Here is a 112,469-nt window from a genome sequence, read left to right on the forward strand (position 1 = left end):
GCTGGGGGTTCAAGGACGCGGCGCACTTCAGTCGGCTCTTCACCGGCCGGTACGCCATTTCGCCTCGCGAGTTCCGCGCCTCCGTCGCGGGAGTCGCGGCGCGCGGACGAGTGGCGGGACCGCGCGCGGACCCGCCACTCGTCGCTGTGCCGCTCTAGCCGGCTACGTCCGGCTCGACCGGCGCTTCAGCGCCTGCCCGAGCGCGAGGATGCCGCTCGTCACCAGCAGCAGGACGGCGAGCGTCGCCAGCTTCCAGGCGTTGGCGAGCGCCTCGCCGGTGGTCGCGAGCGAGCCGGCCGGAGCAGCGACCTGCGAGCTCGCCGGGGTCACACCCTCCGCGTCGACCGTCCCGGGGTCGAGCGGCGGGACCACGATGTCGGTGTCGTCGTCGGTGCAGACCGCCCCCGTCGCCCGGTCGTCCTCGCAGACGCTGTCCGCGGTGATGGACGCGGTGTTCACGATCGACGTGCCCTGCTGGACGTCGGCGCGGACGTTCGCCGAGACGACGATCTCGCGCCGCTCCCCCACAGCCAGCTCGCCGAGCTCCCAGACGAGCGTCGAGCCGGACGACGCCGCGCTCGGCGCGACCGAGGACTCCACGACGTCGAGGTGCTCCGGGAGCCGGTCGACCACGACCACGTCCGGTGCGGGGACGTCACCGACGTTGGCCGCGACGAGCACGTAGTCGAGCCGCTCGCCGGCGGTCACGATCGTCCGGCCGTCGTCCTTGGCGATCGAGACGGCGGGCTGCGTCATCGGGTCCTGCGGCGGCGGGTCGAGCGGCCCGAAGTCCTCCGCGAACGGGACCTCGAAGCCGGCCGCGAACAGGTTGGAGAGCACCGTCTTGATCTGGTCGTTCGCCGCGCGGACCCCGCTGCCGAGCGGCGAGCCGCCGCCCAGGGCGTGCGTGAACGTCTTGCGGAAGCCGAGCGTCACCGGCTGGTCGAGCGGCTTCTTCTTCGTGACGTGGAGGCTGCCGTCCGCCGAGGTGGTCGCCCCGAGGTAGTCGTCGAAGCCGGGCGTGGACGTGGCGGGGTCGACCTCCAGGGTGAAACCGCGGAGGACGTCGGCGTCGGTGAGGGTGACCCGGTCGGCGAACGTGAGGGGGCGGACGCGAAGTCCGGGGTCGCCTCGAACCGTGCGAGCAGCGCGTCGAGCTCGGCGTGGAGCGCCGGCAGGTCGACGCCGCCCACGGAGAAGTCGCCGCGCTCCAGATAGGGCAGCGGCTCCAGGAGGTTGTCCCTGGCGAACAGGTGCCAGGCCTCGATCTGCGCCGCGAGCATGACCTCCGACGCCTCGGCGGTGTTGAAGGTCAGCGGCCTGCTGCCGTCGGTGGCGATCGAGAGGCCGCGCTCCTGCGCCAGCTGGAGGCCGGCGTTGAGGACCCGCGAGATGCGGACCGCGGTCTCCGCCGGGACCACGGACGCGAGGTCAAAGTACTCGGACCCGTCCGGCACCTGGTAGTCGACGTGCAGAACGTCGATGCAGACGAGGATGCTGTCCGGCCGATAGCCCCCTGTCGCCGGGTCCACACCCAGGAAGTAGTACGGGATGCCCCAGACGGGCTGGCCGCCCGGATGCCTCAACCGCGGAGTGTGCATCCCCTCGTGGGCCTTCTCGATCCGCTCGACGTCGAGGTCGACGCGGCGGTAGGTCGCGGCGAGGAGGTTGGGGGTCGACTCCCACTGGAGGTTCGAGAACTCGCGTGGGGTGGCCTCCGCCCGGGGTGCCGACGCAGTGAGCGCGCCGAGTGCGACGCCGAGCGCGATGACGAACGCCAGGGCCGACCCGATCCGTGTACCGATCCGTTTCATGATGTTGCCTTTCGAACGAACGGGCCCGGTTTCGGCCCGCGCATCCAGGCTGGGCGACCGCAGCGACCCGGCGGCGCGCGGGTGCACGGATATCCATGTCCGGCCGCGAGACCGGCACGGATCGTCACGTCAGCGGCCGGTGAACTCGTCCATCGAGCTGTAGACGCCGAACAGCCGGCCGACGGCGTCCCAGGCGCGGGTGGGGAGGACACCCTTCAGCGTCTTCGCGAGACCGACCGACCACGGCAGCAGCAGGACCGGCTTGCCCGCGAGCATCGCCCGCCAGACCCGGTCGACCACGTAGTCCGGGGTGAGGATGGGGGTGAGCAGCGGCCCGCGGGCGCCCTCGAACATGCCGGTGTCGATGTAGCTCGGCGCGACGGTCGTCACCTTCACATGGCCGAAGCCCTGCTGCTCCAGCTCGAGGCGGAGGCTGTCGCTCCAGTTGATGACGGCGGACTTGCTCGCCGCGTAGACGCTCATGCGCGGGTTGGCCAGGGTGCCGGCGGCGGAGGCGATGTTGACGATGCGCGCCTCGCGGGCGCTCGCGATCATCCCGGGCAGGAACTCCCGCGTCGTGTACATCGGCGCCAGTGCGTTGACCTGCATGGTCGCGCGGGTGTCGTCGCCGTTGTCGTGCTCCCAGAAGAACTTGCCGCGGACGATTCCGGCGTTGTTGACGAGCACGTCCACGCCGTCGAGCTCCTTGCGAACCGACTGTGCGGCCTGGGCGATGCCGCCCAGCTCGCGGAGGTCGACGACGTACGGGTGGATGCTCGTCCCGGTGGCCGTGCCCCCGGGCGCCGAGCTCGGCGACCCGGCCGGAGCGCCCCAGGCCGTGACGGTGCGGCCCGCGAGCACCTCGGCGCGCAGGCGATCGGTGAGCCGCGTGAGGCCGGCCTCGTCGCGATCCCAGAGCACGACGTGGCGGGCGCCCTCCCGGACCGCGCGCTCCGCATAGAGGAGGCCCATGCCGGAGGCCGCGCCCGTGATCAGGACGCGTGCGCCTCGAACCGTTCTCGCCATCCGTCCATCATCTCAGGCCCCTTCGGCTCCGGCGAGGCACAGCCCGATACGCGGCCCTCGTCGCAGCGTCGAGGTGCTCGGTCGCGTAGGCGAGCATCGTGCGCGGCATCCGCCCTGCGTACTCGTCCAGGAAGCCGGTGAGCAGCGCGCGGTCGACCCGCTTGCCGGTCTCGCGCAGCATCCAGCCGACGGCCTTGTGCATGAGGTCCTCCGGGTCGTCCAGCAGTCGTGCCGCGAGTTCCAGCGTCGTGGACGCGTCGCCCGCCTTGAGGAACGCGAAGGTGGAGAGCACGGCCACTCGGCGCTCCCACAGCACGGGGCGGGCGGCGAGCTCGGCCAGCAGCCCGCGCGGGCGGTCGAGGAGGAACGCGCCGAGCACGTACTCGGCGGAGGCGTCCACGAGGTCCCAGTTGTTCACGCGCCCGTCGCGCACGGCCTGGAGGTAGAAGGCGGCCAGCCGCTCCCGCTCGGCGTCGTCGCGGGTGCGGACGCCGCTCGCCCGGGCGAAGGCGGCATTCAGGACGATGAGCCCGGCCAGCCGGTGCTCGTGGACCGGGCTGTCCAGCAGCACGCGGATCTCGGGGAGCGGCAGCCCGGCGAAGCGTTTCGCGACCGCGCGGGTCTGCGGCACGCGCACGCCGACGAAGATGTCGCCCTCGCCGTACTCGCCGGGGCCGGTCTTGAAGAAGCGCTGGAGGAAGACGGCGTCGACCGGGTCGGCCACGGCGGCCAGCGCGTCCTTGACGGCGGCGGCGGTCTGGTCCGTGGTCACGAGAGCACTCTAGGGGCTCCCGGGGACGGTGCGGGTTCGCGGGGTGCCCGGCCTTTCCCGAATGCGCCGGCACCCCGCGAGCAGCCTCCCTCGAGCTGCACCGGACGGCACGAGTGACGTTCCGGCATGTGAGAGAGCGGGCCTCCGGGAATCCATGACGCGGCGGAGGGGTGAAATCCCCGGCGAGGGGATTCGTCATGGAATCGGCGCCGGGCGCTCTCTTTGACACGGCCGTCTCCCGGCGACGCCGACCAGTCCCGACCTGGAGAGCCCGTGTCCCGTCTCGCTGCCCGCAAGGACTCCATCGACGCCCTGTCCGACAGCCAGCTCGTCGAGCGCACCCGCGACGGCGATCAGCGCGCCTACGCCGAGCTGTGGCAGCGGCACTATCGCGCGGGCGTGACCGTCGCGCGCTCGTACACGACCACGTTCGACCCGGACGACCTGGTGTCGGAGGCGTTCACGCGGATGTTCGCGGCGATCGCCGACGGCGGCGGCCCCACCAGCGGCTTCCGGCCGTACCTGTTCACGGTGATCCGGAACACCGCGGCGAGCTGGGGCCGCCGGGCGTCGCACGAGATCGCGATCGAGCATGCCGAGGAGATCGAGGACCTGCGGTTCACCGAGGCGAGCCGGCTCGCGGACCTGGACCGCTCGCTGGCGGCCACCGCCTTCCGCGCGCTGCCGCCGCGCTGGCAGGAGGTGCTCTGGTACACGGAGGTCGAGGACCTGCCGCCGCGGGAGGTCGCACCGCTGCTCGGGATGAGCGCCAACTCCGTGGCGGCGCTGGCCGTCCGGGCCCGGGAGGGGCTGCGGGCCGCCTGGATCCAGGCCCACCTGGCGACGGTCCCGGAAGGCTCGGAGCACCACTGGGCGATCGAGCACCTCGGCATCGGCCTGCGCAAGCGGCTGGCGGCGAGCGTGCAGCGGCGCCTGGATGCGCACCTGGAGGACTGCGCGGACTGCCGGGTGGTCGCGGCGGAGGCGGCGGAGGCGAACCGGCATATCGGGTTCGTGGTGCTGCCGCTGGCGGCCGGGGTCGGTGGGGCGGCGGCGTATGCGGGCCGTGCGGAAGGTGGCGAGGGGGCGTCGGCGAGCGCTGAGCCGGCGCCGAGAGCGGGATGGCGGATGTGGGGGTCGTCGACGGTCGTGGCAGGGGCGGCCGTCGTCGCAGTGACCTCGATCGTGGCTGTCTCACTCGGCGTCGCGCCGCGCGAGCCGGTGGCGACGTCGGCGGCCGACCTCGCGCGGCCTTCGGCGACGGCCGCGCCCGGAGCTCCGGATGCCGCGGTCCCCGAGGGGAGCCCAGCTCCGGCGCCCGAGCCCGTCGCCCCTCCGGCGTCGGTGGGGGATCCGGTTCCGCAACCGACGCCCGATGACTCCGCCGCGGCCGCCACCGCTGGGCAACCGACTCCCGCCGCGGTCCCTGCGCAGCCGACGTCACCGCCGACCCCGCGTCCGACTCCGATGCCGACGCCGACACCGAGCCCGACCCCGACCCCGACCCCGACCCCGACCCCGACCCCGACCCCAGCCCCCACCACCGAGCCGACCCCGACCCCGACTTCGACTCCGACTCCCGTGCCGACCGCATCTTCCCCACCGGTCGCGCACACCCCCGCACGCCCCATCCACCGGCACGGTCAGCGAACTCACAGGACGGGCAACGTCACGCCGAGAGGTGAAATCGCTCCTTAACTTGCGAACCAGTCGGGATCACCCGATCCGCGCCCGGCTGGTCCGCACCCGATGACCCGAACCCTCGGAGGACCCCGACGTGCCTGCGCCCACCTTGCACTCCGCACACGCCGCCGCGCGCCGGTCCGCCGTGCGCCGGCTCGCCGCGCTCGTCTCCGCCCTCCTCGTCTGCGCGGTCGCCCTCGTCGCGGGCACCCCGGCGCTCGGCGCGGGCGGCTCTGCGAGCCTCTCGGTGACGATCACGCCCGCCACGACTCCGATCCCGGCCGGCGCGACCGCGCAGTGGACCGTGAACTACCAGTGCTCGTCGGTCGACCCGTCGGTCACCTCCTGCGCGGACGCCGTGATCACCGTCAACGTCGCCAAGCTCTCGCCGCAGGGTCACGCGATCACCTGCACGGCCGGCGGCTCGACGGCGAACGGCGACTTCACTCCCACCTCCACCGGCTTCATCGGGTCCGGCGCCGGGAACAGCATCCCGGTCGGCGCGTCCGGTCAGCTGACCTTCGCGTGCAAGACCGCCGCCGGCACCACGCCCGACCAGTCGACGCTCGCGGCCACGGCGACGTTCAGCTCCGACTCGGCGAGCGCATCGGCGACGGCCACGGCGGCGCCGATCGTGATCACGGCGAAGCCCGTGCTGAACGTCACCAAGGTCCTGCAGGGCAACTCGGTCCTCGACGGGATCACGGCGTACCAGATCACGGGAACCTTCAACGACTCCATCACGGGCACCGGCGACTGGAACACGACCGATGCCGCGCTGGTGGACACCCTCCCCGCGGGGGCGGTCTTCGTCAGCGCCACCAACGGCGGCGTCTACGACCCGGCGACCGGCACGGTCACCTGGCAGGGCGGGTCGGCAGCCACCATCGCCGCCACCGTCGACGTGACCTATCCCGCCGGCACCTTCGGCCCGACCAGCACGGTGACCAACTCGGCGAAGCTCACGGCGACGACCGTCACCGACCCGACCACGGTGTCCTCGACCGCGAGCGTGACGCACACGTTCGCGAACGCCTCGGCCGGCTCCGGCCTCTTCACGAAGACCGTGTCCCCGAACATCGCGGCCACGAGCGCGATCTTCAAGGCAGCCAACTACAACTGGAACCTCCAGGTCAGGAACACCGGCCAGGTTCCGATCGGAGGCACGCTCTACGACTACCCGCCGTGCGACAGCGCTCCGCTGAGCAACTCGCTCCCGCAGGACTGCCGCACCCCCGGTTTCACGATCACCCAGTTCGAGAGCGTCCCGTCCGGGTCGGTCTTCACGTTCTTCCTCGCGGACGGAACGACCCGGACCGTGACGAAGACAACGGACGCGTCCGTTCCGTACATCGTTCCCGCCGGCTGGCTGATCGCGGGCTACTCGATCGCGCTGCCCCCGTACGCCGTCAGCCCGGGGACGACTCTCTACATCAACGTGGACGGCCATCTGACCGCGGGCGACGGCTACGTGCCGATGACCCAGACCAACTGCGCTCAGTGGTCGATCACGAACGCGCCGCCGACGCCGATGGCCACCGCCGGCGACAAGGACAAGTCGTGCGCCGTGGCCTACTTCAAGAACGCCGCCGCGTCGCTGGTGATCCGCAAGTCCTACGCCGGAGGGCCGAACGCCCTGCTTTCCGGTCAGGTCGCGCCGTGGAGCCTCCTCGTCTCCAACACCGGCGCTGCCGGAGACGCGCACTACCTCGACGCCCCGGTGCACATCACCGACACCCTTCCGGCGGGAGTGAGCTACGTGCCGGGCAGCGCGGTCGTGACCAGCGCCTCCGGGGCCTATGTCTACGACCCCTCCTATGCGACGGCCGGAATGACGGTGACGCAGAGCGGGCAGACCGTGACGTTCTCCTTCCCGCCCACCGCGATCCTGAACCGGCAGCAGGCCTTCACGATCCAGTTCTCCACGGTCGTGAACCCCGGCGTGGGAGCGACGACGCAGACCAACACCGCGAGCGTCTGGGACGACGCGGACCCGACCTGGGCCCCGACCCCCAGCAACGGCACGACGTCGAGCGCGTCCTTCGCGACCGGGACGTCCGCGCAGGCGGGCGCCCAGAAGGAGGTCAAGGGTCAGTTCGACAGCCGGTACCTGTTCTCGGTCCCCGGCTCGCCCGCCGTCGGCACGTCTCCGGCCGGGGGGACCTCGCAGTGGCGGCTCAACATCGGCTCGCTCGGCTCCACGCCGATCACCGACCTCGTGGTCTACGACGTGTTCCCGTATGCCGGTGACACCGGGGTGTCGGGAGGCCAGAGCGCTGTCGCCCGCGGCTCCCAGTTCCCGCCGACGCTCGCGGGCGCGCTCACGCTCCCGGCGGGGGTGACGGCGACGTACTCGCTCAGCACGAACCCGTGCCGCCCCGAGGTCTACCCGAACCAACCCGCGGGATGCGGCGCGACCTGGCTGACCGCCGCCGCGGTGACCGACTGGACGCAGGTGCGCGCCGTCCGCATCGACGCCACGGCGCTGACGTTCCAGCCGGGTCAGACGGTGGAGGTCGACTACGCGATGAACCTGCCGGCGTCGGCCATCCCCGGCCAGGTCGCCTGGAACTCGCTCGCCTACGCCGCCTCCAGCCCGAGCGGTCCGCTGCTCCCGGCCGAGCCGGTGAAGGTCGGCATCCGGGTCGCGACGCCGCCGGCCGTCGCGATCACGAAGACCGACGCCGCCGGGAACCACGCGCCGACCGCCGCCACCGTGGTGACGCTCGACGCGACGAAGACGACCGGCCTGGCGTTCACCGTGACGAACACGGGAGGCGAGCCGCTGCAGAACGTCACGGTGACCGACGCGATCATCGCCGGCTCGGCGACCGTCACCGGGTTGAGCTGCGCCTTCCCGGACGGCTCGGCCGGCACCCACTGGGCCGGTCCGCTGGCCGTCGGCGCGACCGTCCACTGCACCGCGACGCTGAGCGCGCTCGGCTTCAACGCCGTCCACGCCGACGACGCGACCGTGACCGGAACCGGCGCGTTCACCGGCGCGCCCGTCACCGCCGACGACCAGTACCACGCGCAGGCGCCCGGCGCTCCGGCGATCGTGCTGCCGCTCACCGGAGGCCTCGGCACCGACGTCATCGCCTTCGCGGCGACCGGGAGCTTCGCCGCCGCTGCGGTGCTGGCCATCTGGCAGCTCCGGCGCCGGATACGCAGGCTCCCACGCTGAACGCTGCAGACCCCCGTTCCTTCGCCCGACCACAGAACAGGAAACCCATGATCATCAGGAGAAGACTCACCGCCGCGATCGGCGTCGGTGCCCTCGCCCTGCTGGGGGCGGCGGCGTTCGCCGGCCCCGCGAGCGCGGACACGACCGGCGGCAACGCGCCGGGCGGCCCGTACACGCTGACGATCACGAAACTCCAGAATCCCCCGGCGGCGGGACCCCCGCGAACGGCACCGCGCAGACGAGCGCCCTCACGCCGATCCCCGGGGTGGTGTTCAGCGTCGCGCCGGTGAACGGCGTCGACCTGACGACGCCCGCGGGCTGGACCACGGCGGGCGGCCTGACGGTGAACGGCTCCGGCCAGGTCGTCGGCGGGGGCACCACCTACACGACCGGCGCCGCGACCGCCCTGCCGGCCACCGGCGGCTCGGGCGTCACCACCTACACGACCTCCACGCCGGCCGTGTACGAGGTCACCGAGACGAGCGCCCCGGCCGGCACCCAGCTCGGCGCGCCGTTCCTGGTGACGCTGCCGCTGCCGCAGGACGGGAACTGGCTGACGAACGTGTTCGTGTACCCGAAGAACACCGTGGAGGGCGCACCGGTCAAGGCGGTCGATGACACCGGCGCCTACGGCCTCGGCGCCTCGGTCACCTGGAGGGTGGCGTCCACCGTTCCGAACCAGGTCGCGGGGAACGGGTTCACCCGGTTCTCGCTGACCGACCCGCTGGACGCCCGGCTGACCCCGCCGGCGCCGGCGACGGTGACGGTGTCCCTGGCCTCCTCGACCGGCGCGGCGATCGCGCTGCCGGCGGCGGACTACACCGTCACCGTGTCCGGCCAGACCGTCACGGTGGACTTCACCGCCTCCGGTCTCGCCCTCCTCACGGCCAACCCGGGAGCGGTCGTCACGGCCACGATCCCGACCGTGGTCGGCGCGGTCGGCAGCGGGACGATCCAGAACGTCGCGAACCAGACGATCGCGACCCAGTCGGGCTCGACCGTCACCACGCCCTCCAACCCGGCGCAGGACACCTGGGGCGATCTGAGCCTCCGCAAGGTCGACCCGAACGGGAAGGCGCTGACCGGTGCGCAGTTCCAGGTGTTCACCTCTCGGGCCGACGCGCAGAGCCTGACGAACCCGGTCGCGGTGAACGGCGCCACCACCTTCACGTCCGACACGTCGGGCGCCTTGGCGATCGCCGGCCTCAAGGCGCAGAACGACGGCGCAGGCGCGGACCTGACCTACTACCTCGTGGAGACGCAGGCACCGGCCGGGTACGTGATCGCGCCCGCCTTCGCGCAGGCGGCGGGCGGGTATGCGCAGACGGTGGCCCCCGGCGCCGGCGCGAACCCGACCGTGACGGTCACCGACCCGCAGGCGCCGCCGATCGCGCTGCCGTTGACGGGCTCCACCGGGACGACGGTCTTCGTCGTCGGCGGCCTCGCCCTGGCCGCCCTCGCGGTCGGCGCGGCGGTCCTCGTGGTCCGTCGCCGCGCCCGTGAGGAGGGGCCGGCCGCGTGACGTCCCCGCAGCACGGGAGGGCCGCCACCGGGAGACGGTGGCGGCTCTCCGCCCTGTCGGTGGCGGTCACCGTGCTGTGCCTCCTGGGGGTGAGCGTCGCGCTCTACCCGGCGACGGCGAGCTGGTTCAGCTCCGCGCAGGAGGCCGCCCGGCTCGCGCAGTACGGCGACGCGGTGACGGCCATCGGGCCCGCCAGCCGGCTCCGGGCACTGGAGGAGGCCGCAGCGTACAACTCCGCGCTCACCGGCGGCGGCGCCGTGAAGGCGAACGAGCGCGTGCCGGTGGGCACCGCCGCCGCGTTGCCGCAGGGCTTCGACTACGACCGGCTCCTGGCCGCGAACGCCTACGGCCTGATGGGACGCATCGTCATCCCGTCCATCGGCGCGGACCTCCCGATCTATCACGGCACCGGCGACGCGACCCTCGCGGAGGGCGTCGGCCACCTCGAAGGCACGTCCCTCCCGATCGGCGGCCCGGGCACCCACGCCGTGCTCGCCGGCCATCGCGGCCTCGCCTCGGCCACGCTGTTCACGGACCTCGACCGGGTCCGCGACGGCGACACCTTCACGCTCTACGTCTTCGGCGAGACGCTCAGCTACCGGGTCTCGACCATCGCCGTCGTGGACCCGGACCAGACCAGGACGCTCGACCCGGTGGCGGGGAAGGACCTCGTCACCCTCGTCACCTGCACGCCGCTCGGGATCAACAGCCGGCGCATCCTCGTGACGGGCGAGCGCGTGACGCCGACCCCGGAGGCCGCGGTCGCGCGCGGGCATGAGGCCGCCGCCGGTCCCGGATTCCCCTGGTGGGCCGGCGGGTTCGCGGCCGCGGTGGTCGCGGGCGGCGGCTATCTCTGGTGGTCGGGCCGGTCCCGGGTGCGCCGTGGGTAGGCGGACGGCCGCCGTCGCGCGCCGTCGCCGGCCCGGCCCGGTGCGGCTCGTCATCGCGCTGCTGCTGTGCGTGGTGGCGGTCGTCGCGGGCGGCGTCGCCATGTCGGCGTATCTCGGCGGCAGCGGCAGGCCCACCGATATGCGCGGGAACCCCGTGGACCTCCCGGCGCCGTCGCGAGCCGTGCAGCAGAGGACGGACGCGGTCGCCCAGGTCGCCGGGATGACCTTGCGCGTGCCGTCCGCCGGGCTCACTGTGCCGCTCGGCGAGCTGAACGAGGTGGACGGCGTCATCGACCCGCCTGCGTTCTCCTCCGCCTACCTGGTGCGCAACTACGGCACGCAGCTCGCCCACGCCGGTCTCGGGACGGTCTTCGTCGTGATGCACTCGTGCCGCGGCGGAGCGGTGTGCCCCGGGAATTACCTGACCGACCTGACGGCCGGGACGGCGTCGGTCGCGGTGGGCGCCGACGTCTACGTGGGCGGCCTCCACTACCGGGTCACGGGCTCGGAGACGGTCTACAAGCCGGACGTCCACACCGACGCCGCTCTCTGGGCGAACGTCCCCGGACGGCTGGTGCTGCTCACGTGCCTCCAGACGCCTGCCCAGACCGCGTCGGTCGACAACCTGGTCGTCACGGCTCAGCTCGTCAGGACGCGGTGACTCCCGCAGCGCCGAAGCGCGCCACCCAGTCGGCGTAGGTGTGGTCCTCCCCGATGGGGCAGTCGCAGGAGATGAGGATCCACTCGCCGGAACGGGAGGCGAGCATGCGCTCGACGTGCGGGACGGCGATGGAGTCGGTGCGTGCGGTCATGCTGTTAGAGAGCCGCGCGCGCGCCGGCCATGACGCTGCGACGTTTTCGTGCGCGATCAGCCTCTGCAGCGCAGGTTTCCAGCGAAACTGTCAAGAAATCGCCCGGAGTTCGCGGTTAGGCTCGGATCGGAGCGCCGAAACGGCGTTCCATCGCGGTGCCGCGAGCGCGGCCGATCGTACGACGGGAGGTTCGTCATGTCTCAATTCGTCCCGCAGTTCACTGCAGGAGCCATTGTCGGGGAGCCCGAGGTCGTCGAGGACGCCCGCTCCGTCCGCGAGGTCGCGACGCATCCCGCATGGCTGCGGCTCAAGGAGGCGGCGACCGCCCTCCAGGCGCTGCAGGTCAAGGACGGCTCGGTCGAGCAGGAGTCCGACAAGCCCGCTGCCGCCGAGCTCACGTCCACGATCGTCGACGCCGTCGCCGAGCTCGCCCCGTTCTTCCCGCACGACGCCGACTACCTCGCAGCCCTGCGCCGCGACTTCGGCCGCTGGGCGGACGAGGGCTTCGGCGTGCCCGACTTCCTCGACGCCCTGAACGCGTTCCAGCCGCAGCAGCACCGCGTCGACGGGCTCGGCCACCTCGTGGTGTTCCCGATGTACACGCAGAACGGCAGCACGAACCGGTTCGTGGAGGCCGTGCTGGTCGAGGTCATCTGGCCCGAGTTCATCGCGGCGCTGGAGGCGGGCGACTACGGCAACAAGCTGTTCGTCGCGCTGCGCTTCGTGGACTTCACGCCCGGTTACGACACCAACTCGGCCGTGCTGTTCCCCGAGACGGTCGCGATGCGCGAGATCCCGTCGTTCACGTGGGGTGCGATCTTCCAGGACCGGGAGGCCGCCCGCTACCGCCGGGTGGTGCGCGCCGCCGCGGAGATCACCAAGCTCGAGCTGCCGTCGGATGCTGCCCTCATGTTGGAGGACCAGCGCCTCACGGAGGAGACCTTCGTGATGTGGGACATCATCCACGACCGCTCCCACATGCGCGGCGACCTGCCCTTCGACCCGTTCATGATCAAGCAGCGGATGCCGTTCTTCCTCTACTCGCTGGAGGAGCTGCGCTGCGACCTGACCGCGTTCCGCGAGTCGGTGCGGCTGGAGCGCGAGCTCGGCGCCCTGCCCGAGTCGGAGCTGTCGGAGCCGCAGAAGCAGATCCGCGACCACGCCAAGCTCGTGCAGTACGCGGTGATCTTCGACCGGATCTTCCGGTTCGCGATCACCGGCAGCCGGGTCCGCAACTACGACGGCCTCGGCGGGCAGCTCCTGTTCGCCTGGCTGCATCAGCACGACGTGCTGCACTGGACCGACACCCAGCTGACCATCGACTGGGACGAGGTCCCCGACGTCGTCGTGGCCCTCTCCGACCGGATCAACGACCTCTACTGGCGCTCCATCGACCGCCCGAAGGTCGCGCACTGGCTGGCCGCCTACGCGATGCTCACCGAGACCCTCACCCCCAACCCGGCCTCCAACTGGGCGCGCGGGCTTTCCGACGAGATCCTGGCGGGAGCGCCGAAGGGGTACACCGACGCGGTCCTGGACGACGAGTTCCCCCTGTCGATGTTCTACGAGGCGCTCAACAAGAAGATGGCCGCCGTCATCGAGTCCACCTCCGGCATCACCGGAACCACGGACGAGGCGTGACGGATCAGCAAGGTTCGGCGCCGGCACGGTTCTCACCCGAAGGGACCGCGCCGGCGTCGGCGACCGGCGTCGCCGGGCGGCTCGTGCTGATCGCCGGCGCGACCAGCGCGTCCGGCGAGGCAGTGGCGCGCGCGCTCACGGCCGCCGGGGCGACAGTGCTCGCGGTCGGCACCCGGCAGGAGGCGCTGGACGCACTGGCGGAGGCCGTCCCCGGCGTCGACACCCGGGCCTGCGACCTGGCCGACCGCGACGCGGTGGCCGAGCTGGCGATGCGCATCCACCTCAAGTTCGGCCGGGTCGACGGCCTGGTGCACCTGGTCGGCGGCTGGCGCGGCGGTGGCGGCATCGCCGGGCAGAGCGACGAGGACTGGGACTTCCTGGACCGCGGCTTCCGGACCCTGCGGAACACCACGCGCGTCTTCTACGACGATCTGGTGGCCTCCCCGCCGGCCGGCTGGCCGTCGTGTCCTCCACGGCGGTCGACAAGCCGTACGCGGGCGGCGCGAACTACGCCGCGGCCAAGGCTGCGGCCGACGCGTGGACGCGCGCGGTCGCGCAGGGCCTCGGCAAAGAGGCGCCGCAGTCGGCCGCCGTCGTGTTCGTCGTCAAAACCCTCGCCGGCCTCGAGGCGCAACTCGCCGACGACGTCGTCGCCCTCTGGGCGACCGACGCCCCCACCCTCAACGGCACCCGCATCGCGCTCGACATTCGTGCCGAATAGTGACTTTCGCGCAGCGAAAGGCGACATTCGGCACGAATGTGGGGCTATCTAGGATGGAACAGTGACGCTACAACTCCATGACCTCAACCTGCGCGGCTTCGCGTCGGACAACTACGCGGGTGTGCATCCCGAGATCCTCGACGCGATCGCCGCCGCCAACAACGGGCACCAGATCTCCTACGGCGAGGATGTCTACACCGAGCGCCTGCACGAGGTGTTCGCGCAGCACTTCGGCGAGGGCGTCCAGGTGTTCCCGGTGTTCAACGGCACCGGCGCGAACGTCGTCGGGCTGCAGTCGATGGTGCCGCGCTGGGGCGCGGTCATCTGCGCCAAGACCGCGCACATCAACACCGACGAGGCCGGCGCGCCCGAGAAGGTCGGCGGCCTCAAGCTGCTGACGGTCGAGACCCCGGACGGCAAGCTGACCCCCGAGCTCATCGACCGGGAGGCCTGGGGCTGGGGCGACGAGCACCGCGCGCAGCCGCTCGCCGTCTCCATCACGCAGACCACCGAGCTCGGCACCGCGTACAGCGTCGAGGAGATCCGCGCCATCGCGGACCACGTGCACGCGCGCGGCATGAAGCTGCACATGGACGGCGCCCGCATCTCCAACGCCGCCGCCACCCTCGGCGTGCCGCTCAAGGAGTTCACCACCGACGCCGGCGTGGACGTGCTCAGCTTCGGCGGCACCAAGAACGGGATGCTGTACGGCGAGGCCGTCGTCGTCCTCAACCCGGCCGCCTCCGAGGGACTGCTCTACCTGCGCAAGCTCAACATGCAGCTGGCGTCCAAGATGCGGTTCATCTCGGCGCAGCTCATCGCGCTGCTGCACGACGACCTCTACCTGCGTTCGGCGTCGCACGCCAACGCGATGGCGTCCCGGCTGCGCGGCGCACTGGAGGCGGGGATCGCAGACGGCAGCATCCAGGGCGTCGGGTTCAGCCAGGCCACCGAGGCGAACGGCGTCTTCGCCACGCTTCCGGCCGGCGTCGCGGACCGGCTGCGGCAGCACTTCCGGTTCTACGACTGGGATGCGGCCCGCCACGAGGTGCGCTGGATGTGCTCGTTCGACACCACGGAGCAGGACATCGACGACTTCGTCGCCGCCCTGGTCGCCGAACTGGCGGCCTGACCGGCCCCACCCCCTCACTGGGGACAGATCGGGGTACAAAGATGTCCTCCATTTGACGGACACATTTGGTAGTCTCTAAGAGTCGACGGAGGAACCCGAATAATCCTCCGGCGATAACCCCGAAACGCATGCCGGGCTGTGTGGAGTAACCCTAGTATCCACACCGCCCGGCATCGTGGGTTGACGGTGTCGTATCAGCCGAACCTCCCCGAGCGTCAGGTCACGGGGACCGGCACACCGCCGCGCCAGGCCACTCGGACGACGTGGAGACCGCGATAGACGGTCGCGTCATCCCAGGAGTGGAACAGCATCCAGTCCGCGCCCTTGAAGGTCACCAGGTCGGCGCCGCCGGGACCGAGGTAGCGGCCTCCGCTGCCGGTGGTCGACAGGATCGGGCCCTCGTGCTTCGTGTACGGGCCGAGGAGGCTCGCCGCGGTGGCCGCGCCGGTCGCGTACGCGTCGCCGCCGTAGTCGTTGGCCGAGTAGAGCAGCACGTAGGTCCCGGCGTGCTTCACGATCACGGGCGCTTCGACCAGGTGCCCCTCCCACGTCTCGGTCTGCTTGATGAGCCGGGTCGCCTCGCCGACCAGCGCCGTGCCGTCGGCGGAGAGCCGCTGCACGTGGATCCAGGTGTCGAGTCCGCAGCAGTTGCCGTCGTTCTTCCATACCAGGAACCGGGTGCCGTCGTCCTCCGTGAACACGCTCGCGTCGATCGCGCCGCCCTCGTCGACCGGGCAGACCAGCGGGGTGGCGGACGGCGACGTGAACGGACCGGCCGGGTCGGTCGCGAACGCGGCGCCGACGCACTGCCGTCCGCTGGCCGTGTCCGTCGCGGTGAAGTACAGCGCGTAGCGCCCGCCGGGCAGCGCGGCCGGCCCGGGAGCCCAGGTCTTGCCGGGCGTCGCCCAGGACGGCAGCTCCGGGAGGGCGTCCGCGTCGCTCAGCGTCCAGTGCCGCAGGTCGGTGCTGGAGGCGAGCTGCACGTTCTTCCCCGGTGCGTTCGTCGCGTACGCGTAGACCCGGTCGCCGACCACGAGCGCGCCGGGGTCGGGGAAGTCGCGGTCGAGCTGGAACGCGGCGGTCGTGGGCGTCGGGCTCGGAGCGGCGCCGCCCGCCGCGCATCCCGTCAGCGCCCCGAGCGCGAACGCGGCGGCGAGCGCCGAGGCCGCCGCCGCGCCGGTGCGCCTTCGACTCACCCCTTGACCCCGCTGGTCGCGACGCTCTCCACGATCTGCTTCTGCGCGAAGAAGAACAGGATGAGCACCGGGACCGACGCCACCACCGCGCCCGCCATCACGATGGCGAAGTGCGTGGAGTAGGCGCCCTGCAGCTGCGAGAGCCCGGGCTGCAGTGTCAGGTTCTCGGGACTCAGCAGCACGTACACCGGCCAGAGGAAGTCGTTCCAGTTGGCCAGGAAGCTCAGCACCGCGAGCGTCGCCAGGGCCGGCCGCGCCAGCGGGATCACGATCTGCAGGAAGATGCGGAGGTCCCCTGCGCCGTCGATGCGCGCGGCCTCCTCGATCTCCTGGGGCAGCCCGACGAAGAACTGCCGCAGGAAGAACACTCCGAACGCGCTGGCCGCCCCCGGGATGGTGATCGCCCAGATGGAGTCGAGCCAGCCCAGGTTCTGCACGATGAGGTAGTTCGGGATGAGGAAGATGACCGGCGGCACCAGGAGGGTCGCCACGATCAGCCCGAAGACGATGCGCTTGCCCACGAACTCCAGGCGCGCCAGCGCGTACGCGGCGAGGGAGGCGGTGACCAGGATGATCACCGACTGGAGCGCCGCGGCGGCCAGGCTGTTGAGGAACCAGCGGAACACCGGCTGCTGCCCGTTCGCGATGGTCGCGTAGGCGTCGAACGAGAACGGGTTCGGCAGCGCCGCGTACGGGTTGCGGATGGCGTCGCCGTCCGTCTTGAACGACGTCAGCAGGATCCACACCAGCGGCAGGATCACGATGAGGGCGAGCACGATCAGGGCCGCGTAGAGCACGCTCTTGCGGAGCGCCTGCTGCGGGGTCTGCTTGCGCCGCGCCGGGATGCGCCGCGGCTGCTCCGGCGCGTCCGCGCCGGGCTCACCGGGCCGGGAGGTGACGGTCGTCATGAGGCGCTCTTCTCTGCCCGCTCCCGCTGGAGGCGGAAGTTGACGATGCTGATGATGGCGAGGAACGCGAACAGCACGTAGCTCATGGCCGACGCAGCCGCCATGTTGTTCTGCGACAGGCCCTGGTCGGCGATGTACATGATCGCCGTGCGGGTCGTGTTGCCGGGGCCGCCCTTGGTGAGCAGGAACGACTGGCCGAACATGTTCGCGCTGGCGAGGATCGTGATGGTAACCACGAACGTCATCACCTGGCGGAGGCCGGGGAGCGTGACGCTGACGAACTGCCGGAACGCCCCGGCCCCGTCGAGCGCGGCGGCCTCGTAGAGGTCGGCGCTGATCCCCTTGAGCCCGGCCAGGATGATGACGGTGTTGAAGCCCATCGTCCACCAGACGGTGACGCCGACCAGGGTGATCCAGGCCCACGGCACATCGACCGTCCAGGGGAGGTTGTCGGGCAGCCCGATCATCCCGAGCACGTGGTTGACGATGCCCGACTGCGTGTCGAGCAGGTACTTCCAGATCACGCCGATGACGGCGACGCCCAGCACGTACGGGGCGAAGAAGGTCGCGCGGAAGAACGAGCCCGCGCGGATGCGCTGGTTCAGCAGCACGGCGACCAGCAGCGGCACCAGGAGGAGGAACGGCACGCTCGCGACCGTGAAGATCCCCGTGGCGAGCATGGACTGCCAGAAGTCGCCGGAGGTCGTGCTGCCCGGCGTGAACAGCTCGATGTAGTTCTTGAGCCCGACGAACGACTGCGTCGCGCGGAACGGGCTCCAGTTGGTGAGGCTGATCCACAGGCCGAAGACGGCGGGCGCCAGCACGAACACCAGGAACAGCACCAGGAACGGCGCGAGGAAGAGGTAGGCGACGCCCGTGCGACGACGGCCGCCCGGCCTCCTGGCCGCAGCGCGTGCGGACCGGGTCGACCGGGCGGACCGCGCCGAGCCGCGCGGGCGGGGCGCCCCGGTCTCCCGGGGCGCCACCAGCGAGTCGGTGTCAGTTGCCATACGTGTCTTTGTTCTGCTTGATCAGCGCGTTCGCCTTGGCGACGGCGTCGTCCAGCGCCTGCTTCGGGCTCTTCTTGCCGGTGACCGCCTCGTTCACCGCGGTGGTGATCGTGGCCTCCACGCTGGTGATGCCGGGCGCCGTGGCCTCGTAGTGGGCGTAGGGCAGCTCGTCCAGGAACGGCTTCAGGGCCGGGTAGTCCTTGACCAGCTTCGGGTCGTCGCGCACCGAGTTCTTGGCGGGCAGCTCACCGGTCTTGGGCCAGTCGGCCGAGTTGTCGTTCATCCACTTCACGAACGTCGCGGCCGCCGCGGTCTTGTTCTTGTCCTGCCCCTTGTTGTTCATGAACATCCAGTGGGTGGAGCTCGACCAGACGGCCTTCTGGGTGCCGATCTGCGGCACCGCCACGGCCTGCCAGTTCAGCTTGCCGAATGCGGTGTTGGTGGTCTGCCAGACGCCGTTCCAGTTGAACGCGGTCTTGCCGGCGATCAGGGCGTTGATGTTGCCGTCCTGGGCGACGTTCGCCGGGCTGTAGCCGTTCTTGATGAGGTCGGTCATCCAGGTCAGCGCCTTGACGCCGGCGTCGGAGTTGAAGGTCGCCTTGGTGACCGGCTTGTCGAACAGGTCGCCGCCGTACTGCCAGAGCAGGCTCTCGAACTCGAACGTTCCGGTGAACACGTAGCCGTCCACCCACTCGCCCTGCACGCCCGCCGTCTTGAGCTTGGCGAGGGCCGCCTCGTACGAGGTCTTGTCGGCCGGGATCGAGCTCGGGTCGACGCCGGCCTTCTGGAGGACGTCCTTGTTCACGTAGAGGCCGAGCGGCGTCACGCTCCACGGCACCGCGTACTGGGCGCCGTTGTACTTGCCGGCGTCCATCAGACCGGCCGGGAAGTCGCTCGCCGAGTAGCCGAGCGACTTGACGATCGAGTCGGCCTTCAGCACGAGCCCCTGGGCCGCGTAGGTGGCGATGTCGTCGCCGTGGCCGACCGCGACGTCGGGACCCTTGCCGGCCTTGACCGCGAGCGGCATCTTCTGGCCGATGTCCGACCACTGCATCGGGACGTCCTTGACGACGATGTTCTTGTGCTCGGAGTTGAACTTGTCGATCAGCTTCGGGACGAGGACAGGGGCGGCGCCGCCGGTCCAGCCGTTCCAGAAGCTGATGGTCACCTTCGGGCCGGTGTAGTCGCCCGAGGAGACCTCGGAGCCTCCCGAACCCGAGTTGCTGCCGCACGCCGTCAGCGCGAGGCCGAGGCCCACCGTGACGGCGGCTGCGACCGCGCGCACCGCGAATCGCTTCTTCATGTGATCTCTCCCTTGAGTGCTCCCCGCAGCCGCTGAGACGCGGCGGTCTGCCCGAGGAGGGGCCGATGGTGTCCCTGCATGTTTACAGCGCTAGATATTTGCTGTCAAGCGGTGGCGGTTTTCCTCCGACGGTACACTCGTGCTCACCAGTGCCACGCCAGACAGGAGCCGACATGGCCGTTCGCTTGCAGGATGTCGCGGAATACGCGGGCGTCTCGATGAAGACCGTGTCCAATGTCGTGCGCGACTATCCGCACGTCAGCGCCAAGATGCGCGAGCGCGTCCAGAAGGCCATCGACGAGCTCGGCTACCGGCCGAACGTCATGGGCCGCCGCCTCGCGACCGGGCGCACAGGGCTGCTCGCGCTGGCCTTCGCCGACGTGCGGATCCCGTACTTCGCCGAGCTCGCCCGGGTCATCGCCGACGCGGCGGAGGAGCGCGGCTACCGTGTGCTGCTGGAGCAGACCGAGGGGACCCTGGACGGCGAGCGCGCGGTCGTCTCGGCGAGCGAGTCGGGCCTGGTCGACGGGATGCTGTTCCAGCCGAGCCTGATGAACTCGACCGAGCTGGCCCAGAACCGCGCGGACATCCCGCTCGTGGTGCTGGGCGAGAACGCGGCGCCGCTGACCGTCGACCAGCTCATGGTGGACAACGTCGCGGCGGCGCGCACGGCGACGGCGCACGTGATCGCGCACGGCCGGCGCCGGATCGGCTTCGTCGGCCACGAGGCCGGCGGCCTGACCCGGACCTCCACGCTCCGCATCGCGGGCTACCAGCAGGCGCTCGAGGAGGCCGGGATCACGCCCGACCCGAGCCTGCTGATCTCGACCACGGCCATCAGCGCGTCGAGCGCGGTCACGGCCGTGGGGGCGGCGCTCGACGCCGGGCTGACGTTCGACGGGCTGGTCTGCCGCGACGACCTCGCCGCGATCGGCGCGCTGCGCGCCCTCCAGGAGCGGGGCGTCCGGGTGCCGGAGGACGTGGTGGTGACCGGCTGGGACGACATCCCGATGACGCAGGTCACGTACCCGTCGCTGACCTCCATCGCCCCGGACATGCGGGCGCTTGCCTCCCGCGCGCTGGACATGCTGCTGGAGCGCGTCGGCGGGTACGAGGGCATGGGGCGGCACGAACTGGTGCCGTACACCCTCGTGACGCGGGAGAGCGCTCCCGAGGTTTTCTGACTTTACAGCGCTGGATAGTTGCGTCATGCTTGGGGCGTGCTCGACTCCATCTCCACCAGACACCGCTCGTCCGGCCCCGCCCTGCGCGCCAGCGACCAGGACGGCAGCCACCCGCGTCCCCAGCTGATCCGCCCCGCCTGGCTCGACCTCGGCGGCGCCTGGACCTTCGCCTTCGACGACGACGACCGCGGCCACGCCGAGCACTGGGAGCGCCACGGCGAACTGCCCGGACGCATCATGGTGCCGTACCCGGCGGAGTCGCCGGCGTCGGGGGTCGGCGACACCGGCTTCCACCCGGTCGTCTGGTACGCGCGCCGCATCGCGGTGGACGACCTCCCCGAGGGTGAGCGCACCCTCCTGCACTTCGGCGCCGTCGACTACCGGTGCGAGGTCTGGGTCGACGGCCGGCTGGCCGGGCGCCACGAGGGCGGCCAGACCCCGTTCACGTTCGACATCACCGACCTGATCGAGGGCGACGGGCTGACGATCACCGTCCGCGCCGAGGACGACCCGTTCGACGTCTCCCAGCCGCGCGGCAAGCAGGACTGGCGCGAGCGCCCGCACTCCATCTGGTACCACCGGACCACCGGGATCTGGCAGCCGGTCTGGCTGGAGGGCGTCCCCGCCCTCCACGTGACGCAGGCGCACTGGAGCAGCGACATCCATCGCGGCATCGTGACCGCCGACCTCCGCTTCGCCCAGCGCCTCCCCGAGGGATCGCGCGTGCGGCTGGAGCTGGCGCACGGCGAGCAGTCGCTGGCGTCGGTGGAGGCCGTCGTCTCCGGCACGCGCGCCGAGCTGGTCGTCCCTGTCGCCCGCCAGCAGAACGGCCAGGCCTACGAGGAGCTGCTGTGGTCGCCGCAGCGCCCGACGCTGATCGACGCCACCGTGACGGTGACGCCTGCCGGCGCGACCGGCGACGTCGTGCACTCCTATCTGGGCCTGCGCTCGATCGCGGTCGAGAACGGGCAATACCTGCTCAACGACCGTCCGCTGTATCTGCGGTCGGTGCTCAATCAGGGTTACTGGCCGCAGTCGCACTCGGCCGCGCCCGACTCGGAGGGGCTGCGCCGCGAGGCCGAGCTGATCCTCGAGCTCGGCTTCAACGCGGCCCGGCTCCACCAGAAGTACGAGGACCCGCGCTTCCTGTACTGGGCCGACCGGCTCGGCCTCCTGATCTGGGCGGAGGCCCCCGCCGCGTACGCGTTCGACGCCGACGCGGTCGAGCGGACGATGGCCGAGTGGATCGCCATCCTCGACCGCGACAGGTCGCACCCGTCGATCGTGACCTGGGTGCCGCTCAACGAGAGCTGGGGCGTGCAGCACCTCGCGCACGACCAGCGGATGGTCGCCTACGCCAAGGCGCTCGTGCACACCACCAAGACGCTCGACCCGACCCGTCCGGTGGTGTCCAACGACGGCTGGGAGCACGTGGAGTCGGACATCCTGAGCATCCACGACTATGACGCCGACCCCGACGCCGTGCGCGAGCGCTACCGCTCGCGGGACCACATCCTCGGCTCGTCGCACACCTTCCCGGGGCGGCGGCTCGTGGTGGACGGCGCGCAGCGGCTGGACGTGCCGATCATGCTCACCGAGTTCGGCGGCATCTCGTACATCGAGCGGCCGAGCGAGGACGCCTGGGGATACTCGTCCGCGGCGACCGCCGATCAGTTCGCCGACCGGCTCGACGCGCTGTTCGACGCCGTGCGCGCGAGCGCCGGTCTCGCCGGCTTCTGCTACACCCAGCTCGCCGACACCGGCCAGGAGACCAACGGCCTCGTGTTCGAGGACCGGCGGCCGAAGGTCCCGCTCGCGCGCATCCGCCGGGCGGTGACCGGGCTGGAGGCCTGAAGCACCATCCATCCAGACGAAGGAGTCTTCATGCGCACCACCACGACTGTCGCGCTCGCGATCGCCGCCACCGTCGCACTGCTGCCGTTCGCCCCCGCGACGGCCGCGGAGCCGGGAGCGTCGCCGGGAGGGTCGCCAGGGGTCTCGGCTACCGGACGTCCCACGACGCCCGGGAGCTACCGGAACCCGATGACGCTGCAGCTCCCGTCGGGCGAGACGGCGGCGAGCTGCGCCGACCCGTCGGTCGTCCACGGCGCCGCCAACGGCGACACCGACTGGTACCTGTACTGCACGACGGACGCGCTCACCGCGACCGAGAAGGCCGCGGACGGGTCGCTGGTGATGCACAACGTCCCGATGTACCGCTCGGCCGACCTCACGCACTGGACCTACGCCGGCGACGCCTTCCCGCAGAAGCCCTCGTGGCTCGGCGCGAACGGGTCGATGTGGGCGCCGGACGTCGTCTTCCGGAACGGCACCTACTACCTCTACTACGCGGCCTCCGACTCGGCGCTGCCCGGCGGCGGCTCGGCGGTCGGAGTCGCGACCAGCAGCAGTCCGACCGGGCCGTGGACCGACACCGGGACCCCGGTCGTCGCCCCGCAAGCCCACCCGACGAACCCGGACGCGCGCCGCTGGGAGTTCGACCCGGAGGTCATCACCACCGGCGGCACCAGCTACGTCTACTTCGGCAGCTACTTCGGCGGTGTCTTCGCCCGGAAGCTCAGCGCCGACGGCCTGACCTCGATCCCCTCCACCGAGACGCCGATCGCGATCGACAACCGCTACGAGGGCACGAACATCGTGCAGCACGACGGCTGGTTCTACTTCCTCGGCTCGGCCACGAACTGCTGCGCGGGTCCGCTGACCGGGTACAGCGTGTTCGCCGCGCGGTCACGGAGCCCGCTGGGGCCGTTCGTCGACCGCGACGGTGTGCCGATCCTCGCCGACCGCGTCGGCGGCACCCCCGTGCTCGCCCAGAACGGCAACCGCTGGGTCGGCGCCGGGCACACGGCCGTTGTCACCGACTTCGGCGGCCAGGACTGGATGGTGTACCACGCGGTCGACAGGAATGACCCGTACTACGCGGGCGACGTCGGCTACACGAAGCGCCCGGTGCTGATCGACCCGCTCGACTGGCACGGCGACTGGCCGACCGTGCGCGCCGGAGCGGGACCGTCCGACTCCGTCATGCCGGGCCCGGCCGCGCAGCCAGGGCAGCGGACGGCGTACAAGCCGGCGTATTCTCCTGACCCGCGCCCCGGCCGCCCTGACCTGTCGCGCTCGACCGAGTTCGACGGGAGCACGCTCGGCACGAACTGGAGCTGGGTGCGCCGGCCCGACGCCTCCACCTACGCGGTGAAGGGCGGATCACTGACGTGGCAGACGCAGGCGGCCGACCTCCAGCCTCCCGCCACCCCGCTCGCGTCGGTGCTCACCGAGACGGCGCCCACCGGCGACTACGTCGTGGAGACGAAGGTCTCGGTGAACACGCCGAACGACGGCAGTGTGCACAACTACGTGCAGGGCGGCCTCATCGTCTACGGCGACGACGGCAACTACGTGCGGCTCACGTCGAACAGCATCTGGGACACCCGGCAGACCGAGTTCGGCAAGCACGTCTCGCCGGTGCCCGCGGGCTACCCGAGCTACGGGAACGGCGTCGTCGGTCCCGTCGCCGACTGGACGTACCTGCGCATCGTGCACCGCGCCCAGCAGGGGACGGACCTGTACACCGCGTACACCAGCGTCGACGGCCAGACCTGGGACCGTGGCGACACCTGGACGGCCGCCTTGGGGGCGCATCCCCGGATCGGGCTGATCTCACTGGGCGGCGCGGGTTACGCGAGCAGCTTCGACTACGTGCACGTCAGTGCGCTGGCGGGTCAGCAGTAGGGGGAATCAGCCGGAGGGCGCCGTCCAATACGCGTACTGCGACGCGGGACGGAAGCCCAGCCGCGAGTAGAGCGCATGGGCGGCCGCGTTGTCCGCGAGCACCTGGAGCCACAGGTGCCGGACACCACGGCCGCCCGCCGCGACGGCGAGGGCGACGGCGAGCGCGCGGGCCAGGCCACGGCGTCGGGCGGCCGGGAGGGTGGCGACGGCGTAGAGGCCGGCCCACTCGCCGGCGAGGGCGAGGCGGGCGACCGCGTCGGGGGCGTCGGAGGAGCCGGCCCAGGCGTGGAGGGCCGGGGCGGCTGTCAGGATGCGGGCGACGATGTCGCGTTCCGGGGCGCCGCCGCGGCCGTCGACGGCCCACCAGGTGGGGAGCCAGCCGGGAGGTGGGGTGTCGGAGGTCGCGATGGGGCCTGCCGCTGCTCCCGCCGCCGCCACCTCCGCCCGGTCGGCCACGAGGATGTCGGTCTGCGAGTGCTCCCGGTACCCCCGGCCCGCGAGCGCAGCCACCAGTGCGGGCGACGTCGCCGGGCTCACCTGGAACACCGCGGGCAGGCCGCGCTCCCGGTACCAGCGCTCGGCGCGCTCAACCGCGGCCTCCACCTCCGGCACCTCGCCGCAGGTCAGCACCGAGTTGGCACGGTTGGTGACGCCGCCCGCGGCCCGCAGCGTCCAGGCTCCCAGCTCTGCGCGCTCCAGCGCCGGCCAGCCGCGGTCGGCGAGGCGGTCGAGGTCGGCGGGCTGGACAGACTCGGCGGGCTCGGGCTGGCGCATCCGTCGAATGTATCCCGCTGCCGCCGCCCGCCGCGAAGGCGTACCGTGCGTCCCATGACCGACACGAAGGACGCCGCCCCCGCAGCCGGCGCCGAGCCGTTCCCCGCCGCGGAGATCGCCGGCCTCAAGGCCAAGACCGTGGCGCACGTCGTCCACTACCGGCGGAAGACCTACGTCACGCTGCCGTCCGAGGGGTACGCCCTCCTCAAGCGCGTGCGGACCCTGCTGCGCGACGGCACCACCGACCTCGTCCCGCTGGTGCACCGCGACGGCTTCGTGTGGCTGGCGATCGGCCCGAACATCCCGATCGCGGTGGACGAGGTGGAGACCGACAACGGCGAGAGCGAGAAGCACACCCTCAAGCGGCTCGGGCTGCGCTGACCGCGCCGGCTTCTCAGGCGCCCGCGATCTGGAGGAGCTGCCGGGCGGCCGGCTCCTGCGGGACGGGCAGCGCCGGGATCGAGCCGGTGTCGGCAGGCCCCGCATTGGCGGCGAAGTCGCGCAGCCACGGCAGCAGCTCGGGGCCGAGGTCATCGCGGGCGACGGCGAGCTGGACGATCGCCTTCAGATAGTCGAGCCGGTCTCCGGTGTCGTAGCGGCGCCCGCGGAACACGACGCCGTGGACGCCTCCTGTCCAGGCCGGCGCGGAGGCCAGGCCTTCGAGCGCGTCCGTGAGCTGGATCTCGCCGCCCTTGCCGGGAGGCGTCTTCTCCAGGATGTCGAAGATCTCCGGACGCAGGACATAGCGGCCGATGACCGCGTAGTTCGACGGCGCGTTCTCGGGGCTCGGCTTCTCGACCAGGCCGGTGATGCGCACGACGTCCTCGTGCTCCGTCGGGACGACGGCGGCCGCGCCGTAGAGGTGGATCGAGTCGCTCGGCACCTCCATCAGGGCGACCACTGTCGTGTTGAGCGCGTGCTGGACCTGCAGCATCCGGCTCAGCAGGGGGTCGCGCTCGTCGATGATGTCGTCGCCGAGGAGCACCGCGAACGGCTCGTGGCCGATGTGCATGCGCGCCCGGAGCACCGCGTGACCGAGGCCCTTCGGGTCGCCCTGCCGGACATAGTGGAGGTCCGCGAGCGAGGTCGAGTAGTTGACCTTGTGCAGGCGGTCGGTGTCGCCCTTGCGCGCCAGAGTGTCCTCCAGCTCGGCGTTGCGGTCGAAGTGGTTCTCGAGAGCGTTCTTGTTGCGTCCCGTGATCATCAGGACGTCGTGGAGGCCGCTGGCGACGGCCTCCTCGACCACGTACTGGATGGCCGGCTTGTCGACCACCGGCAGCATCTCCTTGGGCATGGCCTTGGTCGCGGGAAGGAACCGGGTGCCCAGTCCCGCTGCGGGGATCACGGCCTTGGTGACGTAACTGCTCATGTCGATTGCTCGCTTTCAGGTGGATGGGTACCGGTCAGTGGACGGGGAGGGCGTCGGGGATGAGAGCGGGCGCCTCCGGGACGCGGCCCATGCCGAGGACGGTCCAGCCTGCGGCGTTCCAGGCGGAGGCGTCGAGGCAGTTGCGGGCGTCGATCACCGTGGGGCCCGACGTGAGCGCACGCAGCGCGGAGGGATCGGCGCCGGTGAACTCGTCCCACTCGGTGAGGACGACGGTGAGGTCGGCGCCGTCCAGGGCCTCCGCCATCGACCCGGCGTAGCCGAGCGTCGGGTAGAGCCGCTGCGCGGTGCCGCGGGCCTCGGGGTCGTACACGACGACCTGGGCGCCGCGCAGGTGCAGCGCGGCCGCGACGTTGAGCGCCGGCGAGTCGCGGACGTCGTCGGTCTGCGGCTTGAAGGCGGCGCCGAGCACGCCGATCCGCCGGTTGAGCACCGAGCCGCCCAGAGCACGCAGGGCGAGATCGATCACCCGCTGCCTGCGGCCCATGTTGATCTCGTCCACCTGCTGGAGGAGGCCGACCGCCGCGTGCGCGCCGAGCTCGTTCGAGCGGTGCATCAGAGCGCGGATGTCCTTCGGCAGGCAGCCGCCGCCGAACCCGAGGCCCGCGTTGAGGAACTGGCGGCCGATGCGGGAGTCGTGACCGAGCGCGTCGGCCAGCAGTGCCACGTCCGCGCCCGCCGCGTCGCACACCTCCGCGATCGCGTTGATGAACGAGATCTTGGTGGCCAGGAAGGCGTTGGCGCTGACCTTCACGAGCTCGGCCGTCGGCAGGTCGGCGACCAGCACCGGCGTCCCGTCGGCGATCGGCTTCGCGTAGACGCGGCGGAGGACGGCCTCCGACCGCTCCGACGTGCCGCCGAACACGAGCCGGTCGGGCCGCAGCGTGTCGTCGACGGCCTTGCCTTCGCGGAGGAACTCCGGGTTCCAGACGAGCTCTGCCGCGACACCGCTCGGTGCGGCCTCCGCCACGATCGCGCGCAGCCGCGCCCCGGTGCCGACCGGCACGGTGGATTTGCCCACGATCAGGGCGTCGTGCGTGAGCGCGGCGGCGACCCCGCGGGTGGCGGCCTCCACGTAGCTCAGGTTGGCCGCGAACGACCCGGACTGCTGCGGCGTTCCCACGCAGATGAAGTGGACGTCGGAGGCGGCGACGGCCTCCGCGAGGTCGGTCGTGAACCGCAGCCGGCCCGCGGCGACGTTGGAACGGATGAGCTCGGGCAGCCCCGGCTCGAAGAAGGGCGCACGGCCCTCGGTGAGCTCGGCGACCTTGTGCGGGTCGGTGTCGACACCGACGACGTCGAAGCCGAGCTCCGCCATCGCGGCGGCGTGGGTCGCGCCGAGGTAGCCGGTGCCGATCACGCTGATGCGCGGGGCGGGGTGGTCCTTCTGGATCTTCTTGCTGGTGGCCATGCCGATTCCTTCCGGGGTCACTGTGCCGGGGTGAGGGTGAAGTCGTCCTCGGGTCTCGTCAGGCCCGCTATGAAGGCCGACAAGGAGTCCGAGCGGGAGTCGATGCGCCAGTCGTTGGTGGCGCGCACGCCCTCCACATAGCTGGTGACCGCGAGGTTGAACCAGGAGAAGCCGATGATGTCGGAGTTCTCCGGCTTGGCGAGGCCGTCGAAGAGCGAGCTGATCCAGGCGGGTTTGTGACCGTCCGTCTCCGACGCTCCGACCTCGGCGAGGATGATCGGCTTCTTCGTGATGCCCCGCAGCGTGTCGAGACTGGCCTTGAACGTGTAGTCGAAGCTGAAGTTGTTGTCGGACTTGTACGGCGGTCGCAGGTAGCCGGAGAGCCCCACCCAGTCGACGTACTGGTCGCCCGGGTACAGGCTCTCCAGGTAGCCGGCTGCCTTGTGGCTGGCGGGGAGGTTGTTGACGATGTTCGGCGCCCACACCCAGACGACCAGGTCGTTCGCGCCCTCCTGCTGGAAGATGTCGTGCACGTGCCGCCACATCTTCACGTAGTCGCCCGGGCTGTTGCCGTTGATGGGCGCCCCCGCCCCATCCGTCTCCGACCACGGGTACCAGATGGCGTTCATCTCGTGGTCGAGGCGGATCGCGAGCGGCAGCCCGGTGGCGACGACAGCCTTCGCGTACTGGTGCAGATAGGCGTCGAAGTCGCCGCCGATGATCTTCGGGAGGGAGTAGTCCGGTGCCGAGTTGGACGAGTTGTCCGCGCTGATCGGGCGCGACTCCCAGGTCATCATCGGCATCCGGCCCTGCTGCCAGGCGCGCTGCACCGCATCCCCGCGGAACGTCTGGTCCCAGCCCTGGAAGTATCCGACCAGGTTCGGGGAGACGCCGATCTTCGCGCTGGTGGCGTCGAAGGTCGCCCAGTTGAACGGCGCCTGCTCGGTGTACATGCCGAAGTAGCGGCTCGAGGGCTTCAGGAGGTCGGCGCGAGCGGGCGCCGTGATCGGCGCGGGCCCGGTGACCGGCGAGCTGGATGCCGGCTTGCCGGAGGCGCCCGTGCTCGTGGTCGAGTGGCCCGTCTTCGCCTGCGCGGCGGCGAGCTGCGCCTTCACGTTCGCGAGCTCGCTCTGCGCGGCCAGCGCCTTCTGCTGCGCCGCGGCGAGCTGCTTGGCGGCGCCGGCCTGCGCCGCCACGGACTCCGCCTGCATCGCGGTCATCTTGCCCTTCTGGGAGGCGATGGTCTGCGTCGCGCGGTCGAGGTTGCGCCGGAGCTCCGCGTTCTGGGCGGCGAACGGCGTCACCGTCTCGGTGGCGTCGGCGACCGCATCGCGCAGCGGGGCGCCCGTCGGCGAGGCCCAGACGTAGGCGGAGATCCCCACGAGGACCAGGGCGAGCACGAGGAAGGCGGCGGCTGTGGCCTGCGAGCGCGACCGGGACTGGGCCCACCAGCTGTGGGCTCGGTCGGCGACGCGGCCGGTGAACGTCGGGTTAGACAAGGAACAGGACCTCCAGGCTCAGGATCGCGATGCCGATCAGGTACGGGATGGCCGCGAGCGGGTTCGGGCGGCGCCGGACGGCCTTCTTCGTGACGGCCTTGGCGGCCGTCTTCTGCTGGCGCGCGTGACCACGGCCGTGGTCGGGCGGGTGGCGGTGGCGAGTGCGGTGGCCGTGGTGACGCCGCCGACCGCTTCGGGGAGGGCGGGGCTCGGCGTCGTGTCCGTCGCGGTGCCGAGCGCGGCGATCTCGTCGTCGGAGCTGATCTCCCCGGTCCTCCCGCGTACGCTCCGGCCCTGGTCCCCCAGCCGCTGGCGTGCGCCATCCGGAAGAAGCCCATCAGCCGGATCGGCATCAGGAAGAACGTCGAGACGATGATGAAGACCGGCAGCCGGAAGAAGTCGGTCGGCTTCTCGGAGAGGTGACGGATCTGCCGGATGGACATGCTGATCACCGACGACGCGACCATGAGGGCGGCCACGGTGATGATCCCGCCCTGGATGCCGTACGACTTCAGGAAGCCTTCGTAGAAGTTGTAACCCTCCCCCGTGATCGACCGGTACACCCAGCCGCCCATGACGCCGGCGAGGATGAACGGCAGCAGGATGTCCATCACGAAGAAGAACGCCAGGATCGGCGCGTGGCCCAGCATCCACGGGAGCATCCGCATGGTGTTGTACTGGCTGCCGCGCGCCCAGCGGAGCTGCTGCTTGAACAGCTTCTTGACCTTCAGCGGAGCGTCCGTGTAGACGAGGCTGGTGTGCTGGTAGACGGTGCGGTAGCCCTCCTTGAGCGTGAGGTTCGTCAGCGTGCGGTCGTCCGAGACCTCCAGGAAGACGCCGAGGAACTTCTCGGTCATGAACTTCTCCATCACCCGCATCAGGATCGAGCGCCGGAAGGCGATGGTCCGCCCCGGCAGGCAGCCGATCTGGCCGACCACGCTCTGCGCCGGCATCGAGTAGAGCGCCCGCGAGTTCTCCAGCCAGTCCGCCCAGCGGGTGATCCAGCTCCGCTCGGGTTCCAGGATGCGCTGCTTGGTGGTCACGCCGCCGACGCGCTCGTCCGCGAACGGCTTGACCAGCTCGCTCAGGGTGTCGTGCGTCCACACGGTGTCGGAGTCGACCAGCACGGTGATCTCGCCGGTGGACATCCGTGTCCCGATCATCACCGCGTTGCGCTTGCCCGGGATGGGCGTGTGCACCCAGCGGACCAGCGGGGCGAACTCCTCGCACACCTCGGCGAGCTCGGGGTTGGGGGCGCCGTTGATCACGACGATGATCTCGCCCGGCTTCTGCTCGACCATCCGGCCGAGCACGTCGCGGAACAGATCCAGCGGCTCGTCCACGACCGGGACGACGACGCTGGTCGTGCCGTCGAACTCGCCGGTGTACGGGCGGTAGCGACGCGACATGAGCACCTTGACGATCCAGATCACCCAGATCAGGGCCGAGTAGATCGCGAACAGGTAGAACTCGGGATGGCCGCCCAGCATGTGCCGGAGCTGCAACAGGAAGATGAACACGAGACAGGCCTCTCGGGTGCTGATGGGATGGCATCCACGTCGGCGGGGATCTGGTCGGTTCGGGTGGTCACAGTTGTACGGGTCGGTATCCGCGACCCGCAAGTGGGGGTGGACAGGTCCTGACGGCATGGCGCCGTCCTGCACCCGGGGGACGTGTCCGCCGAGATGCGGACACGTCGGGAGGACAGATCGGAGCCGTATTGAAATGCTGATGATCGCCGGTATTCGCGTTCTGAATCCCGGGCGTGGCGGCGCCGATCGCAGGGCGTTCCTGTACCCCGGTCGCGTCACGGAAGCGCTCTCTGTGAGGTTAGGAAGATTTACACGGGCGACACACGGCGTTCACACGAGGGAGCGCTTTCGGACGGTCCCGAGCGATCGCGGAAGGACCTCCCGCGGGCCTCGGCGGCGGCGCTATGCTGACGCCGTGATCCCAGCCGCCGTGATCCCATCCGAGGCGCCGACGCACCGCGCCGCACGACCGACCGGTCAGCGGCGCCGCGTGCGGCGCCGGGCCGCGGCCGCACTGGTCGGCGTCGCCGTCCTCGGCCTCCTGACCGGTTGCGATCTGTTCGCCCCTCAGGACACGAAGTACATCCAGGAGACCGCCGACGGCGTGAACGGCGACATCGGCCCGATCTTCATCGGCAACGCGGTGCTGCTCACCGCGCAGGCATCCTCCCCCGCCAGCCTGGTCGCGACCCTCGTCAACCAGGGCGAGTCGAGCGAGGAGGTGCGCATCGTGACGACGGCCGGTTCCGACACGGTGACGGTGAAGCCCGCCGAGTCGGTGCAGCTCGGCACCTCCGACGGCCAGACGGTCACCTTCGACGGCCTCGACGCGAAGCCGGGGTCGCTGGAGCCGGTGACGTTCCAGACGAGCACGATGACGGAGACGCTGGACGTCCCGGTGCTGGACGGGTCGCTGCCGCAGTACCAGGACCTGGTTCCCTGAGCGGTCCTGCGGCATTAGTCCGGGGCGAGCGGGTGTCCGGCCGGCCGGCCGCGGCGTAGACATGCTTTTCAATTGCTGTGGCTTAGCGTCTGGAATATCTGTAGACTTCGCTTGATGAGCGTCCCATTGAGCTCATCGAGACACAGAGATGAGTATCAAAGATGATCCTTAACCGCACTCGTACAGCCATGCAGACACTGACCGGAGTGGCAGCCCTGGCCCTATGCTCAGCAGGCGGGGTCTCGGCGGCTCACGCAGACACCGTCGAGACGAACGAAGCCGCGTTCGAGTCGTTCGTCGCCGACCTGAAGGTCGACGACGCGACCGAAGCAGCACTCAACGCACGATTCGATCGACTCTCGCCGACCGAGCAAGAACGGTTCTTGGACGCCGTCTCCGAAGACCCCTTGTCCGTCATGGAGTTCAGCGAAGCTGAAGCTCCCACATTGAGTGCAGAACCGACGCGAGACCGCGCAGGCGCATCTCGCTACACCGCGACGTATCCGGTCAACGTGAACCTCTGGGGCATCACGACTGGGACCTTCAACCTCCGTTACGGCTTCGAGGCGACCTCGATCGCCGTGACCCGAAATCTGGAGTGCACGGGATGGTTCTCCGGTTTCGGCGGCCCCTGGAGCATCAACCAGTCCACATCGAGCTACATATCGGGTGACGCGGGAACCTGCAAGGTGTATCACCGCCTCTCGTTCCTTTACCAAGGGTCCTCCTGGATAGCGAACAAAGAGCAGGGACTGACCTACCGCGGCACCACATTGGCGAGCGCCTGGTTGAAGAACATCTGATGGCCGTGCACGAGGCGGCGACGCGCACCAGTCCGATGGAATACTGGCTGCTCGCCGTCGCCGTCCTCGTGAGCGCATCGATGCTGGCTCTTCCGCCGCTGATCCCGGTCGGTCTCGGTCTGCTGTGCTGGGCCTCGATCCTTCTCGCATCTAAACGACCACGGAGAACGGGGGTGCTCGTCGCGGCGATCGCTGTCGTCGCGGTCGCACTCGTCGCCGTCGCGGCACTCGGCATCGCCACGCTCATGACGACATCGCCGACCACCCCTGAGGTGACCTTGATCAAGGAGTGACCCGACGAAGAGGCAACAGCCCAGCGCCGTGGACTGCCACCCCGATTGGGGCACCGCCGCGACCGTTTCCTGAGAACTCCATCACCTCCAGGCGGCGACGACTCAGCGGGGAGGTCGTAGGTTGGAGCGTCAGCCAACGAGGAGGTCGCGTGTCGCAGCAGGTTCAGGAGGAGTCGCTCCAGCTTCGGGGGACGCTCTTCGACGGGGACGAACGCACCGACGTCGGGTCGCTCACCGAGCTCATGGACGAGCTGCAGACCTCGACTGCGTTCGGGTACCTCGAGATCCAGGACCCGGACCGGCTGCAGCTCGCCCAGCTCGCCGACCGGCTCGGCGCGCACGACCTCGTCCACCCGCCCGCGTCGGCCTCCGCCGGGCACATGCCGATGGTCGCCGGGGAGCACGTGCGCCTCTCCACCCACCGGGTGCAGCTGGAGGAGCCGACGTTCCAGCTCGCCGTCGCGGACCTCCACATCTACGTGCTGCCGCGGCTGCTGATCCTTGACCACGACGGCGGCTTCGACTTCGAGCCGCTGCGGGCGCGCCTCGCCGGCGAGAAGCGGCACCGCGACCAGGGCGTCGGCTGGCTGCTGTGGATCGTCCTCGACCAGCTGCTCGGCGAGGCCGGCGCCGCCCTGAACGCGCTGGACGACGAACTGGACGACATCGAGGACGTCCTGCTCGCGCCCGGCGCGAAGCCCGCGGTGATCCAGAACCGGGTCTACCAGCTGCGCAAGTCGGCCTCCCGCCTGCGCCGCTGCCTCCTGCCGCTGCGCGACGCGGTCGACGCCCTGCTGCGCCGCGAGGCCGACTGCGTCAGCCAGGGGCTGTTCCCGCTGTTCCAGGGCCTCTACGACCGCGGCGTGCACCACGTGGAGTGGGCGGACTCGCTGCGCGACCTGGTGACGGCGCTGTCGGACACACAGATCGCGATGGAGGGCAACCGGCTCAACGTGATCATGAAGAAGGTGACGAGCTGGGCGGCGATCATCGCGGTCCCGGCGGCGGTCACGGGGTTCTACGGCCAGAACCTGCCGTACCCGGGATTCAACTCGATGGGCGGGCTGTGGATGTCGACGCTGTTGATGGTGATCGGGTGCGGGGGTTGTATCTGACGTTCAAGCGGAAGGATTGGCTGTAGGGCGGCCCTCCTTTCGAAGACACGTCACCAAAATCCTGGAATACCCTCCCAGGTCCATGTGTTCACATGTTTATAGCTGGGCAATGGAGCCTCGTGATCCTGTTTCCACCGTCGAGGAGTCCCACCCCATGTCGCTGACCGACACCGTCACCCGCACCGCCGACACGTCCTTCCCGCTGCTGCCCGCGCTCGCCGAGCGCTGGAGCCCGCGCGCCTTCGACACCGAGGCCGCCATCGACGACGACAAGCTGACCGCCGCCCTGGAGGCCGCACGCTGGTCGCCCTCCGCCAACAACTCGCAGCCGTGGCGGTTCATCGTTGCACGCCGCGGCACTGAGGCGTTCGACGCCATCGTCGCCAACCTGATGGGCTTCAACCAGATGTGGGCCGGCGCCGCCGGGGCGCTCGTCGTCGCCCTCGCCGAGGCCGTCGACGCCGAGGGCAACGAGCGTCGCTGGGCCACCTACGACGTCGGCCAGGCCGTCGCGCACTTCAGCGTCCAGGCCCACCACGACGGCCTACACACCCACCAGATGGGCGGCTTCGACCCCGCGGGCATCCGCGCGGCGTTCGACGTCGAGGAGCGCTTCGTGCCGGTCTCCGTCACCGCGGTCGGCATGCTCGGCGACGTGGACGCGCTTCCCGAGCCGCTGCGCGAGCGCGAGCTCGCCCCCCGCACCCGGAACGCCCTCGACGACATCCTCCTCGCCAACGACTGACACGCTCGAAACGTGAGAAATCGCGGGAATCGCTCGAACGATTCCCGCGATTTCTCACGTCTGGGCGGTGTGGTTACGGGCGGAGGAGGGTTTTGATGGCTCGGCGGGAGTCCATGGCCGCGTAGGCCTCGGCGACCTCGGAGAGGGGCAGCTCCAGGTCGAAGACCTTGCCGGGCTCGATCGCGCCGGACCAGACGTCCTGCAGCAGCTCCTCCACGTAGTTGCGGACGGGCGCGACGCCGCCGTTCACGCCGACGTTCGTGTTGAACAGGGTGCGGATGGGCAGCTCGGCGCCGCCGTTCGGGACGCCGACGTAGCCGACCATCCCGCCGGGACGGGCCGACCGGATGGCCTGGTCCATCGACTCCTTGGTGCCCACGGCCTCCAGGACGCAGTCCGGGCCGATGCCGTCGAACAGCTCCTTGACGGCCGCGATGCCCTCCTCGCCGCGCTCGGCGACGATATCGGTCGCGCCGAACTCGCGGGCGAGCGCCTGACGCGACTCGTGCCGCGACATGGCGACGATGCGGGAGGCGCCGAGGCGCTTGGAGGCGAGCACGGCGCACAGGCCGACCGCGCCGTCGCCGACCACGACGACCGTGCTGCCCTCGGTGACGCCCGCGGAGACGGCGGCGTGGTGGCCGGTGCCCATCACATCCGACAGGGTCAGGAGGCTCGGGATGAGCTCCGCGCGCGGGTACTCCGGGGTCGCGACGAGCGAGCCGTCGGCGTGCGGGACGCGCACCTTCTGGCCCTGGCCGCCGTCGGCGAAGCCGCCGAGCCGGTCGTCTGCGCCCCACCAGCCGCCGTGCAGGCAGGAGGTGCTGACGCCGTTCTTGCAGTTCTCGCAGGTCATGTCGCAGTCGTAGAACGGGGCGATGACGAAATCGCCGACCGAGATCGTGCTCACCTCGGGGCCGACCTCCTCGACCACGCCGACGAACTCGTGGCCGATGCGGCGCGGGGAGGCAGTGGGGGTGACGCCGCGGTACGGCCACAGGTCGGACCCGCAGACGCACGCTGCGACGACGCGCACGATGGCGTCGCCGCCGGTCGAGAGGACGGGGTCGGGGACTTCTTCGAGGCGCACGTCGCGCTCTCCGTGGATGATGGTCGCAAGCATGCCTCCCAGCCTACGCGCGGCAGGTGGATACCCCCTCTCTGCGGGCCAGAGGAGGGCCCGGTGGATGCCCTAAGCTCGCATCCATGCTCCGCGGAACCCCGCCGCGTCGAGCCGAGGAAGGATCGCCAGTGCCCGAGGTGTCGCGACGTGCGGTGACGGCGCTGCGCACGCTCGTGCTCGGGGTGCCGGAGCGGGGCGCCACCGATCCGCGGACCGTCCGGCTGCGTCCCGTGGAGCCCGTCGAGAGCGCGCCCGACCTGTCGCCTGCGCCGTCCGCCGTCGTGCCCGGCGCGGTGACGCTGAGGCCGGCGACCGCGGCCGACGAGCCGTTCCTCCGGCGCGTCTTCCGGGACGCCAAGCGCTGGGAGCTCCCGGGGGCGGACGGCGCGGAGCTCGATCCCGCACTCGGGCCGAAGTACCGCGCGCACTCGGCCGACCGCCGCGACCGCTATCCCGACGCCGAGACCTCCATCGTCCTGGAGGGCGGCGAGCCGGTCGGCACCGTCACGCTGCACGACGAGGACGGCCGCACGCACCTCGTGGAGCTCGCCGTGCTCGCCGAGCGCCGCGGCCGTGGCGTCGCCTCCAGCGTGCTGACCGGGCTGCTCGCCACGCACCGCCGGCTCACCGTCACGGTCTGGGAGCAGAATCTCGGCGCCCAGCGGCTGTACGAGCGGCACGGCTTCGAGGTCGTCGCCGAGCAGTTCGGCTACCTGCTGATGGCGACGGAGGCCGACCGCTGACGGCCGACCCCCGTACCCGCGTCTAGTCCTGCTCCTCGCGCACCGGCGCGACGGCCAGCCGCTCGCCGGACGGGTCCAGGTCGACGCGCACCGTGTCGCCGTCGCGGATCTCGCCCGCCAGCAGCTCGGTCGCGAGCCGGTCCTCGATCTCGCGCTGCATCAGCCGGCGCAGCGGACGCGCCCCGTAGATCGGGTCGTAGCCGCGCTCGGCCAGCCAGCGCCGCGCGTCCGGAGTGACCGCCAGCTCCAGCCGGCGCTCCTCCAGCCGCCGCATCAGCCGGTCGATGTTGAGCTCCACGATCTCGCCGAGCTCCTCCTGGCTGAGCGTCGAGAACACGACGATGTCGTCCAGCCGGTTGACGAACTCCGGCTTGAACGCCTGCCGCACCATCTGCAGCACGGCCTCCTCGCGCTCGGTCTCGTTCAGGGTCGGGTCCACCAGGAACTGGCTGCCCAGGTTGGAGGTCAGGATCAGGATGGTGTTGCGGAAGTCGACCGTGCGGCCCTGGCCGTCGGTGAGGCGGCCGTCGTCCAGCACCTGCAGCAGCACGTCGAACACCTCGGGGTGGGCCTTCTCGACCTCGTCCAGCAGGATGACCGAGTACGGACGGCGCCGCACGGCCTCCGTCAGCTGGCCGCCCTGCTCGTAACCGACATAGCCGGGAGGGGCGCCGACGAGTCGCGAGACGGAGAACTTCTCCCCGTACTCGCTCATGTCGATGCGCACCATCGCCTTCTCGTCGTCGAACAGGAACGCGGCGAGCGCCTTCGCCAGCTCGGTCTTGCCGACGCCGGTCGGGCCGAGGAACAGGAACGACCCGGTCGGGCGCCCTGGGTCGGAGATGCCCGCCCTCGTGCGGCGCACGGCGTCGGCGACCGCCTGCACGGCCTTCTTCTGGCCGATGATGCGGCGGCCGAGCTCGTGCTCCAGGTTCAGCAGCTTCTCGGTCTCGCCCTGGGTGAGCCGGTCGACCGGGATGCCGGTCCAGGCGGCCACCACCGCGGCGATGTCGTCGGCGGTCACCTGCTCGTTCACCATGCGCGGGTGGCTGTGCTCGGCCTGCTCGGCCTCCGCCAGCTCGCGCTCGATGCTCGGGATGGTCTCGTACTCGATCTTGGAGGCCTCCTGGTAGCGGCCGTCGCGCAGCGCGAGGTCGCGGTGGGTCTTGGCCTCCTCCAGCTGGGAACGCAGTTCGCCGACGCGGTTCAGCGCGGCCTTCTCGGCGCGCCAGCGCTCCTGCAACTCCTCCAGGGTGTCCTCCTGCTCATGGAGGCGCTGGCGGAGCTGCTCCAGGCGGTCCTTGCTGGCGTCGTCCTTCTCCTTCTTGAGGGCGAACTCCTCCAGCTTCATGCGCTCCACTTGGCGCTGGAGGGTGTCGATCTCCACCGGGGCGGAGTCGATCTCCATCTTCAGCCGGCTGGCGGCCTCGTCGATCAGGTCGATCGCCTTGTCCGGGAGCTGGCGCGCGGTGATGTAGCGGTTGGAGAGGGAGGCCGCGGCGACCAGGGCGGAGTCCTCGATCGTGACGCCGTGGTGCGCCTCGTAGCGGCCCTTCAGCCCGCGGAGGATGGCGACCGTGTCCTCCACGCTGGGCTCGCCGACGTAGACCTGCTGGAAGCGGCGCTCCAGTGCGGCGTCCTTCTCGATGAACTCGCGGTACTCGTTGAGCGTGGTCGCGCCGATGAGGCGCAGCTCGCCGCGGGCCAGCATCGGCTTCAGCATGTTGGAGGCCGCGACCGAGCCCTCGCCGCCGCCGGCGCCCATCAGGATGTGCAGCTCATCGACGAAGGTGATGATCTCGCCCTCCGCGTCGTTGATCTCCTTGAGGACGGCCTTCAGCCGCTCCTCGAACTGGCCGCGGTACATCGCGCCGGCGACCAGGGCGGAGAGGTCGAGCGTGACCAGCTGCTTTCCCTTGAGCGAGTCGGCGACGTCGCCGGCGACGATGCGCTGGGCCAGGCCCTCCACGACCGCCGTCTTGCCGACGCCGGGCTCGCCGATGAGCACCGGGTTGTTCTTGGTGCGCCGGGTCAGCACCTGGCTGACGCGGCGGATCTCGGCGTCCCTCCCGATGACCGGATCGAGCTTGCCGCTCTTGGCGATCTCGGTGAGGTTGATGCCGTATTGTTCGAGCGCGCTCTTCGCGTCCTCCTGCGTGGAGGGGGCGCCCTGCATGTTCGCCATGCTGGTGGGTTTCCTTTCGAAGTCCTGTGACAAAGTTGAGTCTACTAGGCTCAACTTTGGTTCTGCCAGGGGTATTCCGATACGACTACCCTGACTCACATGATCGACCCGTTGGACGCGCGAGTGGTACTGCTCGACGGTCAGACGGCGGCCACACTCGCCCAGGTCCTGCCGCTGCTGCTGCTGACGCTCATGGTCGAGCTGCGGCGCGTGGAGGTGCACCGGCGCGGGCGCATCCGGCTCACGCGCACGCTGCTCGCGCTGTTCTTCATCGCATTCGGGATCGTGGAGCTGGTGCTGGTGATGTCGATCGACGGGACGCTCATCCCGTTCGAGTGGACCGACCTGCTGCTGGCGCTGCTGATCTTCGGGCTGCTCGCGCTGCTGTTCTGGCTGTCGCTGCTGGACGCGCCCGGCGCACGGAGGCGCGCCCGCGACGACGCGCGCTCCGAGCACCCGCGCTGACGTCGCGAACGGAGGAGTCGCGGCGGTGGGAGGGGCGGATGTCCTCCGTCAGGTGCGGTTGGACGGGGTTTCGGGGGTGGGGTCCTCCGTCGGCTGCGCCCGCTTCCGGGTGAGGAGGAGGATGGTGACGCCGATCAGGGCGAGCACCACGATCCCGATGGCGATGCCGATGACCAGACCGAGGTCGTCGCCCGACGATGCCTTCGTGGGTACTGCCGTCGACACAGTCGAGGTGGGCGCGGGCGCGGCGGCCCCGGGGGTCGCGACGACGTTCGACCGGGCGGCGCAGCCGGGGGCGGTGCGTCCTGCTGCGGCCGACGTCCCGGCCGGCGGCTGGTACGTGAAGCCGTACGTCCCGGACACGGTGTGGCCGTCCGCCGAGACGACCTGCCAGTCCACCGTGTACCCGCCGGCGGCGCCGAGCGCGACCGGGGCCGAGACCGCGGCGTCGAGGATGGTCGGGCATCCCGTCTCGTAGTGCTTGCCGGTGGCGTCGGTGACCCGGAGGATCGCCGACGACCCGTCGCCGCCCAGGTCGAGCACGCGGTCGTTGAAGGTCAGCTTCACCTGGGTCAGCGGCTCGGTCTGGGTGGAACTGCTCGCGGGGGACGTGTCCACCAGGTAGTCGTGGGCGCTCGCGGCGACGGACGGCGCCAGCGCCAGCGCGACCGTCGCCAGGATGCCGCCGACTCCGGCGAGCACGCGCGTCGCCATTCTCGTCATGCCTGTGCTGCTCGTCATGTCAGTGCTCCTTCTGGGCCGTGCGGGGTCGCCGGGTCGCCGCGAACACCGCGACGACGAGGGCGATGGCGCCCAGCGCGAGGCCGCCGATTCCGAGGCCGATCGCGACCGCCGCGGCGCCCGGCGAGGCAGCGCTGGAGGGCGCAGTCGCGCCGGAGGTGGCGAGCAGGCTCGATGAGCCATCCGCGGCCGGCGGCGCGTCGTTGATGTAGACCGTCGGCGCGGGGTGCTCCGGCTCGGCGCCGGAGGCCGGCGTCTTCTGGTCCCAGTTCACGACGGTGCCGTCCGAGTAGAACTGGTGCACCGGGAGGACGATGCTGCCGGTGTCGGGCATCGCGCCCGCCGAGATCACGAACTGCTGGAACTGGCCGGGCGCGACCCGGACACCGGACGTGGCCGTCCAGACGACCTTGACCGGAGCCTCCGTCACCGTGCCGTCGTCGGTCTTGATCGGCGTGGCCAGCTTCTCCGTGACCACCTGCGTGCTCCAGCCGGCGATGGGCTGGTAGGCGACGGAGCCGAGCGGGGTGCTGGTCGGGAGGTCGACCTCCAGCTTGACCGTGCCCGCGGACGCGGACTCGGTGGGGACCTTGAAGGTGAGCGTCGGATAGCTGCCCGGGGCGGCCTGGTTCGGGCCGACGGTGACGTGCGCGCTGGCGGCGAGCGGCGACGCCAGCGCGAGGGCGACGGCGGCGATCGAGACGGCGCCGGCGATGGTCAACCTGCGGGTACGAGTGGTGCGGATGCGCGCGTCCGTGCGCGCGGGGGTGCTGTTCATGGTCGTCCGGTTTCTCGGCCGCGCGGAGGCGGCCGGGTGGGGAGAGAGGGTGAGCTGCAGTTCGCCGGCGGCGAGCACGAGCGCTCAGCCGGCCGGGACGACGGCCGGCGGCGGACCCCGGTGCCGCAGAGCGCCGATCAGCGCCTCCACCCCGTGCAAGGTCGCGGGGACGGTGTCGATCGGCGTGGAGACGCGGACCGGCGCCACCGGCGTCACCGCGGCGACGCGGTCGACGAACCGGCGCAGCCGGAAGAACGTGAACCGCGCGACGGCGAGCAGTGTGCGCTCGCCGCGCAGCAGCGCCGCGATGGTCAGCGCGGCGGCCGCGGCGTGGGCCAGCCACATCCAGACGTCCTCGCCGAGGAAGGCCGGGCCGGCCGTCACGGCGTCGGTCGCGGCGGCGGCGCCCGGCACCAGCGTCAGGTGCATGCCCGCGTGCAGGTGTCCGCCCATCGGCATCCCGCTGAAGCTCGCCGACGGGCTCAGGGTGAACAGGGCGTGGAAGAGGAACTGGCTGACCGCCACGGAGAGCGTCACGCGCCAGAGCGCGACCCGGCGGCCGACGAGGACGATGCTCGCGAGCGACGAGAAGACCACGCTGAGCGTGAGGGCGACGGCGCTGGGCGCCTGGCCGCCGCCCGCCATGTGGAAGAGCGCGGCGACGAGGGTCGCGACGACGGCGGCCGCGAAGCCGCGGACGACCCGTGCTCCGCGCGAACTCATGCCCCCACTCTACGCGGCGTCGAATTCTGGCCGACGTCCACAGACGCAACCGCCGAGCACCTCGGGGTCAGAGGGTGCTCGGCGGTCGCGTCGGGCCGACAGGGCCGCGTTCTGCTCGGGTCAGAGCGCGGCCGGGTCCCTGTCGTCGATGTTGGCCGGGGCCTTCGCGTCGAGCTCGGCGGGGAGCTCGAGCGGACGACGCCGGTAGTACTCCTTGCCCTTCCGGTAGAAGAGCACCAGCGGCACGATGCCGAGCACGATCAGACCGACGCCGAGGATGTTGACGATCGGGTCGTTCTGGCTGATCCCCTGCACGAAGATGTAGCCCATGAAGATCGCGCCGGCCAGCGGCCAGAGGAAGATCAGGATGGCGTTCTTCACCGACTTGAACAGCACCCGCCGGTAGGCGACCACCACCGCGAGGCCCGCGAGCGTGTAGTAGAAGGCGATCTGCATGCCGATCGAGGCGATCGCGTTCGTCATGATCTCGCCGACCGAGCCGAGCAGGTTGGAGCCCACGAACAGGATGATCGAGACGCCGACGACGATGAGGGTCGCGAACGCCGGGGTCTTCCAGCGCGGGTGGATGCGGCCGAACGCCTTCGGGATGGTGTGGTCGCGGCCCATCGCGAACAGCGTGCGGGTCACCTGGATGAGCGTGGTCTCCAGCGTCGCGATGGTCGACAGCGCGACCGCGACGACGAGGATCTTGCCGCCGATACCGGGCCAGACGGCGTCACCGAGGACCGAGAGGATGTTGGCACTGTTGTTCTCGATGGTCTTCGACGGCAGCATGACGAGCGTCGCGATCGTGAAGATCTCGAAGAGCAGGAACACGATGACGATGCCGATGATGCCGGCCGAGCCCGCGTTCTTGTGGCCGTCCTTGGTCTCCTCGTTGAGGTTCGAGGAGACGTCCCAGCCCCAGTAGTAGAAGGCCGCGATGAGCGCCGCCGAGACGAACACGCCCTGACCGGTCAGGTGGCTGAAGCCCAGCCAGTCCCACGAGAAGGACGGTCCGGCGTGGCTGCTGGTCGCCGCCCGCACGATCATCAGCACGGCGAAGAGGATGAGGATGCCCACCTCGATGAGCGACATGATCCACTGCGCGCGTGCGGTCACGTGCACGCCGAACAGCACGCACGCCGCCATGACGAGGAACCAGATGGCGCCGACGCCCGTGATGAGCCACGCGTTGTTGGCCTGGTCGGGCGCGAACAGCGTCACGGTCATCGCGCCGGCCGGGAGGGCTCCCGCGACCATGAAGATCGTGGCCGAGATGACCAGCGCCCAGCCCGACAGGAAGCCGAGGATGGGGTGGAGGGCCCTGGCGACCCACGAGTAGGTGGCTCCCGCGTTCACATCGGCGCGGCCGAGGTAGAGGAACGCCCACGCGATGCCGAGCATCGGGATGCCGCACCAGAGCAGTGCGGCCGGCGCTCCGAGGGCTGCGGCGCCCACGAGCGTCGCGGTGGTGGCTGCGATGGAGTACGCGGGCGCGCTGCCCGCCACGGCCATCACGATGGAGCCGGCGGCGCTCACCCCGTCCGCCTGCAGTGCGTGCTTGTCTTCGCCCCCGCGAGGGTCGGCTCCGTTGCCGAGTGCTACGGAGTCCGGCCGGGAATATTCCTGCGTCATTGCTCTCCCTGGCTAGGGTCGCGTGTGCGACAGGGGGACGTTAGCAATTCCGGGACCAGAGGACAACCCTTTTCGCCACGAAATCGGTTGTGAATGTGAATGAAAGTGACGAAAACCGAGGTGGATCTGGGTCCACTCAGAGATTATCGACACTTTTCGTTCCGAGCGGCGGGGTCTCGACGGCCCCGCGGGACGGCTGGGCCGCGCACTCGGCGGCGTGGTCGGCCTCCGCCAGCACGAAGGTGGCCCGTTGAGCGGTGCCTCCTGCCAGGCGGAAGCCCAGCCGGAGCGCCAGCCGCGCGGACGACGTGTTGGATCGCTCGATGACCGCCGTCACCAGGCAGGCGCCCAGCTCGCCGAAGGCCAGGTCGAGCATCGCGCGGGCGGCCTCCGTCGCGTAGCCGTGGCCTCCCTCGGCCGTGAGCTGCAGCCAGCCGATCTCCGCGATCCGGGTCTCGGGCGCGACCGTGCGCAGGTGCAGCGACACGTCGCCGATCACGCGCCCGTCGTGCTCGACCGCGAGCACCAGGAGGTCGCCCGGAGCGGAGAGCGTGCGGTGCGCCGTGCGGGCGAGGAGGTGCGCAGCCACTTGACGCGAGGTCCGCAGCGGCCAGTCGAGGCCGCGGCGCACCTCCTCGTCGTCCTCGATGCGACGCCAGTCGGCGGCGTCCGTCGCGCGGTAGGGCCGAAGCAGCAGGCGCGGCGTCCGAACCTCATGCGCCTCGACCGGGAGCCCGGGCACCGGCCCGGCCCACAGCGAGCGCAGCGATCGCAGGGGGCGCGGGAGACGCGGGAGAGAGGTCACAGCGTCCTCCTCTCCTGCTTCGACGGTAGAACGGGCGTGCTATGGCTGCGCTGCGACCTCCGCGGCCAGCGTGAGAAGCCCGGAAGCGTCGCATAGCCCACGCACAGGGCGTCGCGGATGTGCCTCGGCATCCGCGAAGTGCTGGCGCCGAGGGGGTCAGGGGCGGCGGGAGGCGGTGACGGTGAATTTGGGGTTGCGGGCGATCTGGCGGGTCGGGCCGACCGCACGCTCCAGGGCGGGGCGGTAGCCGAGGTGGGAGTTCCACACCGTCCAGAGCTCGCCTCCCGGCGCCAGCACCCGGCCGGCGTCGGCGAACATCCGGTGCGCGATCCCGGTGTGCACGGCGCCGCCGATGTGGAACGGCGGGTTGAGCACGATGAGGTCGGCCGACGCGTCCGGCTGCGAGGCCAGGCCGTCGTCGCGGACGACCTCCACCCGGTCGGCGACGCCGTTGGCCACGGCCGTCGCCCGCGCCGACGCGACCGCCGCTGCCGACTGGTCGGTCGCGATCACGCGCAGGCCCGGCCGCGACGTGGCGAGCGCGGCGGCCAGCACCCCGGTCCCGCAGCCCAGGTCGATCGCCGTCCCGGCCTCCGGAACCGCGTCGGCGAGCACGGTCAGCAGGAACCGCGTCCCGATGTCCACCGTCGCGCCCGCGAACGCCGCGCCGTACGCGCACACATGGAGGCCGGTCGCCTCGTCGAACGCCCGGTCGGGCCAGCGGTCGAGCGCGAGCGCGGCGGCCGGCTCGGGAGTTCGCGCCGTGAGGACGCGGGCCTTCTGCCGGGCGAGCGACGCCTGGACGTCGCCGAAGACCTCCCCCAGCACGCCGTTCATCGCGGTGGTCATGTGCTTGAGCATCCCGCCCGCATAGACCACGACCTCCGGATGCGCGTGCCCGGCGGTCAGCGCCGCGATCTCGGCCAGCGCCTCCAGGCTCCGCGGCAGACGCAGCAGCACGGTGCGGGCGCCGGCGACGAGGGAGGCGTCGAGCGGCCGATGCTCGTACGTGCCGCCGAGCCCGAAGTCGGCGGCGTTGGCGTCGAGCGCCCGCTCGGCCGTGAGCGGGTCCTGGTGCACGCGGATGCCGCGGGCCCCGCGAGACGCAGCAGCGAGGGTCAACGCCCCGTACGCGTCGCCGATGACGACCAGCCCGTCGCGGAGGACGTCGTCGCCGGCGAGGTCGGCGATCAGCCGGTCAGCGGCGTCCGACGCGAAGAGGTTCGGCGCTTCGACGTCGGGGCGGCGGCGGAGGCGCTCGTAGGGGAACACCGGTTCAGTCAATCAGACCGGACCGCGCGGTGTGGTACTCCTGAGCCATGACCGACCCCGACCCGCACGTGCTCGCGCCCGGACTCGCACCGACGCCGTTCACCGCCACGGAGATCCGCGCCGGCTGCCCAGAAGGGCGGGTGTCGGTGGTGCGCCATCCCGACGGGCTGGTCGCCATCCGGTTCGCGGAGGGCGACGAGGAGGGCGCCTGGATCGAGGACACGCCGCTGGACGAGGAGGGGCGCCCGGCCGGCGAGGTCGAGCGGGAGCGGTCCACCTGGCTGGAGCTGCAGGAGCACGCCGCCTTCCCGGTGGAGCACACGACGATCGACCGGGTGGAACTCCTGGGACCGCTGCAGCAGCGCCGCTGCCTCCGCTACACAGTGCGGCGGGGGACGCGACCCTGGTGTTCTGGTTCGCCGTCGACCTGCCCGGGATGCCGATCCGGGTGGACCGCAGCGAGGGCGGGCAGACGCGGACGACGCTTGAAGTGCTGACGGTCTCCGGGGTCCCCGCCTAGAACGTGACGTCGGCCGCCCAGACGACCTCCGCCGTGCGCCCCGGCGCCCGGTGGTTGCCCCAGTACAGGTTGGTGTGCGCGATGACGAGGTCGGGCGTCGGCGCGCCCCACTCGCTCAGGTCCTCCGTCGTGTGGGCGTCGCCGACCAGCGTCACGTCGTACCCGCGCACGAGGCCGCCGTGGATGGTCGAGCGGATGCACTCGTCCGTCTGCGAGCCGGTGACGACGAGCCGGCCGACGCCCGCGGCCGCGAGCACCGCCTCCAGCTGCGTCTCCTCGAACGCATCGGCGTAGTGCTTCGGCACCAGCGCCTCCGCCTCCTCGCGCGTCAGCTCGGGCACGTACTCCCACGCCTCGCTGCCGTACTCGACGTTCTCGTCGGAGTGCTGGATCCAGACGACCGGCACGCCTTCGGAGCGCGCCCGGTCGACGAGGCCGCGGATGTTCCCGACCACGTCGTCCCGGCGGTACGCGCCGCCGATGACACCGTTCTGGACGTCGATCACCAGCAGCGCGGAGCCCTCGCGGCCGTGGAGCGTTGTCATGCGATCCCCCTCACGTGAACGGGGACGACGTTACCCCTCGCCGAACGGGAACGCGACACGCAGCCGCTCGGTCGCCGGGGTGGTCGAAGAACAGCGGGCGGATCAGCGGCTGGTCGGTCGCGATCCTCTTCGCGGCCCGCTCGGTGAGGTACGGGAGCAGACGCTCGCGGAGCTGCACGAACTCGCGGAACAGCGGGAGCACCCGTTGGTCCCCTGTCCGCTCGGCGATGTTCCACGGGGTGCGGTCGCACGACGGGGTGCGGTGGTGGTTGAACTCCGAGTGGTACTGCACGATCGGCGCGGGGTCGGTGGCGCCGAGGTCGAACCAGACCCTTCGGGAGGGACGGCGCGAGCTGTCAGCCGGCGTCGTCGCGCTCGGCGAGGAAGCGTTCTCGCTGCTCGTCCTGCTCCCGGAGCAAGGCGTAATACTCCTCCTCCAGCTCGCCGATCCTGCGGCCCGCGTACGCGACATTCTCTCCGGCGGCATCCGAGACGCGCTGGAGTTCCTGCCGGAAGCCCGGGTCGTCGGCCACCCCTTCGCGCGCGCCGAGACGGTAGAACGTCTCCCGCACCTGGTCGATTCGGGAGCGGTAGTGGCCGAGGTACCGCTCGGCCGACTCGATCCGCATCCGCGCGGTCCTTCGCTCCTGGTCCTGGGCGTCCTCCAGCTCCGCCAGCGATCGGTAGGTCACCATGCGATGCTGTTCACCCCCAAGGCGTAGCCGCTCTCCGCCTTCAGCTCGTCGAGGCCACGCTGCACCGTGTCCGCGACGGCGCCGGCGAGGACCGTGTTGCCGAGGTCCGCGGTGCTGAGGGTGAGGCCGATGCCGGTGTGCGCCGGCAGCACGATCGCGGACTCGCTGACCTTCACCGCAGCGCGGTCGGCTCGGACGATCGGCGGCATCAGGCTGTCCAGGAGCTGGACGGCCGCGCCGTGGACCTGCGCCTCGATGCAATCCTGGACCTCCTGGACGCCGGTCCGTATCTCGCGGTCGATGCCGTCAAAGAGCTCCTGCACGAAGTCTGCCGGGTTCATGATTCCTTCTATCCGCCGAGTCCGAAGGTGACGGCCCACTGGGCGTCCTGCTGCAGGGTGTGCCGCACGGTCTGGGTGATGCCCTGGCTGAGCTGTCCAACGCGCTCGATGTGGCGGTCGACCCGCTCGTCGACGGCCCGCACGGCGCGTTCATCGACGTTCTGGTGGACGTGCAGGCGGTGCCGGTCGATACAGGCCTCGATGTCGTAGGAGGTGATCGTGGGCAGGAGGGCGGCGGCGTTCTTCGCCGCCAGCAGCCCGTCCTCCATCCGCGGGATGATCCGGCCGTTGGCCTGCTTGATCTGCGCCAGCGCAGTCGCCGTGCCGCCGATGCTCGCCGCGAGGCCGAGGGCAGCGACGGAGTTGACCGCCACGAGAGCCCCGGACGCGTTCTTCGCGAGCGTCTTCATCGCCGCCGGGCTGCGCGCGATGCCCGCCAGAATCGACAATGCAGGAGACGCCGCCGCGGAGGCGCCGGGAAGGAACGTGTCCACCGCGTTCCCGAGGATGTCCTCGAGGCGACGGCCCGTCGCCCCCGCGCGCTTGATCGAACCATCCGGATTGAACGAGAACGCCCTCTCCCTTCCGATGTCGTGATAGGCCAACGTCTCGCGGCCACGCTCATCCGACACGAAAACGGCTGCGCCCGTCCGGTTGGCATACAGGTTGCCGATCAGGTCCCACTCGTTCACGTAGTTGCGCAGGCGGTTGCGGCCCGCCTTGACGTCGGCCTCCAGCCGCTTCTTCGCCTGCGGCGACAACCACTCCCACGGGTCGGGCCCGTTGAACGTCGTCGCATCCCACCCGTTCTCCGCCGCCACCAGCAACGCGAGGAACCCGCCCAGCGAATGCCCTGCCGTCGAAACGGAGGAGCCGGGATGCATGTTAGCCACCCGATCCGCGAAGAACTGCGCATCCAGCACCTGGCTCATCGGACCTCGCGCGCCCCCGACGACCGTCTCCACGTCCGCGAGAATGTCCGCGCGGTGATCCGGATTCGTACCCGCGTAGGAGACGACGATGTGCGAGAGGTCCGGGACGCCGTCCACGACGGGAACGACCGCGATTGCTTGGAAACCGTTGGCGGTGTGGTCCTCGGTGTCGACCACCTGATACCGCTGCGTGTGGTCGCCGCTACCGGCGCGGAACCTTTCGCCGACGCTCAGCGGAGGGTCCCGCTTCAGACGATCCACTCGGTACGCCCAGTCCGCCAGGTCCATATATTGCTCGGCGGTCGTCACTCGATCACCTCCGACGTCCCATCGCTATAGACCAGGGTCAAGGGAAGGTGCGGCGCAGGCGTTGGGGCTTCAGGCGGTTCGCCTGTGCCACCCACAAACCCCGGACCGCTATCCGGCCCGATGATCACGTAGTAGTCGGCGCCCTCAATCGTGGCCACGGCGTTCACACACCACGACGCACCGAGCCCCGGCCGATCGCCGTCCTGCGTGAACCGGACCTTCTCGACGTTCGGTTGGTACTCGTCGCGGAAGTAGAGCGCGGACGCTCGCTGCTGTTCCTTGACGGGAGGGTCCGGTGTCATGAGGCGATTCCTTATCGGTGAACAGGCCGACAGGCCGACGATCAGCGCGATGCCCATCAGCGAAGCGCTCACGGCTCGAATTACTCGCAGGTACGGAGAGTCACGGATCAGGCGTTCCAACCGGTACGACCGGTCCGCAATGTGTTCGGCGGTCGTCACTCGATCACCTCCGACGTTCCGTCGCTATAGACCACCGTCAGCGGAAGGTGCGGGGACGGCGTCGGGGCGTCGGGAGGCACATCACTACCTCCGACGAACCCTGGTCCAATCTTCGGGCCTATGATCACCTGATAGTCCGCACCATCGACTGTTGCCACGGCATTCGCCCCCCAAGGAGCGCCGAGGCCACCCCGACTGCCGTCCTGCGTGAACCGGACCTTCTCCACATTCGGCTGGTACTCGTCGCGGAAGTAGAGGGCGGCCGCTCGCTGCTGCTCCTTGACGGGAGGGTCCGGTGTCATGAGGCGGTTCCTTATCGGTGAACAGGCCGTCAGGCCGGCGATCAGCGCGACGCCCAACAGCGCAGCGCCCACCACTCGAACTACTCGCATGTCCACCTGCTCCCGCACCCGCCAGTCGAAGAACCCGAATCCGCGACTGGACGGAAACGACCGGCCAGCTGGAAGACGAGTCGTTCTACTCAACACGACGCCCGCCGCGGGAACTGGGCCCGAGTCCAGCGCCCGCCCGATGTCCGGCCCAATGATCACCCGACCGTTCACACCCACAACTCCAGCTGGCGTCATCCGGAAATGGTGCGCCCCCTCGGCCGGAGATTCACGGCCGAGGGGGCGGGTTCAGTAAGGACGGCGCACAGCCGCCCCGGATCACACGACGAACCGGATCGGCTCCCCGAGCGTCGCGACCGACGTGCCGACCTGCACCGCGTACTCCCCCGGCTCGGTGCGCCAGGCGTGGTCGTCGACCGACCAGTACTGCAGCGAGCGCGGCTCCAGCTCCACCGTCGCGACCGCGGCCTCCCCCGCCTCCGCGCGGATCAGCGCGTAGCCGGCCAGCCAGAGCACCGGGCGCTCGATGTCCGACTCGGACACCCGCGACAGGTAGACCTGCACGACCTGCTTGCCCGCGCGGTCGCCCACGTTCGTCACCGGGACGCTGACCGCGTGACCGTCGAGGGTCGCCTCGCCGAGCTCCCACTCGGTGTAGCCGAGGCCGTGGCCGAACGGGATGGCCGGGGCCGGGCCGCCGAGGGCCGCGCGGCGCAGCCACTCGCGGTAGCCGACGTTGAGCTTCTCGTCGTAGAACAGCTTCCCCTCGATCGGCTCGACCTGCCAGACCGGCACGTCCTCCTCGTCGGCCGCCCACGTGGTGGGGATGCGGCCGCCGGGCTCGCGGGCGCCGGAGAGCACGTCGGCGAGCGCGCCGCCGGTCTCCTGGCCCGGGAACCAGGTGAGCAGCACGGCCGGGGCCTCCTCCAGCCAGGGGAGGATGACCGGGCCGCCGGAGTTCACGACCACCACGGTGCGCGGGTTGACCGCGAGCACCCGGCGGACGAGCTCGTCCTGGCCGTCCGGGAGGCGCAGGCCGGCGCGGTCGAAGCCCTCGGACTCCAGCGTCTCGGTGGTGCCGACGACCACCACGGCGACGTCGGAGGCCGCGGCCAGCTCGACCGCGCGTGCCAGCTCGGCCTCGGGGTCGGCGAACGGCTCCTCGTAGCCGAAGGTGAACATGACGGCCGCGAGGCCGGCCTGCTGCTGCGGGCGGTGCTCCAGCCGCAGCGAGACGCTCTGGCCGGCCTTCAGGTCGACCGGGAACGACTGCTTCGGCGGGTTGAGGAACGCCATGAACGGGTCGGTGCCCTCCGGGAAGAACAGGCCGTCGCTCTTCAGCTCGCCGTCCACCTCGAAGCGGAACAGGCCGAGGCCCGCGAAGCCGACCGAGTACTCGCCGTCCTCCGGCGCGGTGAACTCGGCGGTGGCCTCCACCACGGCGGTGTCGCCGAGGATCGGGTCGCCGAGCCAGACCAGCTTGCCGGAGGCGCGGTGCTCGTCGAGCAGCACGGCGCCGTCCTCCGCGAGGAAGCGGACGTGCACCCCGGGCTCGCCGGTCGCGGGGTCGGTGGCCACCCTGCCGTCGATCGGGAGGACCGACTCCGACGACTTCACGCCGGCCGCGTAGCGTACCCGATCCGCGCCGTAGGCCTCGACCAGGCCGTCGAACGGGGTGACGACATGGTCGGGGAACACGGTCGCGGAGCCGCCGCCCTGCGTACGGGCGATCCGGGCGTGCTCGCCCACGACGGCGACGGTCGGCGCGGCGGAAGGGTCGAGCGGCAGCACGCCTTCGTTGCGCACCAGCACCATCCCATCGGCCGCGGCCTCGCGGAGCAGGGCGTCGATGCGCTCCTGCGGCCACGGCTCGGCAAGCGGGGTCGCGGCCTCCACGCCCTCCAGCGCGCCGAGGCGGCCGGCGAGGCGGAGGATGCGGCGCACCTTCTCGTCGATGGCGGCCTCGTCGACCTGGCCGGCCTGCACGGCCTGCACCAGCGCGTCGCCCCAGACGCCCTCCGGACCGGGCATCGCGAGGTCCTGCGCCGAGCTCCCTGCGGCGACGGTGTCGCGCACGCCCATCCAGTCGGAGACCACGACGCCGTCGAAGCCCCACTCCTCTTTCAGGGGCGCGCGCAGCAGGTCGTTCTCGGTCATGGTCACGCCGTTGACCGAGTTGTAGGAGGACATCACCAGCCATGCGCCGCCCTCCACGACCATGCGCTCGAACGGGGCGAGGTACACCTCGCGCAGGGTCCGCTCGTCCACCTGCACGTCGACCGTCATCCGGTCGGTCTCGCTGTCGTTGGCCACGTAGTGCTTGGGCGTGGCGCCGACGCCGCAGGACTGGATGCCCTTCACGAACGCGGTGCCGACGACGCCGGACAGCCACGGGTCCTCGCTGTACGCCTCGAAGTGCCGGCCTCCACGCGGCGAGCGCTGGATGTTGACGGTCGGGCCGAGCGCGACGCCGACGCCCTTGCGACGGGCCTCCGCCGCGATCAGCTGGCCGAGTCGGTGCACCCGCTCGACATCCCACGACGCGGCGAGGGAGGTCGGCGACGGCAGGCTCGCGGAGGAGTCGCGCTCGTCCCAGAGCTGCCCGCGGACGCCGGCCGGGCCGTCGGAGACCACGATGGTCTCCAAGCCGATCTGCGACTCGTCGTGCAGCGTCCAGAAGGAGGCGCCGGTGAGGAGGCGCACCTTCTGCTCGAGCGTGAGGGAGCCGAGCAGGCCGTCGAGGAACTCGTCGGCGACGCCCGTTTCGGTGGTGATGTCGGTCATGCGATGGATCTCCTAGCGGACGGACTTGATCGGGAGGACCGCGAACGCGCCGAGCAGGGCGATCACGATGCCGATCGGGAACAGCGGAGTGTAGACGTTGCCGAACGCGACGACGATGGCGCCGGCGATTCCGGGGGCGAGGGTCTGCGGGAGGGTGGCGGCGATGTTGAGCACGCCGAGGTCCTTCGCGAAGTCGTCCTTCGAGGGCAGCACCTCGCTCATCAGCGCGGTGTCGACCGCCTGGAAGGCGCCGAAGCCGAGGCCGGAGACGAACGAGAAGAGCATCATGCCCACGACGGTCGGCAGGATGAGCGGGAACACCATGGCGAGCGCCAGCACGCAGCCCGCGACGATCACGACGACCTTGCGGCGGCCGAGCTTGTCGGACAGCGGGCCACCGATGAGCGTGGTGATGATCGTGCCGACCATGCTGATCAGGCTCAGCACGGGCACAAGCGCGACGGCCTGGTCGCCGAGGCCGATGTAGGACTGCAGGATGTAGAGCTGGAATCCGGTGACCATGAAGTAGCCGGCGTACAGCAGCAGTCGGCCGGTGAAGCCCCAGAAGAAGTCGGGGTGCTTGCGCGGGCTGACCCAGAACGTCTTGATGAACGTCGCGAAGTCGAACGGCGGCTTCGGCTCGCCCTTGTTGGAGCGGTCCGGGTTGAACACGACGAACAGGACGGTCACGATCAGCGCGAAGCCGGCGAAGACGAAGTAGCCGGTCTGGAGGTTCTTGGCGAACATCGCGCCGACGATGCTGCCGCCGAGGGCGCCGACCATGAGGCCGAGGCCGGACAGCGCGGAGAAGGTGCCGCGGGCGCCGCTCGGGACGCGGTCGGGCAGGATCGCGCTCAGCGGGCCCTGGGCGAAGTTGTAACAGATCTGGACCATGACCCATGCGACGGTGAGCTGGACGATGCCGTTGCTGGCGCCCATGAAGATCAGCGAGAGACCGCCGAGCAGCGCGCCGGCCACCATCCACGGCGCGCGGCGGCCGAAGCGGCTTCGCGTGCGGTCGGAGACGAGGCCCGCGATCGGCTGCGCGATCATGGCGGCGAACGCGCCGATCGTCGCGACCACGGCCAGCGTGCCCGCCTTGGCGCCGTCGCCGACGATGCCCTGGATCTGCAACGGCAGAAGCAGCCCGGGGACCGCGCCCCAGATGCCGAAGATCGCGACGTTGGCGAACGCCATCCACAGCATCAGCTTCAGCAGCTTGCCGCGGACCTTCACCCGCTGCGGCGCCTGGGCGGAAACCGCCGAGGTCGGCGCGGCCGAGAACGCCGAGTCGGCGGTGGTCAGCGTGGAGCCGAGCGCCACGCTGTCGGGCGCGCCGGAGAGGTTCGGCGGGAGGGTGGGCTGGACCGGGCGGGGGCCCTCGGGGAAGTCATCAGACGGCGTTGTCACGGGGGTTTGTCCTTTCAGAGCAGGCGACGTTGCGTGCTAACACGCGTAACCATACGCCAGGGCCAGCCCCGAATACAAGCCATCGCTCGGTTTTGCTGACGCGAGTAAGCAGATCCATCGCCGAGACCTAGACTGAGCACACCATGTTCACGCCCCAGGTCGTCAAAGCCCCGACCAGCGCCGACGTCGCGCTCGCGGCCGGCGTCTCGCGCGCGACCGTGTCCTTCGTCCTCAACGACAAGCCCAACTCCCGGGTCTCCGACGACACCAGGCACCGCGTGCTGGAGGCCGCGCGCCTGCTGGGCTACACGCCCAACACCGCGGCCAGGTCGCTGGCGAGCGGCGAGTCCGTCGCCGGCCTGCTCGTCGCGTCGTCGGCGACCGACCACGGCGCGACCGTCGCGCGAGCACTGGACGCGCTGCTCGCCCGCACGGTGGACGACGGCATCGACGCCCTCCGGCACGCCGACACCGCGACGACCGGCGCGGAGGCCGGCCAGCTCTGGGCCAAGCTGCGCCCGGAGGCCGTGCTCGCCGAGGCCGCGCGCTGCGACGCGGAGGCCACCGAGGTGCTGCGCCTGGCCGGCGTGCGCGCACTCGTCGTGCACGGCACCGCGGCCGTCGACTACGCGCCGTCGCTCGTCATCCCGCAACGCCCGTTCGGCGGCCTGGCCGTCGAGCACCTCGCTGCGCTCGGCCACGAGCACATCGTCTACCTCGCCCCCGCGACACCCGGCCCCGCCGCCGCCGAACGCCTCGCCGGCGCGCGGGAGGCCGCCGAGCTCCTGGGAGTCCGGCTCGACGTCACGCACGCGGCGGCCTCGGCCCGCACCCTCCGCGACTGGGCGCACGGCCTCCGCTACGACACCCACGCACCCACCGCCATCGCCGCCTCGGACGACGGGCTCGCGATGGCGGCCATCCGCGCGCTGGCCGACGCGGGCCTGCGCGCGCCGGCCGACCTGTCGGTGGTCGGGGCCGACGACCATCCGGGAGCGGCGGACTTCCTGCCGCGGCTGAGCACGGTCACGTTCGACGCGGACGCGCTCGCGGGGACGCTCCTGGACGCCTTCGCGCGCATGCGTGCGGGCGAGCGGGTGGAACTGCTGGCGGCGCCGCCGATCCGGCTGGAGGCGCGGGAGTCCAGTGCGGTCCGGGCGGAGCGGCAGCCGGCGTCACGCTGACGATGGACACGGTCCAGGCGCGCTTGCTCAACTCATCACCTGATTACGACTCCACAGACTCGCAGCCAACGTGCCTTCTTCAGCAGGAGCAAGCCCAATTCGATTGATCGAGAGATGTATCAACTGGTGAGCCAGGTACGCAAGTCTCTCCGGCCGTGAATGACGCCGCTCCCAGAGTCCGAAATCGCCGACCAACCGTTCGACGCCGACCAGGAACGCTGGCGGAATCTGCGCAGAAGGCGCGTTCGGGGCTTGAGCTGCGGCAGAGACCAAGTCCGTCGAACCCAGCCACCATCGTGCATGAGTCTCGAAGAGGCTCACCTTCGATATCCCGTCGAGCGGCAAAACGTCGGAGATCGCAGTGAATAGACGTTCGCATGCGGCCCATCGCATGCGGCGGCTCGGCCGGGACTCGAGCAGAACAGCAGCGCACTCACTCGCACGCTGGAACTGCACTTCAGCCAGGCGCAGATCTTCGCCCGCTCCCCATTTCCCGACTTCAGGATCGTAATAGGCGAGGTCGATTCGTGCTTGCGACCCCAGATGCTCTTCGAGATTGCCGAAGCTCGCAACGATCGAATCTGCCACGTCGTCGTCGATCAGACAGCGAAACCGAATGTGCGGGCCTTCCGTGTCGATGAACCGAAGGAAGTGCCAGCGGTCGATACATGCCTCGTTGTCCCGCACGATTCTCATCACCGTCGTCGTAATGACACGATCGAGCTGCGCGAGCGAACCAGGGTAGATCTTCGCGTACAGCCAGGTCAGGTCAGTCATCGTGGCTCCGTTCCCAGCGTAAGAAGCGGACGTGCTCAGTCACCCGATGCCCGCCGGACCGCCGGCCAGGCAGCACCTCTTGGAACCGAACGTGCGTACCCTCACGCAGAAGCGGAAGCGTCGCATAGAGGGAATGCGTCGACAGCATGTTGACCCAGAGCGGCTTTCTCGCTTCTGATGCGAAGCCGCTCGACGAAATCGCCAGGCCGAATGCCTCTTCCGGGATTCCTTCACCTTTGCGCCATCGGTCGAAGCGGCAAAGGAAATTAGCCGTGGTCTCCGCCTCGCCAGGAAGGGGGAGTTCGGATGACTCGACCATCCAGGTTTCGCGCCGCACCACGACGTCGTCGACATATTCTCTCGGGCGGTGGCGCGGCTCTGCGTGCGCAACCCGCGCTCGTTCCACCGGGTTCGAATCAAGCGTCAGAGCAGTTCCGTCCACCCATGGATCCATGACGCAGAGAGCCAAGCCGCGTGCGCCGGCGACCGACCACGCCGGGACGATGCCTAAGTGGACGATCGCGACGGGCCTGCCATCCTGATCGACGAAATCAAGCACATCTCGCTTGGAGTCGTGTTTCAGACCGACGTGTTCAAAGCTCAACTCGTGGCCGGTCCGCCTCGGATCGGTTGGCCACTCGATGGAAGGCAGAATGCCCCTGGCGGCACTCTGGAGCGGATTCACTTCGCTGGACGGATGGAAAGCGAACGTCGCTGCGACGCGAGGGAACATGCCGTCGATCCAAGCCATAAGATCAGCCCGGATGCGCGAACCGGTCCTGCCGCCGACCACACCGAAACGTGCCACGATTCCGCCTACGCCGTTGACCAATTGGTTGACAACCAAGGCGGGGTCACCGCCTCCCCGTGGGTCCGCCAGTTCCTGATACATGACGCCGACGGACGGTGGAGCATTCGTGTCACCGGCCGGGAGGAACGAGCGACCGGTCGACCGTCGCTCGATCCAAGCGCGGTCTTCGGACCATGCATCCCGCATGGAATCTCGGAACTCCCGCGACGCATGCGCTCCGATGAAGAACGCCGCCGCATCCGGATGGGTGGAATCGGGGCCGACCTCCTGCTCGAATCGACGGACGATGGCGTCGTAACGGTGCGAACGGAAAATCGAGAGACGGACTCCGTCGCCCCATCGCCGGAGCATCGCATCGATGTTCGACGAGCCGACGGGAGCTGGGGAGGCGCTGTCCTCGTTCAGAAGTCGCGCAGTTTGCTTCCGCACGCGGAAGTCTTGGCCGATCCGGTCGAGAACCGCTCGCGCACTCGCCAGAGCGGGCTGGCGGTCCTTGCGTGCGGATTCTGCCGAACGCAACGCGGTCTCGAGCGACTCCAAGTTTCGCGCGAGTTCAGCAGCATGAGGTTTACCTTCGATTCGACGAAGGCTGCGCGCCAAAGCGCTCTGCGGATGATCCCCAGGCCGCCCCGGAACCACGACCTGCACCAACCCGAGCTTTACCCATCGGGCGACCCGCAAAGGCGGATCAGCGCCCGCCAGGGCCGCGAGCGAGTCGAAGTCACCTCCCCGCCAATCACGGAGGCGCTCATACTCGCCCGCGTACGGATCGAGCGAGACGATGTCTTCCTCCAGCCATGCAGATCCGTGCGCTTCGACGACCCGACGCACGACGACGTTCCGGTCGATCACATAAGCGGGTTTGAACTCCAGCATTGTGACCAATGAGGGGTCATCGACCAGGGAGTGCAGGAGCCTGTACAGGAAGAGCGGAGAAGGATCGACGCGCCTCGCGTCTGTCCCGCCCGGAGTACCCACAGAAGTCAACGTCGAAAGCGGGCTCGGCTTGAGTGCGGCGCGCCCCATGTACGCAAGCGCCGTTCGAGTGTGGCGAGCCCCCACCGTGAATGCGCTTCGCAAACTCAGCTCACGAAATCCCGGCGCGAGGAGGTCAAGCGCATCTCGCATCTCCGACGTCTCCAGTGCGCGGCGGATGAGAGAAGGCGCCCGGGCTTCATCCGAGCGAACCGCCGATTCGACCTTCAACCGGAAGTCCTCGTGAAGACGCTCGGCTGCTGCGAGACGATCCGCTAGGCCGGCGGAGAGAATCGAAGATACCTCCCCGGCGATCGGGTCGAGATCATCGGAATGCATCCTCCGGCGAAGCGCGAGTGCAGTGCGCCGGTCAGCGCGCTCCAAAGTGGGAACGAGTGAGTAGAGCTCGTCGGATGCTTCGCGGCGGCGCGTTACCAGGTCTTCTCTGGACGACTCCAGCTCCTGAAGAAGGCCCCCGTCCAGGCTCCGGACGAGTTCCAAATGATCTGACGCAAGGCCTGCAATGCGGACGATCTGGAGATCAGCAATGATCGCGCTCATTGCATTGCCCCGGCCATGGAGACGAGGACGAAGACGAGCACGCAGACCGCGCCGAGCATGTACACGAGACCGAACGCGACGTAGACGACGTAGCCCAGTCGTACCCGTCGGCTCTGGTTCGCCAAGTGAACAGGCTGGGATCGCCTCATCAGAACAGATGCTACATATTCGAACGCGTGAGCGCGAACATTCAAGCGCCCGAAGGCTGCCTCGATTGCGTGATATCCATCGCCGCGCACGAGCGGGTTGAGGTTCATGATCATCACTCCGAACTGCATCGCTGAAGCGACGCCGAAGATGCTCGAGACGTCAGGAATTGTGACTGCGGCGATGGCGAACACGAGTGCGACTGCCGCGTCACACGCCGGCCCGATGATCGCAATCGTGAGCCGCCCCCAGCGACTCCGCAGCGCATATGTTTCTGTTCTGTCGACGTAGGCCACGGGGGCGATGAAAGCCAGGAGACCCACGCCGACTTCACGAATGTGGATCCCCCAGTACCGCATCGCGGTTGCATGACAGCTCTCGTGGAGGGGGAGGAACAGCAGAACGAATACGGCTGCAATCAGGATGGCCCACAGATCTGCGCTCATGTTCTGGCCCCGGAGGAGAACGGGGACCGAAACGGCAGAACCGATGAAGACCGTCAGAAGCACCGCTGTGAGCACGCTCGGCGGAAGTATCTTCAGCCGCCGGCCGATCGGGTCGAACACGTGGTCCGCGTGAAGTCCCCGTAGCGGAATCCGCTTCAGGAAATCGACGCCGATACCCGCGAACAAGCCAGTTATCGGCTGTCCGGTTGCATCCGAAACGGTCAACATGCCCGCCCTGTCAAGCACCCCGAGAAATGCGCCTACCAGAGCGACTCCGCGGTCCCCCTGAGTGGCAGACCCGATCACGCCGGTCGCCTCCGCCAGTTCTGCTCCGGAGAGTCCGTCCTGCAACAGACTCAGAAGAACAGAGCTCGACCCCGAGACGACGACGAACCTACCGTTAGGCGCTTTGAGCAAAGGTCGACCGTCCGCCGCTGTGAGAATCTGAGTGTCAGCGCGGAGCTTGAGCTCTGGAAGCGACGGCCACGATTCGAGAGTGAGATCCATAAGATTGGGAGAGTCGGGTGGAGGCGATTCCGTTTCGCCTCCACCCGGCCCATTCAGTTGCTGTAGGTCGACAGCGAGCTGCCGGTGCCCAGCGAGCCAGTGCCCGAAGAGAACGACGAAGCCGTTCCCGCCGAGCTCACACCGGCCGACGCGGACTCCGGGAGGTCCTCGGCAGTCAGGTCTTCGATGGACACCAGGTCGATCGTGTTACGCATCAATGTGTTTTTCCTTTGCTTTCCTCAGCTGGGACCAAATCCTGGCCCCATGTATAGACGAGCCGATCCCTCATCTGGCCCGAAGCTGTTCTGCGAATGTCTCGATCTCGCGCCACGTCGAATGCTCGGATCGCACGGCGCCGCACCGGTCGCATCCATCCACCCGAGTAAGTCGGCCGGCCGAAACTCCGAGGCTCAGCCAACGCACGACAGTCAGGCGACCTGCACGTGACTCGGTACGCCCCGAGAGGGCAGTCTCGACATCTGCGCGCACCAGGTGCGCGGCGAGGGAGACATGACCGGGTAAGAAGCCCGACACCGGCACGTCGCGGTCGGTGCGGCGCAGTGATTCGACCTTCTTGTCTGTCTGGTTCAGGCGCCCGTGCTGATACTGGCGCCGGCGAAAGCACCGGTAACACCCGCTGACACCGGGAACCACGAGCGGACCGACCCGGAATGCGCGGGGTCGCATGACGACTGGGAGCCACGGGCGGTCGAGATTGAACGCCAGTTCATCGACTCGGTCGATCTCTGAGGAGCTGTCGTCCCGTGTCGAAACGACCTGGACCAGCGCACTCGGCCAGCGTGAGGGCGGGACTTCGAATGACTCCGACTGCATTCTCTCGACGCACCCCGATCGGGAGAGCTCGGCGGCGACCGCGGCGCCGAAATCGTCACCGGCCAGAAAATGAACATCGATCATGTGGAACTCCTACGCGAAGGGCTGCGGAAACGGGTTCAACTCCGCTTCGGGACGAACAGGAAGACCCATGTTTCGCGGAGCATCGAACAGGCGCGGATGTGCTCTGAACTGAGAGCGGTAGACGAAGGAGAGCGGCATCAGGCGCGGGATGATCACTTTCACCACGGTCACGCCCGCGTCACGCGCCTCCACCGTGCTGATATCGACGACGACGACCTCCCAGCCGCGCATACTGAACACCTCGAGCACCGCTTCGAGCTCGCGCGTCGAATCCCCTGCGACCATCGAGGCGACATGTTCGATCCCCCGAGAAGGCGCGGTGGTGTTCAAAAGAAAGTCGAACGCGTGGGCACGCTCTGCTGCCCCCATGTGCTGGGCGCCGTGAAAGACGTCATGGAAGTCATCAACGGATTCGGGCGCCCGCCGCACGGAACTGAGCCCCATACGAGAAGCCGCGATCTCTCGCAATATCTTGATGACAGCACGCTCCGGATCCGGATCAGTAGCACACATGACTACGTGACGCAGCTTGGAGCTCGCACTGTCGGTATCGACGCAATAGACGGTCGGCAGTCCGAGGTCCGTTGTTGCATCGAAAAAGGCGTACTCGATTCCCGTCGATTCGGCTCTCTCCAGCGCTTTCCTCAGCGCCTCGGACGCGTTCGTGAACTCGATACGCGGCAATGCGAGCATCTGCATCCACGTCAGCGCGATGGAGTCCCGCTCGACCACCTCACAGATCGCATTCAAGATGGCGTTCGCGAGGGAGGTGTGGGCAGCACTGCCGGTTGAAATCGGCAGTGTGAATCGCTCGCTCGGCGTCAGAGCAGGTATGTGCATCCACACGTGGACAGCGGGCACCCAGACCGGTTCGTTCGAGAGGAGCGACCACCCTTGAATCCATCTGACCCTCTCCTTCGGATCGAAAGGCGCCACGACGCATTTCGGATGCGCGAGTTCGGCCGGTGAACATGCGGGCATCTCGCTCATGTCGACGACTCGACCTACGAGTTCGTCCTGTCTAGCCCAGGTGATGCCCGGCGCCGGCACGCAGTTCGAATAGCGCTCGATAGCCTCGACGGTCGCAATCGCCCGAGCGAGAAGCGGATTTATATTGCCGCCGCTACCGGCCATCTCCACACCGCTCGGAAGCTCGGAGATACGCCGAATGTTGTCCTGCACCGCCTCCAGCTCGCCGAGACCAGCGACATAGACGTGGAATGGGTCTTCGTGCGTGGATATCTGAGTGACCGATCCGATCAATCCTGCTTCGGGCGAGATCACGTCTTCGAGTGAGGCAAGACTCGGCTCGAGACTCCACTCGCTCGGCTCGAAAGCTGCCCTCATCCGATCGCCCCCATTGCTTCTCGCTCCGCGCGCGCAAGCCGCTCGGCGTCTTCCCGCCCGATCGCGATGGCGATGAGTTGAAGGCTGTCTATCCCGTCGAATCCGAGTCGGCTTTTCAGCTCGGCCGGGAGGAAGCCGGCGAAGATGCTCGCGGCATAGCCCTCGTGTACGGCGGAGAGCCAGACGAGTTCTGCAATCGCGCCCGCTCGTTGGAGAAGTTGCCGATGGCCGTTCGGGCCCTCGTGCTCAACCGCGTCGACAAGCGAGCCGACAAGCACGACGATGAGCGCCGCATCGCCGAACTCGGGTTGCAAGGTCATGGTCCTGAGGTCGGAGCTCTCCAAGGGGGCGCTCATCTGCTCCCACCCGCCTGTGCCGAGTTCATACAGCCCCGGAGCGTGCCCTTCGACGTCGGAGAAACCGCAAATAAAACGCAGGGCGGTCCTCCCGCCCGAAAGCTGCTGGTCGAAACTCAAAAGAGCCGGCAGGATCCCTACAAGCCACTGGGCACTGATCGGCTCCGGCAGGTAGTACTTAACCGATCGGCGCGCAGGAAGGGCCCCCACCAAATCAGCGGCCACGGAGCGATCCACTTCCACCGGACGACTCGGACGGTTCAAGTTGTCCAACGCCGACTGAGTCGCCGCGAGCCTCAAGTTTCGATAAGCCTCGAGTTCGCTCATGCGAATCCTCCGATCATCACTCGTGCGCTGATGGACTGCTGAGAACGGTCCAGCTCGAACCGACGGGCGGTTTCCGCCTCGTTCCAGCCGGGCTCACATCGCAGGGTCAACCCTGAGGTCGCTGCCATCAGAGCCACATGCGCAATCGCAACGCCCGCGTCGAGCGCCGTCACCCTGTATGCGAACGCCGAGTACTTCTTCCATACCCGCTCGAGCTCACTCGCGATGAAGAGTTCGACGCTCGGAGTCGAGGAGGCGGGAAGCACCCCAGGGTCACGGGACGCGACGCGCGCGAGCGAGTGGTCGGCAGCCACGTACGCGTACTCCCCGTCGGGGATCCCCTGCACGTTTCTGATTGAAAGGTACGCCTGCTGCGAGCCAAGATTTCCTCCGCTCGGCGCCCATCGGCGCGGTCGAATTTTCTGTTCCTTGGCAGGTTTGAAGCCGAACGAGTACTGCAGAAGACGTCCGAGAATCTCGAGTGGGGAATTCGGCGCGCAACTTCGGCTTTCCGACCCACCGGTCAGATCAACCCGATCAGTAGCCGGAAACTCGCGACGATCATAAGTGAGCCGAACACTCGAGCTCTCGAAGTGTCCCTGGTGGTCCCTGGGGTTCCTGAGCCGCGACGGCGGAAACTCCACGGACGCCTCGTAGATGTACGCAAGCTCTGAAGCCGTGTCGAGTTCGACCCCGGTCCCGCAAACGTGACACCCGGGCCGTCGCGGAATCCAGTGGCTCGAGGTGGAGAGATCCACCGGGTCGATTCGGATAGCGGCCTTCTCGCTCGTGGGCCGCCCGACCTCGCTGATGAGCATCGTCACCTCGATGGCGACCATGAGCGCATAAACGCGAAGGGGGCCCTCTGCCGGCGTTCCCCCGCGCTCGGCGCAGGCGTGCTGGATGCAAGCGAGGCACGGTCCAAAGTCGTGATGCGAAACCGGTCCGATTCCCGACTCGAGCGCTCCCACCCGAACGGGCAGGATCGGGATCGCTGCCTCCCGCGCCTTCCGCTCTACATCGAGAGACGCCGCGTCCCCTGTATCCACGACAACGCAGAGAAACGCCTCTTCAATCGAGCCGTTCGGCTTGACGAGAACGACTCCGGATTCGATCAATGCACTCCTAATCACTTCCGCTGCGCGGCCTGTTCCGGCGACAAGAATCCGACGCGACTCTCTCTTCGTGCGCGCATCGACAGCGGAACGGTTTCTGCGACTGGCGTCGACCATCCGCTCGAAGAACGCTTCACTCTGATCGACTTCTCCGGCTGCGGGACCGTCCACCAGCATCCCGGCAGCGAACAGTGTGCTCAGCACCTGTCGCAACGCGGCATCTGTCAGATCGGAGTCCCGCATCAGGTCGCGGTGGTCGCGGGTCCCGTCTAAGAGGGGCATCAAGGGCGGGAGCAAAGTCATGACTGACTGGCCTCGAAGGTATCTTCTGGACATCCCCCCATCCACCACCAGCCCGTCATGCAACCAGATCTGTTGTAGTGATGGAACCAATCGTGGACGCGGTGGAAGCGTGAACTGCGGATCCCCAGTGGTTGCTGCGGCCAAGAAGGCCGCACCGATCCCGGTTGTGCGACTGTCGCTCACTCGACTCATTCGGTTCGATCCCACTTGAAGAGCTTCGAAGCTACGAGGGTGAGCAGAACGGTGGCGGTCGCCATCATCGCCCACAGCACGTAGACATTCAGGAATGGCTCCGAGCCGACGAGGTCGGAGCTTGCTGCTTGGACGAACCACGTCGTCGGCAGAAAGGTGATCCCCTGCTGGACCCAGTCGGGAAGGATGTACATCGGGAAGACGCTGCCGGACAGAAAGAGGACGATAACCGGAAGGACTCCCGAGATCTGGGTGATCAGATCCGGATTGCGTGATCGGCTCGCCAAGAGATAACCGAGAGCGAAGAACAACGCCAACCCGAGAAGGAGCGTGACGATCAGGCGAAGGAGGTTCGCGCCGCCGACATACCCGTATCCCAGGGCAAGCACGATGACGATCAACGCCTGAATCGCGCCGATGCCGAATCGGATCGGGGTCTGCGCGAGGATGAACGTCAATCTTCTGAGCGGCGTCGTGCCGAGCAGGCGCAAGGTTCCACGCCTCCGAAGCGCGACGAGGGGAACGGAGGTCCCCAGAAATGCGACGCCGGCGTAACCCATCATCAGCGTGGCTGCGAGATTGCTCCTGAAGAGATCCACAACGGGAGTCCCCTGGGCGTCCACGACAGCAATGTCGGAGTTCGCGAAGCCTGAAGCCTCAAGTGCGCCGACGATTCCAGACCAGTTCGGCATCGGGTTCCCGAGGACGACATTCGCGTGCGCCCCCTGAAACGTGACGACGGCGTTCGCCGAGTCGGAAGGTTTTGACCCGGTCACGACGTCGATGCCGCGCTCGGAGAGTTCGTCGGTTGTGCGCGACGACGCGGACGACTCGCCATCCAGGAGCACGCTTGGCGCGGCACGATTGCCGATGTTGATCGCGTAGTTGAGCGCCCAGATCAGGATGAGGAAGAAGCCGAACATGAAGAGAACCGAGAAGACGGACTTGCCGTTTCTCATGAGCTCGCGGGCGTTGGCCGCACTCAGTTCTCTGAGCGCGCTCCGTGTGCTCGCCGGGGTTTCACGCTCACTCATCATTACTGCGCTCGCCCGTCGTGGAAGATGCGAACTGAAGGAAGATGTCTTCCAAGCTGCGCTGCACCACGCTCAGTTCGCTCAGCTTGATTGATGGGTCGAATGTGAGCTTCCTGACGAACTCATCGGGTTCGGTCGTGTCGACGCTGAATCGCGCTTTCGCGCCCTCAGCCGACTTCCACAGCACGCTACCTGGTGCATGTTTCATGACCGCCTGGTCGTCGGTGTCGACGGGAGCGGCGAATGAAACCGTTGCCGCCCTGCTGTGCGCCCTCACCAGCGAGCCCGGAGCGTCGAGGGCAACGACGTGCCCATCGACCAGAATTGCGACCCGGTCGCACAGGGCCGTGGCCTCATCCATGTGATGCGTGCTCAGAAGCACCGTCGTGCCCAAGTCGCGCAGTTCGGAGATGGTGGCCCACAGGTCGCGCCGGGATGCGGGGTCCAGACCGGCCGACGGCTCATCGAGAACCACGATCTCCGGATTCCCGACAAGTGAGACACCGAGGAGGAGCCGCCGCGCTTGGCCGCCAGAGAGGTTCTTGGTACGCACCTGTCTGTGCTTCGCAAGTCCGATCCGGTCGATGATCGTGTCAACGGAACGTGGATTCTTGTAGAACGAAGCGAAGAGGCGGAGCGTCTCGTCAACGGTTAGCGTCTCGTAGAGGCTCGCGCTCTGGGGTTGTACCGAGACTCGCGATGTCAACGCGTCGCGCTCTCGCGCAGGATCGAGGCCGAGTACAGACACGCTGCCGTCCGACGGCCGCCTCAGCCCGACGATGCACTCGATCAGGGTCGTCTTTCCCGCGCCGTTCGGCCCGAGGAGTCCGAACACCTCGTTGGTTTTCACATCGAAATCGATGCCTGCAACGACTGTGCGCACTCCATACGTCTTCTTGAGCTTGCGTACCTGGATCACATTGTGCGTCATCGCGGATTCCCCCGAATCGTTCATGTGAAAACGTACAGCATTAAGATTGAAAGTTCCAATTTCTGCTCTGAGGCTCCGCCTCGACGACCAAAGCTTTGCGGCCGGCGACCCCCGGTTACGGGCCGCAGCACGGTCGGAGCCGCGCATCGGCCCGCTTACGCTTGAACCCGTGGGGACTCTCGCCTGGCTCACGCTCGCTCTCGGGCTGCTCGCCGCCTACCCGGTGGTGCGCTTCGCCGCGCGCGGATGGCGGTTCGGCGCCGGGTGGACCGTGCGCGTCGTCGTCATCGGCCAGGTCGCCGGGCTCGCCTTCATCCTCGCGTGGTGCCTGTTCGCGCCGCGCGCCGACCTGGGCGGGATCGGCTGGTTCGCGATCGCGCTGGCCTCCGTCGCGATCCCGCTCGCGCTCGGCGACGCGCTGCAGTCGGCCGGGCGGCTCCGGGTGCTCTCGATCGCGCTCACGGCCGTCATCGGGCTGACCGGGGTCGCCGCCGGTGCGCTCACCGTCGCCCCCACTCTCGCGACGGCTACCGTGGCCGGGAAAGCCGTCCCGGTCACCGAGCAGACGCTGACCAACGGCGCCCAGCTCACCGTGCACATCCCGCCGACCGCCTCCGGGTTCGCCGCCCGCGACGCGCACCTCTTCGTACCGCCGGGGTGGCTGCGCGACCCGTCCAGCACGCGTCCCGTGGTCGAGATGATGATGGGGCAGCCCGGCAATCCCACGCTCGGGGCGACGCTCGACGCCCTCCACGGCATCGGCGGCGAGCGGCTGGACGACGCGCCGTTCATCCTCGTGGTGGACCAGCTCGGGAACGTCAAGGCCAACCCGCCGTGCAGCGACACCGGCGCGGGCAAGCTCGACACCTACCTGTCGAAGGACGTCCCGGCCTGGATCCGCGACAACCTCCCCGTGAGCGGCGACCGCGCGGACTGGGCCATCGCCGGATACTCGCACGGCGGCGAGTGCGCGGCTTACCTCGGAGCGACGCACCCCGGGACCTGGGGGAACGTCGTCTCCATCTCCGGACCGGACAAGCCGGGCGAGCACCGGCCGAACTACACGCGCGACACCTACTACGGCGGCAGCCAAGCCGCCTACGAGGCCGCCTGGCCGGAGAACATCCTCGCATCCACGCACTATCCGCAGCCGACGCGGGCGATCTTCGTCGCCGGCGCACTGGACCCGCACTTCCGCCCGCAGGTGGAGGCGACCGCGACCGCCGCCGAGAAGGCGGGGTGGAAGGTCACCTACTGGGCGGTCCCCGCTTCGACCCACACCCAGGCGCTGGAGCCCGGGCTGAAGACCGCGTACAACCAGCTCATCGGGGTCTGGGTGTCGTCGGGCGCGGTGGCGCCGGGGGCCGACCGGCTGCTCTGCACGCCCGACCAGAACGGGCGGGCGTGCGGACTGACGCAGGCGGGGGCGGTCGCCGGGACTGTCACGATCGTGGACCTCAGCGTGCTCGCCGTGTTCCTCGGGGCGCAGCTGCTGCTGTTCTTCCGCCGCGGGCGCAGGCTCCGCGTCGACGCCGCCTGACATTCGTGCCGAATGTCGCTATTCGCGACATTCGGCACGAATCGGGAGGGGCTACGCGGCGACGGCGTCGCGCGCGGCGCTGAACGCGGCGACGCAGCGGCGGATCTCGTCGTCGGTGTGCGCCGCCGACAGCTGCACGCGGATGCGCGCCTTGCCGCGCGGCACCACCGGGAACGAGAACGCCGTCACGTACACGCCGTGCTTCTGCATCTCGTCCGCGATCCGGGCGGTGAGCGCGGCGTCGCCGAACATCACCGGCACGATCGGGTGCTCACCGGGCAGGAGGTCGAACCCCGCCTCGGTCATCAGCTCGCGGAACAGCGCGGCGTTCGCGACCAGGCGCTCGCGCAGCGCGTCCGACTGCTCCAGCAGGTCGAGCGCGGCCAGCGTCCCGGCCACGATCGCCGGGGCGAGCGTGTTCGAGAAGAGGTAGGGCCGGGCGCGCTGGCGCAGCAGGTCCACGACCTCCTGGCGCGAGGAGACGTAGCCTCCGGACGCGCCGCCGAGGGCCTTGCCGAAGGTGCCGGTGTAGATGTCGACGCGGTCGGCGACGCCGCAGAACTCCGGCGTGCCGCGGCCGTGCTCGCCGACGAAGCCGACGGCGTGCGAGTCGTCCACGAAGACCAGGGCGCCGAACTCGTCGGCCAGGTCGCAGATCTCGCGGAGCGGGGCGATGTAGCCGTCCATCGAGAACACGCCGTCGGTGACGATGACCGTGTGGCGGGCGCCGGCATCCCGCGCCGCCGTGAGCTGGGCGCGGAGGTCGTCCATGTCCCGGTTCTTGTACCGGAACCGCTGCGCCTTCGACAGCCGGATGCCGTCGATGATGGAGGCGTGGTTGAGCTCGTCGGAGACGATGGCGTCCTCCGCGGCGAACAGCGTCTCGAACACGCCGCCGTTGGCGTCGAAGCACGACGAGAACAGGATCGTGGCCTCGGTGCCGAGGAACGCGGACACCCGCCGCTCCAGCTCCAGGTGCTGCTCCTGGGTGCCGCAGATGAACCGCACGCTCGCCATCCCGTAGCCCCAGTCGTCGAGCGCGGTCTTCGCCGCGTCGCGGAGGACGGGATGGTCGGCGAGGCCGAGGTAGTTGTTGGCGCAGAAGTTCAGCACCTCCGCGCCGTCGGCGGTGATCAGCGCCGCCTGCGGGCCGTGGATGCTGCGCTCGCGCTTGGTGAGCCCGGCCTCCTCGATCTCCGTCAGCTGCGCCGCGAGGTGGTCGCGAAACGTCCCGTACATCAGAGCTCCGTCCAGTCGAGGATGACCTTGCCGCCGCCGGCCGCAGCCGCAGCGGCGAACCCCTTCTCCCAGTCGCGCGCCGCGAAGCGGTCGGACACGATCGAGGCGATGGAGTCGTGCAGCGGCTTGGAGGTCTGCAGCATCGCGCCCATCGCGTTCCAGGTCTCGAACATCTCGCGGCCGTAGATGCCCTTCAGCGTGAGCATGTGCGTCACGACGATGCCCCAGTCGATCGCGATCTGCTGGCTCGGGAGACCGAGCATCGCGATGCGGCCGCCGTGGTTCATGTTCTCGATCATCGAGGGCAGCGCGGTCGGGGCGCCGCTCATCTCGAAGCCGACGTCGAAGCCCTCGCGCATCCCGAGCGCCCGCTGGGCCTCCCGGATGTCGTGCTTCGAGACGTCGACGGTGAAGTCCGCACCCATCCCCTTCGCGAGCTCCAGCCGCTGCGCGCTGACGTCGGTGCCGACGATGAAGCGGGCGCCGACGTGGCGGGCGACGGCGATGGCCATCAGGCCGATCGGGCCGCAGCCGGTGACGAGGACGTCCTCCCCGACGACGGGGAACGCGAGGGCGGTGTGGACGGCGTTGCCGAGCGGGTCGAACAGCGCGCCGACCTCCGGCTCGATGCCGTTGTGGTGCACCCACACGTTCGTCGCGGGGAGCACGAGGTACTCGGCGAACGCGCCGTCGCGCTGCACACCCACGCCCTGGGTGCGGATGCACATCTGGCGGCGGCCGGCGCGGCAGTTGCGGCAGGTGCCGCAGACGATGTGGCCCTCACCGGAGACCTTGTCGCCGACCTCCACGTCGTGGACGAGGGAGCCGACTTCCACGACCTCGCCGTAGAACTCGTGGCCCGGCACGAGCGGCGCGGCGACGGCGGAGGCCGCCCAGTCGTCCCACCGCAGGATGTGCAGGTCGGTGCCGCAGATGCCGGTGCGCAGCACCCGGATCTTGACGTCCTCCGGCCCGATCACGGGCTCCGGAACCTCGACCAGCGCCAGGCCGGGCGCGGCTTCGCTCTTGAACAGGGCCTTCATGTTCGCCATCCTCGTGGGGTCGTGCGGGTGCGTCTTCGCTGCGGCCGCCGTGCCTTGTGAGCGTGGAGGCCGCGCACCAGCCTACCCGCCCGCGCGCGCTACATTTCATCCCATGTGGTCCCCGTTCGGGCACGTGCTCGCCGAGCTCTTCCCGCTCGCCGTCGGGGTGGCGCTCAGCTCGACGCCGCTCATCGCCGTGCTGGTGATCGCGCTCGGCCGGCGGGGCGGTGTGCGGGGCGCCGCGCTGGTCGAGGGACGCTTCCTCGGGATCGTCGTCGTGGTCGGCGCGTTCGCCGCGGCGTCGGAGCTGCTGGCGGACGTCCGCGGGTCGGAGGCCGCCCTCCACCTCGCCACCGCGGTCATCGGCGTGGGGATGATGACGCTGGGCGTGGTCACCTGGGTCCGCCGCCCGCGCGGGGCGGTCGCGGGTACGCCGCCGCGGTGGCTGACCTCCCTCGCCCGGGTCTCGGCGCCCAACGCGTTCGGCCTCGGCTTCGCGCTCTCGGCGGCGAACCTGAAGGAGCTCGCCTTCGGCGCGGGGGCGGGCATCGTGATCGGCAGCACGCTGACGGAGGCGCCGCCCACCATCGCGGCCGTCGCCCTCTACGCGGCGATCGGGTGCGTGACGGTGAGCGTCCCGGTCGTCGCCGTGGCGGTCGGCGGCGAGCGCATCCGACCGGCGCTCGACCGGGTGCGCGCGGCCGTGGAGCGGTCGAGCCGGACGATCACGTGCGTGGTGCTGGTGCTGTTCGGCGCTGTGCTGGTGGGGAACTCGTTCCTGTGACGCGGGTCGCTATAGGCTCGGCGCCATGACGGGCGAACTGATCCCGGGCGGCGGGGACCGGCCGTGGACCGACGCCGACAGCGCGCTCTGGCACACCGCGCGCATCCTCGCCGCGGTCGAGAGCGGCGTCGTCCCGGACGCGGGCATCCGCACGCTCTTCCCGCTGCAGGACGGGGAGGTCGCGCTCGCACAGGGCGCGTACACGGTGGACTCCCTGCGCGCGATCGGCGACGGCAGCTACCAGCGCTCCGGCTCATTCGCCTTCGGCGTCGGCGTGATCGGCCTGGCGGTGACGGCCGGCACCCTCGCCGCCAACGCCTCGCGGAACAACGCCGCACGGGCGCAGGCGATGGCCGACGCGCAGGTCATGTGGCGGCCCGACCACGCCGGGATGCTGACGGTGACCGATCGCGGCTTCGTCATCGTCACGGGCACGGGCACGTTCCGCTGGGACTGGGGGTCGATCGACCTCATGCAGGTGGTCGACTTCAACACCGTCGTGCTGCAGGGGCGGTCCGATCGCGGGCCGGTCACCTGGCGGATCTACTCGCACTGGTCGGAGCTGCTGTTCGTGCTGTGGGCGCGGGCGCGGCATCCCGGGCATCCGCAGCTCGCGGGGCGGGCGTGGCTGCCGGAGCGGTGGGAGGCGTGGGCTGCGTGGGTCGGGCATCCCCTTCCCCTCTCGCTGGAGGGCGGCGCGCGGAGTTAGAGTGCCGACATGAAGCGCGCACTCATCGTGATCGACGTGCAGAACGAGTACGTCACCGGCAACCTGAAGATCTGCCACCCCGACCTGATGACCTCCATCCCGAACATCGAGGTCGCGATGGACGCGGCCGCGGACCACGACGTGAAGCTCGTGCTCGTGCAGCACATCGAGGACGAGGGATCGCCGGTGTTCGCGCGCGGCTCGGAGGGCGCGGCGCTGCACTCGTCGGTCGCCGACCGGACGCCCGACCTCCTGGTCACGAAGCAGGGCGTCTCCTCCTTCGCGGGCACCCAGCTGGAGCAGTGGCTGCGGTCGGAGGGCGTCGACACGGTCACGATCGCCGGCTACATGACCCAGCACTGCTGCGCGGGGACGGCCCGCGACGCGGCGGCGCTCGGCTTCAGGGTGGAGTTCCTGTCCGACGCCACCGGGACGCTCGACCTCGTCAACGAGGCGGGCTCGATCTCGGCGGACGCGCTCCACATCAGCGTGCTGGTGACGATGGACTCGGAGTTCGCCGCGGTCGCGACCACCGAGGAGTGGACGCTCGCCGTGGAGGCCGGCGACACCCTCCCGGTCTCCAACCTGTGGGACAGCACCGGCCACGCGCGCGTGCCGGGCAAGCACGAGGAGCTGCACAAGCTGATGCGCGAGGTCCGTGCGGGCATCGACCGCGACATCGCGGCCGAGGAGGCGCACGAGTTCGCGAACACGCTGTACGTCGGGCAGGGCGCGTCCACCTCCCTCTGACGTCGGCATCCACCGCCGCCGAGGGGCACGTAAACGCCCCTAAAAGTGCGTTTTAGGGGCGTTTACGTGCCCTTCGATCGTGGATTGCGGCCCGGTTCGCGAGCACGGACCCCGTGAGCGCCCCGGCGAGGAGAACGGCGACCACCCCCTCATGAGCACTTCCGCAGCCCCGCAGCCCCGGACCTGAGAGCGCGCTCCACGACGTCCCCCGCCCGGTGAACGCCGCGTGAAGCGTGGGCGAGCACTTGCGTCAGCGCATGGCGTCTCGCGCGCGCGGAGGCCAGGATCGACCCGGTTGAACGCCCCTGTTCGGGGGCGACCTCTCGAAAGGATGCTGATGGCCCCCATCAGACGGACCGCAGGCCCCCGGGTCCTCGCAGCGAGCGCCGCCATCGCCGGTGGAGCGCTGCTCGTCGGCGTCACCGCCGCGCCCTCCCTCGCCGACCAAGGCCAGGGCCACGGCGCCCGCGCCGACGTGAAGCACGTGCTCCTGCTCTCGGTGGACGGCCTCCACCAGAAGGACCTCGACTGGTACGTCCGCACGCACCCCGCCTCCGCGATGGCGGCGCTGGCGGCGCACGGCACCGACTACACGAACGCCTCCACGCCGGTCCCGTCCGACTCGTTCCCCGGGATGGTCGCCCAGGCCACCGGCGGCAACCCCGGCACCACGGGCGTCTACTACGACGACACCTTCAACCACGCGCTCCTGCCGGCCGGCACCACGAACTGCGTCGGCGTGAAGCCGGGCGCGGAGGTGGCCTTCACGGAGGCCGCCGACAAGAACCAGGCGAGCATCGACGCCGGTCAGGGGCTCGCGGGCCTCCCGGGCAGCATCCTGTCGATGACGGGCACCCCGGCCACCCTGCTCGACCCCGCGCAGCTCCCGGTCGACCCGGCCACCTGCAAGCCGGTCTACCCGCACCAGTACCTCAGGGTGAACACGATCTTCGAGGTCGCCAAGCAGGCCGGCCTCCACACGGCGTGGAGCGACAAGCACCCCGCCTACGAGATCCTCAACGGCCCGTCGGGCACCGGGGTCGACGACCTCTTCACCCCGGAGATCAACAGCGACGCCGCCGCGCCGTTCACGGGCGACTGGACCAAGGACAACCTGGCCACGCAGCAGTACGACGGCTACAAGGTGCAGGCCGTGCTCAACGAGATCGACGGCAAGGACCACTCCGGGACCAAGGCCGCAGCCGTGCCCGGGATCTTCGGCATGAACTTCCAGACGGTCTCGACCGCGCAGAAGCTGCCGACCTCCGACGGCTTCGCCGGCGGCTACCTCGCCGACGGCTCGACCCCCGGGCCGCTGCTGAGCAAGGCGCTCGACTACATCGACGCCTCGCTGGGCGCGTTCACGTCCGAGCTCAAGAAGACCGGCCACGCGGGCGACACGACGGTCATCCTGTCGGCCAAGCACGGCCAGTCCCCGACGAACCCGGCCGCCCTCAAGCGCGTCGACGACGGCCCGATCATCGCCGGCCTCGACGCCGCGTGGACCGCCGCCCACCCGGGCTCGGGCGACCTGGTCGCGTTCTCGACGGACGATGACATCATGCAGCTCTGGCTGAACGACCACTCGCAGGCGGCCGACGACTTCGCCAAGCAGTACCTGGCGACGCACACCGCGGCGGGCGACACGATCACGAAGGCGCCGGTCACGGTGCAGTCCTCCGGCCTCACCACGATCTACGCCGGAGCGGGAGTCGCGAAGTACTTCGGCACCGCGTCGAGCGACCCGCGCATCCCGGACGTCCTGGGCATCGCGCAGACCGGCGTCGTCTACACGGGCGGCACGTCGAAGATCGCGGAGCACGGCGGCGCCGGCGCCGACGACCGCAACGTCCCGATCCTGGTCTCGGCCCCCGGCGCGAAGCACGCGCAGCGGATCGGCGCCCCGGTCGAGACGACGCAGATCGCGCCGACCATCCTCAGCCAGCTCGGGCTCGACCCGCGCGCCCTCCAGGCGGTGAAGATCGAGGGGACCAAGGTCCTCCCGGCTTCGCAGCGCTGACGGAACACGGGGCTCCCCAGCGGAGCCTTCGAGGGGCCCGTCGCCCTCGCTCTCCCCACGGAGGCGAGGGCGGCGGGCCTTCTTCGCGTCACGGGTTAAAACCAGAGGGTATCAAAGCCACATTATTACACACCTGAGGCGAAACGACCCTGATGGTGAAAGAAATTCAGGTGAAGCAGACGGTGAGTTCCACCCCCGGACGCGGCTGAGGGACGCCTCCGTTCGCAGGGACGACGACATGACCCCCTTAACCTCCTGCGGTGGCGGCAAGGTCGCCGAAGCCACATCGAGAAACAAGGAACACATGTCGAGCACCAACGAAGCCCATCGACCAGACGCAGGGCGTCGACTCCCCTCCCGGCGGACCGTCGTCGCGGCGAGCGCCTGGAGCGTCCCCGCCATCGCGGCGGCCACCGCATCACCGGCCTATGCCGCGTCCACGGAAGGCCCGGTCACCATCCCGCCTGCGCTGACGGGCGTCATCGGCGGCGGCTGGTCCATCTACACCAACTTCGGCGCCAACGGCCTCCCGGTGGGCGCCGCGACAGCGGCGCGGCCGACCGCCACCGCCGTCCCGATCACCGTGTCGCCGGCCCGCGCCACGACGGTCACCCTGACGTTGAGCGGGGCGGGGTTCTCGTTCTTCACGGTCCAGACCAACGCCGCGTTCACCCCGACCCAGACGGTCACGGTGACGACGTCGCCGGACGGGGTCGCCGAGGTCTTCGTCGCCATCCCGCCCCACAGCAAGGGCGACACGGTGGCCACGATCACCGCGACCGGGAACGGCGGGAGCGCCGTCTCGACGCTGACGGCCGGCACCGGCTTCGTGTACGCCACCGGAGGCCACACCCCGGAAGGCCAGACCGGCAACGGCGCCAGCCGCAACGGCGTCGTCTGGCCGACCCCGCTGGCGATCGACGAGCGCCTGTCGAGCGTCCACGCCAGCATCAGCTCGTACCTCGCCATCACGGAGAGCGGGACGGTCCGCACCGGGGGCTACAACCCCTTCGCGGAGGTCGGGACGGGTGGCCAGGAGGTCTCCGTGCTCACCCCGATCGAGCCGCTGAAGAAGGACGGCACGGCGTTCACGGACGCCGTCCGGGCGGTCGTCGACACCTGCGGGTCCGAGCAGGGCCTCTTCGTGGTGGAGGACTCCGCCGGCGACTGGTGGGCGGTCGGCGAGCAGGTCTCCAACTACCTCGCCATCCCCGGCGACACCACCGGGGCGCGGTCCATCACGCAGTGGGAGCGGATCGGCGGCAACCTCCCTGCGAAGCCCGCCACGCTCAGCCCCAACCGGTACGGTGACACGCTCGTCTGGAGCCTCGTGGACGGCACGGTCTGGTTCAGCGGCTACGGCGGCAGCTTCCGGAACTACTCGAACGGCCTGCCCCAGAGCACCACCCGCGGTCAGCTGGCGCAGCTCATGATGCCGGACGGCTCGCCGGTCACCGGTGTGAAGCGGGTCCACCAGAGCGAGGACCACTCGGTCATGATGCTCACCACCGACGGGCGGCTGCTGTACTCGGGGACGCAGGTCGCGAGCATCACCCCGGCCGACTACGCGAACCCCGGCGACGTCCAGGAGATCGCCGGGCCGCCCGGCGAGGTGGTCGAGCTCTGGGCCAAGCACCCGTACGACACGAACGGCGCCGCCTACTACGCCAAGACGTCGGACAACACGCTCTGGGCCATCGGCAGCAACGGCGCCGCTCGCGGCTACCTCGGCATCGGCACGACCACCGCGACCCGGACCTGGGCGAAGGTGCTCGTGGACGACGTGAAGGAGATGGCCTGCGGCGCCCACAACCTGATCGTGCTCGACAACTCGGGCGACGTCTGGTTCGCGGGCCTGTACGAGGAGGGCAACCCCGGCATGGGGACCGGCCTCCCGGCCACCTTCCCGACGCCGGTGAAGATCACCACGCTGCCGCCGAACGCGAGGACCATCGCCAGCACCTGGTGGGACGTCCCGTACATCGCGTACTGAGCCGTCCCCGATCGAACGAGGGCACGTCGTTGTCGCTTTCCACGCGGAAAAGTGACAACGACGTGCCCCTCGGCGTTGGCGGCTAGCGCTCCAGGGGGCGCCAGACGACGATCTGGTTGCTGCGGCGGACGCGGGTTCCTGCGCGCATGGAGACGACCTCGCCCTCCGATCCGGCCGCGAAGACGCGCCGGCCCGGCCGGTTGAGCAGTTCGTCGGCGAGCGCCGACTCCAGGTCGCGCACGCGGTCGCTGAGCGCGCTCACGTGATCCTCCAGCTCCAGGATGCGGCGGATGCCCTCCAGGCTGACGCCCTCGGAGCCCAGGCGCGCGATCTCGCGGAGCTTCTCGACGTCGCGCATCGAGTAGCGGCGCGACTTGCCCGCCGTCCGGCCGGGGCTCACGAGCCCGAGCCGGTCGTACTGCCGGAGCGTCTGCGGGTGCATGCCCGCCAGCTCGGCGGCGATCGAGATCACGAAGACCTGGGTGTTCTCATCCATCGCTAGCCCCGAGCCTTGGCCAGGATGTCCTCTCGCGGGTTCTCGTCGGGAAGCTTCTCGGCGAAGGCCTCGAGAGCCTCCTTGGCGTCACTGGAGAGGTGCGACGGCACCGCGACCTGCACGATCGCCAGGAGGTCGCCCGTGCCCTTCGCGGTCTGCACACCGCGGCCCTTCACCCGCAGAACGCGGCCGCTCGGGGTGCCGGGGGCCACGCGCAGCTTGACCGGGTCGCCGCCGAGCGTGGGCACCTCGATGGTCGCGCCGAGCGCGGCCTCGGCGAAGGTGACCGGCACGGTGACGCGCAGGTTCAGGCCGTCGCGCTCGAACACGGGGTGCTTGCGCACAGTCACGGTGAGGACGATGTCACCGGCCTCGCCGCCGTCCGGGCTGGGCTGCCCCTTGCCGCGCAGCTTGATCTTCTGGCCGTCGGCCACGCCCGCTGGGATCTTGACCTTGAACGGCTTGCCGTCCCCGGCCTGGAGACTGATCGTCTCGCCCTTGGTGGCGGTGAGGAAGTCGATGGTAGTGTGCGCGGTCACGTCGTTGCCGCGAGTCGGTCCGCCGTAGCCGCGGAAGCCGCCGCTCGTCGTGCCGAACCGGCCGTTTCCGAACAGGCCGCCGAACACGTCGTCGAAGCCGCCCTGGCCGCCCTGCTGGAACGTGTAGCGCTGGCCGCCGCCCTGGCCGAACACCCCGCCGAACACGTCGTCGAACCCGCCCTGGCCGCTCGAGCCCGGGGCGGTGAACCGCGCCCCGGAGCCCATGGCCCGGATCTGGTCGTACTCCTTGCGCTGCTCGGGGTCGGCGAGCACCGAGTGGGCCTCGCTGATCTCCTTGAACTTTGCCTCCGCGGCCGGGTCACCCGGGTTGGAGTCCGGGTGGTACTTGCGCGCGAGCTTGCGGTACGTCTTCTTGAGCTCCGCCTCGCTGACGTCCTTGGAGACGCCTAGGACCTTGTAGAAGTCCTTGTCGAACCAGTCCTGGCTTGCCACGGCGCCTCCTCTCCTGCCTGTGCTGTCGTGGTGGGGGCCCTGCCCGGGCGCCCTGTCTGTCTCGAAGTCTGCATGTGTCGTGGCGCGAGGAGCGGCGGGACACGCATCCCGCCGCTCCTGGCGCTCATCGTCCGGCCGGTCAGGCCGGGGTGGCGACGACCACCTTGGCCACCCGCACGACGGTGGAGCCCAGCCGGTAGCCGGTCTCCACCACCTCGGCGACGGTGTCGGCCGTCACGCCGGGGGTGGGCTGCTGGAAGATCGCCTCGTGGACCTGCGGGTCGAAGGGCTCGCCCTTCTCGCCGTACGGGGTGAGGCCGAGCCGCTCGACCGCGGTGCGCAGCTTGGCCGCGATGGTCGCGAACGCGCTGCCCTCCGTGAGGTCGCCGTGCTTGTCGGCGCGCTCCACGTCGTCGAGCACCGGGATGAGACCCTTGACGGCGTCCCCGATCGCGCGCTCGCGCTCGATCTCCCGGTTGGCCTCAGTGCGCTTGCGGTAGTTCGCGTACTCCGCGGTCACCCGCTGGAGGTCGGCGAGCCGCTCCGCCGCGAGCTGGTCGGCCGTGGTCTGGCCGGAGAGGATGTCGAGGTCGTCGTCCGACAGAACGCTCTCCTCCTCGCCCGGACCCACGTCGACCAGCTCCTCGTGCGAGAGGTCGTGCTCCTCGCCCTGCGGCTCGCGAACCTTGCCGGTCTCGGGGTCGATCCTCCGCTTGTCGCGGACGATCGGCTCCTCGCGCTCCGGCTCCTCCGAGCCGTGCCCGTCGCGGTTCTGGTCGCTCATGGTTACTTCTTCTCCTCGTCCTCGACGACCTCGGCGTCGATGACGTCCTCATCGTCGGAGGAGGAGCCCTCGCCGCCCTGGCCCGCCTCGCCGGCGTCGCCGGCCGGGGCCTCGGACGCCTGCGCGGCCGAGTAGATCGCCTGGCCGATCTTCTGCTGGCTCTCGTTCAGCTTGTCGTACGCGGTCTTCACGGCCTCGTCGTCGTCGCCGGCGAGCGCGGTCTTCAGCGCGTCGATGTCGCCCTGGACCTCGTTCTTGACGTCCTCGGGGAGCTTGTCCTCGTTGTCCTTGATCAGCTTCTCGTTCGAGTAGACGAGCTGCTCGGCCTGGTTGCGGGTCTCGGCGGACTCGCGGCGCTTCTTGTCCTCCGCCGCGTGCTCCTCGGCCTCGCGCACCATGCGCTCGATGTCGTCCTTCGGCAGGCTGGAGCCGCCGGTGATCGTCATCGACTGCTCCTTGCCGGTGCCCTTGTCCTTGGCGGACACGTGCACGATGCCGTTGGCGTCGATGTCGAAGGTGACCTCGATCTGCGGGATGCCGCGGGGGCCGGGGCGATGCCGGTCAGCTCGAAGGTGCCGAGCGGCTTGTTGTCGCGGGTGAACTCGCGCTCGCCCTGGAAGACCTGGATCGCGACGGACGGCTGGTTGTCGTCGGCCGTGGTGAAGGTCTCGCTGCGCTTGGTGGGGATGGCCGTGTTGCGCTCGATGAGCTTGGTCATGATCCCGCCCTTGGTCTCGATGCCGAGGGACAGCGGGGTGACGTCGATCAGGAGGACGTCCTTGCGCTCGCCCTTGAGGACACCGGCCTGCAGGGCGGCGCCGACGGCGACGACCTCGTCCGGGTTCACGCCCTTGTTGGGCTCCTTGCCGCCGGTCTCCTGCTTCACGAGCTCGCTCACGGCGGGCATGCGGGTGGAGCCGCCGACGAGGACGACGTGCGCGATGTCGGACACCTTGATGCCGGCCTCGCGGATGACGTCCTGGAAGGGCTTCTTGGTGCGGTCGAGGAGGTCGCTGGTCATCTGCTCGAACTGGGCGCGGGTGAGCGTCTCGTCGAGGTTGGCCGGGCCGTTCTCGGTCAGCGACAGGTAGGGCAGCTGGATGCTGGTGCTCATCGAGGAGCTGAGCTCCTTCTTGGCCTGCTCAGCGGCCTCCTTGAGGCGCTGCAGCGCGATCTTGTCCTTGGAGACGTCGACGCCGGTGGAGTCCTTGAAGCGCTTGATCAGCCAGTCGACGACGCGCTGGTCCCAGTCGTCGCCGCCGAGGCGGTTGTCGCCGGCGGTCGCGCGCACCTGGATGGTGGAGAAGTCGTCGTCCTTGCCCACCTCGAGGAGGGAGACGTCGAAGGTTCCGCCACCGAGGTCGAAGACGAGGATGAGCTCGTCCTCCTTGCCCTTGTCGAGGCCGTACGCGAGGGCCGCGGCGGTGGGCTCGTTGATGATGCGGAGCACGTTGAGGCCCGCGATCTCGCCGGCCTCCTTGGTGGCCTGGCGCTCGGCGTCGTTGAAGTAGGCCGGCACGGTGATGACGGCGTCGGTGACGGTGTCGCCGAGGTACTGCTCGGCGTCGCGCTTCAGCTTCTGCAGGATGCGGGCCGAGATCTCCTGGGCGGTGTACTTCTTGCCGTCGATCTCCTGGGTCCAGTCGGTGCCCATGTGGCGCTTGACGGACGAGATGGTGCGGTCGACGTTGGTGACCGCCTGGCGCTTGGCGGTCTCGCCGACGAGCACCTCGCCGTCCTTGGTGAACGCGACGACGGACGGGGTGGTGCGGAAGCCCTCCGCATTGGCGATGACCGTGGGCTCGCCGCCCTCGAGCACCGAGACGACGGAGTTGGTGGTCCCGAGGTCGATTCCTACTGCACGTGACATGTGTGCTTTCTCTCCTTTGTTGCTGGCGTGGATAGCCGGTGAAGTCATGGGGGTCAAGAGTTGAGCCTCGACGGCTCAAGCCTGGCATCCCGGGTGGGATGCTGTCAAGCCGTGCGGATCAAAACTTGAGTACCTTTGACTCAACTTTGAGGTCGGCCGGTCTATTCCGCTCAGCCGAGAACCGGAGCGTCGCTGTCCGACGGCGCCGGGTCGGGCAGGCGGCGCATCCGCAGCGCGTTGCCCGCGCCGAGGAGGCCGGCGGCGAGGGGCACCAGCAGCGCGACCTGCAGCGCGATCGGCCGCGCCTCCGTGTTGATGCGCACGACCTCCGCGCGCACCTCCGGCGTCTCGGTGGCGAGCTGCTTCTCCAGCTGGGTGTTCGACATCACCTGGGCGTCCTCCTCCAGGGCCGCGGCGACCTGTTGCTTGTCGTCGGGCGGGAGGACGGTGCTCGCGTTCGTCAGCGATGTGAAGGAGAAGGCCAGCGTCGCCAGCATGATCGCGCCGGCGAACGCCAGGCCGAACGACAGCCCGAACGAGCCCGCGGCGGAGTTGACGCCCGCGGCCTCGCTGACCCGCTCGTCGCTGATCGGCGAGAGCGTGTAGTTGTTGAGCTGCGAGACCAGGAGGCCGAGACCGCTGCCCGACACGATGAGCGGGATGGTCAGGAACCAGCCGTTCGTCGCGATCGGGACGATCGGAAGCAGGATCGCCACGCCGATCACGTTGAGCAGGAAGCCCCACAGGATCAGGTTCGCCGGCCGTCCCTTCGCCCTCCGGCCGGCGAGGAGCGCGATGACGAACATGCTCAGCGACAGCGGGGCGATCGAGAGGCCGGCCTGCAGCGCGTTGTACTCCAGCACCATCTGCAGGTAGATGGGCAACGCGATCATGGTGCCGCCGAGCGCCACCTGCTGGAGGAGCTGCCCGCTGACTCCCGTCCGGAACAGCTTGGACGAGAACAGGGCGGGGTCCAGGAGGGTCGGCTTGTCGCGGCGGGCGCGCGAGCGCAGCCAGAACACCAGGCCGACGAGCGCCGCGACGCCGACGACGATCAGCAGCAGCACGTACTCGCCGCCCTCCTGCCAGACCAGGATCCCGGTGACGATGCCGCCCATCCCGACGACCGACAGCAGCGCGCCGACCAGGTCGATCGAGCGCGAGCCGGTGTACGGGACGTCGTGGACCAGCCCGATCCCGGCGAGCACCACCGCGATGATGACGGCCTCCAGCAGGAACCCGACCCGCCAGGACAGGAAGGTCGTGATGAAGCCGCCCAGCAGGGGCCCGACGGCGGCGGCGATGGCCGCCGACGCGCCGACGAGCGCGTAGACCCGCTTCTGGTGCGCGCCCTCGAAGTTGCCGTGGATGAGCGACTGCATCGCCGGCAGCAGCAGCGAGGCGCCGATCCCGCCGATCACCGCCCAGAAGATGATGATCGCGATGAGGTTCTGAGCGAGGGTCATCGCGACGGCGCCGACCGCGTAGCCGAGCAGGCCGAGGATGTAGGCGAGCTTGCGGCCGATGAGGTCGCCGGTCTTGCCGCCGATCAGGATGAACGCGGCCGAGACCAGTGCCTCCAGCGCGATCGCGCCCTGGACTCCGCTGACCGTGGTGTGGAGGTCGTGGACGACGGCGGAGATCGACACGTTCATCAGCGAGGTGTCCACGACCAGCACGAACATCGCCATCGCGAGCAGGATCGCGAGGCGGAAGTTGAAGGGCGCCTCGGCGCCGTCCCCTCCGGTCATGCGCACAGGAAAGCACAGCGCGCGGAGGTTTGGCGACAGCCGATTCACACCCGTTCCACAATCCGCGTCGATAGCGTCGGGGACATGGATTCGGACCCGGCCCCGCTGCTCTCCACCCGGGCGATCGAGGCGTTGCAGAGCATCGATCCGGCCACGCTGAGCGAGGTGCAGGCGTTCCGCGACGACTTCGCGCGGTTCATCATGCCGTACAAGTTCGGCATCGACGAGATCTCCACCAAGGTGTCCATCCTGCGCGAGGAGTTCGCCGAGCTGCAGGACTACAACCCGATCGAGCACATCTCCAGCCGGCTGAAATCGGCCGAGAGCCTGGAGCAGAAGGTCATCCGCAAGAACTGCGAGCCGTCGTTCGACGCGATCCGCGAGGCCATCACCGACATCGCGGGCATCCGGATCGTCTGCTCGTTCGTGTCGGACGTCTACCGCGTGTTCGAGCTGCTGACCGCGCAGGAGGACGTGCGCGTGCTGCGCGTGAAGGACTACATCGCGCACCCCAAGCCCAACGGGTACAAGAGCCTCCACGTGATCGTGGAGGTGCCGGTCTTCCTCAGCGGCGGCCCGGTCGCGGTGCCGGTGGAGGTGCAGCTGCGCACGGTGGCGATGGACTTCTGGGCGAGCCTGGAGCACAAGATCTACTACAAGTACGACGGCGAGGTGCCGGAGGCGCTGCTGCGCGACCTCACCGCGGCGGCTGGCACGGCGGGGCAGCTCGACATCACGATGGAGGATATCCACCGGCAGGTGCGCGGCGACGGCGGGGCGGCGCAGTACGCGTTGCCGGTGTCCGTTTAGAGGGGCGCTCGTCGTTTCTTGCCGTCTCGGCATGGAAAGATGACACGGTGAGCGAGAGCACCGAACCGTCCGAGCAGCCGGCGGACGCCGAATTCCCGCGGCGCCGCTCGCGCGCGCTGGTCCTCATCCTGGTCATCGCGGTCGTCGTCGTGCTCGCCGACCAGCTCACCAAGCTGTGGGCGACCGCGAGCCTCCAGGTCGGCGTGTACCACTCGCTGATCGGGAACCTGCTCGGCATCCAGCTCATCTACAACTCGGGTGCGGCGTTCTCGTTCCTGGTGGACCAGACCTGGGTGTTCACGATCATCGCCGCGCTGGCGGTGGTCGCGCTCCTCTACTTCTCGCGGCGGGTCGGCGCACGGTCGTGGGCGGTCGCGTTCGGCCTCCTGCTCGGCGGCGCGGTGACCCACCTGGGCGACCGGCTGTTCCGGGCGCCGTCGTTCGGGCAGGGGCACGTGGTCGACTTCATCGCCTACGCGAACTGGTTCATCGGGAACGTCGCGGACATCGCGATCTTCTGCGGCGCGGTGCTGGCCCTGATCCTCGCCGTCGTCGGCGTCCCGCTCCGCGGCGGCCCGCGCCACACACGCGGCGACGATTCCGCACGAATCGACGCGTAGCGGGCGCACATTCGCCACGAATCGCGGCTTAGCGCGCGCGAAACGCGACATTCGGCACGAATGGCGGGATTACGGTCGCGCGAGGGTGGCGAGGTAGTCGTCGAAGGTGACGGTGCCGAGCTGGGCCTCCGGCCCGGGCAGCAGGGTGCCGTCGCGGAGGGCGCGGCCCCAGCGGCCGGGAAGAGGCACCGCGAACACGCGGGCCGGGCTCCCGATCGCGGCGAGGTAGCGGCGGACGAGGGTGGGCATGTCCTCCACCGTCGGGCCTCCGAGGTCGCGAGTGAGCCCGGCCGGCTCCCCGGTCGCCAGTTCGGCCAGGCGCGTGCCGACCTCCGCCGCCGCGACCGGCTGCGAGCGCACCGCCGGGACCGGCTTCACGCGGCCGCGGGAGCGCGCCGCGAGCTGGGACGCGAACTCGTGGAACTGCGTGGCCCTCAGCAGGCTCCAGCCGTCCCCGCTCGCCATCACCAGCCGCTCCTGGGCGGCCTTGCCCGCGTAGTACGCGTACGGCGCCGCCGCCGCTCCCACGATCGAGAGCGCGACATGGTGCTTCACCCCGGCGGCCCGCTCCGCGGTGAGGAGCGCCGTCGTCACCGCCTCGAAGAAGCGGGTGGAGGCCGCGCCTCCCATCGTCGTCACCGACGTCACGTCCACGACGGCCGCGCAGCCGTCGAGGGTGCGGCCGAGCCGGTGCGCCTCGCCGGTGTCGCGGGCGGCCGCGAGGAGGTCCGTGCCCTCGGAACGGCTCAGCACCACCGCCTCGTGCCCCGCCCTCCGCAACGCCTCGACCGTGCGAGCCCCCACCACGCCGGTCCCGCCGGCGACCGCGACCTTCATCGTGTCCATACCGACAGCATCCGCACGATCCAGCTCCTGGACAACCTCTCATCCGGGCGGGCCGCGCGTCGACGTACGATCGGGCCATGACTTTCACCGGGTTCGACGAGGACGCGATCGCGTTCTACCGCGAGCTGACCGTGCACAACGACAAGGCGTTCTGGCTGGAGAACCGGGAGCGCTACGAGCAGCGCGTCGCCGGGCCGTTCCAGGCGCTCGCGGACACGCTGGAGCCCGAGTTCGGCGCCGGGAAGCTGTTCCGTCCGTACCGCGACGTGCGGTTCTCGGCGGACAAGTCGCCGTACAAGCTGCACGCGGCGATGACGTTCGAGCGCGGCGGCTACGTGCAGGTCTCCGCCGAGGGGCTGTCGGCCGGAGCGGGCGCCCACCAGCTCGACAAGCAGCAGCTCGACCGGTACCGGCGCGCGGTGGACGCGCCGAAGACCGGCGGCGAGCTGACGGCGGCGGTGGAGGCGGTCCGGGCTGCCGGGATCGGGGTCTCGGGGACCGACCAGCTCAAGACCGCGCCGCGCGGGTTCGCGGCCGACCATCCGCGGGCGGAGCTGCTGCGCTACAAGGGGCTGATCACGTGGGAGGAGTGGGGCGTCCCGGAGTGGTTCGCGACGCCGGAGGCCGCCGAGCGGATCGCGGGGTTCCTGCACGACAGCGCGCCGGTGACGGAGTGGCTCCGGGCGAACGTGACGGGGGACGGCACGGAGCGCTGACGGCACGCCCCGATGACGCACACGCGGTTCACCGCGTGTTCCCCGCCACGCCCTACGCTGTCCCCATGACGACCGAACGACCGGCGGGCGGCGACGGCGACGCCCTCGCGACCGCGGCGAGCCCGATCTTCGCCGACAGCTCCACCGAGCGCAGCATCCCGCGCAGCTGGGTGGCCTCGTGGGCGCTCTGGGACGCCGGCGGCGCGGCCTTCAACGCGGTCATCACCACGTTCGTCTTCACCGTCTACCTGACCTCCAGCTACTTCATCTCCCCCGCGCTCGTCTCAGCGCAGGACGCGGAGAAGGACGCCTCCGGGCCGGCGCACCACGCGGTGACCGGCGCGATCGCCGGCCTCTCCAGCGGGCTGGCGTGGGGCATCGGGATCGCCGGGATCGTCGTCGCCGTGCTCGCGCCCGTGCTCGGCCGGCGGACGGACGGCTCCGGTCGCCGCAAGCTGTGGCTCGGGATCAACACCGGCGTGGTGGTTCTCCTCACCGCGCTGATGTTCTTCGTCGTCGGAGAGCCGTCCTTCTTCCTCTTCGGCGTCGTCCTCGTCGCGGTCGGGACCGTGTTCTACGAGATCGCGACCGTCAACTACAACGCGATGCTCGTCCAGGTGTCCACGCCCAAGACGGTCGGCCGGGTGAGCGGTCTCGGCTGGGCCAGCGGCTACTTCGGTGGCATCCTGCTGCTCGTCATCGTCCTCGTGCTGCTGGCCTCCCCGAACGGCGACGGCACGGGAGGCGTCCTCCATGTGTCGACGGACCAGGGGCTGAACTACCGGCTCGTCGCGCTGGTCGCCGCGGTCTGGACGCTCGTGCTGTCCATCCCGGTGCTGCTGAAGGTGCCGGAGGCGCCGGCCAACCGGCGGCTGCCGCGGGTCGGGTTCTTCGCGTCGTACGGGCTGCTGTTCCGCGACCTCGCGGTGCTGTGGAAGGAGAGCAGGAACACGGTGCTGTTCCTCATCTCGTCGGCGCTGTTCCGGGACGGGCTGGTCGGCGTGTTCACGTTCGGCGGCATCCTCGCGAAAGGGACGTTCGGGTTCAGCCAGTCGGGGGTGATCGTCTTCGCGATCGCGGCGAACGTGGTCGCGGGGCTGAGCACGGTGCTGTCCGGGCGGTTCGACGACCGCTTCGGCGCGAAGCCGGTGATCGTCACGGCGCTGGTCGGACTGGTGATCGCGGGGCTCGCGGTGTTCTTCCTCCACGACGCCGGGGCGATCGCGTTCTGGGTGTTCGGGCTGATCCTGTGCCTGTTCGTCGGCCCTGCGCAGTCGGCGAGCCGGACCTTCCTCACCCGCGTGACGCCGGCCGGCCGCGAGGGCGAGGTGTTCGGGCTGTACGCGACGTGCGGACGCGCGGTGTCGTTCGTGGCGCCGCTGCTGTTCGCGCTGTTCGTCGCGGTCGGCGGGGCGCAGTACTGGGGGATTCTCGGGATCGTGCTCGTGCTGCTGGTGGGGCTGGTGCTGCTGGTGCCGGTGCGGTCGCCGCGGTAGCAGCTGTCCTCCGGCTGGCAACGGAGGAGATCCGGTGCGACACGCCGGGCTACTGCGGTGAACGGAGGAGATCGCAGGCGTGGGGCGCGGGAGGTCCTCCGTCGGCGACGGTGGCTGGGGCCGGCGGCCGCCGGGTCAGCGGGGCCAGGCTTGGACGAAGCGGGCGAAGAGCTCGGCGAAGGTGCGGGCCTCCTCGGGGGTGAAGGAGGCCAGGGCGGTCTCGACGGCGGAGCGGCGGTGGTCCTGGACCTCGCCGAGCTGTGACCGTCCGGCGGCGGTGAGCTGGATGAGCGCCCGCCGCGCGTCGGACGGGTCGGGCACGCGCCGCACGAGGCCGCGCTCGACGCCCTCCTGCACCAGCCGGCTCGCGCGCGGCTGATCGACGCCGATCGCGGTGGCGAGGGAGCTGACCGAGAGCTGACGCCCCTCGGCGTCGGCGGCGGCCAGCGCCTCCAGCATCCGGATGCGGGCGAAGCGGCCGAGCGAGCCGTCGCGTCCGCGGCGCCCGGGGCCGGGACGGGCGGAGTCGCCGAAGGGGCCGGGGAAGCCGGCCCATGGGCCGCGCGGGGACCAGGTGTGCGGGTCGAAGCCGTGCGGGGTGGGGTGGGAGTGGGAGTGGTGGTCGTGGGGGGTGGCGTTGTCGGTGCGGCCGCGGTCGGGGCCGTTGCTGCCGTGGGTCTGGTCGGCGCCGTTGCCGGTGGGGCTGTGGTCGGCGCCGTCGGCGGGGCGGGTCTGGTCCGTGCCGTTAGTGCTGCGGTCGCCGTCGGCGGGGTCGGTGGCGCCGCTCTGGTCCGTGCCGTTGCCGCCATGGTCGCGGTTCGCGTGGCCGCGGCCGGGGTAGGCGCCGTGGTCCCACGGCCCCGTCGGGCGGCGGCGGGACTGGTCGCGGCGGACGGCGACCAGCGAGCGCTCGATGAGTGCGACGACGTCCGCTTCGGGCGAACGGTCCTGCTCTTGACGATCCTCAGCCATGCATGTAACTATACATTTACTTGTAACAGTACATAGAAACCGAAGGGAGTCTCCCGATGACGACCATCGACGACTCGAACACCAACGATTCATCCGACACCCCGCCCTACTTCTGGTTCGGCGAGATCAGCGCGCGCCTCCGCGCCCGGACGCGCGCCGAGCTCAACGAGCTCGACCTCGGCCGCCGGGGCTGGCGCGTCCTGCGCACCCTCGCGGACGGCCCGGCCACCGCCGACGAGCTCTACGCCTCCCTCCCGCACCGCGGACGCCGCGGCGGGTCGTTCGGAGGCCGGCCCACCGGAGCTGGCCGTCCCGCTGAAGCGGACTCGCGCCTGGACGGCGACGCCCCCTCCGGCGAGCCGTCCCACGCGGCCGCCGCACCTCACGAATGGCGGGGCCACCCCGACTGGATGCGGCGCGAGTGGGAGCGCCGCCAGCAGATGTACCGCGCGTGGATGGAGCATGACAGCTCCCGTGCGCAGGCAGCGTCGCATGAGCACGATGGGCACGCGCACGACCACGACCACAGCGAGCACGACCACAACGGGCGCGATCACGGCGGCCACCCGCACGAGCAGGGCGAGCGCGACCAGAGCAAGCCCGACAACTACGGCCCCGACCACGGCGACGACCACCAGGGGCACGCCGAGGACGGGCACGACCACGACCACGACCACGACCACGACCACGACCACGACCACGAGCACCACCACCACGACGAGCACGACGACCACTCCCACCACCACCCGCACCCCGACCACCACGGCGCCGAGCAGGCGTTCGAGCGCGGCTTCGAGCGCGGGTTCGTCCGCGGCGTCGAGCGGGGGCACGCCGGGCACGGCTTCGGTCCCGGCGGGTTCGGGTACGGCGGCTTCGGCCCGGGCCGCTACGGTCGCGGCTTCGGCCCCGGCCGGTTCGGTCCGGACGCCTGGGGTCACGAGCACTATGGGCACGGTCGCCCTCCGTTCGCCGGGCGGCACGGCTTCGACGGGCGCTGCCGCGGCGGCGTGGACCGCATCCTCGCGGACTTCGTCGAGCGCGGCTGGGTCTGGTTCGACGGGGACCGCGCGACGCTGACCGACGAGGGACACGCGGCGCACGACACCGCCGCCGAGCGCATCCGCACAGCGCGGGCGACGGTCTTCGAGGGCATCGACCCCGCCGACCTCGCCACCACGCTCGCCACCCTCGAGGCGATGGCGCGCAACCTCGGCTGGACGCCGCGCGCGGAGGAGGCTGAAGAAGCCAGCACCGCCACCGGCGAGGCCGCCGACGCCGAAGAGGGCACCGACGCCGACTGACCCGACGGCACACTCCCGAGGGGGCGCGGCCACCGGTCGCGCCCTCTCCCGCCGCCCCGCCCGCGCCTAGGATGGACGCATGACGTCACCGCGCGAAGAGGTCGTCCTGCTCGCGGAGGACGGCACCCCGATCGGGACCGCGGACAAGGCGACCGTCCACACCGCGGACACGCCCCTCCACCTCGCCTTCTCCTGCCATCTGTTCGACGGCGAGGGCCGCATCCTCGTGACCCGCCGCGCGCTGAGCAAGGCCACCTGGCCGGGCGTCTGGACCAACTCGTTCTGCGGGCATCCCGCGCCGGGCGAGTCGATGGAGGACGCCATCGCGCGCCGCGCCGCTGACGAGCTCGGCACCTCGGTCGAGAACCTCGTGCCGGTGATCCCCGACTTCACGTACCGCGCGACCGACGCCGCCGGCATCGTCGAGTACGAGGTCTGCCCGGTGTTCACGGCGACGATCGCCGGCGACCTGGACCCGTCCGCCGACGAGGTCGCCGAATGGGAGTGGGTCGACCCGCGCTCATTGCTGGCCGCGGTGGAGGCGACGCCGTGGGCGTTCAGCCCGTGGCTGACCCTCCAGCTCCCCGCCCTCTACGCCGACGATGCACCCGAAGCTTCAGGCCAGCTGTGAGTCTGACTCACTATTTTCCACCTGTGTAATCGACTGTGGATAACTCGCGACACGTATGCCGCGAAGCGAATCCATTCGGAGACGAAGCAGTTCACCGGGGTAGGAGTTGCGGGAGCGCACAGCCGCTGCGCAAGACGGATCAGCCGGTGCGCACCGCGTCGACGTGCTGCTCCAGCCACCAGGTGCGGCCCTCGTCGTTCGAGACCCAGCCGTCCCACTCGAAAGACTCGGCGGTGATCTTCGAGAAGTTCCAGCGGATCGGGCGGCCGTCGGTCTGGGTGCCGTCCTGCCGGATTCCGTCGCGGCGGTGCGGTGTGGCGACCAGCGTGCAGAAGTCGCCCGCCGCGGCGCCGAACCAGCTCACCCGCCACGCGCCGAGCGTCGAATCGTAGACGCGCACGGTCGAGCCGTGGGCGACGAGGGACTCGGGATGCTCGGGATCGCGCGCGACCAGGACGTCCTGCACGGCCCGGCCGCCGAGCGTGTACGCGAACACCCACTCCTCGACCCGCTCCGTCCACGCGCCGGAGGCCTCGTCCAGGAAGCGGACGTCGGCCCGCCAGCTGCCGACGAGCTGCCCGAAGAGGTGCATCCGCTGCGGACGCTCGGGCGTCGGCCCGGCCGCGATCAGGGCTCGCGCGAAAAGGGAATCGGTCGACTCGCTCATGGGCAGCCCTCTCGGGTCGGGGGGTCTAGCTGGACGGGCGTCCGGCTTCGGTCGCGGACACGTCGGTCCGGTGGAAGTTGAGGTACGAACGCGAGGCGGTCGGGCCGCGCTGGCCCTGGTAGCGCGAGCTGTACTCGGCCGACCCGTACGGCTTCTCGGCCGCGGAGGACAGCCGGAAGAAGCACATCTGGCCGATCTTCATCCCCGGCCAGAGTTTGATCGGCAGCGTCGCGACGTTGCTCAGCTCCAGGGTGACGTGCCCGGAGAAGCCGGGGTCGATGAAGCCCGCCGTGGAGTGGGTGAGGAGTCCGAGCCGCCCGAGCGAGCTCTTGCCCTCCAGCCGCGCGGCGACGTCGTCGGGCAGGCTCACCAGCTCGAAGGTGGACCCGAGCACGAACTCGCCGGGGTGCAGGATGAACGCCTGGTCGGGATCCACCTCGACGAACCGGGTCAGCTCCGGCTGGTCGACCGCGGGGTCGATGAACGGGTACTTGTGGTTGTCGAACAGGCGGAAGAAGCGGTCGAGCCGGACGTCGATGCTCGACGGCTGGACCATCGCGGGCTCGTACGGCTCCAGCGCGATCCGCCCGGCACCCAGTTCGGCCTTGATGTCACGATCGGAGAGAAGCACGCGCCCAGCCTATCGGGTGCGCGGGGAGCGGGATCGGGGGTTACGTCGCAGCGGTGATAATCGCAGAAACTCTTTTGCAGAATCTTTTCTGCGATTACACTGCACCATATGACCGACGAGCCGAACCCGTTCCCGGAGCTCGATCCCGCACAGGATGTGCTGCTCAGCCCCTCCGCCATGCGCGGGCTGGTCAACCCGCTGCGACTGCGACTGCTCGACCTCCTCCAGGCCGACGGACCCTCCACCGCGACCGAGCTCGGCCGGCGCGTGGGCCAGTCCACCGGCGTCACCAGCTACCACCTGCGCGTGCTCGCCGAGCACGGCTTCATCGTGGAGGACGCCGAGCGCGGCAACGACCGCGACCGCTGGTGGCGCGCGGTGCACCGGTCGACCTCCTTCTCGTTCCGCGTGCCGGGCGACGCCGCCACCGAGGAGACCGTCGACCAGGCCGTGCAGTTCGTGCGGCTCAACGCGGAGGAGTCGCACCGGCGCGTGCTGGCGTGGGTGGACACGCTGTCCAGCCAGGTGGAGGAGCTGCCGGAGCTGCCGTGGACCGTCAGCGACTGGCCGCTCACCCTGACCGTCGAGCAGGCCCGGGAGGTCACGGCGGCCGTGCGCGACCTCGTGACGCGGTTCCGGCGCGAGCCGGGAGCGGACGCCGGCGACGGGATCCGGGTGCACGCGCAGTTCCAGCTGTTCCCGGAGCCATGAACAGCATCGCGCCCCGCCGCGCTCCGCTGCTCGGGCTGATCGGCGCGTACCTGGTCTCCGGCGCGGGCACGGCGCTGTCGGCCATCGCGATCCCGTGGCTCGTGCTCGTCACGACCGGCAGCGCCGTCGCCACCGGCCTGGTCGGGTTCGCGGAGATGGCGCCGTACGTGCTGCTGCAGGCGACCGCCGGGCCGCTGGTCGACCGGGTCGGCCTGCGTCGCACCTTCCTGATCGGCAACCTCGTCGCCGCGGCCGCGGTGTTCGCGGTGTTCCTGCTCGGCGCGCTGCACGACCTCCCGCTCGGCGCTCTGGTGGCGCTTGTCGCCGTGGCCGGCGCCGTGCGCGGTGCGGCGGACGCGGCCTCCACGCCGATGATCCCCCGCTGGCGCGGCTGGCCCACTGGAGCGACGAGCGCGCGGTCGGGCTCTACTCGGGCGCGAACCGGGCGGCGCTGCTGGTCGGGATGCCGCTCGCGGGCGTGCTGGTCGCGCTGGTCGGCCCGGCGGTCACGATCCTGATCGACAGCCTGAGCTTCCTCTGCGCGGTCGTGGTGGTGGCGGCGACGGTGCCGCGGGTCCGGCCGGAGCCGGAGACGCCTGCCCCTGCGCCACGGCTCAGGCCGCGCGCCTACTTCGCCGAACTGCGGGAGGGCCTGCGTTTCCTCCGCGCCGACCGGCTCCTGCTCAGCCTGATGGCCCTGATCGTGCTCACGAATCTGCTCGACCAGGCGATGAGCGCGGTGTTCCTCCCGGTCTGGGCGCACGACCGGGTGCACGACGCGGTCGCGTTCGGCGTGGTCGGCGGCGCGTCCGGGCTGGGGATGCTCGCGGGCGTGCTGCTCACCGCGTGGCTGGGCCAGCGGCTCCCGCGCTGGCTGACCTTCGCCCTCTGCACGCTGCTGGCGTCGGCGCCGCCGTTCTTCGCGGTGGCGGGCTGGACGTCCGTCGTCGCCGTCGCCGCGGTGTTCTTCGTGTGCGGCGTCTTCGGCGGCGTCCCGAACCCGATCATCGGGGCGGTCCAGTACGAGCGGGTGCCCGCGCTGCTGCAGACCCGCGTGCTCGGGGCCATGAAGGCGAGCGCCTACCTGGGCGTGCCGTTCGGGTCGCTGCTCGGGGGCCTCCTCGCGCAGGGCGTGGGACTGACCTGGGCGTGCGTCGGTGCGGGCGCGGTGATGCTGCTGGCGACGTTGGCGCCGCTGGTGTTCCCGGTCTGGCGGCAGCTCGACCGGCCCGCCTCCGCGGCGGGGTCGCCGCGGCTCGGACCCGAGGCGGCGTGAGGCGGACCGCTCAGTACCCGGAGGGCCAGACGAACGCCTTCGGCGCGGAGGCCGTGGTCCCCTTCTTCGCGACGACGACGTCGATGTCCTGGTGCGAGGTGAGCGGGATCGTGCGCGGGTCGCCGGTGAACGTCTTGCCGTTCACGAAGACGGTGACGGTCTGCCCGTCGGCGCCGTCCCGGTACGCACCGACCTGGCCCTGGCCGAGCTTCTGACCCCACTCGTCGAACACCTGGCCCAGCGTGAACGTCCGGACCTCCGCCGACTCGACGTGGATGATGCCGGACTCGTCGTGCGTGTGGATCGGCGAGATGCGCTGCTGCGCCTCGTCGATGCCGATGCCGGCGGGAACGGCGACGGGCGCACCGTCCACCGTGACGCTCAGGTGCTGGTGGATGTGCAGCGCCGACCCCTCGGCGGTGAGCATCGTCAGGCCGGCGGCGCGCACGGCGCCCTCCACATCGGCGGGCGCGGCCCAGGCTGCCGCGCTCGCGGAGGACGCAGAGGTGCTCGCGGCGGACGTCGGCGGCTGCTGACCGTTCACGACGACCGCCGTGACGATGCCGGCCACGGCGAGCACCGCGACCACGGCGCCGCCTCCGATCAGGAGCTGTCGTCGGCGGGCCCGGCGCTGCTCCTGCAGCCGCAGCTCGGCCGCGCGCTTCTGGGCTTCGAGCCGGCGATCTCGCTTGGGGGTGTCGTTCACGATCACAGTCAAGCAAGTCGCTGCTGTGCGCGCGCCGCGGACACGGTGCGAAAAGTCCCGGAATCCTCAGGTACCGCTCGCCGACCGCCCGGCCAGGATGTCCGCGGCGTCCCGCGCCCCTCCCGCAGCGCGTGCGCGACGGCGGCGACGGCGGGATGCCGCAGCGAGTCCGGGTGGACGACCATCCAGTACGGCAGCGTGGCATGGAGCTCGCCCGGCAGCAGCCGGACCAGGTCGTCGTGGCGGTCCGCCATGAAGCACGGCAGCAGCCCGATGCCGGCGCCCGCGCGGGTGGCCTCCACGTGGACGAACACGTTCGTGGAGGTGAGCGCGTCGCGCATCTCCGGGGCGAGGCGCCGCGGCAGGTCGAGGTCGTCCACCTGCAGGATCGAGTCGATGAAGTAGACGAGCGGGTGCGCGAAGACCTGGTCGGGCGTCGTCGGAGTGCCGTTGCGGGCGAGGTAATCGAGGGAGGCGTACATCCCGAGCGCGTAGGAGCCCAGCTCGACCGTGTGGGCGCGGCGGGTCTCCGGACGCCCCACGACGACCTCGATGTCCAGGCCGGAGCGGTGCTGCAGCGCACGCCGGGTCACGGTGAGGATCTCCACCGAGAGGCCGGGGTGCTCCCTCCGGAGCGCGGCGATGGCCGGGGCGGCGATGTACGCGCTGAAGCCGTCGGTCGCCGACATCCGGACCACCCCGTCGATGGGGTCGGCCTCCGCCTCGGGGCGGGTGAGCGCCGCCACCGCCGCCTCGATGCGGCCGGCGACGTCCACCGCGCGGCTGCCGAGCGGCGTGAGCTCCCAGCCGCCGGACGCCTGGGTCAGCAGCCGGCCGCCCAGAGTCTCCTCCAGCGCGTCGATCCGCCGGGAGACCGTGGTGTGGTCGACGCCGAGCTGCTCGGCCGCGCGGGCGAACCGGCCGGCACGCGCCACCGCGAGGAGGACGAGCAGGTCGTCCGATCTGGGCTTCTTCGACGCGTCCATGCGTGCAATTATGCACAGCGCCATCGCATCCTTGGGCATTGATTCGCACTTGTACCCCGGGTTGACTGGCCCGCGGATGTCACCGTCGACATCGAAGGAGAGAGTATGGAAACCACAGCGAGTCCCCGCACCCTCAAGACGATCGTCGCCGCATCCATGGCGGGCACGGTCGTCGAATGGTATGAGTTCTTCCTCTACGCCACCGCCGCGAGCCTGGTCTTCGGCACGTTCTTCTTCCCCGCAACCGGCAGTCCGCTGGACGGGGTCATCGCCGCGTTCGTCACGTATGCTGTCGGATTCATCGCCCGCCCGCTCGGTGGCATCGTCTTCGGGCAGATCGGTGACCGGTTCGGTCGCAAGCCCACGCTGCAGGCCACGATCATCATCGTCGGCGCCGCCACGTTCCTGATGGGCTGCCTGCCCGGCTTCGCGAGCGTCGGCTACTGGGCGCCCGCGCTGCTGGTCGCGCTGCGGTTCATCCAGGGCTTCGCGCTCGGCGGCGAATGGGGCGGCGCCGTGCTGCTGGTGGCCGAGCAGAGCCCCGACCGCACGCGTGGGTTCTGGTCGAGCTGGCCGCAGGCCGCCGTGCCGGTCGGCAACCTCCTCGCCACCCTCGTGCTCCTGGTGTCGTCGTGGGTGATGGCACCGGAGGCATTCCTCAGCTGGGGTTGGCGGATCGCGTTCTGGCTGTCCGCGGTGATCGTGCTCGTGGGCTTCTACATCCGCACCCGGGTCAGCGAGGCACCGATCTTCATCGAGGCGAAGGCGCAGGCCGAGAGCGAGCAGCGCGGAGGCTACGGCGTGGGCCAGGTGCTCAAGCGCTACCCGGGAGGCGTGCTGAAGGCGATGGGCCTGCGCTTCGCGGAGAACATCTTCTACTACATCGTGGTCAGCTTCACGATCGTCTACCTGAAGGAGGTGCACGATTACAACACCGCCCAGCTGCTGCTGGCCCTGCTGATCGCGCACGTCGTGCACTTCCTCGTCATCCCGCAGGTCGGCCGCCTCAGCGACCGCGTCGGACGCAAGCCGGTCTACCTGATCGGCGCGGTGCTCGCCGCCACCTGGGCGTTCTTCGCCTTCCCGCTGTTCGACACCCTCAACCCGCCGCTCATCGTCCTGGCGGTGACCATCGGACTGGTGTTCCACGCCTTCATGTACGCGCCGCAGCCCGCCATCATGGCCGAGCTGTTCCCGACGCGGATGCGCTACTCGGGAGTCTCCCTCGGCTCGCAGGTGGTCTCGATCGTGGCCGGCTCGCTCGCGCCGATCCTGGCGACCGCGTGGCTGAAGGACTACCACAGCTGGACGCCGGTGGCCGTCTACATCGTGATCGCCTGCGTCGTGACCCTGGTCGCTGTGCTGACGCTGCGCGAGACGAAGGGCATCTCGCTGGAGGCCGTCGACCAGGCCGACGCGGCCCGCGACGTCCGGGGCGCCGCGCCGTCCGTCGCGCGCTGACCCCGGCCCACCCCCACCGAAAGGCACCACCACTATGAGCCCGTTCCAGGGACGCCGCGCACTCGTCACTGGCGGCGCGAGCGGAATCGGCGCAGCCTGCGCCCGCGCGTTCGCCGCCGCCGGCGCGCACGTCACCGTGGCCGACATCGACGGCGACGCGGCCTCCCGCGTCGCCGCCGAGATCGGCGGTGCGAGCTGGAAGGTCGACCTCGCCGACACCGGTGCGCTCGCCGACCTCCGGCTGGACACCGACATCCTCGTCAACAACGCGGGCATCCAGCACGTCAGCCCGATCGAGGAGTTCGACCCGGAGCGGTTCTCGCTGATCCTGCGCCTGATGCTGGAGGCGCCGTTCCTGCTCATCCGCGCCGCGCTGCCCGGGATGTACGAGCGCGGCTTCGGGCGCGTGATCAACCTGTCGAGCGTGCACGGCCTGCGCGCCTCGAAGTACAAGGCGGCCTACGTCTCCGCCAAGCACGGCCTGGAGGGCCTGTCGAAGGTGACCGCGCTGGAGGGCGGCGAGCACGGCGTGACGAGCAACTGCATCGACCCGGGCTACGTGCGCTCCCCGCTCGTGGAGAAGCAGATCGCGGACCAGGCCCGCCTCAACGGGGTCGACGAAGCCGAGGTGCTGTCACGGGTGCTGCTCGCCGAGTCGGCCGTGAAGCGGCTGGTGGAGCCGCACGAGGTCGCCAGCCTCGCGCTCTGGCTCGCCGGGCCGGACGCGGGGATGGTCACCGGCGCGAGCTACACCATGGACGGCGGGTGGAGCGCCCGATGACCGCGCGAATCGACAAGACGCTCGCGTCGGCGGCGGAGGCCGTGGCCGACATCCCGAGCGGCGCCTCCCTCGCAGTCGGCGGGTTCGGGCTGTGCGGCATCCCGATGGTGCTCATCGAGGCGCTGCTCGCGAGCGGCGTGGACGACCTCTCGGTGGTCAGCAACAACTGCGGCGTGGACGACTGGGGCCTCGGCGTCCTGCTCGCCGCCCGGCGCATCCGCAAGATGACCTCCTCGTACGTCGGCGAGAACCGCGAGTTCGAGCGCCAGTACCTCAGCGGCGAGCTCGAACTGGAGCTGACCCCGCAGGGCACGCTCGGCGAGAAGCTGCGGGCCGGCGGCTCGGGGATCGCCGCGTTCTTCACGCGCACGGGCGTCGGCACGCTCGTCGCGGAGGGCGGCCTGCCGCGCCGCTACGCGCCGGACGGCTCGGTCGCCGTGGCCTCCCCGCCCAAGCAGGTGCAGACGTTCGAGGTCGGCGGCGCGCGCCAGGAGTTCGTGCTGGAGGAGGCCATCAGCACCGACTTCGCCCTCGTGCACGCCGAGGTCGGCGACCGGGCGGGGAACCTGCGCTTCCACGCCTCCGCCCGCAACTTCTCCCCGCTGGCCGCCATGGCCGGCCGGGTCTGCGTCGCCCAGGTGGAGCGGCTGGTCGAGCCGGGAGAGCTGGCGCCCGACGACATCCACCTGCCCGGCGTCTACGTGCACCGGGTGGTCGAGGTCGGGGACGTAGAGAAGCGCGTCGAGCGGCTCACCACCGCGGGAACGGGGGCGTGAGATGCCGCTGACCCGCGATCAGCTCGCCGCGCGCGCCGCCCTCGAACTGCCGGACGGCGCCTACGTGAACCTGGGCATCGGCCTCCCGACGCTCATCCCGAACCACCTCCCGGCCGGGCGGTCGGTCGTGCTCCAGTCGGAGAACGGCATCCTCGGCACCGGTCCCTACCCCGCCGCCGACGCGGTCGACCCCGACCTCATCAACGCGGGCAAGGAGACCGTGACCACGCTCCCGGGCGCGGCGTTCTTCGACTCGGCGCTCAGCTTCGGCATGATCCGCGGCGGGAAGATCGACGTGGCGGTGCTCGGCGCGATGCAGGTGTCCGCGAGCGGCGACCTGGCCAACTGGATGATCCCGGGCCGGATGGTCAAGGGCCCGGGAGGCGCGATGGACCTCGTGCACGGCGCCGGGCGGGTCATCGTGCTGATGGAGCACGTGGCGAAGGACGGCAGCCCGAAGATCGTGCCGGAGTGCACGCTGCCGCTGACCGGGCGCGCGGTGGTCGACAGGATCATCACCGACCTCGCCGTGATCGACGTGACGCCGGCCGGCCTCCGGCTCGTGGAGCTCGCGCCCGGCGTGGAGCTGCAGACGGTGCTCGACGCGACGGCGGCGCCGATCGCCTGAGGCAGGCGCCCTCACGCCGCGGGCGTGCTCCTCGGCAACTCGATCGTCGCCCGCGTGCCGCCGGTCGCCGGCGACTCCAGCCGGACGGAGCCCCCGTTGCGCTCCACCAGCTCCGCGACGATCGCCAGCCCGAGACCGGTGCCGGGGACCGCGGCCTTCTGCATCCCCGGCGCGCGGTAGAAGCGGTCGAAGGCGTGCGCGAGGATCTCCTCGCTCATGCCCGGTCCGGTGTCCGCGACCACCACGGTGATCGTCGCCTCGTCGGCGGACGACGTGACCGTCACACGTCCGCCGTCCGGCGTGAACTTGACGGCGTTGGCGACCAGATTGGTCAGGATGCGGCCCACGTCCCCCGGCTCCGCACGGGCGGTGCCGGCGTGACCCGTCGCCGACAGGTCGATGTGCTTCTTCGCCGCGATGACGCTGGACGCGCTCACCACGTCGCGGATCTGATCGTCCACGTCGGCCTCGGCGAGCGCGCCGCCGGGCCTCCCCACCGTCGCCCCCAGGGTCAGCAGGTCCTCGACCAGGGAGGACAGCCGCACCGCGTTCCGGTCGATCACCTCGACCCAGGCCTTCTCCTGGTCCCCGAGCGCGTCCGACTCGGCGAGCAGCTCGCAGAACCCGACGATGCTGGTGATCGGGGTGCGGAGCTCGTGGCTCGTCGTCGCGACGAAGTCCTCGCGCTGACGCTCCAGGTCGATGCGGGTGGTGCGCGCCGCCTCCTGCTCGCGTTCGGCGGCGAGTGTCGCCGCCTGCATCCGGAGCGTGTCGGTCACATCCACGAGCTGCACGGCGAAGCGGTCCGGCTCGTCCGGGATGCCGTTCGCCGCCACCGTGAGCGTGCCCGACTCGCAGCCCACCGTGACAGCGGCCCCATCGGCGAGCGCCGACCTGGCCGCGTCGGCGAGCTCCCCTCCCAGCGCCGGGCGTTCTCCCGAGGAAGCAGGGCGGCCGCGGTGGGGTTGCGCCAGATCACGCGCAGCTCGCCGGCTTTGGAGCGCTCCCCGATCAGCAGCCCGACGGACGCCTCGACGAGGCTGCCGGAGAGGAGCCGGGTGGTGGCCTGGAGCTGCCGGGTGGTGGACCGCAGGTCGTACTGGGCGGCCGCCAGGACGATCGCGAAGCCGGCGAAGGTGACCAGGAAGATCTCGCCGAGCGCGGCCCGCTGTGTGAAGTCCGGAGTCGACCGATCGAATGGACCGCCGCCGGCGATGGTGAGCGCGAGGATGGCCATCGACGCCAGAAGCGTCTCGGTCACCGCGATGCGGATGGGGAACCGGAACGCCGCCCACGAGAGCACCGGGTAGGGGAGGAACGCGAGCGGCAGATCCGTCGCCGGATGGAAGACGGCGACGATCACGACCGCCAGCACGACGGCCTGGGCCACCATCTCCAGGACGGTCGCGCGCACCGGGATGGCGGGCGGGAGCAGCGCGAACGGAGCGATCATGAAGACGGCCGCCGCGTGCGAGGCGGCGACGAACGCCGCCGTGGCGACGAAGCTGCCGCCCTCGAAGACGACGACGGCCGCGGCCGCCAACACCCCGATCGCGAGCGCTCCGGCGAGCACGGCTGCAGTGAACCTCAGCGCGGAATCGAGATCGCGCAGGCGGAATCCCGGGCCTCCCGCACGGACCAGGATCGCGACGACCACCAGCACCTCGACGGTGTTCGCCAGCCCGAACGCGGACGAGACCAGGAGTGGCCGCCCGGCCACGGCGTTCGCCAGGGCCGTGGCCACGAAGATCACGCCCAGCGCCACCGCCCGCTCGCTCCGGCGGCGCACGAGGAGCACGAGCAGCACGGCGAGGCCCGCTGCCGGCCACCAGATCGCGACCTGGCTTCCCGGCGGGGCCAGCCGGACGCCAAGCACCGACGCCGCGAAGAGGAGGACCGCGGCCAGCAGCCACCCCCACCACGGGAAGGCGGCGCGGGACCGCTCGGTGTCCTGTTCGTCGGCGAGCGCAACGTCGGCAGGGCTCAGGGTCACATCAGGGACCGTACCCGGGGGCGGCGTCATCCGCGTGCAGGCTCGCCCTCCGCCCGCCCCCGGCGTACGGTGCCGTGACGACAGGCACCGACAAAACGACAGGAAGGACGAGAACGATGACCGATCGCGACACGCACCGCCCCGACCCCGACGACCTCCCCGACGGCTCCGGCCCGCAGTCCGACGGGGCGGACGACGGCGCCGACACCGCCTCGGGCGGCGGAGCGGACGACCGCTGACATGAGCCGGGAAACCGAGGACCTGAAGCGCCGCGGCGGCTGGCTCCCGCACGACCAGGACGAACTGGAGTCCTGGCTGGACGGCCGGATCGACCGGCTCGGCGAGGACGACACGGCGCCGTACCGGCATCCCGTGATCCAGGAGTTCGCCGACCTCATCGACCGCGACGCGATCGTGCGGATGTATCTGACCAGGATGATCCAGGAGGTGCCGACGACCCGCCGCTACAGCGCGCGTCACATCGAGAGCGTCGGCCAGCTCCTCCGCCTGATCGACGGCGTGCTGGACACGGCGCCGGAGTTCAGCGAGGGCGCGATGGTGACCACGCCGCTCACGGGCATCCTCGACTGGACGATGGGCACCCCTCCGGGATGGCCGCCTACCGCGACCCCCGGGTCAACGCGATCCTGAAGAAGGTCCTCGACGCGTGGGCCGAGTTCCTCAACGGACCGGACTCGCTCTCCGTGCTCAACGACTCGCCGCAGGGCTGGATGTCCGAGAAGGCACGCGAGGTCGTGGGCATCGACCAGTTCGAGCACGACCCCGACGACGAGCACTGGGGCTTCACCTCCTGGAACGACTTCTTCACCCGCCGGCTCAAGGAGGGGGCACGGCCGGTCGACTCCCCCGACGACGACACGGTGGTGGTCAGTGCCTGCGAGTCCACGCCGTACCGGATCAGCAGGGATGTCGCCCGGCACAGCGAGTTCTGGATCAAGAACCAGCCCTACTCGCTGCAGGACCTGCTCGCGGACGACGAGTCGGTGGACGAGTTCGTCGGCGGGACGGTGTACCAGGGCTTCCTCAGCGCGCTGAACTACCACCGCTGGCACAGCCCGGTCGCGGGGACCGTCGTCCGCGCCTTCGTGCAGCCCGGCACCTACTTCTCCGAAGCGGAGTCGGAGGGCGCCGAGGCGGTGGAGGCGACGGCCTCGCAGGGCTACCTCGCTCACGTCGCCGCGCGGGCGATCATCCTCATCCAGGCCGACAACCCGGCGATCGGGCTGATGGCGGTCGTGCCGGTGGGCATGGTGGAGGTGTCCTCGTGCGTGATCGGCGACGACATCGTGCCGGGTCGTCACGTCGGGAAGGGCGACGAGCTGGGCTACTTCCAGTTCGGCGGGTCGACCGAGTGCCTGGTCTTCCGGCCGGGGGCGATCCAGGAGTTCGCGCTCGGGGCCATCCCGCAGACCGGGGCGGCCGGCGCGTCCGTGCTGAGGGTGCGCTCCCGGCTCGCGGTCGCTTCGCGGTAGCGGCTCCGCTCAGACGCCGTAGTTCTCGTAGGCGTCGAACGACGGGAAGACCGCGTCCAGGGCGGCCTTGCCCGCCCGCACGGCGTGGAGCGGCCGCGCGCCCTCCACGACGCGATGCACGGTGACGGCGCTGGCGGGCGTGATGAGCACGCTGACGAGCCGCGTGCCGTCGAGGAAGTCGACGAAGTCGCCGCCCTCCCGCACGGCGGCCACGAGCTGCGCGCGGGTGGTCTCCAGATCGGCGACCGGGTCCAGGCGGCGGTTGGCGACCCTGACGAAGAAGTCGGGCATGGCAGCCTCCTCGGATTCGCCGTGAACGCTACACCCGACCACGGATTCGGCTAGGGGAGGCCTCCGTCGCGCCGAAGGCGGCCCGGTACGAGCGGCGGAACCGGTCCTCCGAGGGGAATCCCCAGCGGGCGGCCAGCGCCGCGTCGCTCAGCGTGGGCTCGGCCGTCCGGTCGACCCGCGCGGCCGAGAGGCGGGCGCGGCGCAGGTAGCTGCCGGCGCCGGTGCCCGTGCGCGAGCGGAACGCCTCGTTGAGGGTGTCGAGGTCGGTCGCGGCCGCGGCAGCGACGTCGCCGAGGGTGATCGGCAGCGACAGGCAGTCGTCGATGAAGTGCGTCGCGCGCCGGTAGACGGCGGCCTCGCCGCGCCGGGTCACGGACGCGCGCCCGCCGTCCCGTTGCAGGGGGAAGGTCCTGAGCGCGCCGACCGCGAGCTCGTGGAACAGGCTCGCGCGGATCATCGGATGCTCGATCATCCCGGACCGCACGTACTCCGAGGCCACCTGGAGGGTCTGCAGCATGACGAGGCTGCGCTGCGGGTCGATCGGCCGCGGCGAGTCGAAGACCGGGTCCATGCGGTCGTCGGCGTAGACCTGGCGGGCGACCTCCCTGAGCCGTTCCGGGGTGATGTAGACGTTGACGATCGTGAGGTCGTCGCCGTGGCCGAACAGCTCGCGCCCGGGCCGCGACAGGAACGGGGTCGCGTAGCCGGAGTCGCGGTCGCCGTCGATCTCCCACCGGTAGTCGCCGGAGAAGACGCCGTGGACGCCGAACTGATCGAACTCGCCGTCGGACTGCCACTCGCCGTCGATGCGGTACACCCCGACCGCGACGCCTTCATCTCCGGCCTGCTTCACCCGAAAGGAGAAGTCCGACCCGGGATCGCGTGTGAACGCGAACCGGCCGCCTGCCTCGCGCAGCAGTGCGTCGGCCTCCGCCGGGTCGCCCGTGCTGCTCTGCACGCGCCTGAGAGCGTCCACATCGGGAACAGTACCCCCGGGAGGCCGGGGACACCTACTGGTGGTTGCGATGCGGGCGGCCGTCATGGGATGCTCTCCCTCGTGATCCTCTAGCAGAGCCCCTTCCTCCCCACGACCGTGGGTGAGTCGATCGACCCTGCACACGAAGAGGTTTCATGTCTACGTCAGAGAACACCCACACGCTCGCGGGCTTCACTGTCGAGCCGCTCGTCGTCCCGGTCAGCGTCGACGCCGCGGACGCCGCGGACTTCGTCGCTTTCGCCGACGTGCGCAGCGCCGTCGAGGCGGAGCAGCGCGGCCACGCCGGCGAGGTCATGACCGCGGCCGAGCTGCTGCCGGACTGGAGGGACGAGTCGCGGCAGATGACCGGGCTCGTCGCCAAGATCGACGGCCGCGTCGTCGCCCGGGCGAACCTGGCACTCCCGGCCGGCGCGCCGGAATGCTGGGGCGCGGTCTCCGTCCTCGCGGAGTTCCGCGGCCGCGGCATCGGCTCGGCGCTGTTCGCCCGCCTGGAGCAGCTGGCCAGGGAGGCCGGCCGCACGACCATCCAGAACCAGACGACCTACCCGGCCGGCGTCGGGGGCGAGGCCGTCGCTGCGCCGACCGGATTCGGGTCGGTGCCGGTCGACCTCCCGTCGACCCGGTTCCTGCTCCGCCAGGGCTTCTCGCTCGAACAGGTCGGGCGCATCAGCGCTCTGCCGCTGCCCGTCGACGCGGAGGTGCTCGCCGCGCTTCTCGCCGAGGCGGCCGCCGGGTCCGCCGGCTACCGGACGGTCTCCTGGCAGGGCCGGACGCCGGAGGAGTGGGTGGAGTCCATTGCATTCCTGCGCACCCGGATGAGCACCGACGCCCCCAACGCCGGCATCGAGCTGACCGACGTCTGGACGGCGGACCGCGTCCGCGCCGTCGACGACCTCTGGGCCGAGAGCCCCCGGGTCGCGCTGACGTCGATCGTGGTCCATGAGGCGACCGGCCAGGCCGTGGGGTTCACCGAGCTCGACGTGTCCAGCGAGTCCGACCGCCCGGCCGAGCAGATGGACACCCTGGTGCTGCGCGAGCACCGCGGACACCGGCTCGGGATGCTGCTGAAGCTGGCCAACCTGCGCGAGCTGACCGCCCGGTTCCCCGGGTGCGCGCTCGTGGAGACGGTGAACGCGGAGGAGAACCGGCCGATGCTCGACGTCAACGACGCGATCGGCTTCGCGGCGACCGCCTTCTCGGCGCGCTGGCGGAAACGCCTCGACACCTAGCCCGCGACGCGGGCCGCTCTCACCCGGAGCGGCCCGCGCCCTGGATCGTCGCCGTCAGCCGCGCTAGCGCGCTCGTGTAGGCGTGCTCCGGCGGGGTGGCGTAGCCGATCACGAGGTTGATGCTGCAGATCCATCGTGCTGTACGCCGCCGATGTAGTAGGCGCCGACTGACAGCGCGCCCTGCTTCTTGAGTTCAACAAGTTTCAGCGCCACCGCCTGCTTCGTGGTCGGAATGTCCGCGCATGCGGGGTCTCCACACGGCCCGGTCAGGGCCCTGGTCGAAGGCCAACGTTCCGGCTGAGGATCGTCCGAGGCTGGTTCGTCATAGAGAGTCGCCGGTGACGAGGCTGCGTCTTCATCTCTGTCGGGATCGATGGGACCTGTGGACGGTTCGGGCGCCGCGTCCTGAGGGGACCCGTCCTTCGACCCAGCTTCGTCGCTTGGGGATTCCTCGGTCGGGCCTGATTGTGGCGGCGTCGTTTCCGAAGTCGCCGGAGAGCCAGTTTCGGCGACAGCGATGGAGGCCGGAGCAAGGGTGAGTACGCCGATGAGTAGCGCGACTCTCGGCAACCATAGCCTTAGCGTGTGAAATGTCATCAAAAAAGCGTAAAGCATAGGAGTTATGTACGCTTAATGATAAGGTTGCACGCTGACCACTTGTCGCTTGGAGGGATAGTGCGTACTAGAACCGGACCACTGGTTGCGGTCGCTTTGTTGTGTCTTGTTTTGGTGGGGTGCGCAAGCCCCGCGCCTAGCGCGACGCACGCTGCCACCGCGCCGGCGTTATCGATACCGACCGGCGAACCAACGTCCACGCCGACCAACTCGGACGGCGCACAACCCGAAGCCTCCACCGAGCTGACAACGGGCCGGCTCGAGGCCCAGGGCGCGTGCGAGATCATCCATAGGGCCCAGGCAACTTCGGAGTCGGTGATGCGGCAGGCAGCAGCAGAAGCGGAGAGGGCGGCCCAGCTCAATCCGCACTGGACACAGTTGGCTGCAGCGATGAGTGCCATGCGCGACTATGCGGCGAAATACGCCAACGAGTCGGACATCCCTGAAGCCGACTCGCGTCAGGACGCCGCGAACTGGCAGACAACACAAGACCTTTGCAAGGAGCTGACCGGCACCACGCTGTTCATCGCCTAATGAACATTCCAATGAAGAAGCCTGGACAACGTGTGCATACCAAGACCGCAGCATCAGAGACCCTCACTTTTACGTCGCTCCTGTTCGTCGGATGTGCGGGTCAGGGCCGTTGCGCCGCCAAGCGCCTGAGCGAGATTTGAGTGGGCGCGCTGAAAGCCGCGTGGGAGCGGCTGCGGGCGTGGAGTGTGCGCCACGGTGCCACGGTTTCGCTCGTCGCGTCCGTCGTGCTCGTGGCCTACTTCGCCGTGTCGGTCATCCACTTCGCGCTCGACGGGCATCCGCTGTCGTACCTGGATGAGCATGTCCACTTCGACACCGCGTTGAAGTTGCACGCGGGAGAGCTCTCCTACCGTGGCGCCTTGGTCGGCCAGGGCGTCGTGCAGGAGTGGGCGTGCGGTGTCGGCCACCAGGCCGGGCCGCCGCTCCACGGCTGCGACCACCCGGAGCTGTCGGCGTCGTCGCTGCCCAGTGGCAAGTACACCAGCGGCTATATCCACTACCCGACGTACTTCGTGTTGGCCGAGCTCTTCCGGTGGCCGATCGACCTCCTCCCTGGCGACCGCTCCGCGCTCGATGTCTATCGGCTGTTCAGCGCCCTGTGCATGATCCTCGGCGTCATCGCCAGCGGGGCCGCCGCGTATGCACTCGGCATCCGGCGGGTGGGCCTGATCGCCGCGGTCACGGTGCCGGTGGCGGCCTCCACGATCATGGTCATGGGCGGCATCGTCAACCCGAATTCTCTCGGCGTGCTCTGTGGCGCCCTCATCGCCGGCACGGGGATCGCGTGGATCCGACGGGGACGCGGCTTCGTCTGGTTCGCTGTGGCCGCCGCGTTCGGCTCGAGTGTCGCCGTGGTGTGCTCGCTGCCGGTCGGTGGTTTCCTCCTCGCCATGCTCGTGACGCTGCTCGCCCGCCGGTTCGGCTGGCGCGTGACCTACGAGCAGTGGCGGCCCCGGTGGTGGCAGCTCGGCGCGCTCGCCGCCCTGGTGCTCGCGCCGGTCGTGCTGTGGGGGCGCTACATCGCAGCGACCGCCACCGTCTCCAACGCACAGGTGTACGGCGCCTACCCGTTCCGGGGCTGGAGCACCCTGCTCATCGGCGTCTCCGCCGAGCTGGGCGCTCTGCACACTCCGTGGACCGACTGGGACATGGCGATGGCGACCAGCCCGGACCTCGCAGCCCAGCTCATGCGCGCCGTGGCGACCGGATGGCCGGTCGCGATCACAGCGCTGATCTTCGGTGGCCTCGTCTTCACCGTGTTGCGCAGCAACTTCGACGAGCGGACGCGCTTCCCGCACACCGCCTTCACCCGGCGCAACCTCAATCCCGTGCATCTGTTGGCGATCGGGACGTTGGCGGCGCTCATCCTGTACCCGGCCGCGATGCGTTTCTCCAACGTCCTCACCTTCGGGATAGACATCGGCATCGTGGCGCGCTACTCCATCGCGTTCGGACCCGTGCTTGTCATCCTGCTGCTGCTGCGAGTGAGACAGCGCGCTACCCACTGGCTCCTGTCAGGGGCCGGCGCCATCGGCATGATCACCGTCGCCGGCGTCTGGCTGTGAGCCGATTACAGCGAGCTGGACGGCGTGGAGTTCGACGCGCGCCTCCGCGAGCTCATCCACATCCGCGCCTCCCATCTGAATGGGTGCGCTCAACGGATCTTCGCGAGGTCGGCCGTGGTTCAGTCGTCGTCGAAGTCGACGGCCCCGCCGCGCAGCGCTGAGACGGCCTTCACGATCAGGCGCACCGCGGCGACGGCGATCACCAGCGAGACGCCGAGCGCGAGGACCGGGTCGAGCCAGTAGGCGCCGCCCGTGAGCAGAATGATGACGCCGGCGACCACGATGGCGGCGGCGACCGCGGCGTCGGCCAGCGCGTCCAGGAGCACCGATCGCATGTGGATGTCCTCGTCACCGGCCGAGAAGCCGAGGACGAACGCGCCGGCCAGCATCACGACCATCGTCACCAGGCTCACGATCACCACCGGAAGTCCCTCGACCGGCGGCGAGCCCTCCCGCAGGCGACCGACCGCCTCCACGACGACGGTCGCCGTGACCACGAGCAGCAGGGTCCCGTTGACGAGCGCGGCGACGGCGATGGGCCGGTTCGCGTGCGGATGACCGGGGTCGCGGTCCCGGAGAGCGATCGCGACCAGGCCGAGGGCCAGCGCGAGGCAGTCCGCGACGGTGTCCCCCGCCGCGGCGAGCACGCTCACCGATCCGGCGACCAGGCCGACGACGACCAGCCCCACGATCAGGGCGGCGTTCAGCCCGAGCACGATCGCGACCCGGCGAGCCTGACTCGGCCTCGGTGTCCGATCGGCCCGGGCGATGTCCGGCTCGGAGTCCACGCTCCCGATCCTGTCACGTGGCAGGATCTGACCGAGCGCACCGACGACGATGTCGAGAGGATCCCCATGACCGACCCCGCGATCACCAGCCCACGCGTCGCCCGGGTGGGCGGCTGGTTCGGCATCGCCGGGCCCGTGCTCCTGACGATCTACTTCGCGGTCCCCGCGTTCGCGGGCTGGCCCTATGCGGGCGGGACCGACGCCCAGCTCATGGCGTACGCGCGCTCGCACGAGACCCTTTTCTATGCCGGCGCGTGGTTCCAGGTCACCGGCGCGCTCCTGAGCGTGGTGTTCTTCCTCGTCCTCGCCACGCGGACCGGCAAGGGGCCTGCTTCGTCGGCCAGCTCGTCACCGTCGGCGCTGCGCTGCTGATCGGCGTCGTGGTGATCGAGGCGGCCCTCCTCATCGCGGTCCCGATGGCGGCCGCGGCCGGCTCCGCCGCGGGTGTGTCGACCGCGTTCACACTGAGCAACGGCGTGTTCGCGCGGGTGTTCCCCCTCGCTCCGGCGCCGCTCCTTTTCGCCGCGACCGGGCTGGCGCTGCGCTTCACCTCCGTACTCCCCCGCGCCTTCGGGCCGTTGGCGCTGGTGGTCGCCGGACTGTTCGTGGCCTCCGGGATCGCGGCGATCTTCAGCACAGCGGGCCTGATCGCCGCCATCGCGATGTCGATCCTGCAGGAGGTGTGGATCGTGGCCGCGGCGATCGCGCTGCTGCTTCGGGCGCGGACGGCTGACGCGGCGGTCGTCAACCCCTGACGCACCCCGGATCGCAGACGTACCGTCGGGCAATGCCCACCTACACCGTCACCCGGCCGCTCGACGGCGACGCCGACGAGTACTTCGACTACATCGCCGACCCCGAGAACCTCCCGGCGTACTTCCCCCGCATGACGGAGGCCCACGAACTCCCCGACGGGAAGGTCGAGACGACCGCGCACGTCGACGCCGACCGCGACGGCCAGAACGAGACGGTGACCTCCGTCGCCGAGTTCGACGTCGACCACGCCGCGCGGGAGATCCGCTGGTCGGCCCCGGGACCGCACGACTACCGCGGCTCCCTGCACCTGGCCGGCGACCGGGTCGAGCTGACCATCCACACGGCTGAGGACTTCGACGGGATGCAGCAGGCGCTCGACGGCACCCTCGCGACGATCGCGGACAACCTCCGACGGCAGGCGTGAGGCGGACCGGGACTGGCGCCGAGCCCCCGCTGACCGGATACTGAGCGCGTGGAGATTCTGCAGGTCGCACAGCACGCCGACGACCTCGACCGCGCCGCGGCGTTCTACGAGAACCTGCTCGGCGAGACGGCCGCCGCCCGCTTCGACCCGCCGGGCCTCCTGTTCTTCAACATCGGTATCGGCCGCCTCCTCCTCGAGAAGGGCGCCCCGTCGGCGCTGGTCTACCTCCAGGTGGACGATGTGGCGGAGACGGTGGAGCGGTTGCGCGGCGACGGGGTGAAGGTGGTCACGGAGCCGCATGTGATCTTCACACACCAGGACGATGCGATCGGGCCGGCGGGGAACGACGAGTGGATGGCGTTCATCGAGGACAGTGAGGGGAACACTGTCGGGCTGGTGAGTTACGAGCCGCGGCACGACCCGTGAGCGGGTTTGGCCGATTCACGCAGAGCGGGTAGTGTTGGCGGAAGCCTAATTTCCCAGTGTTTTACTGGGATTCCAGGCCTCGCGAGTGTAGTTCAATGGTAGAACTTCAGCTTCTACCACTCTGAATATCAAAGAGTGACACTTGCTCTCGTAAGCCCCGTTGATCGGGGCTTTTCCTACTATTGGCGTACTCGTGTGATCACACTGACATGCCGTGGATCACGCCCAAAGCGGTGAGTAAACGGTGAGCTACGCCAACGTCTCTAGTCGCTCATTACCCACTCACGGGAAAGCGGGTCGCTTCCAAGACGTTGGCTCAACGATTCGCCACTGACTCCAATTTCTAAGGCAATCCAGTAACGCAAAACCAGAATGCTCTCGCGCAGAGTGTTCAATGCAACGAGAGTGTCCGGCTCAGGACGATCCGGATGTTTGGTGCCCATATACGCGTCATCTGCGCGGGCGATCCAACTCGACGTGTCGTCGAATGGTTTGACGTTCATGTCGTCAAGGATCACTTGCAAGCCCGGCTTGAAGTTCATCTGCTTTCGACTGTTGAGGTTTGCGCCGCCGTTCTTCGTGACATCAACCAGGAATCCAAGCGCCTCTAGCGCGATACCGCTTTGCACGAGACTCGCGGGACTCCACCGGTCTTCCGAGCGAAGAATGCTCAGCAGCGGGCCGATTGCCTGCCCGTAAGTCTTACGAAGCTTCAGCCAACGTCGAATGCCGCGCGGCCCAATCTCAGCGTAGGGAAACAGGAATAGTGGCTCATCCGACCAGGGCTCATGCTTGGGCAGTCGATGTGACGCGACCCCGAGCCAGCGTTCGCCGCCGTCTTCATGAGAATCATCCGCGCGATGTACCTCCACTTGCGAGTAACCGAAGGGCGCCCACGCCGCGAGCGAAACCAAATCGAGGACCGCCCTGTGGACCTCCAAGTGTTCTTCCCAGGACCGCGGCTCGCGAAGGGTTGTGTCGAGCTTCACGCCCTCGAAAGCGAGAAAGCTGCCCCGCGGGCTCTCCGTCCGCCAGCTCGAGTGCATCTTTAGGTTCATGGACCGCGTCAATGAGACCGCAGGCGCGTCGGTCAGAGTCATCCGGACAGACTGGACACGGGAATTGTCGTTGTGGACTACCTCCACGTCCATGCTGCTTAGACGCGTCCAGGCAGCAAGCGCCGGGATCTCCGTGCGCAGACCGTGGATCGTCTCGTACTTCAATGTCGATGCCCCGAAGACAGCAAACGTGGCGACAATCTGGCCTTGTCCGGCGCTAGGGCTACTGATCGAGCCTCCGGGTCGACATCCCACAAGCGCGACTGGGCCATTGCTGTCGTGTACCAAGAGCACGCGAGGAGGCTTGTAGCTGAACCTGGTGCGGTCTGGGTCGTCACCGTACTCGATACCTCTAGACCACCAACGTCCGTACGGGTCGTGATGCGCAAACATGCCCTTAAGCGGAACGGTGAGCTGAATTGCGGTTCCCGTGTCCTGGAGCATTACGGCGATCTCGTCCGTGCTCGGGTCGCCGTCTATGAACCACCCGAGCCGCGGCACCCCGACGAGTAACTCATTGTCCGCCATTTCAGTCCTCTCGCAATCGAGGACATTGTTTCAGCGGGGTGGTCCGGAAGTCGCGTTCGCATTTGCATTCCCCACCGTCTAGCTACCCCAGTTCGGGGCCCGATCCGCCGCGCACATTGAACCGTTCGAGGATCGCCGTCGAATCCGGCACCTGCACTACCCGGGGGAGGTAGGACTGTTCGGTCGTCGCGTACGTCGAGTGACCCAGTTGGTGCTGCGCGCGCTCGAGACCGGCAGCGTCGCGGATCGCGGTCGCGACGGTTGATCTGAACTCCTTCGGCACCCGGCCTTCGAACCGCGTTCCCTTCAGCGCGATGTGCCACTGGAGACGGAAGTTGTCGGGGATGCGCGGCGTGAGCGTCGAGGACGGGAAGACGAGCTCGGAGAACGACTCGACTCGTCGACGGAGCAGCATCTTCCCGACGAACGTGGGCAGGAAGAGGCGGCGTCCGCCTCCAGTCTTGGTCTTGTTCTGAACGGTCCAGCGGCCTTCGCGGTTCTTCGCCATTGTCCGGTGGATGTCGACGGTGAACGGCTGGATGGTGAAGTCGACGTCCTCCCACATCAGGGCGAACACCTCACCCGGGCGGCAGCCTGTGCCGAGAAAGAAATCCACGGGATCCGCGAGGTCGGTGCCGCGCCGACGGCCTGATGCGTCCAGGCCGGCGTCCCACTGAGCGAGGATTTCGCGCAGCTCGGCGACGTCCTCGAGCGTGAAAGTGGCGACCTGGTGGTCCGGTTCTTCGACAGGCGCCACCGACTTCATCGGGTTGGTTTCGATTGCGTCATGCCGGGCGGCCATTGCGAACATCCCGGTGAGCAGGACCACTGCGATACTGGCGTTCGAGTAGCCGTTGAGCCGGGCCGTCTGCTTGATGAACCGGTCGAGCTTGGATACCGAGGCTTCGCGGATCATCCAGCCGCCGAGGTTCGGGATGATGTACTTGTCCAAGACGGCCTCGTAGCGGCGCAACGTGCCGTTCGAGCGGGATGCGTGGCTGAACTCGTCCCACCAGACGATCGCGAGGTCGGCCAGCCGGGTTTCCGGGTTGAGCTCACCGTCGCCCAGCGGTTTGATGCGATCGCGCATGGCTTCGCGGAGAAGTGATTCGGCCTTCTGCTTGGTCCGGCCGATGCGTTCGATCTGGCGCGTGCGACCGTCGACATCGCGATAACGGGCGCGGGCGGCCCAGCGGCCCTGCGCCAGCATGCGGGTGGTGACGGTGCCCCACGTTTCGGAGACGAGCGGAGGACGGGACATGATCACCGACCCCCGTTCTCGATGCGCGAGCCGGCTGACCCGGCTCCGCAAATGCGGGAGTCGGGTGTCAGCGCGGGAAACGGCGATCGGTGGAGGTCGGCGGAATCCCGCTCGGGACTGCGCGTGGCCCCAATAGTACGCGCGGCGTTCTGCGGCAGGCGAGCGGCGTCGAGGCGCACGAATGGCACGCCCGCCGCCTCTGCGGTGAGTGCGGCAAGCCTTCCGATCGCAGTGAACGGGTCAGCAGAAATCGCCCACCCGTCCACGGCGTACCGGCTGACGGTCTCGACGCATTCGATCTTTTCCTCAGCGTTGGGGCTGAGCGACCCGACCACTCCGATCAGTCCACCCTGCAGTTCCCGACCCATGTTTCTGGTGTCGATGACGAATACCCGCATCACAATCACTCCCCTGACTCTCGTTCTTGTTTGCCTTCCGGCGGAGAGATCGAGAGCGAGCGGGAGGGGCGCAGTGCCGGGACCGTGGAATACCGGAACGGAGCGCAGCGAAGCGAGGATATGCCGCGAAAGCCCGGCGCGGAGAACCGGGAGCGAGCTACGATCGGCCGGTGGAAAGACAAACAAGGCAGCAGGTACAGCGCCGCCGCAGGCGGCTCCTCAGGCGGTCACCAGCGACGTGGCGCACTGGGGAGTATCCAGTCGATCTCCGACGGCCGTAACCGGCTTATCTCCCGCGAGATCGGCTGCCCTTGGAGAAGGATGAC

The 112,469-nt window shown here is 69.9% G+C and carries 110 protein-coding genes and 3 pseudogenes (1 of these 113 running past the window's edge); 51 read left to right on the forward strand and 62 right to left on the reverse strand.

Annotated elements, in window-relative coordinates:
* A protein-coding gene (locus tag ACQ86L_RS10770; RefSeq protein WP_434315384.1) for a helix-turn-helix domain-containing protein crosses the window boundary here: on the forward strand, positions 1-158 show its 3' end. The gene continues 853 nt to the left of window position 1, outside the view; 158 of the gene's 1,011 nt are visible here — the last part of the coding sequence; its start codon lies beyond the left edge, outside the window; the stop codon is at positions 156-158.
* 4 nt (positions 159-162) lie between these two features.
* On the opposite strand, the gene ACQ86L_RS10775 is transcribed toward ACQ86L_RS10770, so the two are convergent.
* The 4 genes from ACQ86L_RS10775 to ACQ86L_RS10790 form a co-directional block, all read right to left on the reverse strand.
* Positions 163-936: a hypothetical protein gene (locus tag ACQ86L_RS10775; protein WP_434315385.1), complete on the reverse strand. Its 774-nt coding sequence runs from the start codon at positions 934-936 to the stop codon at positions 163-165.
* Complete coding sequence (locus ACQ86L_RS10780; protein WP_434315386.1) at positions 933-1,814, reverse strand: hypothetical protein; 882 nt, start codon at positions 1,812-1,814, stop codon at positions 933-935. The genes ACQ86L_RS10775 and ACQ86L_RS10780 overlap by 4 nt, the downstream gene beginning before the upstream one ends.
* A 129-nt stretch (positions 1,815-1,943) precedes the next feature.
* Complete coding sequence (locus tag ACQ86L_RS10785) at positions 1,944-2,840, reverse strand: SDR family NAD(P)-dependent oxidoreductase (protein ID WP_434315387.1); 897 nt, start codon at positions 2,838-2,840, stop codon at positions 1,944-1,946.
* 7 nt (positions 2,841-2,847) lie between these two features.
* Complete coding sequence (locus ACQ86L_RS10790) at positions 2,848-3,612, reverse strand: DNA alkylation repair protein (protein WP_434315388.1); 765 nt, start codon at positions 3,610-3,612, stop codon at positions 2,848-2,850.
* 273 nt (positions 3,613-3,885) lie between these two features.
* Here ACQ86L_RS10790 and ACQ86L_RS10795 point away from each other — a divergent pair, with 273 nt between their 5' ends.
* From ACQ86L_RS10795 to ACQ86L_RS10815, 5 genes are all read left to right on the forward strand, one after another.
* Positions 3,886-5,310 (forward strand): sigma-70 family RNA polymerase sigma factor, encoded by a 1,425-nt coding sequence (locus tag ACQ86L_RS10795; protein WP_434315389.1) that lies wholly within the window; start codon positions 3,886-3,888, stop codon positions 5,308-5,310.
* 79 nt (positions 5,311-5,389) lie between these two features.
* A complete protein-coding gene (locus ACQ86L_RS10800; protein ID WP_434315390.1) occupies positions 5,390-8,479 on the forward strand; it encodes a hypothetical protein in 3,090 nt (1,029 codons plus the stop codon).
* Positions 8,424-10,001, forward strand: coding sequence for a SpaH/EbpB family LPXTG-anchored major pilin (locus ACQ86L_RS10805; protein ID WP_434318882.1), 1,578 nt, complete (start codon positions 8,424-8,426; stop codon positions 9,999-10,001). Before ACQ86L_RS10800 ends, ACQ86L_RS10805 begins: the two co-directional genes overlap by 56 nt.
* On the forward strand, positions 9,998-10,891 hold the full coding sequence (locus tag ACQ86L_RS10810) for a class C sortase (RefSeq protein WP_434315391.1): 894 nt from the start codon (positions 9,998-10,000) through the stop codon (positions 10,889-10,891). Before ACQ86L_RS10805 ends, ACQ86L_RS10810 begins: the two co-directional genes overlap by 4 nt.
* A complete protein-coding gene (locus ACQ86L_RS10815; RefSeq protein WP_434315392.1) occupies positions 10,884-11,552 on the forward strand; it encodes a class F sortase in 669 nt (222 codons plus the stop codon). The genes ACQ86L_RS10810 and ACQ86L_RS10815 overlap by 8 nt, the downstream gene beginning before the upstream one ends.
* Here ACQ86L_RS10815 and ACQ86L_RS10820 read toward each other — a convergent pair.
* Positions 11,539-11,703: a hypothetical protein gene (locus tag ACQ86L_RS10820; RefSeq protein WP_434315393.1), complete on the reverse strand. Its 165-nt coding sequence runs from the start codon at positions 11,701-11,703 to the stop codon at positions 11,539-11,541. The two genes, ACQ86L_RS10815 and ACQ86L_RS10820, sit on opposite strands and share 14 nt — an antisense overlap.
* Positions 11,704-11,898: 195 nt before the next feature.
* On the opposite strand from ACQ86L_RS10820, the gene ACQ86L_RS10825 reads away from it, so the two are divergent.
* From ACQ86L_RS10825 to ACQ86L_RS10835, 3 genes and pseudogenes are all read left to right on the forward strand, one after another.
* Positions 11,899-13,344 (forward strand): DUF6421 family protein, encoded by a 1,446-nt coding sequence (locus ACQ86L_RS10825; RefSeq protein WP_434315394.1) that lies wholly within the window; start codon positions 11,899-11,901, stop codon positions 13,342-13,344.
* Between the two features lie 83 nt (positions 13,345-13,427).
* A pseudogene (locus ACQ86L_RS10830) lies at positions 13,428-14,065 on the forward strand (SDR family NAD(P)-dependent oxidoreductase).
* Positions 14,066-14,126: 61 nt separating this feature from the next.
* The gene (locus tag ACQ86L_RS10835; RefSeq protein ID WP_434315395.1) at positions 14,127-15,197 is read left to right on the forward strand and encodes a threonine aldolase family protein; all 1,071 of its coding nucleotides are present in this window, start codon (positions 14,127-14,129) and stop codon (positions 15,195-15,197) included.
* Positions 15,198-15,412: 215 nt separating this feature from the next.
* On the opposite strand, the gene ACQ86L_RS10840 is transcribed toward ACQ86L_RS10835, so the two are convergent.
* From ACQ86L_RS10840 to ACQ86L_RS10855, 4 genes are read right to left on the reverse strand one after another with little or no spacing between them, the layout of a single operon-like run.
* Entirely contained in the window at positions 15,413-16,393 is a 981-nt protein-coding gene (locus ACQ86L_RS10840; RefSeq protein WP_434315396.1) for a glycoside hydrolase family 43 protein, read from the reverse strand.
* Positions 16,390-17,301: a carbohydrate ABC transporter permease gene (locus ACQ86L_RS10845; protein ID WP_434315397.1), complete on the reverse strand. Its 912-nt coding sequence runs from the start codon at positions 17,299-17,301 to the stop codon at positions 16,390-16,392. Before ACQ86L_RS10845 ends, ACQ86L_RS10840 begins: the two co-directional genes overlap by 4 nt.
* Positions 17,298-18,311, reverse strand: a complete 1,014-nt coding sequence (locus ACQ86L_RS10850; RefSeq protein ID WP_434315398.1) for a carbohydrate ABC transporter permease — start codon at positions 18,309-18,311, stop codon at positions 17,298-17,300. Before ACQ86L_RS10850 ends, ACQ86L_RS10845 begins: the two co-directional genes overlap by 4 nt.
* Complete coding sequence (locus ACQ86L_RS10855; RefSeq protein ID WP_434315399.1) at positions 18,301-19,614, reverse strand: ABC transporter substrate-binding protein; 1,314 nt, start codon at positions 19,612-19,614, stop codon at positions 18,301-18,303. Before ACQ86L_RS10855 ends, ACQ86L_RS10850 begins: the two co-directional genes overlap by 11 nt.
* A gap of 173 nt (positions 19,615-19,787) precedes the next feature.
* Between ACQ86L_RS10855 and ACQ86L_RS10860 the strand changes: the two genes are divergently transcribed.
* The 3 genes from ACQ86L_RS10860 to ACQ86L_RS10870 are packed head-to-tail and all read left to right on the forward strand — an operon-like array spanning position 19,788 to position 24,548.
* A complete protein-coding gene (locus ACQ86L_RS10860; RefSeq protein WP_434315400.1) occupies positions 19,788-20,798 on the forward strand; it encodes a LacI family DNA-binding transcriptional regulator in 1,011 nt (336 codons plus the stop codon).
* Between the two features lie 36 nt (positions 20,799-20,834).
* Entirely contained in the window at positions 20,835-22,652 is a 1,818-nt protein-coding gene (locus ACQ86L_RS10865; RefSeq protein ID WP_434315401.1) for a glycoside hydrolase family 2 protein, read from the forward strand.
* 30 nt (positions 22,653-22,682) lie between these two features.
* On the forward strand, positions 22,683-24,548 hold the full coding sequence (locus ACQ86L_RS10870; RefSeq protein WP_434315402.1) for a family 43 glycosylhydrolase: 1,866 nt from the start codon (positions 22,683-22,685) through the stop codon (positions 24,546-24,548).
* 6 nt (positions 24,549-24,554) lie between these two features.
* On the opposite strand, the gene ACQ86L_RS10875 is transcribed toward ACQ86L_RS10870, so the two are convergent.
* A complete protein-coding gene (locus ACQ86L_RS10875) occupies positions 24,555-25,322 on the reverse strand; it encodes a GNAT family N-acetyltransferase (protein WP_434315403.1) in 768 nt (255 codons plus the stop codon).
* Positions 25,323-25,376: 54 nt separating this feature from the next.
* Here ACQ86L_RS10875 and ACQ86L_RS10880 point away from each other — a divergent pair, with 54 nt between their 5' ends.
* Positions 25,377-25,703 carry a hypothetical protein gene (locus ACQ86L_RS10880; RefSeq protein WP_434315404.1) on the forward strand — a complete coding sequence of 109 codons (327 nt, stop codon included), beginning with the start codon at positions 25,377-25,379 and terminating at the stop codon, positions 25,701-25,703.
* Between the two features lie 13 nt (positions 25,704-25,716).
* Here ACQ86L_RS10880 and galU read toward each other — a convergent pair whose 3' ends face one another.
* The 4 genes from galU to ACQ86L_RS10900 are packed head-to-tail and all read right to left on the reverse strand — an operon-like array spanning position 25,717 to position 31,139.
* On the reverse strand, positions 25,717-26,691 hold the full coding sequence (gene galU, locus ACQ86L_RS10885) for a UTP--glucose-1-phosphate uridylyltransferase GalU (RefSeq protein ID WP_345839137.1): 975 nt from the start codon (positions 26,689-26,691) through the stop codon (positions 25,717-25,719).
* 34 nt (positions 26,692-26,725) lie between these two features.
* On the reverse strand, positions 26,726-28,120 hold the full coding sequence (locus ACQ86L_RS10890) for a UDP-glucose dehydrogenase family protein (protein WP_434315405.1): 1,395 nt from the start codon (positions 28,118-28,120) through the stop codon (positions 26,726-26,728).
* Positions 28,121-28,137: 17 nt separating this feature from the next.
* Entirely contained in the window at positions 28,138-29,502 is a 1,365-nt protein-coding gene (locus ACQ86L_RS10895) for a glycoside hydrolase family 26 protein (RefSeq protein WP_434315406.1), read from the reverse strand.
* Positions 29,421-31,139, reverse strand: a complete 1,719-nt coding sequence (locus tag ACQ86L_RS10900; RefSeq protein ID WP_434315407.1) for a glycosyltransferase — start codon at positions 31,137-31,139, stop codon at positions 29,421-29,423. Before ACQ86L_RS10900 ends, ACQ86L_RS10895 begins: the two co-directional genes overlap by 82 nt.
* Positions 31,140-31,566: 427 nt before the next feature.
* On the opposite strand from ACQ86L_RS10900, the gene ACQ86L_RS10905 reads away from it, so the two are divergent.
* The 5 genes from ACQ86L_RS10905 to ACQ86L_RS10925 all read left to right on the forward strand — a co-directional run bounded on the left by ACQ86L_RS10905 (position 31,567) and on the right by ACQ86L_RS10925 (position 35,050).
* Entirely contained in the window at positions 31,567-32,094 is a 528-nt protein-coding gene (locus tag ACQ86L_RS10905) for a hypothetical protein (RefSeq protein ID WP_434315408.1), read from the forward strand.
* A 188-nt stretch (positions 32,095-32,282) separates the two neighbouring features.
* Positions 32,283-32,897 (forward strand): hypothetical protein, encoded by a 615-nt coding sequence (locus ACQ86L_RS10910; protein ID WP_434315409.1) that lies wholly within the window; start codon positions 32,283-32,285, stop codon positions 32,895-32,897.
* On the forward strand, positions 32,897-33,190 hold the full coding sequence (locus tag ACQ86L_RS10915) for a hypothetical protein (RefSeq protein WP_434315410.1): 294 nt from the start codon (positions 32,897-32,899) through the stop codon (positions 33,188-33,190). Before ACQ86L_RS10910 ends, ACQ86L_RS10915 begins: the two co-directional genes overlap by 1 nt.
* Before the next feature lie 149 nt (positions 33,191-33,339).
* Complete coding sequence (locus ACQ86L_RS10920; protein WP_434315411.1) at positions 33,340-34,305, forward strand: CorA family divalent cation transporter; 966 nt, start codon at positions 33,340-33,342, stop codon at positions 34,303-34,305.
* 154 nt (positions 34,306-34,459) lie between these two features.
* Positions 34,460-35,050, forward strand: coding sequence for a nitroreductase family protein (locus ACQ86L_RS10925; protein ID WP_434315412.1), 591 nt, complete (start codon positions 34,460-34,462; stop codon positions 35,048-35,050).
* Between the two features lie 73 nt (positions 35,051-35,123).
* Here the strand turns inward: ACQ86L_RS10925 and ACQ86L_RS10930 are convergent, their stop codons facing one another.
* A complete protein-coding gene (locus ACQ86L_RS10930) occupies positions 35,124-36,173 on the reverse strand; it encodes a zinc-dependent alcohol dehydrogenase family protein (protein ID WP_434315413.1) in 1,050 nt (349 codons plus the stop codon).
* Between the two features lie 128 nt (positions 36,174-36,301).
* On the opposite strand from ACQ86L_RS10930, the gene ACQ86L_RS10935 reads away from it, so the two are divergent.
* Positions 36,302-36,916, forward strand: a complete 615-nt coding sequence (locus ACQ86L_RS10935; RefSeq protein WP_434315414.1) for a GNAT family N-acetyltransferase — start codon at positions 36,302-36,304, stop codon at positions 36,914-36,916.
* A 22-nt stretch (positions 36,917-36,938) separates the two neighbouring features.
* Here ACQ86L_RS10935 and ACQ86L_RS10940 read toward each other — a convergent pair whose 3' ends face one another.
* A complete protein-coding gene (locus ACQ86L_RS10940) occupies positions 36,939-39,101 on the reverse strand; it encodes an ATP-dependent Clp protease ATP-binding subunit (RefSeq protein ID WP_434315415.1) in 2,163 nt (720 codons plus the stop codon).
* Between the two features lie 99 nt (positions 39,102-39,200).
* Between ACQ86L_RS10940 and ACQ86L_RS10945 the strand changes: the two genes are divergently transcribed.
* Positions 39,201-39,566 (forward strand): hypothetical protein, encoded by a 366-nt coding sequence (locus tag ACQ86L_RS10945; RefSeq protein ID WP_434315416.1) that lies wholly within the window; start codon positions 39,201-39,203, stop codon positions 39,564-39,566.
* Between the two features lie 48 nt (positions 39,567-39,614).
* Here the strand turns inward: ACQ86L_RS10945 and ACQ86L_RS10950 are convergent, their stop codons facing one another.
* The 6 genes from ACQ86L_RS10950 to ACQ86L_RS10975 all read right to left on the reverse strand — a co-directional run bounded on the left by ACQ86L_RS10950 (position 39,615) and on the right by ACQ86L_RS10975 (position 45,523).
* Positions 39,615-40,307 carry a copper resistance CopC family protein gene (locus ACQ86L_RS10950; RefSeq protein WP_434315417.1) on the reverse strand — a complete coding sequence of 231 codons (693 nt, stop codon included), beginning with the start codon at positions 40,305-40,307 and terminating at the stop codon, positions 39,615-39,617.
* 1 nt (position 40,308) lies between these two features.
* Positions 40,309-41,085, reverse strand: coding sequence for a YcnI family copper-binding membrane protein (locus ACQ86L_RS10955; protein ID WP_434315418.1), 777 nt, complete (start codon positions 41,083-41,085; stop codon positions 40,309-40,311).
* Between the two features lie 84 nt (positions 41,086-41,169).
* A complete protein-coding gene (locus ACQ86L_RS10960; RefSeq protein ID WP_434315419.1) occupies positions 41,170-41,808 on the reverse strand; it encodes a hypothetical protein in 639 nt (212 codons plus the stop codon).
* A gap of 120 nt (positions 41,809-41,928) precedes the next feature.
* Positions 41,929-43,446: an APC family permease gene (locus tag ACQ86L_RS10965; protein ID WP_434315420.1), complete on the reverse strand. Its 1,518-nt coding sequence runs from the start codon at positions 43,444-43,446 to the stop codon at positions 41,929-41,931.
* A gap of 136 nt (positions 43,447-43,582) precedes the next feature.
* Positions 43,583-44,251 carry a GNAT family N-acetyltransferase gene (locus ACQ86L_RS10970; RefSeq protein WP_434315421.1) on the reverse strand — a complete coding sequence of 223 codons (669 nt, stop codon included), beginning with the start codon at positions 44,249-44,251 and terminating at the stop codon, positions 43,583-43,585.
* Between the two features lie 156 nt (positions 44,252-44,407).
* On the reverse strand, positions 44,408-45,523 hold the full coding sequence (locus ACQ86L_RS10975; protein ID WP_434315422.1) for a class I SAM-dependent methyltransferase: 1,116 nt from the start codon (positions 45,521-45,523) through the stop codon (positions 44,408-44,410).
* Positions 45,524-45,570: 47 nt separating this feature from the next.
* Between ACQ86L_RS10975 and ACQ86L_RS10980 the strand changes: the two genes are divergently transcribed.
* Positions 45,571-46,020 carry a hypothetical protein gene (locus tag ACQ86L_RS10980; protein WP_434315423.1) on the forward strand — a complete coding sequence of 150 codons (450 nt, stop codon included), beginning with the start codon at positions 45,571-45,573 and terminating at the stop codon, positions 46,018-46,020.
* Between the two features lie 19 nt (positions 46,021-46,039).
* Here ACQ86L_RS10980 and ACQ86L_RS10985 read toward each other — a convergent pair whose 3' ends face one another.
* From ACQ86L_RS10985 to ACQ86L_RS11025, 9 genes are all read right to left on the reverse strand, one after another.
* Entirely contained in the window at positions 46,040-46,588 is a 549-nt protein-coding gene (locus tag ACQ86L_RS10985) for an isochorismatase family protein (protein WP_434315424.1), read from the reverse strand.
* 10 nt (positions 46,589-46,598) lie between these two features.
* The gene (locus ACQ86L_RS10990; RefSeq protein ID WP_434315425.1) at positions 46,599-46,880 is read right to left on the reverse strand and encodes a hypothetical protein; all 282 of its coding nucleotides are present in this window, start codon (positions 46,878-46,880) and stop codon (positions 46,599-46,601) included.
* Positions 46,881-46,944: 64 nt separating this feature from the next.
* Positions 46,945-47,280, reverse strand: coding sequence for a hypothetical protein (locus tag ACQ86L_RS10995; protein WP_434315426.1), 336 nt, complete (start codon positions 47,278-47,280; stop codon positions 46,945-46,947).
* Complete coding sequence (locus ACQ86L_RS11000) at positions 47,277-47,624, reverse strand: hypothetical protein (RefSeq protein WP_434315427.1); 348 nt, start codon at positions 47,622-47,624, stop codon at positions 47,277-47,279. The genes ACQ86L_RS10995 and ACQ86L_RS11000 overlap by 4 nt, the downstream gene beginning before the upstream one ends.
* A gap of 8 nt (positions 47,625-47,632) precedes the next feature.
* Positions 47,633-48,865 (reverse strand): hypothetical protein, encoded by a 1,233-nt coding sequence (locus tag ACQ86L_RS11005; protein WP_434315428.1) that lies wholly within the window; start codon positions 48,863-48,865, stop codon positions 47,633-47,635.
* Positions 48,862-49,326, reverse strand: coding sequence for a hypothetical protein (locus ACQ86L_RS11010; RefSeq protein WP_434315429.1), 465 nt, complete (start codon positions 49,324-49,326; stop codon positions 48,862-48,864). Before ACQ86L_RS11010 ends, ACQ86L_RS11005 begins: the two co-directional genes overlap by 4 nt.
* On the reverse strand, positions 49,323-49,913 hold the full coding sequence (locus ACQ86L_RS11015; protein ID WP_434315430.1) for a hypothetical protein: 591 nt from the start codon (positions 49,911-49,913) through the stop codon (positions 49,323-49,325). Before ACQ86L_RS11015 ends, ACQ86L_RS11010 begins: the two co-directional genes overlap by 4 nt.
* Before the next feature lie 81 nt (positions 49,914-49,994).
* Positions 49,995-52,460 carry a beta-glucosidase gene (locus tag ACQ86L_RS11020; RefSeq protein WP_434315431.1) on the reverse strand — a complete coding sequence of 822 codons (2,466 nt, stop codon included), beginning with the start codon at positions 52,458-52,460 and terminating at the stop codon, positions 49,995-49,997.
* Between the two features lie 12 nt (positions 52,461-52,472).
* On the reverse strand, positions 52,473-53,870 hold the full coding sequence (locus tag ACQ86L_RS11025) for an MFS transporter (protein WP_434315432.1): 1,398 nt from the start codon (positions 53,868-53,870) through the stop codon (positions 52,473-52,475).
* 143 nt (positions 53,871-54,013) lie between these two features.
* Between ACQ86L_RS11025 and ACQ86L_RS11030 the strand changes: the two genes are divergently transcribed.
* Positions 54,014-55,054 (forward strand): LacI family DNA-binding transcriptional regulator, encoded by a 1,041-nt coding sequence (locus tag ACQ86L_RS11030; RefSeq protein WP_434315433.1) that lies wholly within the window; start codon positions 54,014-54,016, stop codon positions 55,052-55,054.
* A gap of 27 nt (positions 55,055-55,081) precedes the next feature.
* Here the strand turns inward: ACQ86L_RS11030 and ACQ86L_RS11035 are convergent, their stop codons facing one another.
* The 10 genes from ACQ86L_RS11035 to ACQ86L_RS11080 form a co-directional block, all read right to left on the reverse strand.
* Positions 55,082-55,831, reverse strand: coding sequence for a thiopeptide-type bacteriocin biosynthesis protein (locus ACQ86L_RS11035; protein ID WP_434315434.1), 750 nt, complete (start codon positions 55,829-55,831; stop codon positions 55,082-55,084).
* Complete coding sequence (locus tag ACQ86L_RS11040) at positions 55,824-58,178, reverse strand: hypothetical protein (protein WP_434315435.1); 2,355 nt, start codon at positions 58,176-58,178, stop codon at positions 55,824-55,826. Before ACQ86L_RS11040 ends, ACQ86L_RS11035 begins: the two co-directional genes overlap by 8 nt.
* Positions 58,175-59,278, reverse strand: a complete 1,104-nt coding sequence (locus tag ACQ86L_RS11045) for a site-2 protease family protein (RefSeq protein ID WP_434315436.1) — start codon at positions 59,276-59,278, stop codon at positions 58,175-58,177. Before ACQ86L_RS11045 ends, ACQ86L_RS11040 begins: the two co-directional genes overlap by 4 nt.
* 53 nt (positions 59,279-59,331) lie before the next feature.
* The gene (locus ACQ86L_RS11050) at positions 59,332-59,493 is read right to left on the reverse strand and encodes a thiocillin family RiPP (RefSeq protein WP_345839095.1); all 162 of its coding nucleotides are present in this window, start codon (positions 59,491-59,493) and stop codon (positions 59,332-59,334) included.
* A gap of 70 nt (positions 59,494-59,563) precedes the next feature.
* Positions 59,564-60,196, reverse strand: coding sequence for a TOMM precursor leader peptide-binding protein (locus ACQ86L_RS11055; RefSeq protein WP_434315437.1), 633 nt, complete (start codon positions 60,194-60,196; stop codon positions 59,564-59,566).
* A gap of 9 nt (positions 60,197-60,205) precedes the next feature.
* On the reverse strand, positions 60,206-61,480 hold the full coding sequence (locus tag ACQ86L_RS11060) for a YcaO-like family protein (protein WP_434315438.1): 1,275 nt from the start codon (positions 61,478-61,480) through the stop codon (positions 60,206-60,208).
* Positions 61,481-61,539: 59 nt separating this feature from the next.
* A complete protein-coding gene (locus ACQ86L_RS11065; protein ID WP_434315439.1) occupies positions 61,540-62,226 on the reverse strand; it encodes a nitroreductase family protein in 687 nt (228 codons plus the stop codon).
* Positions 62,223-63,644, reverse strand: coding sequence for a nitroreductase family protein (locus ACQ86L_RS11070; RefSeq protein WP_434315440.1), 1,422 nt, complete (start codon positions 63,642-63,644; stop codon positions 62,223-62,225). The genes ACQ86L_RS11065 and ACQ86L_RS11070 overlap by 4 nt, the downstream gene beginning before the upstream one ends.
* 188 nt (positions 63,645-63,832) lie before the next feature.
* The gene (locus ACQ86L_RS11075) at positions 63,833-64,870 is read right to left on the reverse strand and encodes an ABC transporter permease (RefSeq protein WP_434315441.1); all 1,038 of its coding nucleotides are present in this window, start codon (positions 64,868-64,870) and stop codon (positions 63,833-63,835) included.
* Positions 64,863-65,825 carry an ABC transporter ATP-binding protein gene (locus ACQ86L_RS11080; RefSeq protein WP_434315442.1) on the reverse strand — a complete coding sequence of 321 codons (963 nt, stop codon included), beginning with the start codon at positions 65,823-65,825 and terminating at the stop codon, positions 64,863-64,865. Before ACQ86L_RS11080 ends, ACQ86L_RS11075 begins: the two co-directional genes overlap by 8 nt.
* 145 nt (positions 65,826-65,970) lie before the next feature.
* Between ACQ86L_RS11080 and ACQ86L_RS11085 the strand changes: the two genes are divergently transcribed.
* Positions 65,971-67,341, forward strand: coding sequence for an alpha/beta hydrolase (locus ACQ86L_RS11085; protein WP_434315443.1), 1,371 nt, complete (start codon positions 65,971-65,973; stop codon positions 67,339-67,341).
* Between the two features lie 51 nt (positions 67,342-67,392).
* Here the strand turns inward: ACQ86L_RS11085 and ACQ86L_RS11090 are convergent, their stop codons facing one another.
* Together ACQ86L_RS11090 and tdh are read right to left on the reverse strand one after the other, a co-directional pair.
* Positions 67,393-68,580: a glycine C-acetyltransferase gene (locus ACQ86L_RS11090; protein WP_434315444.1), complete on the reverse strand. Its 1,188-nt coding sequence runs from the start codon at positions 68,578-68,580 to the stop codon at positions 67,393-67,395.
* Entirely contained in the window at positions 68,580-69,623 is a 1,044-nt protein-coding gene (gene tdh, locus ACQ86L_RS11095) for an L-threonine 3-dehydrogenase (RefSeq protein ID WP_382457968.1), read from the reverse strand. The genes ACQ86L_RS11090 and tdh overlap by 1 nt, the downstream gene beginning before the upstream one ends.
* A 112-nt stretch (positions 69,624-69,735) precedes the next feature.
* Between tdh and ACQ86L_RS11100 the strand changes: the two genes are divergently transcribed.
* From ACQ86L_RS11100 to ACQ86L_RS11120, 5 genes are all read left to right on the forward strand, one after another.
* Positions 69,736-70,407 carry a GAP family protein gene (locus ACQ86L_RS11100; protein ID WP_434315445.1) on the forward strand — a complete coding sequence of 224 codons (672 nt, stop codon included), beginning with the start codon at positions 69,736-69,738 and terminating at the stop codon, positions 70,405-70,407.
* Between the two features lie 25 nt (positions 70,408-70,432).
* A complete protein-coding gene (locus ACQ86L_RS11105) occupies positions 70,433-71,116 on the forward strand; it encodes a hypothetical protein (protein WP_434315446.1) in 684 nt (227 codons plus the stop codon).
* Between the two features lie 9 nt (positions 71,117-71,125).
* Positions 71,126-71,866 carry a cysteine hydrolase family protein gene (locus ACQ86L_RS11110; RefSeq protein WP_434315447.1) on the forward strand — a complete coding sequence of 247 codons (741 nt, stop codon included), beginning with the start codon at positions 71,126-71,128 and terminating at the stop codon, positions 71,864-71,866.
* Between the two features lie 337 nt (positions 71,867-72,203).
* A complete protein-coding gene (locus ACQ86L_RS11115; protein ID WP_434315448.1) occupies positions 72,204-73,886 on the forward strand; it encodes an alkaline phosphatase family protein in 1,683 nt (560 codons plus the stop codon).
* A gap of 304 nt (positions 73,887-74,190) precedes the next feature.
* Positions 74,191-75,879 (forward strand): hypothetical protein, encoded by a 1,689-nt coding sequence (locus ACQ86L_RS11120; RefSeq protein WP_434315449.1) that lies wholly within the window; start codon positions 74,191-74,193, stop codon positions 75,877-75,879.
* A gap of 82 nt (positions 75,880-75,961) precedes the next feature.
* On the opposite strand, the gene ACQ86L_RS11125 is transcribed toward ACQ86L_RS11120, so the two are convergent.
* The 5 genes and pseudogenes from ACQ86L_RS11125 to ACQ86L_RS11145 form a co-directional block, all read right to left on the reverse strand.
* The gene (locus ACQ86L_RS11125; protein WP_434315450.1) at positions 75,962-76,375 is read right to left on the reverse strand and encodes a heat shock protein transcriptional repressor HspR; all 414 of its coding nucleotides are present in this window, start codon (positions 76,373-76,375) and stop codon (positions 75,962-75,964) included.
* 2 nt (positions 76,376-76,377) lie between these two features.
* A complete protein-coding gene (locus tag ACQ86L_RS11130; protein WP_434315451.1) occupies positions 76,378-77,367 on the reverse strand; it encodes a DnaJ C-terminal domain-containing protein in 990 nt (329 codons plus the stop codon).
* A gap of 139 nt (positions 77,368-77,506) precedes the next feature.
* Positions 77,507-78,151, reverse strand: a complete 645-nt coding sequence (locus ACQ86L_RS11135; protein ID WP_434315452.1) for a nucleotide exchange factor GrpE — start codon at positions 78,149-78,151, stop codon at positions 77,507-77,509.
* A 2-nt stretch (positions 78,152-78,153) separates the two neighbouring features.
* Positions 78,154-80,021: pseudogene (dnaK, locus tag ACQ86L_RS11140) on the reverse strand (molecular chaperone DnaK).
* A gap of 170 nt (positions 80,022-80,191) precedes the next feature.
* On the reverse strand, positions 80,192-81,772 hold the full coding sequence (locus tag ACQ86L_RS11145; RefSeq protein WP_434315453.1) for an MFS transporter: 1,581 nt from the start codon (positions 81,770-81,772) through the stop codon (positions 80,192-80,194).
* Between the two features lie 84 nt (positions 81,773-81,856).
* Between ACQ86L_RS11145 and ACQ86L_RS11150 the strand changes: the two genes are divergently transcribed.
* A complete protein-coding gene (locus ACQ86L_RS11150) occupies positions 81,857-82,582 on the forward strand; it encodes a GTP pyrophosphokinase (RefSeq protein WP_434315454.1) in 726 nt (241 codons plus the stop codon).
* 47 nt (positions 82,583-82,629) lie between these two features.
* Positions 82,630-83,202 (forward strand): signal peptidase II, encoded by a 573-nt coding sequence (locus ACQ86L_RS11155; RefSeq protein WP_434315455.1) that lies wholly within the window; start codon positions 82,630-82,632, stop codon positions 83,200-83,202.
* Positions 83,203-83,271: 69 nt separating this feature from the next.
* Here ACQ86L_RS11155 and ACQ86L_RS11160 read toward each other — a convergent pair whose 3' ends face one another.
* Positions 83,272-84,048 carry an SDR family oxidoreductase gene (locus tag ACQ86L_RS11160; protein WP_434315456.1) on the reverse strand — a complete coding sequence of 259 codons (777 nt, stop codon included), beginning with the start codon at positions 84,046-84,048 and terminating at the stop codon, positions 83,272-83,274.
* Between the two features lie 77 nt (positions 84,049-84,125).
* Here ACQ86L_RS11160 and ACQ86L_RS11165 point away from each other — a divergent pair, with 77 nt between their 5' ends.
* Complete coding sequence (locus ACQ86L_RS11165; RefSeq protein WP_434315457.1) at positions 84,126-84,764, forward strand: DUF2461 domain-containing protein; 639 nt, start codon at positions 84,126-84,128, stop codon at positions 84,762-84,764.
* Between the two features lie 65 nt (positions 84,765-84,829).
* A complete protein-coding gene (locus tag ACQ86L_RS11170; protein ID WP_434315458.1) occupies positions 84,830-86,260 on the forward strand; it encodes an MFS transporter in 1,431 nt (476 codons plus the stop codon).
* A 135-nt stretch (positions 86,261-86,395) separates the two neighbouring features.
* On the opposite strand, the gene ACQ86L_RS11175 is transcribed toward ACQ86L_RS11170, so the two are convergent.
* The gene (locus ACQ86L_RS11175; protein WP_434315459.1) at positions 86,396-87,232 is read right to left on the reverse strand and encodes a MarR family winged helix-turn-helix transcriptional regulator; all 837 of its coding nucleotides are present in this window, start codon (positions 87,230-87,232) and stop codon (positions 86,396-86,398) included.
* Positions 87,233-87,288: 56 nt separating this feature from the next.
* Here ACQ86L_RS11175 and ACQ86L_RS11180 point away from each other — a divergent pair, with 56 nt between their 5' ends.
* Both ACQ86L_RS11180 and idi read left to right on the forward strand, forming a co-directional pair.
* A complete protein-coding gene (locus ACQ86L_RS11180) occupies positions 87,289-88,533 on the forward strand; it encodes a hypothetical protein (protein ID WP_434315460.1) in 1,245 nt (414 codons plus the stop codon).
* A gap of 79 nt (positions 88,534-88,612) precedes the next feature.
* Positions 88,613-89,164 carry an isopentenyl-diphosphate Delta-isomerase gene (idi, locus tag ACQ86L_RS11185; RefSeq protein ID WP_434315461.1) on the forward strand — a complete coding sequence of 184 codons (552 nt, stop codon included), beginning with the start codon at positions 88,613-88,615 and terminating at the stop codon, positions 89,162-89,164.
* A gap of 139 nt (positions 89,165-89,303) precedes the next feature.
* On the opposite strand, the gene ACQ86L_RS11190 is transcribed toward idi, so the two are convergent.
* A complete protein-coding gene (locus tag ACQ86L_RS11190; RefSeq protein WP_434315462.1) occupies positions 89,304-89,831 on the reverse strand; it encodes a hypothetical protein in 528 nt (175 codons plus the stop codon).
* Between the two features lie 25 nt (positions 89,832-89,856).
* Complete coding sequence (dcd, locus tag ACQ86L_RS11195; RefSeq protein ID WP_185275885.1) at positions 89,857-90,462, reverse strand: dCTP deaminase; 606 nt, start codon at positions 90,460-90,462, stop codon at positions 89,857-89,859.
* Between the two features lie 108 nt (positions 90,463-90,570).
* Between dcd and ACQ86L_RS11200 the strand changes: the two genes are divergently transcribed.
* From ACQ86L_RS11200 to ACQ86L_RS11210, 3 genes are read left to right on the forward strand one after another with little or no spacing between them, the layout of a single operon-like run.
* A complete protein-coding gene (locus ACQ86L_RS11200) occupies positions 90,571-91,173 on the forward strand; it encodes a helix-turn-helix domain-containing protein (RefSeq protein ID WP_434315463.1) in 603 nt (200 codons plus the stop codon).
* Positions 91,170-91,691 (forward strand): MFS transporter, encoded by a 522-nt coding sequence (locus tag ACQ86L_RS11205; RefSeq protein WP_434315464.1) that lies wholly within the window; start codon positions 91,170-91,172, stop codon positions 91,689-91,691. The genes ACQ86L_RS11200 and ACQ86L_RS11205 overlap by 4 nt, the downstream gene beginning before the upstream one ends.
* Positions 91,637-92,449, forward strand: a complete 813-nt coding sequence (locus ACQ86L_RS11210) for an MFS transporter (protein WP_434315465.1) — start codon at positions 91,637-91,639, stop codon at positions 92,447-92,449. The genes ACQ86L_RS11205 and ACQ86L_RS11210 overlap by 55 nt, the downstream gene beginning before the upstream one ends.
* Before the next feature lie 10 nt (positions 92,450-92,459).
* Here the strand turns inward: ACQ86L_RS11210 and ACQ86L_RS11215 are convergent, their stop codons facing one another.
* Together ACQ86L_RS11215 and ACQ86L_RS11220 are read right to left on the reverse strand one after the other, a co-directional pair.
* A complete protein-coding gene (locus ACQ86L_RS11215; protein ID WP_434315466.1) occupies positions 92,460-93,155 on the reverse strand; it encodes a hypothetical protein in 696 nt (231 codons plus the stop codon).
* Positions 93,156-93,163: 8 nt separating this feature from the next.
* Positions 93,164-94,141, reverse strand: coding sequence for a LysR family transcriptional regulator (locus ACQ86L_RS11220; RefSeq protein WP_434315467.1), 978 nt, complete (start codon positions 94,139-94,141; stop codon positions 93,164-93,166).
* Positions 94,142-94,246: 105 nt separating this feature from the next.
* Here ACQ86L_RS11220 and ACQ86L_RS11225 point away from each other — a divergent pair, with 105 nt between their 5' ends.
* The 4 genes from ACQ86L_RS11225 to ACQ86L_RS11240 are packed head-to-tail and all read left to right on the forward strand — an operon-like array spanning position 94,247 to position 97,787.
* On the forward strand, positions 94,247-95,602 hold the full coding sequence (locus ACQ86L_RS11225; RefSeq protein WP_434315468.1) for an MFS transporter: 1,356 nt from the start codon (positions 94,247-94,249) through the stop codon (positions 95,600-95,602).
* Between the two features lie 34 nt (positions 95,603-95,636).
* Positions 95,637-96,383 (forward strand): 3-hydroxybutyrate dehydrogenase, encoded by a 747-nt coding sequence (locus tag ACQ86L_RS11230; protein WP_434315469.1) that lies wholly within the window; start codon positions 95,637-95,639, stop codon positions 96,381-96,383.
* Complete coding sequence (locus ACQ86L_RS11235; RefSeq protein WP_434315470.1) at positions 96,380-97,159, forward strand: CoA transferase subunit A; 780 nt, start codon at positions 96,380-96,382, stop codon at positions 97,157-97,159. Before ACQ86L_RS11230 ends, ACQ86L_RS11235 begins: the two co-directional genes overlap by 4 nt.
* A gap of 1 nt (position 97,160) precedes the next feature.
* Positions 97,161-97,787, forward strand: a complete 627-nt coding sequence (locus ACQ86L_RS11240; RefSeq protein WP_434315471.1) for a 3-oxoacid CoA-transferase subunit B — start codon at positions 97,161-97,163, stop codon at positions 97,785-97,787.
* Between the two features lie 11 nt (positions 97,788-97,798).
* Here ACQ86L_RS11240 and ACQ86L_RS11245 read toward each other — a convergent pair whose 3' ends face one another.
* On the reverse strand, positions 97,799-98,623 hold the full coding sequence (locus ACQ86L_RS11245) for a sensor histidine kinase (protein ID WP_434315472.1): 825 nt from the start codon (positions 98,621-98,623) through the stop codon (positions 97,799-97,801).
* Positions 98,563-99,780, reverse strand: coding sequence for an MASE1 domain-containing protein (locus ACQ86L_RS11250; protein WP_434315473.1), 1,218 nt, complete (start codon positions 99,778-99,780; stop codon positions 98,563-98,565). Before ACQ86L_RS11250 ends, ACQ86L_RS11245 begins: the two co-directional genes overlap by 61 nt.
* A gap of 116 nt (positions 99,781-99,896) precedes the next feature.
* Here ACQ86L_RS11250 and ACQ86L_RS11255 point away from each other — a divergent pair, with 116 nt between their 5' ends.
* The 3 genes and pseudogenes from ACQ86L_RS11255 to ACQ86L_RS11265 all read left to right on the forward strand — a co-directional run bounded on the left by ACQ86L_RS11255 (position 99,897) and on the right by ACQ86L_RS11265 (position 101,273).
* On the forward strand, positions 99,897-100,019 hold the full coding sequence (locus ACQ86L_RS11255) for a hypothetical protein (protein ID WP_434315474.1): 123 nt from the start codon (positions 99,897-99,899) through the stop codon (positions 100,017-100,019).
* 181 nt (positions 100,020-100,200) lie between these two features.
* Positions 100,201-100,472, forward strand: a pseudogene (locus ACQ86L_RS11260) (phophatidylserine decarboxylase associated domain-containing protein); the annotation flags it as partial.
* Positions 100,473-100,511: 39 nt separating this feature from the next.
* On the forward strand, positions 100,512-101,273 hold the full coding sequence (locus ACQ86L_RS11265; RefSeq protein WP_434318883.1) for a phosphatidylserine decarboxylase: 762 nt from the start codon (positions 100,512-100,514) through the stop codon (positions 101,271-101,273).
* Between the two features lie 9 nt (positions 101,274-101,282).
* On the opposite strand, the gene ACQ86L_RS11270 is transcribed toward ACQ86L_RS11265, so the two are convergent.
* Complete coding sequence (locus tag ACQ86L_RS11270; RefSeq protein WP_434315475.1) at positions 101,283-101,564, reverse strand: hypothetical protein; 282 nt, start codon at positions 101,562-101,564, stop codon at positions 101,283-101,285.
* 28 nt (positions 101,565-101,592) lie between these two features.
* The gene (locus ACQ86L_RS11275) at positions 101,593-102,540 is read right to left on the reverse strand and encodes a helix-turn-helix domain-containing protein (RefSeq protein ID WP_434315476.1); all 948 of its coding nucleotides are present in this window, start codon (positions 102,538-102,540) and stop codon (positions 101,593-101,595) included.
* A 155-nt stretch (positions 102,541-102,695) separates the two neighbouring features.
* Between ACQ86L_RS11275 and ACQ86L_RS11280 the strand changes: the two genes are divergently transcribed.
* The 3 genes from ACQ86L_RS11280 (at position 102,696) to ACQ86L_RS11290 (ending at position 106,504) form a co-directional block, all read left to right on the forward strand.
* Positions 102,696-103,790, forward strand: coding sequence for a GNAT family N-acetyltransferase (locus tag ACQ86L_RS11280; protein ID WP_434315477.1), 1,095 nt, complete (start codon positions 102,696-102,698; stop codon positions 103,788-103,790).
* A gap of 933 nt (positions 103,791-104,723) precedes the next feature.
* Complete coding sequence (locus tag ACQ86L_RS11285) at positions 104,724-104,939, forward strand: hypothetical protein (protein WP_434315478.1); 216 nt, start codon at positions 104,724-104,726, stop codon at positions 104,937-104,939.
* Between the two features lie 140 nt (positions 104,940-105,079).
* Positions 105,080-106,504, forward strand: a complete 1,425-nt coding sequence (locus ACQ86L_RS11290) for a hypothetical protein (RefSeq protein WP_434315479.1) — start codon at positions 105,080-105,082, stop codon at positions 106,502-106,504.
* A 119-nt stretch (positions 106,505-106,623) separates the two neighbouring features.
* Here the strand turns inward: ACQ86L_RS11290 and ACQ86L_RS11295 are convergent, their stop codons facing one another.
* Complete coding sequence (locus ACQ86L_RS11295) at positions 106,624-107,292, reverse strand: cation diffusion facilitator family transporter (RefSeq protein ID WP_434315480.1); 669 nt, start codon at positions 107,290-107,292, stop codon at positions 106,624-106,626.
* A gap of 66 nt (positions 107,293-107,358) precedes the next feature.
* On the opposite strand from ACQ86L_RS11295, the gene ACQ86L_RS11300 reads away from it, so the two are divergent.
* The 4 genes from ACQ86L_RS11300 to ACQ86L_RS11315 are packed head-to-tail and all read left to right on the forward strand — an operon-like array spanning position 107,359 to position 108,898.
* Entirely contained in the window at positions 107,359-107,664 is a 306-nt protein-coding gene (locus ACQ86L_RS11300) for a hypothetical protein (protein ID WP_434315481.1), read from the forward strand.
* An 8-nt stretch (positions 107,665-107,672) separates the two neighbouring features.
* Positions 107,673-108,047 carry a hypothetical protein gene (locus tag ACQ86L_RS11305; RefSeq protein ID WP_434315482.1) on the forward strand — a complete coding sequence of 125 codons (375 nt, stop codon included), beginning with the start codon at positions 107,673-107,675 and terminating at the stop codon, positions 108,045-108,047.
* A gap of 32 nt (positions 108,048-108,079) precedes the next feature.
* Positions 108,080-108,472 (forward strand): SRPBCC family protein, encoded by a 393-nt coding sequence (locus tag ACQ86L_RS11310; protein ID WP_434315483.1) that lies wholly within the window; start codon positions 108,080-108,082, stop codon positions 108,470-108,472.
* A 48-nt stretch (positions 108,473-108,520) separates the two neighbouring features.
* The gene (locus ACQ86L_RS11315) at positions 108,521-108,898 is read left to right on the forward strand and encodes a VOC family protein (protein WP_434315484.1); all 378 of its coding nucleotides are present in this window, start codon (positions 108,521-108,523) and stop codon (positions 108,896-108,898) included.
* 263 nt (positions 108,899-109,161) lie between these two features.
* Here the strand turns inward: ACQ86L_RS11315 and ACQ86L_RS11320 are convergent, their stop codons facing one another.
* From ACQ86L_RS11320 to ACQ86L_RS11330, 3 genes are all read right to left on the reverse strand, one after another.
* The gene (locus ACQ86L_RS11320) at positions 109,162-110,484 is read right to left on the reverse strand and encodes a hypothetical protein (RefSeq protein ID WP_434315485.1); all 1,323 of its coding nucleotides are present in this window, start codon (positions 110,482-110,484) and stop codon (positions 109,162-109,164) included.
* Positions 110,485-110,566: 82 nt separating this feature from the next.
* The gene (locus ACQ86L_RS11325) at positions 110,567-111,745 is read right to left on the reverse strand and encodes a tyrosine-type recombinase/integrase (protein ID WP_434315486.1); all 1,179 of its coding nucleotides are present in this window, start codon (positions 111,743-111,745) and stop codon (positions 110,567-110,569) included.
* A 2-nt stretch (positions 111,746-111,747) separates the two neighbouring features.
* The gene (locus tag ACQ86L_RS11330; RefSeq protein WP_434315487.1) at positions 111,748-112,143 is read right to left on the reverse strand and encodes a hypothetical protein; all 396 of its coding nucleotides are present in this window, start codon (positions 112,141-112,143) and stop codon (positions 111,748-111,750) included.
* Between the last annotated feature and the right edge of the window lie 326 nt (positions 112,144-112,469).

The sequence above is a fragment of the Leifsonia sp. P73 genome, assembly GCF_051059105.1.
GTDB lineage: Bacteria > Actinomycetota > Actinomycetes > Actinomycetales > Microbacteriaceae > Leifsonia.

Bases quoted from the DNA above. Each gene is read 5' to 3' on its own strand.
- ACQ86L_RS10780 (WP_434315386.1), bottom strand. From the start codon at position 1,814: ATGAAACGGATCGGTACACGGATCGGGTCGGCCCTGGCGTTCGTCATC.
- ACQ86L_RS10785 (WP_434315387.1), bottom strand. From the start codon at position 2,840: ATGGCGAGAACGGTTCGAGGCGCACGCGTCCTGATCACGGGCGCGGCC.
- ACQ86L_RS10820 (WP_434315393.1), bottom strand. From the start codon at position 11,703: ATGACCGCACGCACCGACTCCATCGCCGTCCCGCACGTCGAGCGCATG.
- ACQ86L_RS10825 (WP_434315394.1), top strand. From the start codon at position 11,899: ATGTCTCAATTCGTCCCGCAGTTCACTGCAGGAGCCATTGTCGGGGAG.
- ACQ86L_RS10845 (WP_434315397.1), bottom strand. From the start codon at position 17,301: ATGACGACCGTCACCTCCCGGCCCGGTGAGCCCGGCGCGGACGCGCCG.
- ACQ86L_RS10850 (WP_434315398.1), bottom strand. From the start codon at position 18,311: ATGGCAACTGACACCGACTCGCTGGTGGCGCCCCGGGAGACCGGGGCG.
- ACQ86L_RS10855 (WP_434315399.1), bottom strand. From the start codon at position 19,614: ATGAAGAAGCGATTCGCGGTGCGCGCGGTCGCAGCCGCCGTCACGGTG.
- ACQ86L_RS10860 (WP_434315400.1), top strand. From the start codon at position 19,788: ATGGCCGTTCGCTTGCAGGATGTCGCGGAATACGCGGGCGTCTCGATG.
- ACQ86L_RS10870 (WP_434315402.1), top strand. From the start codon at position 22,683: ATGCGCACCACCACGACTGTCGCGCTCGCGATCGCCGCCACCGTCGCA.
- ACQ86L_RS10875 (WP_434315403.1), bottom strand. From the start codon at position 25,322: ATGCGCCAGCCCGAGCCCGCCGAGTCTGTCCAGCCCGCCGACCTCGAC.
- ACQ86L_RS10880 (WP_434315404.1), top strand. From the start codon at position 25,377: ATGACCGACACGAAGGACGCCGCCCCCGCAGCCGGCGCCGAGCCGTTC.
- galU (WP_345839137.1), bottom strand. From the start codon at position 26,691: ATGAGCAGTTACGTCACCAAGGCCGTGATCCCCGCAGCGGGACTGGGC.
- ACQ86L_RS10890 (WP_434315405.1), bottom strand. From the start codon at position 28,120: ATGGCCACCAGCAAGAAGATCCAGAAGGACCACCCCGCCCCGCGCATC.
- ACQ86L_RS10910 (WP_434315409.1), top strand. From the start codon at position 32,283: ATGCAGACACTGACCGGAGTGGCAGCCCTGGCCCTATGCTCAGCAGGC.
- ACQ86L_RS10915 (WP_434315410.1), top strand. From the start codon at position 32,897: ATGGCCGTGCACGAGGCGGCGACGCGCACCAGTCCGATGGAATACTGG.
- ACQ86L_RS10925 (WP_434315412.1), top strand. From the start codon at position 34,460: ATGTCGCTGACCGACACCGTCACCCGCACCGCCGACACGTCCTTCCCG.
- ACQ86L_RS10930 (WP_434315413.1), bottom strand. From the start codon at position 36,173: ATGCTTGCGACCATCATCCACGGAGAGCGCGACGTGCGCCTCGAAGAA.
- ACQ86L_RS10940 (WP_434315415.1), bottom strand. From the start codon at position 39,101: ATGGCGAACATGCAGGGCGCCCCCTCCACGCAGGAGGACGCGAAGAGC.
- ACQ86L_RS10945 (WP_434315416.1), top strand. From the start codon at position 39,201: ATGATCGACCCGTTGGACGCGCGAGTGGTACTGCTCGACGGTCAGACG.
- ACQ86L_RS10950 (WP_434315417.1), bottom strand. From the start codon at position 40,307: ATGACGAGCAGCACAGGCATGACGAGAATGGCGACGCGCGTGCTCGCC.
- ACQ86L_RS10955 (WP_434315418.1), bottom strand. From the start codon at position 41,085: ATGAACAGCACCCCCGCGCGCACGGACGCGCGCATCCGCACCACTCGT.
- ACQ86L_RS10960 (WP_434315419.1), bottom strand. From the start codon at position 41,808: ATGAGTTCGCGCGGAGCACGGGTCGTCCGCGGCTTCGCGGCCGCCGTC.
- ACQ86L_RS10965 (WP_434315420.1), bottom strand. From the start codon at position 43,446: ATGACGCAGGAATATTCCCGGCCGGACTCCGTAGCACTCGGCAACGGA.
- ACQ86L_RS10980 (WP_434315423.1), top strand. From the start codon at position 45,571: ATGACCGACCCCGACCCGCACGTGCTCGCGCCCGGACTCGCACCGACG.
- ACQ86L_RS10985 (WP_434315424.1), bottom strand. From the start codon at position 46,588: ATGACAACGCTCCACGGCCGCGAGGGCTCCGCGCTGCTGGTGATCGAC.
- ACQ86L_RS11000 (WP_434315427.1), bottom strand. From the start codon at position 47,624: ATGAACCCGGCAGACTTCGTGCAGGAGCTCTTTGACGGCATCGACCGC.
- ACQ86L_RS11015 (WP_434315430.1), bottom strand. From the start codon at position 49,913: ATGACGCCAGCTGGAGTTGTGGGTGTGAACGGTCGGGTGATCATTGGG.
- ACQ86L_RS11020 (WP_434315431.1), bottom strand. From the start codon at position 52,460: ATGACCGACATCACCACCGAAACGGGCGTCGCCGACGAGTTCCTCGAC.
- ACQ86L_RS11030 (WP_434315433.1), top strand. From the start codon at position 54,014: ATGTTCACGCCCCAGGTCGTCAAAGCCCCGACCAGCGCCGACGTCGCG.
- ACQ86L_RS11035 (WP_434315434.1), bottom strand. From the start codon at position 55,831: ATGACTGACCTGACCTGGCTGTACGCGAAGATCTACCCTGGTTCGCTC.
- ACQ86L_RS11040 (WP_434315435.1), bottom strand. From the start codon at position 58,178: ATGAGCGCGATCATTGCTGATCTCCAGATCGTCCGCATTGCAGGCCTT.
- ACQ86L_RS11045 (WP_434315436.1), bottom strand. From the start codon at position 59,278: ATGGATCTCACTCTCGAATCGTGGCCGTCGCTTCCAGAGCTCAAGCTC.
- ACQ86L_RS11050 (WP_345839095.1), bottom strand. From the start codon at position 59,493: ATGCGTAACACGATCGACCTGGTGTCCATCGAAGACCTGACTGCCGAG.
- ACQ86L_RS11055 (WP_434315437.1), bottom strand. From the start codon at position 60,196: ATGATCGATGTTCATTTTCTGGCCGGTGACGATTTCGGCGCCGCGGTC.
- ACQ86L_RS11065 (WP_434315439.1), bottom strand. From the start codon at position 62,226: ATGAGCGAACTCGAGGCTTATCGAAACTTGAGGCTCGCGGCGACTCAG.
- ACQ86L_RS11070 (WP_434315440.1), bottom strand. From the start codon at position 63,644: ATGACTTTGCTCCCGCCCTTGATGCCCCTCTTAGACGGGACCCGCGAC.
- ACQ86L_RS11075 (WP_434315441.1), bottom strand. From the start codon at position 64,870: ATGAGTGAGCGTGAAACCCCGGCGAGCACACGGAGCGCGCTCAGAGAA.
- ACQ86L_RS11080 (WP_434315442.1), bottom strand. From the start codon at position 65,825: ATGAACGATTCGGGGGAATCCGCGATGACGCACAATGTGATCCAGGTA.
- ACQ86L_RS11090 (WP_434315444.1), bottom strand. From the start codon at position 68,580: ATGTACGGGACGTTTCGCGACCACCTCGCGGCGCAGCTGACGGAGATC.
- tdh (WP_382457968.1), bottom strand. From the start codon at position 69,623: ATGAAGGCCCTGTTCAAGAGCGAAGCCGCGCCCGGCCTGGCGCTGGTC.
- ACQ86L_RS11100 (WP_434315445.1), top strand. From the start codon at position 69,736: ATGTGGTCCCCGTTCGGGCACGTGCTCGCCGAGCTCTTCCCGCTCGCC.
- ACQ86L_RS11105 (WP_434315446.1), top strand. From the start codon at position 70,433: ATGACGGGCGAACTGATCCCGGGCGGCGGGGACCGGCCGTGGACCGAC.
- ACQ86L_RS11110 (WP_434315447.1), top strand. From the start codon at position 71,126: ATGAAGCGCGCACTCATCGTGATCGACGTGCAGAACGAGTACGTCACC.
- ACQ86L_RS11115 (WP_434315448.1), top strand. From the start codon at position 72,204: ATGGCCCCCATCAGACGGACCGCAGGCCCCCGGGTCCTCGCAGCGAGC.
- ACQ86L_RS11120 (WP_434315449.1), top strand. From the start codon at position 74,191: ATGTCGAGCACCAACGAAGCCCATCGACCAGACGCAGGGCGTCGACTC.
- ACQ86L_RS11125 (WP_434315450.1), bottom strand. From the start codon at position 76,375: ATGGATGAGAACACCCAGGTCTTCGTGATCTCGATCGCCGCCGAGCTG.
- ACQ86L_RS11135 (WP_434315452.1), bottom strand. From the start codon at position 78,151: ATGAGCGACCAGAACCGCGACGGGCACGGCTCGGAGGAGCCGGAGCGC.
- ACQ86L_RS11145 (WP_434315453.1), bottom strand. From the start codon at position 81,772: ATGACCGGAGGGGACGGCGCCGAGGCGCCCTTCAACTTCCGCCTCGCG.
- ACQ86L_RS11150 (WP_434315454.1), top strand. From the start codon at position 81,857: ATGGATTCGGACCCGGCCCCGCTGCTCTCCACCCGGGCGATCGAGGCG.
- ACQ86L_RS11160 (WP_434315456.1), bottom strand. From the start codon at position 84,048: ATGGACACGATGAAGGTCGCGGTCGCCGGCGGGACCGGCGTGGTGGGG.
- ACQ86L_RS11165 (WP_434315457.1), top strand. From the start codon at position 84,126: ATGACTTTCACCGGGTTCGACGAGGACGCGATCGCGTTCTACCGCGAG.
- ACQ86L_RS11170 (WP_434315458.1), top strand. From the start codon at position 84,830: ATGACGACCGAACGACCGGCGGGCGGCGACGGCGACGCCCTCGCGACC.
- ACQ86L_RS11175 (WP_434315459.1), bottom strand. From the start codon at position 87,232: ATGGCTGAGGATCGTCAAGAGCAGGACCGTTCGCCCGAAGCGGACGTC.
- ACQ86L_RS11180 (WP_434315460.1), top strand. From the start codon at position 87,289: ATGACGACCATCGACGACTCGAACACCAACGATTCATCCGACACCCCG.
- idi (WP_434315461.1), top strand. From the start codon at position 88,613: ATGACGTCACCGCGCGAAGAGGTCGTCCTGCTCGCGGAGGACGGCACC.
- ACQ86L_RS11190 (WP_434315462.1), bottom strand. From the start codon at position 89,831: ATGAGCGAGTCGACCGATTCCCTTTTCGCGCGAGCCCTGATCGCGGCC.
- ACQ86L_RS11200 (WP_434315463.1), top strand. From the start codon at position 90,571: ATGACCGACGAGCCGAACCCGTTCCCGGAGCTCGATCCCGCACAGGAT.
- ACQ86L_RS11205 (WP_434315464.1), top strand. From the start codon at position 91,170: ATGAACAGCATCGCGCCCCGCCGCGCTCCGCTGCTCGGGCTGATCGGC.
- ACQ86L_RS11210 (WP_434315465.1), top strand. From the start codon at position 91,637: ATGCCGCTCGCGGGCGTGCTGGTCGCGCTGGTCGGCCCGGCGGTCACG.
- ACQ86L_RS11220 (WP_434315467.1), bottom strand. From the start codon at position 94,141: ATGGACGCGTCGAAGAAGCCCAGATCGGACGACCTGCTCGTCCTCCTC.
- ACQ86L_RS11225 (WP_434315468.1), top strand. From the start codon at position 94,247: ATGGAAACCACAGCGAGTCCCCGCACCCTCAAGACGATCGTCGCCGCA.
- ACQ86L_RS11230 (WP_434315469.1), top strand. From the start codon at position 95,637: ATGAGCCCGTTCCAGGGACGCCGCGCACTCGTCACTGGCGGCGCGAGC.
- ACQ86L_RS11235 (WP_434315470.1), top strand. From the start codon at position 96,380: ATGACCGCGCGAATCGACAAGACGCTCGCGTCGGCGGCGGAGGCCGTG.
- ACQ86L_RS11240 (WP_434315471.1), top strand. From the start codon at position 97,161: ATGCCGCTGACCCGCGATCAGCTCGCCGCGCGCGCCGCCCTCGAACTG.
- ACQ86L_RS11255 (WP_434315474.1), top strand. From the start codon at position 99,897: ATGACCGATCGCGACACGCACCGCCCCGACCCCGACGACCTCCCCGAC.
- ACQ86L_RS11265 (WP_434318883.1), top strand. From the start codon at position 100,512: ATGTCCGAGAAGGCACGCGAGGTCGTGGGCATCGACCAGTTCGAGCAC.
- ACQ86L_RS11270 (WP_434315475.1), bottom strand. From the start codon at position 101,564: ATGCCCGACTTCTTCGTCAGGGTCGCCAACCGCCGCCTGGACCCGGTC.
- ACQ86L_RS11280 (WP_434315477.1), top strand. From the start codon at position 102,696: ATGTCTACGTCAGAGAACACCCACACGCTCGCGGGCTTCACTGTCGAG.
- ACQ86L_RS11285 (WP_434315478.1), top strand. From the start codon at position 104,724: ATGCGGCAGGCAGCAGCAGAAGCGGAGAGGGCGGCCCAGCTCAATCCG.
- ACQ86L_RS11300 (WP_434315481.1), top strand. From the start codon at position 107,359: ATGACCGACCCCGCGATCACCAGCCCACGCGTCGCCCGGGTGGGCGGC.
- ACQ86L_RS11310 (WP_434315483.1), top strand. From the start codon at position 108,080: ATGCCCACCTACACCGTCACCCGGCCGCTCGACGGCGACGCCGACGAG.
- ACQ86L_RS11320 (WP_434315485.1), bottom strand. From the start codon at position 110,484: ATGGCGGACAATGAGTTACTCGTCGGGGTGCCGCGGCTCGGGTGGTTC.
- ACQ86L_RS11325 (WP_434315486.1), bottom strand. From the start codon at position 111,745: ATGTCCCGTCCTCCGCTCGTCTCCGAAACGTGGGGCACCGTCACCACC.
- ACQ86L_RS11330 (WP_434315487.1), bottom strand. From the start codon at position 112,143: ATGCGGGTATTCGTCATCGACACCAGAAACATGGGTCGGGAACTGCAG.